The sequence below is a fragment of the Cupriavidus sp. U2 genome (genome assembly GCF_009663685.2).
GTDB classification, from domain to species: Bacteria; Pseudomonadota; Gammaproteobacteria; order Burkholderiales; family Burkholderiaceae; genus Cupriavidus; species Cupriavidus necator_C.
Window position 1 is genome coordinate 57672 of record NZ_RCOG02000028.1, and the last position, 112749, is coordinate 170420.

At 61.0% G+C, this 112749-nt stretch carries 112 protein-coding genes and 3 pseudogenes (2 of these 115 running past the window's edge); 44 read left to right on the forward strand and 71 right to left on the reverse strand.

What is annotated here, in order from left to right; translation table 11 throughout:
- From D9X30_RS22800 to D9X30_RS22815, 4 genes and pseudogenes are all read left to right on the forward strand, one after another.
- Positions 1-2363, forward strand: the 3' portion of a protein-coding gene (locus D9X30_RS22800) for a Tn3 family transposase (RefSeq protein WP_124682088.1). 619 nt of this gene lie to the left of the window's left edge; 2363 of the gene's 2982 nt are visible here — the last part of the coding sequence; the start codon falls outside the window, past its left edge; its stop codon occupies positions 2361-2363.
- A gap of 261 nt (positions 2364-2624) precedes the next feature.
- Positions 2625-3398, forward strand: a complete 774-nt coding sequence (locus D9X30_RS22805) for a hypothetical protein (RefSeq protein WP_153949579.1) — start codon at positions 2625-2627, stop codon at positions 3396-3398.
- A 290-nt stretch (positions 3399-3688) separates the two neighbouring features.
- Entirely contained in the window at positions 3689-3844 is a 156-nt protein-coding gene (locus D9X30_RS22810) for a hypothetical protein (protein WP_153949578.1), read from the forward strand.
- Positions 3845-3924: 80 nt separating this feature from the next.
- Positions 3925-4290, forward strand: a pseudogene (locus D9X30_RS22815) (tyrosine-type recombinase/integrase); the annotation flags it as partial.
- 1763 nt (positions 4291-6053) lie between these two features.
- Here D9X30_RS22815 and D9X30_RS22825 read toward each other — a convergent pair.
- The 3 genes from D9X30_RS22825 to D9X30_RS22835 all read right to left on the reverse strand — a co-directional run bounded on the left by D9X30_RS22825 (position 6054) and on the right by D9X30_RS22835 (position 9331).
- Complete coding sequence (locus D9X30_RS22825) at positions 6054-7298, reverse strand: aminotransferase class V-fold PLP-dependent enzyme (RefSeq protein WP_153949577.1); 1245 nt, start codon at positions 7296-7298, stop codon at positions 6054-6056.
- Positions 7295-8281, reverse strand: a complete 987-nt coding sequence (locus tag D9X30_RS22830; protein WP_194946584.1) for a Bug family tripartite tricarboxylate transporter substrate binding protein — start codon at positions 8279-8281, stop codon at positions 7295-7297. The genes D9X30_RS22825 and D9X30_RS22830 overlap by 4 nt, the downstream gene beginning before the upstream one ends.
- A gap of 126 nt (positions 8282-8407) precedes the next feature.
- Positions 8408-9331, reverse strand: a complete 924-nt coding sequence (locus D9X30_RS22835) for a LysR family transcriptional regulator (RefSeq protein WP_153949575.1) — start codon at positions 9329-9331, stop codon at positions 8408-8410.
- 658 nt (positions 9332-9989) lie between these two features.
- On the opposite strand from D9X30_RS22835, the gene D9X30_RS22840 reads away from it, so the two are divergent.
- A complete protein-coding gene (locus tag D9X30_RS22840; protein WP_228771059.1) occupies positions 9990-10829 on the forward strand; it encodes a metallophosphoesterase family protein in 840 nt (279 codons plus the stop codon).
- A 283-nt stretch (positions 10830-11112) separates the two neighbouring features.
- Here D9X30_RS22840 and D9X30_RS22845 read toward each other — a convergent pair whose 3' ends face one another.
- Positions 11113-11478 (reverse strand): ArsR/SmtB family transcription factor, encoded by a 366-nt coding sequence (locus D9X30_RS22845; protein ID WP_153949574.1) that lies wholly within the window; start codon positions 11476-11478, stop codon positions 11113-11115.
- Positions 11479-11658: 180 nt separating this feature from the next.
- Between D9X30_RS22845 and D9X30_RS22850 the strand changes: the two genes are divergently transcribed.
- The 6 genes from D9X30_RS22850 to phoB are packed head-to-tail and all read left to right on the forward strand — an operon-like array spanning position 11659 to position 16968.
- Positions 11659-12651: a PstS family phosphate ABC transporter substrate-binding protein gene (locus tag D9X30_RS22850; protein WP_153949573.1), complete on the forward strand. Its 993-nt coding sequence runs from the start codon at positions 11659-11661 to the stop codon at positions 12649-12651.
- A gap of 59 nt (positions 12652-12710) precedes the next feature.
- Positions 12711-13676 (forward strand): phosphate ABC transporter permease subunit PstC, encoded by a 966-nt coding sequence (gene pstC, locus D9X30_RS22855; protein ID WP_153949572.1) that lies wholly within the window; start codon positions 12711-12713, stop codon positions 13674-13676.
- A 9-nt stretch (positions 13677-13685) separates the two neighbouring features.
- A complete protein-coding gene (gene pstA / locus D9X30_RS22860; RefSeq protein WP_153949571.1) occupies positions 13686-14609 on the forward strand; it encodes a phosphate ABC transporter permease PstA in 924 nt (307 codons plus the stop codon).
- Positions 14603-15463, forward strand: coding sequence for a phosphate ABC transporter ATP-binding protein PstB (pstB, locus tag D9X30_RS22865; RefSeq protein ID WP_228771058.1), 861 nt, complete (start codon positions 14603-14605; stop codon positions 15461-15463). Before pstA ends, pstB begins: the two co-directional genes overlap by 7 nt.
- Positions 15464-15478: 15 nt before the next feature.
- Entirely contained in the window at positions 15479-16186 is a 708-nt protein-coding gene (gene phoU / locus D9X30_RS22870) for a phosphate signaling complex protein PhoU (RefSeq protein WP_153949570.1), read from the forward strand.
- A gap of 17 nt (positions 16187-16203) precedes the next feature.
- The gene (phoB, locus tag D9X30_RS22875) at positions 16204-16968 is read left to right on the forward strand and encodes a phosphate regulon transcriptional regulator PhoB (RefSeq protein ID WP_153949569.1); all 765 of its coding nucleotides are present in this window, start codon (positions 16204-16206) and stop codon (positions 16966-16968) included.
- Between the two features lie 25 nt (positions 16969-16993).
- Here phoB and D9X30_RS22880 read toward each other — a convergent pair whose 3' ends face one another.
- The 10 genes from D9X30_RS22880 to D9X30_RS22925 all read right to left on the reverse strand — a co-directional run bounded on the left by D9X30_RS22880 (position 16994) and on the right by D9X30_RS22925 (position 24109).
- Positions 16994-18052 carry an ArsO family NAD(P)H-dependent flavin-containing monooxygenase gene (locus tag D9X30_RS22880; RefSeq protein WP_153949568.1) on the reverse strand — a complete coding sequence of 353 codons (1059 nt, stop codon included), beginning with the start codon at positions 18050-18052 and terminating at the stop codon, positions 16994-16996.
- Positions 18053-18071: 19 nt separating this feature from the next.
- The gene (locus D9X30_RS22885; protein ID WP_153949567.1) at positions 18072-19280 is read right to left on the reverse strand and encodes an MFS transporter; all 1209 of its coding nucleotides are present in this window, start codon (positions 19278-19280) and stop codon (positions 18072-18074) included.
- Between the two features lie 8 nt (positions 19281-19288).
- Positions 19289-20053, reverse strand: a complete 765-nt coding sequence (gene arsH, locus D9X30_RS22890) for an arsenical resistance protein ArsH (protein WP_153949566.1) — start codon at positions 20051-20053, stop codon at positions 19289-19291.
- The gene (gene arsC / locus D9X30_RS22895) at positions 20050-20475 is read right to left on the reverse strand and encodes an arsenate reductase (glutaredoxin) (RefSeq protein WP_153949565.1); all 426 of its coding nucleotides are present in this window, start codon (positions 20473-20475) and stop codon (positions 20050-20052) included. The genes arsH and arsC overlap by 4 nt, the downstream gene beginning before the upstream one ends.
- Before the next feature lie 9 nt (positions 20476-20484).
- Positions 20485-21561, reverse strand: coding sequence for an ACR3 family arsenite efflux transporter (arsB, locus tag D9X30_RS22900; protein WP_153949564.1), 1077 nt, complete (start codon positions 21559-21561; stop codon positions 20485-20487).
- A gap of 3 nt (positions 21562-21564) precedes the next feature.
- Positions 21565-22059 (reverse strand): arsenate reductase ArsC, encoded by a 495-nt coding sequence (locus tag D9X30_RS22905; RefSeq protein ID WP_153949563.1) that lies wholly within the window; start codon positions 22057-22059, stop codon positions 21565-21567.
- Positions 22060-22102: 43 nt separating this feature from the next.
- Entirely contained in the window at positions 22103-22597 is a 495-nt protein-coding gene (locus tag D9X30_RS22910; protein WP_153949562.1) for an arsenate reductase ArsC, read from the reverse strand.
- Positions 22598-22604: 7 nt separating this feature from the next.
- Positions 22605-23087 carry an ArsI/CadI family heavy metal resistance metalloenzyme gene (locus D9X30_RS22915; RefSeq protein ID WP_153949561.1) on the reverse strand — a complete coding sequence of 161 codons (483 nt, stop codon included), beginning with the start codon at positions 23085-23087 and terminating at the stop codon, positions 22605-22607.
- Positions 23088-23089: 2 nt separating this feature from the next.
- On the reverse strand, positions 23090-23419 hold the full coding sequence (locus D9X30_RS22920; RefSeq protein ID WP_153949560.1) for an ArsR/SmtB family transcription factor: 330 nt from the start codon (positions 23417-23419) through the stop codon (positions 23090-23092).
- Between the two features lie 300 nt (positions 23420-23719).
- Positions 23720-24109 carry a winged helix-turn-helix domain-containing protein gene (locus tag D9X30_RS22925; RefSeq protein WP_153949559.1) on the reverse strand — a complete coding sequence of 130 codons (390 nt, stop codon included), beginning with the start codon at positions 24107-24109 and terminating at the stop codon, positions 23720-23722.
- Between the two features lie 163 nt (positions 24110-24272).
- Between D9X30_RS22925 and modA the strand changes: the two genes are divergently transcribed.
- Genes modA through D9X30_RS22945 form a run of 4 tightly spaced genes read left to right on the forward strand, consistent with a single transcriptional unit; the run spans position 24273 to position 27621 of the window.
- Positions 24273-25013, forward strand: coding sequence for a molybdate ABC transporter substrate-binding protein (gene modA, locus D9X30_RS22930; protein WP_153949615.1), 741 nt, complete (start codon positions 24273-24275; stop codon positions 25011-25013).
- 12 nt (positions 25014-25025) lie between these two features.
- Positions 25026-25688 (forward strand): molybdate ABC transporter permease subunit, encoded by a 663-nt coding sequence (gene modB, locus D9X30_RS22935; protein ID WP_249641060.1) that lies wholly within the window; start codon positions 25026-25028, stop codon positions 25686-25688.
- The gene (locus D9X30_RS22940; RefSeq protein ID WP_153949558.1) at positions 25688-26818 is read left to right on the forward strand and encodes an ABC transporter ATP-binding protein; all 1131 of its coding nucleotides are present in this window, start codon (positions 25688-25690) and stop codon (positions 26816-26818) included. Before modB ends, D9X30_RS22940 begins: the two co-directional genes overlap by 1 nt.
- A complete protein-coding gene (locus D9X30_RS22945) occupies positions 26815-27621 on the forward strand; it encodes a sulfite exporter TauE/SafE family protein (RefSeq protein WP_153949557.1) in 807 nt (268 codons plus the stop codon). Before D9X30_RS22940 ends, D9X30_RS22945 begins: the two co-directional genes overlap by 4 nt.
- 321 nt (positions 27622-27942) lie before the next feature.
- Here D9X30_RS22945 and D9X30_RS22950 read toward each other — a convergent pair whose 3' ends face one another.
- Positions 27943-30420, reverse strand: a complete 2478-nt coding sequence (locus D9X30_RS22950; RefSeq protein ID WP_153949556.1) for an arsenate reductase (azurin) large subunit — start codon at positions 30418-30420, stop codon at positions 27943-27945.
- Positions 30421-30441: 21 nt separating this feature from the next.
- Positions 30442-30963, reverse strand: coding sequence for an arsenate reductase (azurin) small subunit (locus D9X30_RS22955; RefSeq protein ID WP_153949555.1), 522 nt, complete (start codon positions 30961-30963; stop codon positions 30442-30444).
- A 181-nt stretch (positions 30964-31144) separates the two neighbouring features.
- Between D9X30_RS22955 and D9X30_RS22960 the strand changes: the two genes are divergently transcribed.
- Genes D9X30_RS22960 through D9X30_RS22970 form a run of 3 tightly spaced genes read left to right on the forward strand, consistent with a single transcriptional unit; the run spans position 31145 to position 34835 of the window.
- Positions 31145-32020 carry a substrate-binding domain-containing protein gene (locus D9X30_RS22960; protein ID WP_153949554.1) on the forward strand — a complete coding sequence of 292 codons (876 nt, stop codon included), beginning with the start codon at positions 31145-31147 and terminating at the stop codon, positions 32018-32020.
- Complete coding sequence (locus tag D9X30_RS22965; RefSeq protein WP_153949553.1) at positions 32020-33480, forward strand: sensor histidine kinase; 1461 nt, start codon at positions 32020-32022, stop codon at positions 33478-33480. Before D9X30_RS22960 ends, D9X30_RS22965 begins: the two co-directional genes overlap by 1 nt.
- Positions 33477-34835: a sigma-54-dependent transcriptional regulator gene (locus D9X30_RS22970; protein ID WP_228771057.1), complete on the forward strand. Its 1359-nt coding sequence runs from the start codon at positions 33477-33479 to the stop codon at positions 34833-34835. The genes D9X30_RS22965 and D9X30_RS22970 overlap by 4 nt, the downstream gene beginning before the upstream one ends.
- A 131-nt stretch (positions 34836-34966) precedes the next feature.
- Here the strand turns inward: D9X30_RS22970 and D9X30_RS22975 are convergent, their stop codons facing one another.
- A complete protein-coding gene (locus D9X30_RS22975; protein WP_039016833.1) occupies positions 34967-35629 on the reverse strand; it encodes a hypothetical protein in 663 nt (220 codons plus the stop codon).
- Positions 35630-35742: 113 nt separating this feature from the next.
- Between D9X30_RS22975 and D9X30_RS22980 the strand changes: the two genes are divergently transcribed.
- Positions 35743-36165: a hypothetical protein gene (locus D9X30_RS22980; protein WP_153949552.1), complete on the forward strand. Its 423-nt coding sequence runs from the start codon at positions 35743-35745 to the stop codon at positions 36163-36165.
- Positions 36166-36176: 11 nt separating this feature from the next.
- Complete coding sequence (locus D9X30_RS22985; RefSeq protein ID WP_153949551.1) at positions 36177-36524, forward strand: FxLYD domain-containing protein; 348 nt, start codon at positions 36177-36179, stop codon at positions 36522-36524.
- A gap of 37 nt (positions 36525-36561) precedes the next feature.
- Here D9X30_RS22985 and D9X30_RS22990 read toward each other — a convergent pair whose 3' ends face one another.
- Together D9X30_RS22990 and D9X30_RS22995 are read right to left on the reverse strand one after the other, a co-directional pair.
- Entirely contained in the window at positions 36562-37221 is a 660-nt protein-coding gene (locus D9X30_RS22990; RefSeq protein WP_153949550.1) for an SOS response-associated peptidase, read from the reverse strand.
- A gap of 10 nt (positions 37222-37231) precedes the next feature.
- Positions 37232-37600 (reverse strand): hypothetical protein, encoded by a 369-nt coding sequence (locus D9X30_RS22995; RefSeq protein ID WP_153949549.1) that lies wholly within the window; start codon positions 37598-37600, stop codon positions 37232-37234.
- 111 nt (positions 37601-37711) lie between these two features.
- On the opposite strand from D9X30_RS22995, the gene D9X30_RS23000 reads away from it, so the two are divergent.
- Positions 37712-38029, forward strand: coding sequence for a hypothetical protein (locus D9X30_RS23000; RefSeq protein WP_153949548.1), 318 nt, complete (start codon positions 37712-37714; stop codon positions 38027-38029).
- Between the two features lie 47 nt (positions 38030-38076).
- Here D9X30_RS23000 and D9X30_RS23005 read toward each other — a convergent pair whose 3' ends face one another.
- Together D9X30_RS23005 and D9X30_RS23010 are read right to left on the reverse strand one after the other, a co-directional pair.
- A complete protein-coding gene (locus D9X30_RS23005) occupies positions 38077-38706 on the reverse strand; it encodes an ATP-dependent DNA ligase (RefSeq protein ID WP_228771056.1) in 630 nt (209 codons plus the stop codon).
- Positions 38707-38780: 74 nt separating this feature from the next.
- Positions 38781-39173: a hypothetical protein gene (locus D9X30_RS23010; protein ID WP_153949547.1), complete on the reverse strand. Its 393-nt coding sequence runs from the start codon at positions 39171-39173 to the stop codon at positions 38781-38783.
- A gap of 285 nt (positions 39174-39458) precedes the next feature.
- On the opposite strand from D9X30_RS23010, the gene D9X30_RS23015 reads away from it, so the two are divergent.
- Together D9X30_RS23015 and D9X30_RS23020 are read left to right on the forward strand one after the other, a co-directional pair.
- Positions 39459-39794 (forward strand): hypothetical protein, encoded by a 336-nt coding sequence (locus tag D9X30_RS23015; protein WP_153949546.1) that lies wholly within the window; start codon positions 39459-39461, stop codon positions 39792-39794.
- A gap of 1467 nt (positions 39795-41261) precedes the next feature.
- Positions 41262-44201, forward strand: a complete 2940-nt coding sequence (locus D9X30_RS23020) for a Tn3 family transposase (protein ID WP_029050952.1) — start codon at positions 41262-41264, stop codon at positions 44199-44201.
- A gap of 383 nt (positions 44202-44584) precedes the next feature.
- Here the strand turns inward: D9X30_RS23020 and D9X30_RS23025 are convergent, their stop codons facing one another.
- From D9X30_RS23025 to D9X30_RS29895, 6 genes and pseudogenes are all read right to left on the reverse strand, one after another.
- The gene (locus D9X30_RS23025; RefSeq protein ID WP_349632240.1) at positions 44585-47317 is read right to left on the reverse strand and encodes a heavy metal translocating P-type ATPase; all 2733 of its coding nucleotides are present in this window, start codon (positions 47315-47317) and stop codon (positions 44585-44587) included.
- 114 nt (positions 47318-47431) lie between these two features.
- Positions 47432-48355: a copper homeostasis membrane protein CopD gene (copD, locus tag D9X30_RS23030; RefSeq protein ID WP_153950433.1), complete on the reverse strand. Its 924-nt coding sequence runs from the start codon at positions 48353-48355 to the stop codon at positions 47432-47434.
- 4 nt (positions 48356-48359) lie between these two features.
- Positions 48360-48734: a copper homeostasis periplasmic binding protein CopC gene (gene copC, locus D9X30_RS23035; RefSeq protein ID WP_029050949.1), complete on the reverse strand. Its 375-nt coding sequence runs from the start codon at positions 48732-48734 to the stop codon at positions 48360-48362.
- A 43-nt stretch (positions 48735-48777) separates the two neighbouring features.
- Positions 48778-49842: a copper resistance protein B gene (locus D9X30_RS23040; RefSeq protein ID WP_049815845.1), complete on the reverse strand. Its 1065-nt coding sequence runs from the start codon at positions 49840-49842 to the stop codon at positions 48778-48780.
- Positions 49842-51281: pseudogene (locus D9X30_RS23045) on the reverse strand (copper resistance system multicopper oxidase); the annotation flags it as partial. The pseudogene D9X30_RS23045 and the gene D9X30_RS23040, both read right to left, overlap by 1 nt.
- A 138-nt stretch (positions 51282-51419) precedes the next feature.
- Positions 51420-51983, reverse strand: a pseudogene (locus D9X30_RS29895) (multicopper oxidase domain-containing protein); the annotation flags it as partial.
- 181 nt (positions 51984-52164) lie between these two features.
- Between D9X30_RS29895 and D9X30_RS23050 the strand changes: the two are divergent.
- Positions 52165-52851 (forward strand): heavy metal response regulator transcription factor, encoded by a 687-nt coding sequence (locus D9X30_RS23050; protein WP_029050946.1) that lies wholly within the window; start codon positions 52165-52167, stop codon positions 52849-52851.
- A complete protein-coding gene (locus D9X30_RS23055; protein WP_029050945.1) occupies positions 52848-54227 on the forward strand; it encodes a heavy metal sensor histidine kinase in 1380 nt (459 codons plus the stop codon). The genes D9X30_RS23050 and D9X30_RS23055 overlap by 4 nt, the downstream gene beginning before the upstream one ends.
- 91 nt (positions 54228-54318) lie before the next feature.
- Here D9X30_RS23055 and merA read toward each other — a convergent pair whose 3' ends face one another.
- From merA to merT, 3 genes are all read right to left on the reverse strand, one after another.
- Entirely contained in the window at positions 54319-55998 is a 1680-nt protein-coding gene (gene merA / locus D9X30_RS23060; protein WP_153950369.1) for a mercury(II) reductase, read from the reverse strand.
- A 166-nt stretch (positions 55999-56164) separates the two neighbouring features.
- Positions 56165-56440, reverse strand: a complete 276-nt coding sequence (gene merP, locus D9X30_RS23065; protein WP_249641063.1) for a mercury resistance system periplasmic binding protein MerP — start codon at positions 56438-56440, stop codon at positions 56165-56167.
- Positions 56437-56805: a mercuric ion transporter MerT gene (gene merT / locus D9X30_RS23070; RefSeq protein ID WP_029050942.1), complete on the reverse strand. Its 369-nt coding sequence runs from the start codon at positions 56803-56805 to the stop codon at positions 56437-56439. Before merT ends, merP begins: the two co-directional genes overlap by 4 nt.
- A 71-nt stretch (positions 56806-56876) precedes the next feature.
- Between merT and merR the strand changes: the two genes are divergently transcribed.
- The 8 genes from merR to D9X30_RS23110 all read left to right on the forward strand — a co-directional run bounded on the left by merR (position 56877) and on the right by D9X30_RS23110 (position 65569).
- Positions 56877-57287 carry a mercury resistance transcriptional regulator MerR gene (gene merR, locus D9X30_RS23075; protein WP_092601797.1) on the forward strand — a complete coding sequence of 137 codons (411 nt, stop codon included), beginning with the start codon at positions 56877-56879 and terminating at the stop codon, positions 57285-57287.
- A 377-nt stretch (positions 57288-57664) separates the two neighbouring features.
- Complete coding sequence (locus D9X30_RS23080) at positions 57665-58033, forward strand: hypothetical protein (protein WP_153950368.1); 369 nt, start codon at positions 57665-57667, stop codon at positions 58031-58033.
- Between the two features lie 125 nt (positions 58034-58158).
- Positions 58159-58626, forward strand: a complete 468-nt coding sequence (locus D9X30_RS23085) for a hypothetical protein (protein WP_029050940.1) — start codon at positions 58159-58161, stop codon at positions 58624-58626.
- Positions 58627-58753: 127 nt separating this feature from the next.
- On the forward strand, positions 58754-59155 hold the full coding sequence (locus D9X30_RS23090; RefSeq protein WP_029050939.1) for a hypothetical protein: 402 nt from the start codon (positions 58754-58756) through the stop codon (positions 59153-59155).
- 72 nt (positions 59156-59227) lie between these two features.
- Complete coding sequence (locus tag D9X30_RS23095) at positions 59228-60529, forward strand: TolC family protein (RefSeq protein WP_029050938.1); 1302 nt, start codon at positions 59228-59230, stop codon at positions 60527-60529.
- Positions 60526-62052, forward strand: a complete 1527-nt coding sequence (locus tag D9X30_RS23100; RefSeq protein ID WP_029050937.1) for an efflux RND transporter periplasmic adaptor subunit — start codon at positions 60526-60528, stop codon at positions 62050-62052. Before D9X30_RS23095 ends, D9X30_RS23100 begins: the two co-directional genes overlap by 4 nt.
- Positions 62049-65219 carry an efflux RND transporter permease subunit gene (locus D9X30_RS23105; protein ID WP_029050936.1) on the forward strand — a complete coding sequence of 1057 codons (3171 nt, stop codon included), beginning with the start codon at positions 62049-62051 and terminating at the stop codon, positions 65217-65219. The genes D9X30_RS23100 and D9X30_RS23105 overlap by 4 nt, the downstream gene beginning before the upstream one ends.
- Positions 65216-65569 carry a copper-binding protein gene (locus D9X30_RS23110; protein WP_029050935.1) on the forward strand — a complete coding sequence of 118 codons (354 nt, stop codon included), beginning with the start codon at positions 65216-65218 and terminating at the stop codon, positions 65567-65569. Before D9X30_RS23105 ends, D9X30_RS23110 begins: the two co-directional genes overlap by 4 nt.
- 524 nt (positions 65570-66093) lie before the next feature.
- On the opposite strand, the gene D9X30_RS23115 is transcribed toward D9X30_RS23110, so the two are convergent.
- A complete protein-coding gene (locus tag D9X30_RS23115; RefSeq protein ID WP_029050934.1) occupies positions 66094-67581 on the reverse strand; it encodes a tyrosine-type recombinase/integrase in 1488 nt (495 codons plus the stop codon).
- Positions 67578-68555: a DNA-binding protein gene (locus D9X30_RS23120; protein WP_049815844.1), complete on the reverse strand. Its 978-nt coding sequence runs from the start codon at positions 68553-68555 to the stop codon at positions 67578-67580. Before D9X30_RS23120 ends, D9X30_RS23115 begins: the two co-directional genes overlap by 4 nt.
- A gap of 340 nt (positions 68556-68895) precedes the next feature.
- Here D9X30_RS23120 and imuA point away from each other — a divergent pair, with 340 nt between their 5' ends.
- Positions 68896-69654 carry a translesion DNA synthesis-associated protein ImuA gene (gene imuA / locus D9X30_RS29900; protein ID WP_502799674.1) on the forward strand — a complete coding sequence of 253 codons (759 nt, stop codon included), beginning with the start codon at positions 68896-68898 and terminating at the stop codon, positions 69652-69654.
- A gap of 106 nt (positions 69655-69760) precedes the next feature.
- Here the strand turns inward: imuA and D9X30_RS23125 are convergent, their stop codons facing one another.
- A complete protein-coding gene (locus D9X30_RS23125) occupies positions 69761-70003 on the reverse strand; it encodes a hypothetical protein (RefSeq protein WP_153950366.1) in 243 nt (80 codons plus the stop codon).
- Positions 70004-70344: 341 nt separating this feature from the next.
- Here D9X30_RS23125 and D9X30_RS23130 point away from each other — a divergent pair, with 341 nt between their 5' ends.
- The gene (locus D9X30_RS23130; protein ID WP_153950365.1) at positions 70345-71094 is read left to right on the forward strand and encodes a DUF6884 domain-containing protein; all 750 of its coding nucleotides are present in this window, start codon (positions 70345-70347) and stop codon (positions 71092-71094) included.
- A gap of 390 nt (positions 71095-71484) precedes the next feature.
- On the forward strand, positions 71485-72390 hold the full coding sequence (locus tag D9X30_RS23135) for a tyrosine-type recombinase/integrase (protein WP_228771148.1): 906 nt from the start codon (positions 71485-71487) through the stop codon (positions 72388-72390).
- A gap of 512 nt (positions 72391-72902) precedes the next feature.
- Here D9X30_RS23135 and D9X30_RS23145 read toward each other — a convergent pair.
- Positions 72903-73055: a hypothetical protein gene (locus D9X30_RS23145; RefSeq protein ID WP_153950443.1), complete on the reverse strand. Its 153-nt coding sequence runs from the start codon at positions 73053-73055 to the stop codon at positions 72903-72905.
- A 414-nt stretch (positions 73056-73469) separates the two neighbouring features.
- Here D9X30_RS23145 and D9X30_RS23150 point away from each other — a divergent pair, with 414 nt between their 5' ends.
- Complete coding sequence (locus D9X30_RS23150; RefSeq protein WP_194946617.1) at positions 73470-74093, forward strand: hypothetical protein; 624 nt, start codon at positions 73470-73472, stop codon at positions 74091-74093.
- An 85-nt stretch (positions 74094-74178) separates the two neighbouring features.
- Positions 74179-74601, forward strand: a complete 423-nt coding sequence (locus tag D9X30_RS23155) for an HU family DNA-binding protein (RefSeq protein WP_066732809.1) — start codon at positions 74179-74181, stop codon at positions 74599-74601.
- A gap of 100 nt (positions 74602-74701) precedes the next feature.
- On the opposite strand, the gene D9X30_RS23160 is transcribed toward D9X30_RS23155, so the two are convergent.
- The 9 genes from D9X30_RS23160 to D9X30_RS23200 all read right to left on the reverse strand — a co-directional run bounded on the left by D9X30_RS23160 (position 74702) and on the right by D9X30_RS23200 (position 84196).
- On the reverse strand, positions 74702-75226 hold the full coding sequence (locus tag D9X30_RS23160; protein ID WP_194946616.1) for an HNH endonuclease: 525 nt from the start codon (positions 75224-75226) through the stop codon (positions 74702-74704).
- Positions 75227-75682: 456 nt separating this feature from the next.
- Positions 75683-76414, reverse strand: coding sequence for a hypothetical protein (locus D9X30_RS23165; RefSeq protein WP_228771134.1), 732 nt, complete (start codon positions 76412-76414; stop codon positions 75683-75685).
- A 57-nt stretch (positions 76415-76471) separates the two neighbouring features.
- Complete coding sequence (locus D9X30_RS23170; RefSeq protein ID WP_228771133.1) at positions 76472-77455, reverse strand: adenine nucleotide alpha hydrolase family protein; 984 nt, start codon at positions 77453-77455, stop codon at positions 76472-76474.
- A gap of 129 nt (positions 77456-77584) precedes the next feature.
- A complete protein-coding gene (locus D9X30_RS23175) occupies positions 77585-77869 on the reverse strand; it encodes a hypothetical protein (RefSeq protein ID WP_153950212.1) in 285 nt (94 codons plus the stop codon).
- A gap of 205 nt (positions 77870-78074) precedes the next feature.
- Positions 78075-80399 (reverse strand): sbcc family protein, encoded by a 2325-nt coding sequence (locus tag D9X30_RS23180; protein WP_153950211.1) that lies wholly within the window; start codon positions 80397-80399, stop codon positions 78075-78077.
- On the reverse strand, positions 80387-80902 hold the full coding sequence (locus D9X30_RS23185) for a hypothetical protein (RefSeq protein WP_153950210.1): 516 nt from the start codon (positions 80900-80902) through the stop codon (positions 80387-80389). Before D9X30_RS23185 ends, D9X30_RS23180 begins: the two co-directional genes overlap by 13 nt.
- A gap of 177 nt (positions 80903-81079) precedes the next feature.
- Positions 81080-82531 (reverse strand): metallophosphoesterase family protein, encoded by a 1452-nt coding sequence (locus D9X30_RS23190; RefSeq protein ID WP_194946618.1) that lies wholly within the window; start codon positions 82529-82531, stop codon positions 81080-81082.
- A gap of 94 nt (positions 82532-82625) precedes the next feature.
- Entirely contained in the window at positions 82626-83939 is a 1314-nt protein-coding gene (locus D9X30_RS23195; protein WP_502799672.1) for a recombination directionality factor, read from the reverse strand.
- Positions 83888-84196: a DUF7696 family protein gene (locus D9X30_RS23200; protein ID WP_082926272.1), complete on the reverse strand. Its 309-nt coding sequence runs from the start codon at positions 84194-84196 to the stop codon at positions 83888-83890. Before D9X30_RS23200 ends, D9X30_RS23195 begins: the two co-directional genes overlap by 52 nt.
- A gap of 652 nt (positions 84197-84848) precedes the next feature.
- Here D9X30_RS23200 and D9X30_RS23205 point away from each other — a divergent pair.
- A complete protein-coding gene (locus tag D9X30_RS23205) occupies positions 84849-85397 on the forward strand; it encodes a hypothetical protein (protein WP_228771132.1) in 549 nt (182 codons plus the stop codon).
- Positions 85398-86041: 644 nt separating this feature from the next.
- A complete protein-coding gene (locus D9X30_RS23210; RefSeq protein ID WP_153950208.1) occupies positions 86042-86452 on the forward strand; it encodes a bactofilin family protein in 411 nt (136 codons plus the stop codon).
- Between the two features lie 100 nt (positions 86453-86552).
- On the opposite strand, the gene D9X30_RS23215 is transcribed toward D9X30_RS23210, so the two are convergent.
- The 18 genes from D9X30_RS23215 to D9X30_RS23295 form a co-directional block, all read right to left on the reverse strand.
- Positions 86553-86927 (reverse strand): hypothetical protein, encoded by a 375-nt coding sequence (locus D9X30_RS23215; protein WP_228771131.1) that lies wholly within the window; start codon positions 86925-86927, stop codon positions 86553-86555.
- A gap of 278 nt (positions 86928-87205) precedes the next feature.
- A complete protein-coding gene (locus D9X30_RS23220) occupies positions 87206-88177 on the reverse strand; it encodes a DUF932 domain-containing protein (RefSeq protein WP_153950216.1) in 972 nt (323 codons plus the stop codon).
- Positions 88178-88636: 459 nt separating this feature from the next.
- Complete coding sequence (locus D9X30_RS23225; protein ID WP_228771130.1) at positions 88637-89494, reverse strand: hypothetical protein; 858 nt, start codon at positions 89492-89494, stop codon at positions 88637-88639.
- A gap of 15 nt (positions 89495-89509) precedes the next feature.
- The gene (locus D9X30_RS23230; RefSeq protein ID WP_228771129.1) at positions 89510-90187 is read right to left on the reverse strand and encodes a hypothetical protein; all 678 of its coding nucleotides are present in this window, start codon (positions 90185-90187) and stop codon (positions 89510-89512) included.
- 72 nt (positions 90188-90259) lie between these two features.
- Positions 90260-90613 (reverse strand): hypothetical protein, encoded by a 354-nt coding sequence (locus D9X30_RS23235; protein ID WP_153950206.1) that lies wholly within the window; start codon positions 90611-90613, stop codon positions 90260-90262.
- Between the two features lie 66 nt (positions 90614-90679).
- Positions 90680-91072, reverse strand: coding sequence for a hypothetical protein (locus D9X30_RS23240; protein ID WP_153950205.1), 393 nt, complete (start codon positions 91070-91072; stop codon positions 90680-90682).
- A 220-nt stretch (positions 91073-91292) separates the two neighbouring features.
- Complete coding sequence (locus tag D9X30_RS23245) at positions 91293-91766, reverse strand: hypothetical protein (RefSeq protein WP_153950204.1); 474 nt, start codon at positions 91764-91766, stop codon at positions 91293-91295.
- Positions 91767-91776: 10 nt separating this feature from the next.
- Positions 91777-92160: a hypothetical protein gene (locus D9X30_RS23250; RefSeq protein ID WP_153950203.1), complete on the reverse strand. Its 384-nt coding sequence runs from the start codon at positions 92158-92160 to the stop codon at positions 91777-91779.
- A gap of 170 nt (positions 92161-92330) precedes the next feature.
- Positions 92331-92732 carry a hypothetical protein gene (locus D9X30_RS23255; protein WP_153950202.1) on the reverse strand — a complete coding sequence of 134 codons (402 nt, stop codon included), beginning with the start codon at positions 92730-92732 and terminating at the stop codon, positions 92331-92333.
- Between the two features lie 85 nt (positions 92733-92817).
- Positions 92818-93291 (reverse strand): glycine zipper 2TM domain-containing protein, encoded by a 474-nt coding sequence (locus D9X30_RS23260; RefSeq protein WP_066732851.1) that lies wholly within the window; start codon positions 93289-93291, stop codon positions 92818-92820.
- A 151-nt stretch (positions 93292-93442) separates the two neighbouring features.
- Entirely contained in the window at positions 93443-93742 is a 300-nt protein-coding gene (locus D9X30_RS29905; protein ID WP_502799673.1) for a DUF5983 family protein, read from the reverse strand.
- A gap of 49 nt (positions 93743-93791) precedes the next feature.
- Positions 93792-94592 (reverse strand): PRTRC system ThiF family protein, encoded by an 801-nt coding sequence (locus tag D9X30_RS23265; RefSeq protein WP_153950201.1) that lies wholly within the window; start codon positions 94590-94592, stop codon positions 93792-93794.
- A complete protein-coding gene (locus D9X30_RS23270) occupies positions 94589-95230 on the reverse strand; it encodes a PRTRC system protein A (RefSeq protein WP_153950200.1) in 642 nt (213 codons plus the stop codon). The genes D9X30_RS23265 and D9X30_RS23270 overlap by 4 nt, the downstream gene beginning before the upstream one ends.
- A gap of 2 nt (positions 95231-95232) precedes the next feature.
- Complete coding sequence (locus D9X30_RS23275) at positions 95233-95952, reverse strand: PRTRC system protein B (RefSeq protein ID WP_153950199.1); 720 nt, start codon at positions 95950-95952, stop codon at positions 95233-95235.
- A gap of 11 nt (positions 95953-95963) precedes the next feature.
- On the reverse strand, positions 95964-97097 hold the full coding sequence (locus D9X30_RS23280; RefSeq protein WP_153950198.1) for a PRTRC system protein F: 1134 nt from the start codon (positions 97095-97097) through the stop codon (positions 95964-95966).
- 90 nt (positions 97098-97187) lie between these two features.
- Positions 97188-97412 carry a PRTRC system protein C gene (locus D9X30_RS23285; RefSeq protein ID WP_153950197.1) on the reverse strand — a complete coding sequence of 75 codons (225 nt, stop codon included), beginning with the start codon at positions 97410-97412 and terminating at the stop codon, positions 97188-97190.
- 12 nt (positions 97413-97424) lie between these two features.
- Positions 97425-97871 carry a PRTRC system protein E gene (locus D9X30_RS23290; RefSeq protein ID WP_153950196.1) on the reverse strand — a complete coding sequence of 149 codons (447 nt, stop codon included), beginning with the start codon at positions 97869-97871 and terminating at the stop codon, positions 97425-97427.
- Positions 97872-97944: 73 nt separating this feature from the next.
- A complete protein-coding gene (locus D9X30_RS23295) occupies positions 97945-99618 on the reverse strand; it encodes a PRTRC system ParB family protein (RefSeq protein ID WP_153950195.1) in 1674 nt (557 codons plus the stop codon).
- Positions 99619-99998: 380 nt separating this feature from the next.
- Here D9X30_RS23295 and D9X30_RS23300 point away from each other — a divergent pair, with 380 nt between their 5' ends.
- Positions 99999-101174: a hypothetical protein gene (locus tag D9X30_RS23300; RefSeq protein ID WP_153950194.1), complete on the forward strand. Its 1176-nt coding sequence runs from the start codon at positions 99999-100001 to the stop codon at positions 101172-101174.
- 233 nt (positions 101175-101407) lie between these two features.
- Here the strand turns inward: D9X30_RS23300 and D9X30_RS23305 are convergent, their stop codons facing one another.
- From D9X30_RS23305 to D9X30_RS23350, 10 genes are all read right to left on the reverse strand, one after another.
- Complete coding sequence (locus tag D9X30_RS23305) at positions 101408-101710, reverse strand: putative periplasmic lipoprotein (RefSeq protein ID WP_228771128.1); 303 nt, start codon at positions 101708-101710, stop codon at positions 101408-101410.
- A gap of 47 nt (positions 101711-101757) precedes the next feature.
- Positions 101758-103425 carry a M30 family zinc metallopeptidase gene (locus D9X30_RS23310; protein WP_228771127.1) on the reverse strand — a complete coding sequence of 556 codons (1668 nt, stop codon included), beginning with the start codon at positions 103423-103425 and terminating at the stop codon, positions 101758-101760.
- A 322-nt stretch (positions 103426-103747) separates the two neighbouring features.
- Positions 103748-104002 carry a hypothetical protein gene (locus D9X30_RS23315; RefSeq protein WP_153950192.1) on the reverse strand — a complete coding sequence of 85 codons (255 nt, stop codon included), beginning with the start codon at positions 104000-104002 and terminating at the stop codon, positions 103748-103750.
- Positions 103999-107100 carry a DEAD/DEAH box helicase gene (locus D9X30_RS23320; RefSeq protein ID WP_153950191.1) on the reverse strand — a complete coding sequence of 1034 codons (3102 nt, stop codon included), beginning with the start codon at positions 107098-107100 and terminating at the stop codon, positions 103999-104001. The genes D9X30_RS23315 and D9X30_RS23320 overlap by 4 nt, the downstream gene beginning before the upstream one ends.
- Positions 107101-107163: 63 nt before the next feature.
- Complete coding sequence (locus D9X30_RS23325; protein WP_153950190.1) at positions 107164-107919, reverse strand: hypothetical protein; 756 nt, start codon at positions 107917-107919, stop codon at positions 107164-107166.
- Positions 107919-108710, reverse strand: a complete 792-nt coding sequence (locus tag D9X30_RS23330) for a hypothetical protein (protein WP_153950189.1) — start codon at positions 108708-108710, stop codon at positions 107919-107921. Before D9X30_RS23330 ends, D9X30_RS23325 begins: the two co-directional genes overlap by 1 nt.
- A gap of 86 nt (positions 108711-108796) precedes the next feature.
- On the reverse strand, positions 108797-109027 hold the full coding sequence (locus D9X30_RS23335) for a hypothetical protein (RefSeq protein WP_153950188.1): 231 nt from the start codon (positions 109025-109027) through the stop codon (positions 108797-108799).
- Positions 109028-109038: 11 nt separating this feature from the next.
- Positions 109039-109524 carry a hypothetical protein gene (locus D9X30_RS23340; RefSeq protein ID WP_153950187.1) on the reverse strand — a complete coding sequence of 162 codons (486 nt, stop codon included), beginning with the start codon at positions 109522-109524 and terminating at the stop codon, positions 109039-109041.
- Positions 109525-109622: 98 nt separating this feature from the next.
- Positions 109623-109826: a hypothetical protein gene (locus tag D9X30_RS23345; protein WP_228771126.1), complete on the reverse strand. Its 204-nt coding sequence runs from the start codon at positions 109824-109826 to the stop codon at positions 109623-109625.
- A 162-nt stretch (positions 109827-109988) separates the two neighbouring features.
- Positions 109989-110510, reverse strand: a complete 522-nt coding sequence (locus D9X30_RS23350; RefSeq protein ID WP_153950185.1) for a hypothetical protein — start codon at positions 110508-110510, stop codon at positions 109989-109991.
- A gap of 159 nt (positions 110511-110669) precedes the next feature.
- On the opposite strand from D9X30_RS23350, the gene D9X30_RS23355 reads away from it, so the two are divergent.
- The 3 genes in view from D9X30_RS23355 to D9X30_RS23365 are tightly spaced (at most 12 nt apart) and all read left to right on the forward strand, a layout consistent with a single transcriptional unit that may run on beyond the window.
- Entirely contained in the window at positions 110670-111125 is a 456-nt protein-coding gene (locus D9X30_RS23355; protein WP_153950184.1) for a hypothetical protein, read from the forward strand.
- On the forward strand, positions 111122-112582 hold the full coding sequence (locus tag D9X30_RS23360) for a 3'-5' exonuclease (RefSeq protein WP_153950183.1): 1461 nt from the start codon (positions 111122-111124) through the stop codon (positions 112580-112582). Before D9X30_RS23355 ends, D9X30_RS23360 begins: the two co-directional genes overlap by 4 nt.
- A gap of 12 nt (positions 112583-112594) precedes the next feature.
- Positions 112595-112749, forward strand: partial view of a DUF1173 family protein gene (locus D9X30_RS23365; RefSeq protein WP_153950182.1) — the beginning only. Its footprint extends 1072 nt past the window's final position; only the first 155 of its 1227 coding nucleotides appear in the window; it begins with the start codon at positions 112595-112597; the stop codon falls past the right edge of the window.

The window sequence follows — 112749 nt, forward strand, 5'->3', positions numbered from 1 at the left end:
TGAAGCGGGAACCAAAACGGCCGAGGCCGCGCGAGGTCGCAAGCTTCCTCAAACACATTCAGGCCTTGAACGAGCTGGCCGACGGCCTACCGCCGCCGCCGGAAATGCTCTCGGTCCCCAAGCGCATGCAACTCGTCCTTGAAGCACGGGCCCTCGACGTCCATGAGATGCGCATGCTCAAGCCGGCGAAGCGCTACACGCTTGCTGTGCTATTCATCCTCGCGCAGCTGCAGAAGGCACTTGATGACGTCGCGGAAATCTTCATCAAGACGGTCCGCAACCTGGAAGGCACGGCGGAACTGCGCATGAAACAGTATCGGCTGGCGCACGCTGACGAGCTCGAATCGCTCGTCAGTCAGTTTCGCGATGTGCTCCACATCCTGCAAGACGACGAGGCGCCGCCCGCCGAGCGCATTGCGCGCATGAGGGCATCCCTCAATGACGATCCCGGCAACGCCCTGAGCCGATGCAACGAGCACATCGCATATACCGGCAATCACGCCATCCCGTTTCTGCTGGCCCCATACAGGAATCTGCGGTCACTGCTGTTCCAGTGCCTCGATCTCCTGTCACTGCGCTCGAGCTCCCAGGACGATGCCCTGCTCGGCGCGCTCGCTTGGGTCCAGCAATACCGGGCCTCACGTCGCGAATACCTGCTGCTGGGCGACGCCGACCTCGCAGAGCTGCCGCTCGACTGGATGCCAGAGAAGTGGGAGAAATTTGTCTTCCCGGACGGGCGGACCGCCCGACTGCTGCACCGGAAATATTTCGAGTTATGCGTGTTCAGCCAGCTCAGGCGTGAACTCAACTCCGGGGACGTTTACGTCGAGCACAGCGACCAGTACGATGATCCCCGCGAACACCAGGTATCGTGGGACGAATTCCGCGAAGAACTGCCGCGCTATGGCGAACTCGTCGACTTCCCGGTCGATAGCCGGGCCTTCGTCCAGCAACTGAAGGACCAACTCAGCGCACTGGCCGACGAGGTCGACGCTGCCTTTCCGGAGAACGACTACGTCGAGATTGGCGACCAAGGTCTGATTCTCCACAAGCTCGAGAAGAAGCCCGACCCGCCAAACAAGATGTTAATCGACCAGGCCATCACGGCGTCGATGCGGCCGGTCAGCATCCTTGACATCCTGACCGAAACCGAACAGTGGCTCGACCTGCACCGGCTGTTTGGCCCGTTATCCGGCTTCGAGGCGAAGATCGACGAGCCGCGCAAGCGCTTCATCACGACGCTGTTCTGCTATGGGTGCAATCTCGGACCGGCGCAGACGGCGCGCTCGGTAAAGAACCTCAGCCGCAAGCAGGTCGCCTGGCTGAATCTGCGCCACGTGACCGAAGAGCGCCTGGACAAGGCCATCGTCCGGGTCATCAACGCCTACAACCAGTTTGCGTTGCCGAAGTTCTGGGGTTCCGGAAGCCGAGTTTCGGCCGACGGCACGAAATGGAATCTCTACGAGCAAAATCTGCTGTCCGAATATCACATCCGGTACGGCGGCTATGGCGGTATTGGTTACTACCACGTGTCGGACAAGTACATCGCGCTCTTCAGCCACTTCATTCCGTGTGGCGTGCATGAAGCCGTCTACATCCTCGACGGGCTGATCAAGAATACCTCCGACGTGCAGCCGGACACGGTCCATGGCGATACCCAGGCGCAGAGCGCGCCGGTCTTCGCACTCGCACACCTGCTCGGCATCAAACTAATGCCCCGCATCCGCGACATCAAGGAACTGCGCTTCTACAAAGCGGACCGGCGCCGTCGCTACACCAACATCGAATCACTGTTCCGCGGCAACGTCGACTGGGCCCTCATCGAAAGGCACTTGTCGGACATGCTGCGCGTCGCCATCTCAATCAAAGCCGGCCGGATGACGCCATCGACGATCCTGCGGCGCCTCGGCTCCGAGAGTGTCAAGAACAAGCTGTATTTCGCGTTCCGCGAGCTCGGGCGGGTAATCCGCACGCTGTTCCTGCTGCGCTACATCAAGGACCCCGAAATGCGCCGGACGATCCATGCCGCGACGAACAAGAGCGAACAGTTCAACGATTTTGCGAAATGGCTGATGTTCGGCGGTGACGTCATCGCGGAAAACGTCCGGCACGAACAGCGCAAAGTCATCAAGTACAACCAGCTCGTCGCGAACATGGTCATCCTCTACAACGTGCAGTGGATGTCGCGCAAACTGAAGGAGTTGCAAATGAAGGGCCATCCTGTCGACGCCGAGGTGCTCCAGGCGCTGTCGCCTTACCGGAAGGACCACATCAACCGGCTCGGGTCTTATTTGGTGGATCTCCAGCGGAAGGTGCCGCCGCTCGATACGTCGATCGATTTCGTTTTCGGATCGGCGGCATAGAGGAATTCTGGATACCGGGCCGCTCCTGCACGGGGCAGTTCAGCTGCTGACACATCCGTACGCGATAGCTGCGTCACGGCTCGGCATCGCCCACACAACCGTGCCTTGGCCCGAGGAAGAGAACCACTTTTACGTTTCGGATCACATACTTAAGGCAACTTTGGCGAAAATTTCACGAATTCCGGCCGACCCTCTTAGTCACTGTTCCCATGCTCCACCTCGTACCGACGGTCTGGCTTTCGCATCACTTCATTGCCTAGAATGGCCTCTCGCTTCGGGAAATATTCGCCGCGTCCGAAATGTCGGGACACTGCCAACAAAGAGCGCTTTGTACAAGCTGCGCATCAACTCCGCAAACGCGCGGCATGGGCGAGACTGACGCGCGCCGGCTTTGGAATCTTCATTGGCCTGCTGGTGTGCTCAGCCGCAGCCTTCGTTTTTCTGCGTCTGACTGGACCAGCCACTGCTCCCAAGAGTTTTAGCGAGATCGCGTATAGGATGGCTTGGTCGGGCGACCACTCACCCGAATTCCTATTTCTGCGGCGTACCGACGGATTGTTGAATCAGTTGTATCCAAACGCTTTACAGAGCGTTGCCGGTGCGCTTGATGCCGGGAAGCAGCCGGAAGAGCCGCGCAAGCTTTCTGCAAACGAACTGCGAGACATGAAGCAGGAGATCGCAGAATTACTTGAAATGTATGAGCGAGCAAGTAAAGTGAAGGCGCTGGAGCGTCCATCCAAGGCCGACGGCAATTACACTTCGATCATCACGACATTGGCTTTTTCAGCCGGCGCCATCACCCTCGTCTTGCTCGCAATCTCCATAAGCGTGATGTTCATGCGGTATTATGCGCAGTTGGCCGAGCTCTATGAGGCGCAGGCGATGGCGCTCGAGGCGTCAGACGGCGATCCCTCACTCGCGGTCCATCTGATCAAACATTTTTCTCCCGCCGGGGTCGCACTAGGCAAAGCCCCCACAAGCCTTTATGAAAAGTCGGTGGAAGCAATCGCGAGCCTGACGGCCGTCAAACGTTAGCCACGTCGACGATGAACGGCCTCCCAAGGTTCTGTATAAATACCGGCATCTCGATGCGCGCACGATCGACATGGTTTGCAGCGATCGAGTGTATTTCGCCGATCCGACGACCTTTAACGCATCCTCTTGATGTGAAGCCATGCGTCCTGGCGGATTGCCTTCGTCGTCGGCGCTGGTCTCGCCGTCCACAATCAACACCGTACAAATCGTCTCGCTGAAAAGAAGCGAGTCGTGGCGCTGGAGTTGGAGTCAGGTGGTCGAGCGTCGGCACGCACGGCCTCGGACCATTCTTGGACCTGACGCGCCAGCAACTGCTCGCCTACCGGCACGGGTTGCAGCACGGCGAGCCCGGCATAGGAGTCGCCGTGCCGCCGTTGTCCGAAGCGACCCGCACGCAAGCGACCAGCGGGAGCAGCCTGGATGCAAATAACCATCGCGTCGAATGACAGTTTGCGAAACGCCAGCTAACCACCAGCGTGCGCGCATAGGCATGTCGCAGCCAGTGCGGCGATGCGGCGCGTAGCAGCGGCGTGCCCGCGGCCTGCCATCCGAGCCACCGGCGCACGAGACGTTGCCCGTGATCCACGGCAACAAGGGCTAAGCGCTGCAGCAGGCGGGCCTCTATCGGGAGGTCAAGGCGATTTTTGCCGCCGCGGCGGATGACCTGGAGGCGCGCGAGCCGGCACAGGCGTTGCTGCTGCGCGCCGCATCGCCGCACTGGCTCCGCCATGCCTATGCGCGCACGCTAGTGGTCGACCATCAGGTGCCGCTGCTCTCCGCCCAAGCGCTGCTCGGTCACGCTTCCGTGCAGACCACGGCGGTCTATGCCAGGACGGACCTGACGCAGTTGCGTGCCTTTGTCGATGCCACATTTGCCGACGATCTTCGTTAGCAATCTCTCAGGCCGGCTGGCGCCGCAGGCGAACCTACGTTTTGTCGAGCCCAAGCCAGACGGCTCAGATCGACCCTTCTCTGTCAGTCTGCAATATTGCCACCAGTGGCCGGAAGCTAAATTGAACCAGTCTTTCGAAGCCGGCTGAAGGGTTACGGCAGAAATGGCAGATTGTCCTTTATCCACATGAGGTTGGTGCAGACCAACTGAAGGTCGAAGCCCCGAAGACTTAGCCCGCTCTGGAAAGTCTGACCCGGCTTGGAATAGTGGTGTCGATAGGACGTGGGGGTATCGTATCGAGGCCAACTCCGTAGTTGTGGTGCAACTGGCCGCTTGGGATGATCGGTTGCCAGCGCGTTCGGCCGGAGCCGACCCTGAGCAATGAGCTTCTCGACTCTCCACAGGGGAATGGATTCCACCACTGTGTTACGGTCAGGCTCCCAAAGATTAGCCCCCACGATGCGTCCGCCAATGGGAGACCGCAGGATGAGTAATTTGTGCCCCTGCGACATTAGGGCGATGAGCCTACGTTGACCGACTGACAGGGTCATCTCGTCTCCCATGTTAGCGCTTGCCGATCCAATGCAGCTATACCAACAGAAACGGCAGGGCAGTGGTCAAGGGCGATCGGCGCGAGTTCGCCGGTTCGCATGCAGCGCAAAAAAAATAGGCGCCCAAGTTCAGATGGGCGCCGGGGGGAAGTCGAGACGGGGTCAATTCAGCTCGATGTGCCATTCTTAACGATTCAATGTGAGACAACAATACCGCTTCGGTTGGGCTTAAGTTATCGAAGAGACACTTAGCAGGAGTCTAAATCTGGGCGCCCACCGGCCTCGCGGCATCGCCATGCAAAAGGGGCCACCTGTGCTCCAGCGTGGCCCGCCGGCAGCAGTATTGCTCTTGTCGGCGAGTTTAGTGTGGCCGAGTTTTTCATCGCCAGACATAGCCCCAATGAGGTATTTGGGAGTCTTGGCGGAGTAAGCCCCTGATGCCGGTATGGCTTGAGTGAGAATCAGCCATGAAAGCCCATCACTCCAGCCTTGAGTTGAACCGATATGGCGCACTAAGGGGGCAGCCTCCGAGCGACTCCAAGCCAGCGGCATACGCCGAAACACACCGCACCAGGCTACCGACCAATACCTCCGCGTAGGCTGTCTTCGAAGGGCGCGCTGACTCGCGTCGTCGGCCGTGATTCACCGGCCAGGCCCGGCTCAATCGGCGCCTCGCGACCCTTCGCAGTCATTGGACGACGTCAATCTTTACGGCCGCTACGAATCATCAGCAGCCAGTCGCGTCCAGCGATCTGGTGCCTCGCGGTCGGCCGCAGTTAGCAATAGCGTCTCCCCGCATTGCCGGCAGCGATATGCGAAGGCGTTTTCTCCGGCTGTCGTGCGTAGCGTCTCCGATTTCACCAACTTAGGATGCGGCGCGAAATAGCCCGGCCGGTCCAGTTGCGACAGGCAAAGGCCACACAGAGACATCTTTCCGCCTGCTTGATTCGATTTGGAAAGCGCCCCGCCTCAGAGGCGGGGAGCACCGCCAAATTGTTGATCTCTGTTGTTGGTGAACATCGTTTATGCCTGCGCGGCGATTTCCGTCAGTCGCCCAGCAAACCTTCCGTGTTGGAGCGCCCTTCACGGTAACGCGCCGGAGGTTGACGCGCACTGCGGTGTGAGACGGTGTGCGTGTGCGCCTTCGGGCGCGCTCCAACATGCAGGACTCCGTGCCCCGCGAGCATCGTGGGGCGGGAAGTTCCAGTGCAGTTACGGAGTGATGTCCTCGAATCCGAACGCTGGCCGATGCTGTGTCAGCCAGCTGCCGCAGCCAGCGAGCGCAGCTGCCACATCCTCTTCGTTGTTATAGAAGTGGAATGAGAAGCGAACGGCGTTGCGTCGCACAGCGGCTTGAACGTTCTGGGTCTTCAAATGCGCCTGCAGGGCAAGCGCGGGGCTTTGTCCGCGTTGCGATTCAATGCAGACCATGTTGGCTTGCATTCCAACCTTCGGAAGCTTCAGCGGAACTCCGAGTTCGATGAGGCCATCACTGAATCTCTTGGCCAAGTGGCAGACATGTTTGTCGATGTCCTGACTGCCCAGGCCGTTCAGCAAGTCCAGCGTACGCGTCACTAACGTCGCAGCCAGGAAGTTGTAGTTGCCAAGGTCGAACCGCAATGCGGCGGGTTGCAGCTGAATCGGCGCCGCGTCATAGTCGGCCTCGTGCGTCGCCGGAATGTCAACGCCAAAGCGTGCGAGGTAGCGGGGGGACAGCTGCGAGGCGAACTCGCTCCTGACGTAGAGGAAGCCCATACCATACACCGAGCACAGGCCCTTCTGGGTGCTCATCGCCAATGCATCGATGGGTGTTTTTTCAACATCGATGTGGCTAATGCCGATGGACTGAGCGCCATCGACCACCAAGCGCACTCCACTGGCCCGACACGCATGGCCCAGACGGTCGAGATCAACCCGAAAACCCGGCAGGAATGACGTCGCGGACACCGTGACAACGCGGGCGCGATGCGCGCCTTGCAGTGCTTCGACCACGGCATCGACCGGAAACTCGCTTCCCGCGGCCGGAAAATCCCGCACGCTGACGCCTAAGGCCTCGAGGTTGCGCCAGGGATACAGGTTATTGGGATGCTCCACTGCAGAGCAGATCCACACTTCCTCGCCGGCTTGCCAGTCTATGGCGGCGGCCACCATATTCAGACCGTCCGAGACGTTCTTGGTCATGGCGATTTCGTCAGTGTGAGCGTTCATCAGCCGGGCAATACCGCTGCGCGCTTGCTCCACCACGGCAAAGTATGCCGCTTTGTCAGCCCGCCCCAGGACCCGATCCTGCAGATGGTCGTAAGCAACCTGGGGCGCATCTCCCGGCATCAGGCCACGACTTGCGACGTCGATATAGGTCTGCGCCAGCGCACCTGGAAATTTTGCCCGCGCCAAGGTGAACTTGTCAGCCATCGTGTTTTCCTTCTCTACGCTCTTGAGTAAATCGATTGTGTTCATTGCAGCTTCATCCCGGAGGCGTTGACGATGTTTACCCAGTTTTGTCGATCCTCGGCGATGAAGCGCTGCAGCTTGTCCGGGGTCATGTCGATCTTTGAAATCCCCAGTTCGGCCAGTTTGCGCGTGATCTCTGGCATGGCCAGCGCCGTGGCCAGTGCGTTACCCCATTTCTGGGACACCTCGTTTGACAATCCAGCTGGCGCCAGGAGCGCAAACCAGTAGTTGGCCTTCTCCATACCTTGGACGCCTTGCTCTTGGAACGTCGGTACGTCGGGGAACTCTGGCAGACGCTTGGTCCCCGTAATGCCAATTGCAAACATTCGCCCGGACTTGATGTACGGCTCAGCCGATGCGGGATTGGTGAAGAGCAGATCGATCTGTCCACCCAGCACGTCGGTTGCGGCCTGAGACGCCCCCTTGTACGGGATCATCTGGAGCTTGAGTTTTGACTGCTGTTGGAACAAGGCGGTGATTAGGTGGCTGGGGCTGCCGGATCCAACCCCCACCGTAAATCCCTCGCTGCCTTTCGCGCTGGCATTGACCATATCCCGAACGCTGCGCAGCTTCGATTTCGGACTGGAGAGCAGCATTGCGGGTGCGGTCCCGACGAAGCCGATTGGCTTGAAACTTGCCACCGGGTCATACGGCAAGCGGGGGTACATTGCGGGCGCGGTCGTTTGCGCATTGTCGGCGAGGAGCACCGTGTAGCCGTCGGCCGAGGCTTTCGCAACTAGCGTGGTGCCGATCGTTGCACCGGCGCCGGGCCTGTTGTCGACGATCACAGGTTGCCCGAGCTGCTGGGACAACGGCTTCTCGAGCAAGCGGGCGACGGCGTCCGAGCTTCCGCCGGCAGTATAGGGAACCACAATAGTGATCGGCTTCTTGGGGAAATCGGTAGCTGCTTGCGCATAGGCTGCGACCGCGCCGAGAGAAGCGAGAGTGAGAATTCGGCTGCAGAGGCGGCCGACAGATCGGAAGGGCATGGGGGGACTCCATCGCAAGATAGTCATCCCAGTATCCGTGCCAGAGCCGGCGCCAACAATTGATGGTTCCTACGATCCGGTATGAGCTTTTGGAATACCGGCTGCTAGTGCAACATCCGCCCAGCCTCAGGGGAGGATCGGCGCATCTTGTGACGCAAATGCCTCATGCAACCAGCTCATAAAGAGGTCCACGGCCCGCTTTTTCGCTGCGCGTGCCGTGCAGATCGCATAGTAGTTCAGGCCGTCGTGCAGCTCGTCATCAGTCAGGCGAACTAGCGTGCCACGATTGACTGCATCCACCGCGAGGCTGGCACGCGTAAGGCAGAGGCCGGCGCCTGCTTGGGCAGCTTCCAGCATGGTCGCGGAATCGTTGAAATGAAGCACCAGAGCGTTGTCAGCGGTCAGGGACGGGCGCCCGCTTTCAAGCCACGCTTCCCAGTAGTCACGTTCGACGTTGCGCAACATGAACGAGTTCGTTTCTTCACTCACACGTCCAGAAAACTGGGCCTTCACATCCGCATTGCAAACGGCCCAAATAGCGTCGCCCGTGAGGCATTGCATCCGGTCTGCTTCCCAATCGCCCCTGCCGAGGCGAATGGAGATATCCGCTCCCGAAGACTCTAGGTCAACAAAGTAACGGTGGACATCGATATGTAGATCTATCCACGGGTTTAAGGCGAGGAAAGAGGCGATACGACTCCCCAAGATGCGGACTGCAAAGCTTCTCGCGACCGACACCATGAGAGTCTGTCGTTCAGTAACCACGGAGAGATGCCGCAAGCCGACGCCGAGCGTTTCAAAGGCCCGCTTGGAGTAGTCATAGAGCAGTTCGCCCTCCTGTGTGAAGGCCAGCCCCCGGGGACCCCGGCGAAATAATTCCACCCCTAAATGCTCTTCGAGGGATTTTAATTGGCGGCTCAACGCACCTTGCGTTAGATGAAGTTCTTCACCGGCCCGGACCAGGTTGAGATGCTTGCCAACGGTATTGAAGAACAGCAGCGCCTTCAGGGAAGGGAAGTTTCTCAGAAGACTTGTATTGGACGAGCTCATAGCGACGCGAGTTACGATATGGTACCCCTCGATCCGTCGAGGGGTGCCATAGCATCGCACATCTTCCGCGAGACGTTGCAGGCCCTGGCCTCGCCCCCCTGATTGGACGGCGAATGGGAAGTGCAATCTGCTTGTTGGACCAAGGAGCCAGCCGCGTGTCAACTGGGCTGGACTGACCGACCTTCTGACGGCTTCTTGCACAAATGAGGTCGTTACCAGTCCCCATCGAATTGACCGCTACTGTTAAGGCCGAGACCGGAAGCCCAACCGCAACCTGGCCGCGCCGCGGCGCCGACGGTCGCTGACCGACCCTTCTCTGCCGTTGGGGGCTCGCTGGCCCAACGGCGGGTGTTGGATGAGCAGCGGTCATCGAGTTCCTCGCGATGTCCACTTCGCCCGGCCTGACAGGCTGGGGGGTTTTCGCCTCGCAGCATCAGCGGTCCCGGCATCGCTTGGAAGCATGGCACGTCCTGGTTTCAAAACCGTGCCGGAGGTAGCCACCATGCTCGGCAAGACGGGGGCCGTGCCGACAACCGCCGCGCGATGCGATGGCGCGGGGCTGTAGCCGGTTCTCGCGCGAAGCTAGGGAGTGGTTAAATCGCCAATAGGTCGCAACAGCTTTCGGCTAAATGCGTTGTCACAATGCTGGGCTAAATTGATGATCGTCGAACGATTGGCGCACTTTGGGGGCTGCATTGCGGAGCCTCTCGATGACGAGCATGTGCGCATAGGTCCAGTACTCGTCCGCCGATCGCGACAATCATTGAGGCAACCGCGCCCATCAAGAGAGATCATTTATTTCAGTCAAACAATGCATGACAGCAAAGTGTTCTTCTGCGGTGATCCGCATGGAGAGTTTGGACCACTAATTGAGGTCGTGCAGCAGCATCGGCCTGAAGCGGTAGTAATTGCGGGAGATATTCAGGCCAAGCGGCCACTTGATCAGGAGCTGGCCAGCATCCTGCCGCTCACCGACGTCTGGTGGATTCACGGAAATCATGACACCGACAGCGATGAAGACTACGACAATTTGTTCGGATCGCAGCTCGCAGATAGAAACCTGCACGGGCGAGTCGTAACCGTCGCGGGGATTCGTATTGCCGGCTTGGGCGGAACCTTTCGCGATCATGTTTGGATGCCGCCGGACGCTCCGCTCTTCACCGGCGAAGCAGAATATCTTGCGCAGTGCGGTAAAGGAAACTACTGGCGGGACGGCCTGCCGAGGCGCCATCGAAGTTCGATTTTTCCGGCAACGTTCTACTCGCTAATGCTTCAGCAAGCCGATGTGTTAGTTAGCCATGAAGCTCCAGCTTGTCACCCACACGGATTTGATGAAATCGATGCACTCATCGAAGCCATGGGCGTGCAACGAGCATTCCATGGTCATCACCACCAATCCATTGCGTATCCAAGTGGCGGTGCGTATCGCGCTTTTGGACTCGGTGTGCGTGCTGTGGCCACGATTGCCGGCGATTTCCTGACTAGCGGACCAGCGTGACTGCGCGCACGTTCTCGCGGCAGTGGAGCCGCGCCAAGCCTTATCCGATTACGATGAAAAATGGATAGGACTATGCTGCCAACTCGATTGGAATAGAGCAACGGATCCTTGGCATCTCGTCGAAGGCGCGGATTTTCCCGACTCCCCGCCAACGATGCCCCAGCGCCGTTCAGCATGGCGCGTCAGGCCCGCTTCCGTGCCGAGGACGGCACCATAACAGCCTTCCGGGCGGGCAATCGACCGCTGGTGAGATCCGCCTGAACCTGGCGGGACCAGCAAGCACTCATGCCCTGTCGGTCACAGTCCGGCGACTCTTGGCCTGCTCCGGCTTGCACTCCAACCCGTCCATGCCACAGCCCTCGGGATGACCCTCGCAGCAGTGCTCCAGCAAATACGCAATCAACGCATTCATTTGGTCAAATTGCGCCCTATAAAACACAAATTTACCTTCCTGCGTACTTTTCACGAGGCCGGCGTGGACAAGTTCTTTCAGATGGAAGGATAGGGTCGCGGGGGCCATGCCCAAGGATTCCCGTATTCCCCCTGCACTGACTCCTTCCAGGCCCGCTTGCACCAGCATGCGGAATATCGCCAGGCGCGAGTCCTGCGCGAGTGCAGCCAAAGCTGCTACGGCGTGTTCATTCTTCATTTCTCGAACTGTAGAGGCAGAGTCGCAATCCGCGCAAGTTTGAGTGCGCTACGTGTCATTGAAGTGTCATGAACGGTCATCGTAGTGTCATATTTCATCCCCATGATTCGATCAAACTAGATTTCTAGAAACGTAGTTTGTAATCTGGCTTTGTCCACCCATCGACCCAGGGAGTTCGAAATGCGCTTCACCTCACAAGCTGCACTGACTGCGGCATTGTTTGCAATCGGCACACAGGCTGCTCACGCACAGGCCATCGTCAAGGTTGACGGTTCCAGCACGGTCTATCCCATCACGGAGGCCGTGGCGGAAGACTTCCAGAAGGCGAAGAAGGGCGCTACGAAGGTCACGGTGGGCATCTCTGGAACAGGCGGCGGCTTCAAGAAGTTCTGCCGCGGCGAGACCGACATCTCCAATGCGTCGCGGCCGATTCTGAAGCAGGAAATGGAAGCATGCGCGCAAACGGGGGTGAAGTATTACGAGCTCCCGATCGCGTTCGATGCGCTGACCGTGGTGGTCAATCCGAAGAACACGTTCGTGAAGCAATTGACGGTCGAGCAACTCAAGAAGATGTGGGAGCCGGGTGCGCAAGGAAAGATCACGAGCTGGAAGCAGGTGGACGCAGCGTTCCCGGACGCGCCATTGAAGCTCTTCGGCGCAGGCTCCGACTCGGGTACGTTCGACTACTTCACGGAAGCCATCGTCGGCAAGGCCAAGTCGTCTCGTGGGGACTACACCGCGTCTGAGGATGACAATGTCCTGGTCCAGGGCGTATCGCGCGACGTCAACAGTCTCGGATACTTCGGCTATGCGTATTACGAAGAGAACAAGGGCAAGCTGAGGGCCGTGCCGATCGTGAACAAGAATGGTAAGCCTGTGAGCCCCGCCGCCGGTGCCGTGCTCGATGGCTCCTACAATCCGCTGTCCCGCCCGATCTTCATCTACGTCAACGAGAAGTCAATGGACAAGCCAGAGGTGAAGGAATTCGTTGCGTACTACCTGCAGCATGGCGCCCGACTGGCGTCCGAGGTGAAGTACGTTCCGCTGCCGGCCAAGGCGTACACGACCGCGGCGGAGCACCTTGCGAAGAAGAAGCTGGGCACCGTGTTTGGCGGTGAGCCGGATGTGGCGGCCACGATCGATTCGTTGCTGGCTCGCGAAGCCAAGCTGTAAGACCTGCCATGGCGCGGGGATACCCGCGCCATGCCATCACGCCCGCTCAAGCGCCGCAAATGCCAGATTCCTATACTGCATCCGCCACGTCCTCCGCATCGCCGCTGGAGACATCGCACGTCGTCAGCGAGCGGCTGGCCAAGAAGACATTCCGTAATACCAAGGAACGCGTGATCGAGGCGATCCTGTTCCTGGCTGCTTCGGTATCTGTTGTCGCGACCGTGGGTATCGTCTGGGTGTTAGTTAGTGAATCTGTCCAGTTCTTCACGAACATCCCGGTTCTTCAGTTCTTTACTGACACGCTGTGGACACCACTGTTCGCCGACCCGCGATATGGCATCCTGCCACTATTGCTTGGCACCCTGACCACATCGGTCGTTGCGCTGGCGGTGGCTATCCCGCTAGGCACCACGATCGCGATCTATCTTTCGGAGTTCGCCAATCCGTCTGTCCGGGAAGTCATAAAGCCCTTTCTGGAGTTGTTGGGCGGCATTCCTACGATCGTCTACGGATACTTTGCGCTGACCGTCGTCACGCCGCTGCTCCAAATACTGATTCCCTCATTGCCCGGCTTCAATATGCTGTCGGCCGGGATCGTCATGGGGATTGCGATCATTCCGTACGTCAGTTCCCTCGCTGAGGATGCGATGCGTGCGGTGCCGATGAGCATGCGCGAAGGCTCGTATGCCATGGGGGGCACCCGCTTTCAGACCGCCGTACGTGTCGTGGTGCCTGCAGCGCTTTCCGGCATCCTTTCCGCCTACATCCTTGGTATCTCCCGCGCCGTAGGTGAAACCATGATCGTCGCAGTGGCCGCTGGCATGCAGCCAAACTTCACGATGAACCCCATGGAGCCGGCGCAAACCATCTCCGCGTACATCGTGCAGGTTGCACTTGGCGATCTGCCACATGGCTCCATTGGCTATCAGTCCATATTCGCCGCCGGGCTGACCCTAATGCTGATGACGTTGGTCTTCAACATTCTGGGACATATGGTTCGCCGCCGCTATCGCGAAGCCTATTGAAAGGTCGCTATGCATCAGCCAGCCCTCGGCACGATCCGTGCCATTATCAAATCGAACAAGCGATGGGACCTGTTCTTCGCTATAGCGGGATTCGTTGCCTTGCTTATCGGTGTCCTAACCTTCATCGCCTTGTTTCTCCAGATGGCGTACACGGGATGGGAGCGAATGACCCCAGAGTTCTTCACGAACTTCCCTTCGCGGCGGGCCGCGCAAGCTGGCATTCTTTCCGCCTGGGTGGGCTCATTGCTGGTTATGCTGGTGACGGCCCTCACCGCAGTGCCGCTCGGCATTGCGGCGGGCACGTATCTGGAAGAGTACGCGCCCAAGAATCTCATTACTGACATCATCGAGATCAATGTCACGAACTTGGCCGGCGTGCCGTCCATCGTCTACGGATTATTGGCGCTCGGCATTTTCGTCTATGCGTTTGGCTTCGGTCAGAGCGTGCTCTCCGCCGGTCTGACGCTTGCGCTGCTCATTTTGCCAATCGTCATCGTGGCGACCCGCGAAGCAATTCGGGGCATACCTCAGCATATCCGCGAGGGCGCATACGGCCTCGGCGCAACGCGCTGGCAGGTCACCCGGGACCACATCGTTCCGTATTCCATGCCCGGCATTATGACCGGCGTCATTATCGGCATGTCGCGGGCGATCGGCGAGACCGCACCGATCATCACTATTGGCGCGCTGACATTCATCGCGTTCCTGCCGCCGTCGCCTGTCGGACCGACGTTTCCCTGGATCAACTTCGACTGGCTATGGTCTGGCTTCACCGTTATGCCGATCCAGATGTTCAACTGGACGTCGCGGCCGGAGGAAGCCTTCCAGCAAAATGCGGCCGCTGCCGGCTTCATTCTGGTTCTGATGACGCTATCCATGAACGGACTCGCCATCTGGATTCGCTATCGCCTGAGGAAGAACATCAAATGGTAGTCAACACTATGACGCTACAGGACCAAACAGGCGATGCCGCACTAGCGCGCGGCGCATTCACCAACGTGTTCGCCGCAGAGGCACAGGATTCTTCGCCGGTCAAAGCCGCGGCCATCGACTTCAATTTCTACTATGGGACCTTTCACGCGCTCAAAAACGTGAACTTGCCCATTCAGGAGAAGCGCGTCACCGCGTTGATTGGGCCGTCCGGCTGTGGCAAGTCCACGCTGTTGCGTTCCTTCAACCGCATGCACGACCTCTATCCCGGCAATCGGTATCAAGGCGATATTCGACTCTATCCAGATAACACGAATATCCTGGATCCGAGAGTGGATCCCATCGAGGTCCGCATGCGGATCGGCATGGTTTTCCAGAAGCCGAACCCATTCCCGAAGTCGATCTTCGAAAACGTTGCATACGGACTGCGTCTTCGTGGAGAAAAGAATCGTTCCATGCTAGAGGAACGCGTCGAGGAGGCTTTGCGCGGCGCCGCACTATGGGACGAGGTAAAGGATCGGCTGCATGCGCAGGCTACTGCGCTGTCTGGCGGTCAGCAGCAGCGCCTCTGTATTGCGCGCTGCCTCGCCACCGATCCGGAAATTCTGCTTTTCGATGAGCCCACCTCGGCGCTGGACCCGATCGCGACCGCGAGCATCGAGGACCTCATCGCCCAGTTACGTTCGCGCGTCACGATCCTGATCGTCACGCACAACATGCAACAGGCTGCCCGCGTCTCCGATTTCACGGCGTATATGTACCTCGGCGAGCTGATCGAGTATGGAAAGACGAACCAGATTTTTCTGAAGCCGACGAAACAGGCCACGGAAGACTACATCACCGGTCGTTTCGGGTAACCCCGAGGGAACCATATGTCCGAAAAGCACTTGTCCAGTCAGTTCGACACCGATCTCACCGACATCTGCACCGCGGTGTTACAAATGGGTGGCCTTGTGGAAGCTCAGGTTCAGTCCGCAGTCCGCGCATTGGAAACGTTCGACGTCGCGTTTGCCGATCAGGTCATTGCTGCAGAGACACGAGTTAATCAACAGGAGATCGAGATCGACGCGCACTGCAGCCACATTATTGCGCGGCGTCAGCCCACTGCCCGAGACTTGCGTCTGCTGATGGCGATCTCCAAATCCATCACGAATCTCGAACGCGCCGGAGACGAGGCGTACAAGATCGCGAAGCGGTCAAAGCGCATCATCGACGAAGTAGGCCGCTCTACCATCGAGTTCTCCGAAATCCGCGTATCGGCGGCGCTGGCTGTTGATATGTTGCGCAACGCACTCGATGCCTTCGCACGCCTGGACGCAGTCGCCGCGGCGGCGATCGTGCGGGACGACCGCGCTCTCGATCAAGAGTTTCGCGGCTTCGTTCGCAAGCTCATGAGTTACATGATGGAGAATCCGCGGTTGATATCGGTGTGCCTCGACTACCTGTTCGTGGCCAAGGCAATCGAGCGCATCGGGGATCATGCCAAGAACATTGCTGAATTTACGATCTACATCGTGAAGGGAACGGACGTCCGCCACATCGACCAAGACTCGCTTGAGCATGAGGCAAACAAGCAATGAGCGCAAATCGTATCGCAATGACCAAGATCGCGCACAAGACAGTTCTTGTTGTGGAAGATGAGCCGGCGATCTGCGAGCTCATCGCCATCAACCTGCAGCACGCGGGATTCATCCCAATTCGAGCGTATGACGCGAGCATGGCGATTCGAATGATTGCCGACGTTGTGCCGGACATCATCCTGCTGGATTGGATGATGCCCACCAAGTCTGGCCTGCAATTGGCGCGCGAGTTGCGCGCCGACGAGCGTACGGCCGAGGTGCCCATCATCATGATCACGGCCCGATCCGAGGAGTCGGACAAGATTTCCGGCCTGGATGCGGGTGCCGACGACTATGTCACCAAGCCGTTTTCTCCTCGGGAGCTGATTGCGCGGGTCCGTGCGGTATTGCGCCGACGCGCTCCGCAACTGACAGACGATGCCGTGGCAGTGGGCCCCCTTCGGCTAGATCCGGTCCGGCACCGTGTCTATCTCGTTGGCGACGAGGGCGATCAGACGCTCGAGTTAGGCCCGACCGAGTTCCGATTGCTGCATTTCATGATGACGCACCCGGAGCGCGTTCACAGCCGCGCACAGATCCTTGACAAGGTCTGGGGTGACCACGTCTTTGTGGAGGAGCGCACCGTTGACGTCCAGATTAAACGGCTGCGCGCATGTTTGTCGAAGGGCGATGTCGCGGAGTTGATCGAGACCGTGCGCGGCGCCGGCTATCGCCTCTCGGCTGATGGACTGCGGGAGCGCAGAAGGCGGTCGGCCACGACTACCGCCGAAGCCAGGATGTAGCAGAGCGGTAGCCCCCCCGGAGACGTCATCCGGTCGCGAGCGCGTCGGCGATCTCTTTTGCAGTTGATCTCGCCGAGCGCAGCACGCCAATCAGCGTGGCCGATGCGAAGCCGGTCCATTCCCCATAGCCGACCAGCCACAGCCGCGGCTCGGCTACGGACCGGGTCCCATTTACCGCGACACGCCCATCCGCGCTGGTGATACCCAGGCTTTCAAGGTGCTGGGTCGCAGGGAGGAAGCCGGTACACCATACGATGGCATCGAAGGGCGCCAAATACCCATCCTCCCACGCCGCGCCGGTTGCGGTGAGGCGCTGTGGCATGCGCACGGATGTCAGCGCGCCGCGCTCACGAGCATCCTTGACGGACTGCACCATGACCACGTCTCCCAGGCCACCGGGCAGTTCGTCGACCGGTCGACCCTCGACCGTTGCCATCCAGCGCGCAGTGGCGCGCGCGAACAGCACGCGACCATCCACACTGTCCGGCAGGAACATCGGGGGCGCGAGGGTTGCCCACGTTGTCTCGGCCACGGCGGAAATCTCCGCAAGGATCTGCGCGCCCGAATTGCCGCCACCGACGACGAGCACACGCTTGCCGGCGAACTCGTCTGCGCCACGGTACTGCGCCGAATGTATCTGCGTGCCGAGAAACTGATCCCCGCCGAGGAAAACGGGTCGGAACGGATGCCGCCAGGTGCCCGTCGCGCTGACGAGCGCCTTGGTAGAGTAGGCTCCGGTATCGGTCTGAACGACTAGCCCGGTGCCGTTACGCGCGATTGCATGGACCACGACGGGACGTCTGATGGGAATGGCGTACCGTTGTTCGTAGGCGGCGAGGTAGTCGACGACTTGCGCTTTAGACGGGTAGGATCCATCGCGCGTGGCGGGCATCGGCCAGCCGGGCAACGAACTCCATTGCGCGGGGGAGAACAGCCGCAATGAGTCCCATGTATGTTGCCAGGCGCCGCCAGGGCCGCCCTCGCTGTCCAGCACAACGAACGACAGCCCGGTGCGCCGCAGGAAGTAGCTGACGGCCAATCCGGACTGCCCACCACCGACTACCACGACATCGACGTTTTCCATGCTCTCTGGTCGGCAGTGACTATTCGGCGGCGGCCACCCGGCCCGTTGGCTCGGCTGTTGCCGAACGAATGGCGAACAGCGCGCAGGTAGCCGCGAGTCCCAATCCGCCTGACACCCACAACGCCTTCGCTCCCCAGAGGTCGATGCAGATGCCGAACAGCCACGGCGCTAGCGCCTGCGCGATCCGTGCTGGCACCATCAGTACGCCTTGACGATGCCCATAGCCGTGCGGCCCGAAGATGACGAGTGGCAGCGTGCCCTTGGCGATGGTCAGGATGCCGTTGCCTGCGCCGTGCAACACGCCGAACAGCGTGGCCGCCGGTGCGCCGATGATCACGAAGGCCGCCGCGCCCACAGGGTGCAGGGAGGCGGCAAGCCGTGCCGACAGCAATGGATGGACCTTGCGTAGCAGGCCGAATTCGAGCAGACGGGCGCCCACCTGGGAGGGGCCGATCAGCGCGCCGACCAACACGGCGGTGGCCAGTGTCGCGCCGCCGGCCTGCAGCAGCCGAGGCAGGTGCGCCGCCATGGCCGTGCTGATAAACCACGTCGCCGCGAACACGAAGGCCAGCGCATAGGTCGCCATCGGCCCAGGATTGGAGGCGGCCAGATCGGCGCCACCGGAACTCGCGGTTTGCCCGGCGCCTTTGGGTGCCAGCGCCTCCCCGGCACGTGGCAGGCTAGCATTGAGCGCTAGGCCCAGTGTCAAGTGCAACGCCGCCCACACGAAGCAGGCCACGCGCCAGCCGTAGTGGCTCTCCAGAAACGAGGAGAGGGGCCAGCCAACCGTGCTCGCGAAGCCGGCGATCAGCGTGATGCCGGTGATGGCATTGCGCGAATGCGTGCCGTACAGGCGCACCAGTGTCGCAAAAGCGGCTTCGTAGAGGCCGCTGCCCATGCCAATGCCGAGGACCAGCCACGCTGCGAATAATCCGATGGCCTCCCGCGCGAACCCGAGGCCGGCGAGCCCCGTCGCGAACACGAGGCTGGTGCCGATCAGCACCGGTCGGCCTCCCAATCGGTCGATCAGTCGCCCGGCGTATGGTCCGAGTAGAGCGGAGACGACCAGCGCCGCGCTGAATGCTGCGAAGACCGTGGGCACGGATACCCCCGTGTCGCGCGCCATGGGCACGGCCAGCATTGCCACCAGATAGTAGGACGACGCCCATGCGAGCGTCTGTGCAGCCCCGAGTCGGGCCACGAGACTGCCAGTCGGCGAGTTCGCCATAGTCTTTCCTACTCGACTTCGCCGTCGTCGGTGTCTGCGGTAGCCGCCTGCCGTTCGTGGTCCATCGCTGCGGCGGCCAGCGCCGCGGCACGCGCCGGTGCCGCATCCTTGCGCTCGCTGTAGCGGTCGGTCAGATAGTCGGACCGGTCCCGGACGAGCAGCGTGAACTTGTACAGTTCCTCCATTACATCGACCACGCGGTCGTAGTAAGAAGAAGGCTTCATGCGGCCGGACGCGTCGAATTCCTGGTACGCCTTGGCCACCGACGACTGGTTCGGGATCGTCACCATCCGCATCCAGCGGCCCAGCACGCGCAGCGCATTGACGGCATTGAATGATTGAGATCCGCCGCAGACCTGCATTACCGCCAGCGTGCGACCTTGCGTCGGCCGGATGCCGGCGCTTTCCAGCGGCAGCCAGTCGATCTGGTTCTTGAAAACGGCCGTCAGCGTGCCGTGGCGCTCCGGGCTGCACCAGACCTGACCCTCTGACCATTCGGATAGCTTGCGCAGTTCCACGACTTTCGGATGGTCGGCGGGCACGCTGTCAGTAACGGGCAGGCCATGTGGGTCGAACACACGTGTCTCGGCGCCGAAGTGTTGGAGGATGCGTTCCGCTTCCAGCGTCAGCAGCCGGCTGTAGGACGTGGGGCGCAACGAGCCGTAGAGCAGCAGGATGCGCGGCGGGTGCGTGCTGACGCGCGCGGGCTCCAGCTTGTCCAGGTCAGGTGTGTCGAGCACCGACGGCACGACGTTGGGCAAGGCAACTGTCATTGCGTGACCCTCCGGCCCTGCGCATCGATGACGAGCTCGCCATCCTCCTTGGTGAACGGACCCTGCTGCGATGACGGCAGGATGTCGAGTACGAGCTCAGACGGCCGGCATAGCCGGACGCCGCGCTCTGTCAAGACGAACGGCCGGTTGATCAGGATCGGATGCGCGAGCATCGCGTCGAGCAACTGATCGTCGGTCAATGCCGGATCGGCGAGGCCCAGTTCCGCGTACGGTGTGCCTTTCTCGCGAATCGCTTCGCGCACGGTCAGGCCCGCTTGCGCGATCATTTGCTGCAGTTGCGCCCGCGAGGGCGGTGCAATCAGATACTCGATGACTTCTGGCTCTATGCCTGCATTGCGGATCATCGCGAGTGTATTGCGCGACGTTCCGCATTCAGGGTTGTGGTAGATCGTGACAGACATCAGATTTCCTTAGTTGGCCTTGGCCTCGTACCACGTCTGCGAGCGGTTGACGATGTTGACAACCAGCAGCATGACCGGTACCTCGATGAGCACCCCGACGACTGTGGCGAGCGCCGCGCCCGACTGGAAGCCAAAGAGGCTGATGGCGGTGGCAACGGCCAATTCGAAGAAGTTACTCGCGCCGATCAGGCTGGACGGACCCGCCACGCAGTGCGCGACGCCGAGCTTGCGGTTCAGCAGGTAGGCCAGGCCCGAATTGAAGAAGACCTGAATCAGGATCGGCACCGCCAGCAGAGCGATCACAAGCGGCTGGTCGATGATGGCCTTGCCCTGGAACGCAAACAGAAGGACCAGCGTGAGCAGCAGCGCGCCAATCGAATACGGCCCCAGCGCGTGGGCGACCCGCTGGAAATAGGCAACGCCGCGTGCGAGCAGCAGCTTGCGAACCCATTGAGAAATGATGACCGGCACGATGATGTACAGGCCGACCGAGGTGAGCAGCGTGTCCCACGGCACTGTGATCGACGACAACCCGAGCAGCAGCGCCACGACCGGCGCAAACGCCACGACCATGATCGCGTCGTTCAACGCCACTTGCGACAGCGTGAAGTAGGGATCGCCCTTGCAGAGCTGACTCCAGACAAAAACCATTGCCGTGCACGGCGCGGCGGCCAGAAGGATCAGCCCGGCCACATAGCTGTCGAGCTGGTCGGCCGGCAGCAGCGGCGCGAACAGGTGCCGCACGAACAGCCAGCCCAGCAGCGCCATCGAGAACGGCTTGACGGCCCAGTTGATGAACAGTGTCACGCCGATGCCTCGCCAGTGCGATTTGACCTGGCCCAGCGCCGTGAAGTCGATCTTCAGGAGCATCGGGATGATCATCACCCAGATCAGGAAGCCCACGGGCAGGTTGACCTGCGCGTACTCCATGCGGCCGATGGCCTGGAAGACGTTGGGCATCATCTGGCCAAGCGCGATACCGACGACGATGCACAACGCGACCCAGACGGTGAGATAGCGTTCGAAGAAACCAATGGCCGGCTTGCTAGCGGCACGGCCCGGGGAAGCGAGGTCCTGGCTGCTCATCGTTCAGCTCCCAGCCAGACGCTGGAGCGTCTCTTGAAGTTCGGCATTGCTCATGTCTTCGATTGGAAGCAGCAGCAATTGCAGCATGCGATAGGCGATGGCCTGGCGCGTCAGTTCGAATGCCTGGCGCTTCTTCTCGTCGCCGCCTTCCGTATTCGATGGATCGGGGTAGCCCCAATGCACTTTCACAGGGCTACCCGGCCAATAGGGACATTCCTCTTCGGCGGCGCTGTCGCATACCGTGATGACGACACGCATCTCTGGGGCATTCTCGCCGACAAACACATCCCAACTCTTGCTGCTGAAGTTGCTGACATCAACCCCGGCATTGCCAAGCACTTCGATCGCAAACGGGTTGATACGCCCACTGGGCGAGCTTCCAGCGCTATAGGCGCGCACATCACGGCCAAGTTGCTCGGCCAGTTGGTTCAACATCCCTTCGCTCAGCACACTGCGGGCCGAGTTATGGGTACACAAGATCAGTACGTTGGTGGTCATGGGGCGCTACGTAATAGTATTGGAGTGCGGCTCGGAATGCGTGTCACTGCTTTCCGATATCCCGAACGGCCTTCTGGAGCGCGACGGCGTCCAGCTTCGGAATTGGCAAAGACAGGAACAGTTCGATGCGGCGCTTGAGCGAAATCGCGGCGTCGTTGATGGCCTGTTTTTTCTGGGCATCGGTGCCTTCGCACGCCGCCGGATCGGGGACGCCCCAGTGCGCGGTCATCGGCTGGCCCGGCCAGATCGGGCAGACTTCACCCGCCGCCTTGTCACATACCGTGAAGACAAAATCGAGTTCCGGTGCGCCGTCTTTTGAGAACTCGTCCCAGCTCTTGCTGCGAAACCCTTTTGTCTCCATGCCGTGGCGTGCCAGTGCGGCCAGTGCCAAGGGATTCACGACGCCGGTGGGATGGCTCCCGGCTGAAAAGGCACGGAAGCGGCCTTTCCCCAGATGATTCATCAGGCCCTCCGACAAGATCGAGCGTGCGGAATTGCCGGTGCAGATGAACAGCACGTTGTAGATTTTTTCGCTCATGGTTGCCTTAGCAGCAAGAAGGATTGGTCGTGACCGCAACGCCGATGGGCTTTCCCTTTGGGGCTCGCGGGGCACAGCATGCGGATTCTGCCGACGCGGCCCCGACCTGCTTGGACTCGCCGTACATCGGCACACTGCCAAGCGTGTGGAAGTGTTCCCACGCAATACCTTGCGGATCGGTGAGCCAGTATTTGTCGCTGCGGGCGTAGCAGCAGGTCGTCTCACCTTCGTCGAACCGCGCCATGTCGGCAGCCTCGGCGCGTGACTTCAGTTCCGTTAGTTCGGCGGCGTCATCGGTCTGGAATCCCAGGTGGTCCACACCGGGCTCCGCACCGCGCGCAGAAATGGCGAAGTTCACGCGCGGGTCTTCGAGCATCCATTTCGCATAGTCGTCCTTGACGACGCTCGGCTCGGCGGCGAACAGCGCAGAGTAATAACGGATGCTGGCCGAAAGGTCGGCCACGCTGACGTGAACGTGGAAGCGCTTCATGATCAGGACTCCGAGGTAGCGGAACAGCCGGCGAGCGGCGAGCACAGATTCCCGCCGCAGCAGTTCTCCGTGAGATAGTCAATCAGAACACTCATGGTCTCGAAGCGAGCCATATAGATGATGGACCGGCCGTCCTGGCGGCTGGCGAGCAGTCCGGCCCGGTGCAGTTCCTTGAGATGGAAGGACAGGGACGACGCTGGCATCTCCATTAGTTCGGCGATGCGACCGGCAGGCAGGCCCTCTGGTCCAGCCTGCACGAGCAGTCGGAACACAGCCAGGCGGACGGCGTGAGCGAGCGCGGCAAGCGCTTCAAGTGCGTTTTCGGTTTCCATTATTTGAATATATTCGAATAATGGAAACCATGCAACCTTTGATACTGCCTGAGAAATCCGATTGGGCCTGCGTTAGGTCAGCGCGGCACCTGCGTCGGTGAAACTGCTGACGGCTGCACTTCGCCTCGCACGTCGACTACCAACTGACTTTCGGTCATCCGCGGCTGCCCATCGTGACGAGTGCAGTTCCAGCGGTGCGCCAGATTGAGCCACCTGGCGGGTTCGCGACTCCGGCCGACTAAATCGGGACACATTCCAGAGTTCTGATCGCCCCCCTGGAATCAAGTCGGATGGAGCGGACTAACGCTCCGAATCACCAGCGTTCGGCCGTATGAGCCCAAGCAACTGGGGCAGACGCCTGGCTATCGCCCGCTGAGCGTCACTCTCGATCGCCCGGTAGATCTTGAGCACGCGTTGCCCCGTCGGAGTGAGCTGCGCCCCACCGCCGGACGCCCCCCCACGTTGCTTCAACACCAGAGGTTCCACGAAGTCGGCATTCATGGCCGCCACAAGCGACCAAACCTTCTGATAGCTCATATTCAAGCGTCTTCCCGTTTCGGCAATCGAACCAGTCTCGGCGATCCCCTCCAGCACATCGGCCTTGCCTGGCCCGATGGCTACTGCGTGCTTGATCTCGACCCGGAAGCGGGCCTTTTCGTGGGCGGGCGAAGCTGCGAGCGTCGGTTTCATGCCATGGATTATCCGCGATTCTGGAGTGCGCGCCATGCGATATACTTTCAATGCGATATCGAATCAGTTATATATCGCATACCCAATACGCCCATTACCTTCGGAAGAGTGGCCCCTCATGCCCGTATCTCGTCGTCGCGTCATTGCCTCATTTACCGCTGTGATGGTGCTTTCTGGTTCTGTGGCCCATGCGCAGACGGTTCCCACGGTGGCCGCGGCGGCCGACCTCAAGTTCGCCATCGAGGAAGTGGCGGCGCGCTTCGAGAAGGACACCGGCCAGAAGCTGCGGCTGGTATTCGGCTCCTCGGGCAACTTCTACTCGCAGATCCAGCAGGGCGCGCCGTTCCATCTGTATATGTCTGCCGACGAGGCCTTCGTCTTCAAGCTCGCCGATGCGGGCAAGACGGTGGATCGCGGTCGTCTGTACGCCCTGGGCCGGATCGGCATCATCGTGCCGCATGGCTCGTCGCTGAAGGCAGACGGGGAATTCAAGGACCTGGCCGCCGCGCTCAAGGACGGCCGGGTGCAGAAGTTCGCCATCGCCAATCCGGAGCACGCGCCCTACGGCGCCCGCGCGAAGGAGGCGCTACAGCATGCCGGCCTCTGGGAGGCCATTCAGCCCAAACTGGTGCTCGGCGAGAACATCTCCCAAACGGCCCAATTCGCCACCTCCGGCTCGACGCAGGGCGGCGTGATCGCCCTGTCGCTCGCGAAGGCGCCGGAAGTGGCCAAGCTCGGCCAGTTCGCGCTGATTCCCGAGTCCTGGCATGACCCCCTGCGGCAACGCATGGTGCTGGTCAAGGGCGCGCCGCCCGAGGCCAAGGCCTTCTACGACTACATCAGTACGCCCGCCGCGCAGGAGATCATGACGCGGTACGGCTTCACCATGCCCAAGGACCAATAGGAGCGGGGCACCGTGGATTGGCGCGCGTTGGGGTTATCCGTCCAGTTGGCGGCAGTGACGCTGCTCCTGCTGCTGCCGCCTGGGCTGCTGCTGGGGCGTTGGCTGGCTTATTCGCCATGGCGCGGCAAAGCGTGGATCGAGGCGCTGGTGGTCCTGCCCCTGGTGCTGCCGCCCACGGTGCTTGGCTACTATCTGCTCGTGTCGCTTGGCGGCGCCTCGCCACTGGGTCAGATCGCGGCCAAGGCCGACATCCGCCTGACCTTCAACTTCCTGGGTCTCGTGATCGCGTCGCTGGTCTTCAACGTGCCCTTCCTTGTTCAACCGGTCCAGCGCGCCTTTGCGGCAGTCCCGAAGCAGCTGGGCGAAGCCGCAGCGGTGAGCGGGCTCAATGCCTGGCAGACCTTCTGGCGCATCGAGTTGCCGCTGGCGTGGCCCGGTGTGCTGTCCGCCATGGTGCTGACGTTCGTCCACACGCTTGGCGAGTTCGGCGTCGTGCTGATGATCGGGGGGAGCATTCCCGGCGAGACCAAGACGATTGCCATTGCCATCTACGATCGCGTGCAGGCGTTCGACCTGGGCAGCGCCCACCGCATGGCGCTGCTGCTCCTGGTCTTCTCGCTGGGCGCGGTCGCAACCTCGCTCTTTGCCTCGTCGCGGCTGACGGCGCGACGCTGATGGATGCCATGATCTCCGCGGCCCTGGAGGTACTCGTCGAGCAGACGCGGCCCATGCCGCTGTCGGCCGCATTTCGCTGTCAGCCCAACGAGCTGCTGGCGCTGGTCGGTCCCTCCGGCGCGGGCAAGACTTCCGTGTTGCGGGTGCTCAGTGGACTGATGAAGCCGGAGCGCGGCCGCGTGATCGTCGCCGGCCAGATCTGGTGCGATACCGATCGGGGCATATTCGTTCCACCCCAACGCCGGCATGTGGGGTTGGTGTTCCAGAACTATGCACTGATGCCGCATCTCAGTGCCCAAGAGAACGTTGAACTGTCGCTGTTGCACCTGAGCCCCAGGGCGCGTCGTGCACAGGCGATTGCGTGGCTGGAACATATGCATCTGGCAGCCGACGTGCAGGCAAGACGTCCCTCGGCGTTGTCCGGCGGGCAGCAGCAGCGTGTGGCACTGGCCCGAGCGCTCGCGCGGGAGCCCAAGCTGTTGCTGTTGGATGAGCCATTCTCCGCCGTCGACCAGATGAGCCGGCAGGCGTTGTACCGCCTGCTTGCCGATCTGCGCAGCGAACTCGCGATTCCGATGCTGCTGGTGACGCATGACCTGAACGAGGCGCGGCTCTTGGCAGATCATCTGGTGGTCATGGATGGCGGCGAGGTGTTGCAAGAGGGGCCTCCCCAATCGATCCAGCGCAAGCCCCGCAATGCGCGCGTAGCGGATCTTCTGGGCATCCAGAATCATTTCCACGGCACATGGGAAGGACCGGCAGACGCCGGCACGGCGCGGTTGCGCTGGACCGTGCCCGGCGTCGAAACGCGCGGACCAGTGCTGACGGTCAGGGACAAGGGACGCATTCCGGTCGGGCAGGCGGTTCGCTGGGTCGTTCCGGGCGACGCCATCACGCTGCATGAGCCATCCAGTGCGGCCCCCAGTGACCTTCCCGCGCAGGTGGTCGACGCGAGGCATCTTGGAGAGCTGCTCTTGGTCAGCTTGAGCCTGACCAGCTTGCCGGCGGCAACGCTGCGGCTGACGCTCTCCGGCGTTGCACCTGACCGATTCCCCACTGGCGCGACGCTCGCCGTGCGCCTCGACTCCGATCTCATTCACGTCATGCCCTTGCGGCAGCATCCATCATGAACCACAGTGCATCGAACCCCTCGCAGTCCAAGGCCTCAGCCTTCGTTGGCGGGGGCCTGGTCGGCACCCTTGGCGGACTGATCGGGCTGGGCGGCGCCGAGTTTCGTCTGCCGCTGCTGATTGGCTTCTACCGCTTTGCTGCGCTGGAAGCGGTCATCCTGAACAAGGCCATGAGTTTGGTGGTCGTAGCATTCGCCTTGCCTTTCCGGACCCAGGCGGTGCCGGTCGCGCAGGTGCTCTCCCACTGGCCCGTCATTCTCAACCTGCTCGCGGGGAGCCTGATCGGCGCGTGGTGCGGGGCGAGCTGGGCCACGCGCATGCGCTCGGACCTGCTGTATCGGATCATCGCCATCCTGCTTGTCGGCATGGCCGTGGTGCTCTGGACGAGTCACGGTGCCGGTAGCCACCAGGCCTTGCTCCAACCGGGTCCCGTGCAGATCGCCGGTGGTGTAGTGGCTGGCTTCGCGATCGGCGTCGTGGCCGCCGTCATGGGTGTGGCCGGCGGCGAACTGCTGATTCCAACGCTGACGCTTCTCTTTGGCGTCGATCTCAAGCTGGCGGGCAGCCTGAGCCTGGCCATCAGCCTGCCTACCATGCTGGCCGCTTTCGCGCGCTACAGCCGTGACCAGAGCTTCTCGGTGCTGGTCCGCCATCGCGGCTTCGCGGGACTGATGGCAGCCGGTTCCATCGTCGGCGCCTATCTCGGCGGCCTGCTGCTCGGCATCGTGCCCACGGGCCTGCTGCTGCCTCTACTAGCCGCCATCCTGCTGATCTCGGCCGTCAAGGTCTGGCGCCACAAGTAGGCCAGTCATGCAAACCGATGCTGTTCTCGTCCGTAGCGCCAATGATATCGGGTCGACGGTCGCCCACTGGCGGCACATTGGCACTCGCAGGCGAACCTCGCGCATTGGGTATTGCCGGGCGTGAGCGGTTCGTCTATCCAAGAAGACGCGCGGCTGCTGCAGGTAAGCGGCAAGAAGGACACTGGTAGTCCTAGTTTGAGCGATGTGGGCAGCGCGGACCACCCACAGTCTCGCCAAATCCGGCTTCTGGTCGTCGCGCCTGTACGTCGGGTCGCGAGGGGAGCGCAAGGGGCCGCGGGATGGCAGCCCTCTGGCATTCACTCAGACGAACCGCCGATCCTTGAAACTAACTTTGCGCTTGTAGTCCTCCATAGAGCCGACCTTGCGAATGTCCGCCCAGGTGCCCTTGTAGTACGGCACGATGTTGCGGTCGGTCCAGTCCGTCGTCACATCCCCCTGAATACCGTTGACGTATCCGAAGACCATGAAGGTCTGTCCGGACTTGGCCGATGGCACGGGGTAAGCCATGGCATAGGTCGAACCGAAGTCGTTGAAGACTTCCACGACATCGCCCGCTTCAATGCCCAGGGATTTGGCATCACCAGGATTCAGCTCGATATACGCCATGGGGTATCGCCCCTTGACGAAATCGTTGTACTGGTCGTGATACGCGGTCTGCCAGATCTCGTTGTTCCGGCCGTTATTGATCCAGAACTTGTACTTGCTCTTCAGGTCCGCAACGGTCTTCGGCAACCCTGGCCACGGTGACGGCTTGAATTCCGCTTTGCCGTCCTTCGTGTCGAACTTGCCATCGGTGTAGAGCATCTCGGTGCCGACCAGTTTCCCGTTGGCGTATTCCTTGATCGGAAGTTGCACGCCATTGTTCGCCATGGCGCGCAGACGCTCATAGGTCGCGAGGTTGCCGGTTGGGCCACCCTGGCTGTCGATGGGGCCAACGCCTGGTTGGCCGGCCTGCCGAAAGCCGTCGTTGAAAGCATCTTCTTCCGTCTTCCACGCGAAGCCCTCATAGCGCTTGGCGGCGTTCGCGTTGCCTGCTTTCTCGTACATGGCCTTCAGGGTGTTCGCAATCCGCGCGGCGATCAGGCAGTCGGGAAGCGCCGATCCCGGCGGGTCCATGAAGCGTTCGGATAGCCGCATTCGGCGTTCGCCGTTCATTGACGTCAGGTTCATTTCGCCGGGGTGCGTGGCAGGTAGCATGACGTGCGCAGCCTCAGCCAGCTTGGTCGGATAGAGGTTGATGCTGGTCACAAAAAGCCCCCCTTTGCGGGTCGCCTCATAAATGACGTCAGCCATCTGGTCAGGCGTGGCGCCACGCGTCTTCGACATGGCTTCCTTCACCATCTGTGAGCGGCGTAGCACTGCTTCGCGCAATGCCTGGGCATTGTTGCTGGTCTGGAAGTTGTTGCATGCCCACCAGGTCATCATCCGACCCTTTCCCTTGATGAGTTCCTGGTCGATATAGATCTTGCCTTTGCCGGGATAGGGCGGCCTTGTGTAGCCCTCCTGGTGGCCGCCCATGCGCACTACGCCCGTTCCGCGTCGTCCGACGTTGTGCGTAGCCAGGACAAGATCCACGAGAGACGACTGGATCAGGTAGTTGTCATTGCCCCAGATGATGCCCTTCTCATAGGCGTGCATCGTTCGCGGCATTTGGCCGCTCGCCTTGGGCTTGTATGCCCATTCGGCCGCCTTCACGAGGTTCTCTTGTGGAATGCCGGTGATGCGCGAGGTCTCGTCGATGGAGAGCCGGTTTGCCTTGATGGCGGCCTCGAACCCACGCGTGTACGTCTCAATGAACGGCCGATCGATCCATCCCTTATCGACTACGTAGGTGAAGAGACCATTGAAGAGTGCCACGTCCGTTCCAGGTTGCAGATCCAGATGCAGCACGTTGTCCTTGCCCGCAACCTGTTCCGCGATCGCGACCGTGGGGGTGCGACGCGGATCGACCAGGATAATCTTCGCCTTCTCCATGGCCTCGCCAGGAAAGCGAGTCTTGCGCTTCTCGACGGTTCCCCCTTGGAGGTTCGGCACCCAATGATTCAGGAAGTAGTTGGTTTGGGTCTCGTAAGCGTTCGTGCCAATTGCCATGATCACGTCGGCCAACTCGGCATCCTCGTACGAGTTGTTGAGTTCGCCGATGCCCATCTCGCGTGTGGCGTGGCACTCGGAGTTGTAGGCCGGGCGATTGTGGATGCGGACCATTTGCGTCTGGATCGCGGAGAACATCAGCTTCCCGGTTCCCCAGGTGTTTTCGAAGCCGCCGCCCGCGCCGCCATGATCGAAGCACGAGAAGACAACGCCATCCGGCCCATCGCGATCGAGCACGCGCTTCATCACGCCGGCGTACACGGCCATGGCGTTGTCCCAGTCCGTCTCCAACCATTGATCAGCAAGATAGATCATTGGGCTGTGAAGCCGGTCTCGCCCGATACCGTCTGGGGTGTACATGTATGCCGCCATCTTCCCGCCGCGCGTCGAGCTCAAGCCGCTATTCACCACGCAGGCCTTGTCGGGAACAATCATGATGTTGTGGCGCGATCCGTCGGCGTTCGTGACCACATTCGTCATGACAGGCGTCAGCGTCAATGCAAGCGGAGGCACCTGCTTGCGAAAGTCGGTGCCCAATGCGTTCTGGCTAGGGGCGCGCCCGCCTTCCGAGCCCTCAGGCCATTTGTAGACGTGATAGCCACACCCGACGATGCAGAAGTGGCACGTCATGTTGGTCTTCTGTGCGTTGACTGGTGGCAGGGTCAACCGGTCTTTTGTGGTGGGCATGATCGTCTCCGGTATCGCTGGTCACAGAATGTTGGCTTGACGCCCGTAGATGAGTCCTTCGACTCCAACCGCGGAGATACTGCCGGTTTGTGCGTCGTACGCGAGTTGCACACGAGGAAGGTTCTCCGTCGCCTGGCCGCAGATCATCTGGCCGGACTTCTCGGCATCGAACATGCTGAAATGGCACGGGCATTTGAATGTTCGCGTCGCTTGGTCATACGTGACGGGACATCCCATGTGCGTGCACTGGGTGCTATAGGCGACGATGTCCTTATCCGGGCCCACACCGCCTGGTACCGGTGTTCCCATCTTTATCGCGGCGCATGGGGAAGCAGCATCCGGATAGCTGAACGGCACCGCCTGATTGACGGCCATCTTGCCGACGCTGCCGACGGTCCGCCGGGGGTATGGCAAGAGCGTTCGACTGGTGTCGGGGGCTGCCGGTGTGGCGGCCTCGGCGTGCGTCAGTGGGCCGACTGCTCCTGCGGCAGCACCGATGCCACTGATTTTCAGGAAGGTGCGCCGGGAAACGTTCTCCGTCATGGTCTCCTCCATTTCGCCTGGAAACTGCTACCGTTTGAGTTGTGCAGCAGCGTTTGCACGGCAAAAGACGTGCCCGATACACAAGTCGCTGATTTCTATGAAAATTCAGTAAGTGTGCAGAAGCAGGCATGAAGCCGACGTCACGATTCGGAAACTTGCTGCAGTGCGAGGAGACACGGGAATGTTACGAAACCGAAACGTCACTCGGCGCACGATACTGCGCGGCTTGGTGGCTTGGGGAGTGGCACCGTTTTCGCTTGCGGTTGGGCGCGACCCAGATCTGCTGCGGTTTGGGACAACGCCAGTTTTTCTGAATGACCGTGTGGAGACGACGCGGCGCTGGCAGCAGTACCTCGAGACGGTGACTGGCAAGCGCATACAGTTCGTTCAGCGAGGGTCCTACGGCGAGATCCTGGAGTTGCTCGTGCGCGACGAACTCGACGTCGCGTGGGTCTGCGGATATCCGTACGTCATGGCCAAGGATCGATTGACTCTGCTTGCGACGCCGCTCTATCACGGCAAGCCGCTTTACCAGTCCTATGTCATCGTTCCGGAGACCGACCGTGTGACCCAAACGATTGGCGACTTGGCGGGGAGGATTTACGCCTTTAGCGATCCGCTCTCCAATAGCGGGTATCTGGTCCCGCGCATTGAACTGTTGTCACGCGGGACCAGTCCGGACCGCTTCTTCAGAAAGTCGTTCTTCACCTTCAGTCATCGCAAGGTGGTCGATGCAGTCCGCTTGGGTCTAGCCAACGCCGGGTCGGTTGATGGCTATGTCTGGGACACTCTGGCCACCCAGCAACCGGAAGCTGTGCAGGGGGTGAGAGTGGCATGGCGGTCGAGGGAGTTTGGCTTCCCACCACTAGTCGTCAGAAGATCCCTTGCAGCCGGGGAAGTCGTGATGCTCAAGGAAGCGTTCCTAACAATGGGTCGATCTGAAGGTGGGCGCGACGTGCTGGGTAGATTGAACCTGGATGGCTTCGCAAACGAGCCTGACAGTATCTTCGACACCATCGCGCAAATGGCACACACCGTAAGCACGTCGAGGACGTGATGGGCGTACGTGACCTCAGCTACCGTTATCGCATTCCGCTTGCACTTACGGCTGTCATCCTCGCAACGGAATTCGTGGTCACGCTGACGCTGCTGTCACAAGGACTGGCGGATGCCCGCCATGACCTGCGTGCTGGTGCGACAAATCTGGTTGCCGTGTTATCGAGGTCATTGCGGGATCCTCTATTGCGCGATGACGTGTGGCAAGCATTCGAGGTGATTCGCACCCCAATCGAAGCGCGCGAAGCGGACAACGCACTCGATAGCATTACTGTGACCGACAATGCAGCCCGCGTCTTCGTATCGACAGACACAAAGACATTCCCGATGATGGCAAGCGTGGAAGCGTTGTCGCCCCCAGCGAAAGCACTCCTTGCTGAGCCGAGTGGGAAGGCCGGCGTGCATTACACGGGAGCAGGCTGGCTGTTTGTCGACGATGTCGTGGCCTCTGGCAATGTGCTTGCCGATGATGGATCCAACTTAGGGAGAGTTGTTGTCGTCTATGACGCCGAGAAGATTTCGTCGCGTCTGCGCAAGACCCTGCTGCAATTATTCGCAGTGACCTTGCCCGGGCTCGTCGTCCTCATCGCGATTGGCTGGATATGGGGGAAGCGCATCGTTGCGCCACTGTCCCGTCTGTCGTATGCGTTGCAGCGGGTCGGCAAGGATTCGCCAGAACACATTGCGTCTATGGTGGACAAGGCGGGACATGCTGAGATCGCGCTGTTGAACGCGCGCTTCAAGGACATGCTGACGGGTCTTGCGGAGAAAGAGCGACTTGAGAAGGAAATTCTGACCTCCGAGCGGCTCGCCGCGGTGGGCCGCGTTGCCGCGGGCATCGCACATGAAATCAACAATCCGCTTGGTGGCATGCTCAATGCCGTGGACACGTTGGCAACACACGGCAGCCCGGACGCCTTCACAAACAAAACCCTTGGCCTCCTCGAGCGCGGACTGAATCAGATCCGCACCACGGTGGGCGCGTTGCTAGTCGAAGCGCGACTGGATTCACCGGCCATGTCACCGTCCGACTGGGAAGACTTGAGGACGCTCGCTGCTCCACAAATTGACGCCCGCCGCGGAGAGCTGTTTTGGCAGGTAAGGATCACTGAGCCAGTGCCGCTCCCATCGCACTATGTACGACAGCTTTCGCTGAATCTGTTGCTCAATGCCGTCAAGGCCATCGGTGAGCACGGGAGAATCTGGTTCCGTGCCGACGTTCAAGAGGGAAGCTTGCGCATCAGGGTAGCGAACGATGGAGAGCCGATTCCACCGGAGCGCATGGAGCATCTGTTTGAGCCCTATTCGATGGTTCAACATGAAGGTGGTCGTCGTTCCTATCCCATTGGCCTATGGGTCTGCTACCAGGTTACAACCACACTTAATGGGTCGATCCGGGCGGTGAACGATGGTGGTGTAACGTGCTTTGATGTGACGATTCCGATTGATGGAGCAGCATGATGAGCGTCAGTTCCCCGAGGTTGTGTCTCATCGAAGATGATCCCATCATGGGGGAATCCGTGGCGGATCGCTTCAGTCTTGAGGGGTTCGTCCTTGATTGGTATCGCACAGGCGAGGCCGCCCTCGATGCGATCAAATCACGGCGCTACAGTGCTGTGATCAGCGATATTCGTCTGCCCGATATCTCGGGAGATCAGGTTTTCAAGAGAGTCGCGGAGCAGGCTACCTTCGTACCGCCGTTCATCTTCATTACGGCTTTCGCGAGCGTTGAGCAGGCGGTCGAGATCCTGAAGCACGGCGCAACCGATTATGTAACCAAACCGTTCGACATCAGCGAGCTGGTGAAGAAGGTTTGCCTGACCATCGGGCACCGAACCAGCATTCCCAGGACATCATTCGAGTCGCCCTTGGGCGTGTCCGAGCCGATGTTGGCGTTGGCTGACATGCTGCCCCGAATCGCGAAGCGGGCACGCATCACGCTCATAACTGGCGAATCGGGCGTGGGCAAGGAGGTCCTTGCACATTGGCTCCATGAACTCGGCGGCAAAGTCGAGGCTCCGTTTGTGGCGGTCAACTGCGGTGCCATCCCCGAGACCCTGCTGGAAGCTGAATTTTTTGGCGCGGAGCGAGGTGCCTATACCGGGCTGGATCGGGCAAGAAAAGGGCTGTTCGAGCAGGCCATTGGCGGAACCCTCTTCCTTGACGAGATCGGGGACCTTCCACACGCCATGCAGGTCAAGCTGCTGCGCGCTATTCAGGAGCAACAGATCCGACGACTCGGGTCGGACAAGGTTGTGCCGGTAGACCTACGTATCGTGTGTGCGACCAATCGAGATCTRCACGCCCTCGTAAAGGAAGGGCGATTCCGGGAGGATCTGTACTATCGCGTCAACGTTGTGAATTTGAGCATCCCGCCGTTGCGGGAGCGTCCGGCGGACGTCCTGTGGCTCGCCCGAAAAATTCTTTCGTCCCAGGCTGAGAGACTCTGCGAGCCCACGAAGACGCTTTCCCCGGCCGCGCAAGCAGCGCTCCTTGGTCACGACTGGCCTGGCAACGTTCGCGAGCTGAGCAACCGACTTGAACGCGCCTGCGTCCTTGGCACGGATGCCGTGATCAGCGAGCGAGAGCTTTTTGAGGATGGAGCCGAGCGATTTTCGGCGTCGAGCGGCATGCAGTCGCTTGACCAATTTCTCTCAGACGCTGAGCGTTGCTATATCGAGGCTGCACTGAAGCGCGAGGGGGGGAGAATTTCGCATACAGCGGCCGTTCTAGGGGTGTCCCGCAAAACGCTATGGGAGAAGATGAAGCGGCTCGGCATACGAACTGGGGACACCGATGTACCGGGTCAACCGTAAGGCTATGGATGACCGCAAAGCTCGGCATTTCAGCCGCTGGGCTGCTGCTGCGTCTATGACTCTAACTGGCCGGACTCGGCCAGCCGGCTGGCCGCCGTCATGCCCGGCAGTCACTGATCGACCCTGGGCGGTCATTGGGGCAGTATGAGTTCCAACGCGTCGGGGATATATAGCGACGGCGAAAGCGAGCTTCGAGACAGGGAGATCCCGGCTGCCGCGCCTAGGTCCACAAGCGCTTCGATTCGCATCCCCGGTGCGGATAGTTTTGCACCGTTTAAGGATCGCTTGTGCAGACTTTTGCTGAGCTCCTCAGGGATGCCATTCAGCAGTGTCGGATATGCGATGACCTCAGGCACAACGAAGACCGACGGTCGCCAAATCTCGCATTGGACCGCGCCGAGCATTTGAATGGGCCTGCCACCACGCAGCCAGGTTGGCGAGTAGGGCCGCCATAGGCTGTCCGGAAGCTCGATCTGCCCATTTTTGGCTCGAAGCCCTATCCCGAACGGCACGGCATTGGTCGATCGCCAATGAGCTCTCGCTGTCAGATTGGCACGATGCTGTTGCTCCGCCGAGCGAAGCAAGTCGGAGTCGGTTACCCATACCAACTCAATATACCCATCTGCGTAGCCGACTGCGATGGAGGCTGTGCCTTGCCCCTGATGGACCATAGCGGGCCAGAGGGCCTGTAGATGGTGCCTCGCAAGCAACTGCCGCGCAGATGCTTCCGATTCGACAAACGCATATATGTGATCAAGTTCAAGGTGCCCGAATGCGTTGTCGGAAAGCGGCATGGTGTCGGCTTGTCGTGGCGTGATGCAACAGTGTACCGAAAGGCCGCTCCTGGCCGCTATCTGCCTTCGGTCGGGGGCGCGGCAGGAACCTGGCCCGCTGCATCAGCTTGCTGGTGACAAATTTACTTTGCAGCCTGCAAACGCTTGCCCAGAAAAAGGCTGGCGGGATCTGGGCCGGAATCGCCCGGCGTGTTGACACATTTACTGTCGCAAAGGTGACAGATTTACTTCGGTCTACGCCGGCGGCGGCAATTGCTCGTGCGTTGCAGACCCAATTGTTTGATCGCGTCTCCACTGAGTTTGGAGGCCGACTCTGCAAGCCCCCTGTGATCCGGCCTGATCTCCATCCAGGAAAATGCGCCGCGGCTACGCTCATTCAACTCGCGCGGGAGGGGTGGGATGTCTGGTATCCGGAGGTCCGTTTTTCCACTTATCTGGGGGACGTCGTTGAAGACGTCCTCGTTCACGCGACCGGCATCGAACTGATACCGGTAAAGGATTTGATATTTTTTCCCGTTATAAATGTCTCATATTGAAGGAGATCTTTATGAAGAGAATCATTACTGCAATGACCCTGATCGCCGCAGCCGGATCGGCGATCGCCGCAGAGGCGGTGAAGGATTTGCCGGTCGCAGTATTGGCCATGACGTCGACTGGCCCGAGGACGGTGGAGGTTCAGGGGGTTCTGACCAACACGTCTGGAAAGAAGCTGTCCAATGTTGTGGTCACAGTTCCGCTATATGACGCGGGAGACGTCCGCGTTGGTCAAGCAATGGCCGTGTCCATGAATCTCAGGGCCGGAGAAAAATGGGCCTTCGCGGCTCCTGGAGCTGGGCCGGCAGCCGGTAGTATCGCGAAGACAGGGGTGCCAGAAGTGCTTGCGATTAGCGAATGAGAGGTACCGGCCATCGTGCCGAAACGCTGGCTCGTGCTCAGGCAGTCTGCCCGTCTGGCCGCGCTTTCTGGCGTGGGGGCAGGGGGGCCGGTTCCGCAGTCATCGCATCTGCAGGATAAAGTTGCAGGAACGTTCGCGCCTCCTCAGGATCTTTGCAGCGCAGCCAATCATCCCAGGTATCGCGAGGAAGAATTACGACGCCGCGCTTTTCATCACCGGGCTTATGGAAGCGCTGCATGAGCGGATGGTCGCCTGCGGCCATCGTTGGCATGGTAAAGCTCACGGCCCCATCGGGCCAGCTGCGCCACAGGCCGGCAATTGCGAACGGTTCGCCGCCAAGAAGCCCGATCTTCCAGCGCACGGCCTTGCCCGTCTCCCAATTCGGTTCGTAGAAAGCGGTCGCGCCTATGAGGCAAAGTTGGCCAGCCTTCCAGTGCTTTGCAAACGAGCTGAGTTTCCCGATTGTCTCGGTACGCGCATTTGCTGTCGGGAAGTAGCGGACGCCGGGCGGGATCCTCCCCTTCGGGACCATACTGAACGAGCCCATGACGGCCTCGCGCGAGCCGTCCGCCGCCGCGCGCACGATGGGGGCCGGGTAGTCCGGCCAGGCGTCTGCCCGCCACTCTGCATCTGGCGGCTCAACGCCGAACACGTCACGCAGCAGCTGGCGCTGCACCGGGGCATAGTTCACGCACATCGCTCTCTCCCTAGTCCACTTTCTTACCGCGCCCGCGCACCACGTCCGCAGGGATCGGCGTTTCCATTTCCTCGCGCGTGATCGGCCGCATGCGCCACGCCTGGCGGTACTCGCGCATGTCGAAGTCGGCCCGCTCAAACCCGGAGAGGATCATGTCGTCGGCCGTCAGCTTCACTATTCGGGCGTCGTACAGCACGCCGAGCTCCGCCACGTCTTGGTGCTTGCTGTGGACCATGATGGCGTGCGGTATCACCCGATGTGCGTGCGCATCCATGCGGTCCTCGATTACCACCTGGCCGCGATACAGGCGCTGCCCGCCCCACCATCCCCGGTGCAGCCGGCGCCCCTCCTGACAGAGTTTCATGACTTCGAACAGCATACTGTATAAATATACAGTATCCGAGACACACGACAAGATAGAGATAGTAGATGCTTTACGGCTCGGTAAAGCTCACGTAAGATGTTGGCAACACATGGATAGTGGGGCGTTATGGCTACCGATAAAAAATATTTGCAGAGTGCGTACTCGTCGTTCGTCAACAGCGCCATTCAGCGCGTGGCGCGCTCGGGCGACCAGGTTTATCACTTCAACATTCCCTCGGAGGAACTGCGAGAAGCGTTTGGAGTGCAACGGCTTCGCCCGGAATCGCTCGCGGAAGTGCGCGGCTTTTTCGAACGGAAAGGCGCATCCGTTGACTATACGAAGGGCGAAGGCTTTGAGATCCATTTGGACCTCAATCGTGCTTCCTTGACGCCGAGCGAAGCCGAGCACCTGGCTATTGCGCTGGAAGTCGAGGCAGCGGGGTAATCGCTGGATCTTCGCACTGTTTGGGGGGGCGCTTTGGCGCCCCTTTCTTATAGGTCGCGTTTGAAGCCGGGCAGAGTGGCGCCTGGCCGTTTGATCTTGAGCCACTGGAGGGACGGGCCCGCCACATAGAGGCTGCCCGCGCGCTTGGCCACGATTCCCTCGAGCTGAAGCGCCAGCACGGCCGCCCAGGCCGCGCGCCCGTCATCGATGCCGCTCACGTAGAGCACGCTGGGCAGGCCTGCCACCAGGTCGGCCAGCCGCGCCTTGCGCTCCTCTATGGGCAGGCCGCGCACGTCCTGGCCAGCGTGCACCAACAGGTCGAAAGCACACAGCACGACCGGCGCCGCGCCGGCGTACCAGCGCCGCCGCATCGCGCGCTCGTGCAGCTGCAGAAAGTTGGATACGCCGCGCTCGAGGACGCAAACCTCGCCATCGATGATGTGGTGGCCAGGGGGCAAGGCGGTCAGGGCGGCGGGAATCTCCGGAAACCAGGCGGTGGCGTCAGCGCCGCCGCGCGTTCGCACCTGTTCGCGCGTGCTTAGGACGCGGTACCCGTCATATTTGAATTCGTAAAGCCACGAGCCGCCGCGCGGCAATTCCTTGGCCGGCCTGGCCAGCATGGGCGTGATGTGCTCGAGCTGCAAAGCGACGAGCCCGAGGGGCGGCCGGCGCGGCATGGCGGACTCCAGGTGGCGCGGTGCCGTCAGTATCGCGCGGTGCGCGTTTGCCCGCTGTCGCCGACCCGCCTACGTCATTGCGGAAGTTCGTTGGCAGAGCGCCCGCGCAGTATCCAGCGACCAATGCCAACCAACAGGCGAATACCCACGTATCCGAGCCCGCACATGAACAGCGTGAACAGCACCGCTTGCAGGAACTTAGACGGGCTGTTTATCCCGCTCGAGCCGTAGGTACGCATGAACTCGCTGGCTTCCTTCGAGCAGATATCACTAGCCTCGGGGTAGACGTTTGCGCCAGGGCGTGCCGCCTCCATCCGGTGGATGCATCCCATCAGCACCTCCGCGTGCAGCCTAGACCGATTGCTATCCTGCGAGTCCTTGAAATAGATCGGGAATCCGATGGAGATTGCCAGCGTCACCACAATGGCGAACCGGTTCCACATGCCCACCTTGAATCTACGTGCCATTGCTCCCCCGGCCTTTAAAAGTTGAGGCGCATTGTAGCGGCGAAAATCATGCGGTAGGAAACGCCATTGCGATAAGTTTTCTTAGCAACGATCTATTGTCAGCCTTAAAGCGAACCTCCACGCACCCACTGGCGTCCTTAGCGATGGCTGCTTGCACCAGCAGGTGCCAACGAAATATCGGAACTGTTACATATTAAGCAACGCTTATTACCGTCATGAAATCGATTTAGTTGACATCCTTTAATTTGGTTCTAAAGTCGCAGAAAATAACAATAGGAGCGACAAATGAGGGGGGAGCTGATCGTTGCGGGTGTTATCGTCGCCGCCATACCTGTGTCCACATTTGCGAGTTACCCGGAGGGGACGGTTAAGCGTTACCTCTGCAAACTTGAAATACGTATTGGCCCATACGGCAACGGGGATGGTAACAAGTTGCCTGTCACATATTCAGGCCAGGCCCAAGCGGGGCAGGTATTTACTGGCCAGGAAGGCCAGTATATGTGTTATCGCCGCGAAAACATGCCGGGCGATTGCAGTAGTGCGGTTGGGCCTAATTTCAACTGCATTCAAGGATGGAACGGCATTGAAGTGGGCCAACCTGCGTCGTTGGAAATCCAGTGAGGAACATATGCTCAAAAAATTAATTTTGATAACCGCAATGTTGCTTCCGACATTCTCATTCGGTGAATCGACGCCAGCGAAAGATAATGCACCGATATGGGCCAACAAACCCAGCCAATTGCTCGCGCAGAACTGCCGACCCGAAGGCGCGGTGCCAAATGGCTCCTACAGGAACTCCTGCAGAAACTGCAAGGTACAAGGCTGCAAATGGCTGGTGTGCGTTTGCGACGGCAAGGAAACCTCGCTAGACCTGGACAATTGCCCCCAAAACGTCGCCTGCAACAACAAGGGTTCGCTGCAGTGCGGAGAATGCTAACTTCACGTTGACACCCAGCCGATGCCTACTTAGCATGCAATCAGCGACGTTGTTGAAGCCGGCCGAGCGAGAGCTCGGCCGGGGTCATCGGATCAACCGTAGTAGCGCATCACTACGATTAAAACGATGAGGAGAGCGATGAAGTTATCGGGCTTCATTTCCGTTCCCATCATCTACTACGTTGCAAACCAGTGCTGGCCCGGTGTGCTACCACCGGGCCATGCCTGGGCCTATCTCAAGGCTAGTCAAATATCTGCGAACGTGAATCCCGAGTTGACTTCGTATCGCACCGTCACCCCGTAAATAGACATTACACCTTTCGGATGCGTCCGGCACAGCGTGTTGTGTAACGTGTGACGAATCCGTAAACAGCTGACACACCGGAAGCGGGACCAAAGCCAACGGATCGGGAGACGGGACAGGCGCGGGTGCAGAGCCAGTGGGCGGTCTGCGCGTGATGGAAGGCGATGGCGCCGCTATGCAGGGAGTCGATGAAGGCGACTCACCCTCACAGGAAGCAACCAGGGCGAGGACTACGCCATCCCATGGCCGAGCTACTACCGCCGCGTGTGAATATGGTTCAGGGAGCGGGCCATCAGGCGAGCGCGCTGCCATCGGTGCCCATGCGCTGCAGGACCAGGGAAGCGCCACCGCGAGCAACACGCTCGCCTGATGGAACCGCCTGCATTGATGGCGCTTTTCGGAGGTGGATCACGCCGTGATCCATTTAACATAAGCTTTATTATGGCTATCCGATAGCTACCAGATACCAATCACCTTTGGCCTTGATGATGACGGCGGCTGTACTGTATATATATACAGATATGAAGCCATCAACCCTCACCGGTCACCGAGAAAACGGACAACAAATGTCGCTGCTGGCCGAGCCTCTGCCCGTGGGGCAAGCGGCAACTCGGGCAGTTATTGGGGGTGCCCTTGATATTGCTGCAGTTTGCCGGGATAGCGACCCCGCGTATTCATGCGGGTTTCCGGGCAACCGCCAACACGATAGTCATGTAAATCAATGGGTTACTGACTCAAGATTTTGAATGTCGGAAGTGCCATATGAGGCATGTACTAGGCGGCTCATTGCGTCTCAGTCTTCTTGCCGTTAATCTCGGCGGTCCGTCTACCGCTTGGGAGAAAGCGCGATGGATCACTGGCAACTGGCGTATCTCGGCATGCGACAGATGCCGCGCGAGCTCAGCGAGTTCGAGCTCGCCACTTTCTTCACTTTCTCTCCCAAGGAGCGCGCCCTGATCGACGCACGGCGCAGCTATCCGTACCGGCTGGCCTGCGCCGTCCATATCGGCTTTGTCCGTATGACCGGCCGCACTCTTGACGCCTCCAAGCAGGTTCCGAAATTTCTCTGGGCATATGTTGGCGCCCAACTCGGCATCACGCCACCGGATATGGGCACGCTGAGCGCCCTGTATGACGGGCGGACCGACACGCTGGTGGACCATCAGATGCTCGCCTATCAGGCGCTTGGTTTCCGCCCGATGGCTGAGCATCAGCGACGCTACGTGACGCGTTGGCTCAAAGAGCGCTTAGCGGGACAACCTAGTCGCAGTGACATGCTGCACGAACTGAAGCGGTGGCTGTACGAGCATCGTGTTCTGATCCCGCATGACCGTGCGCTGAAACGCCTCATTAGTCAGGCCGTGGAGGTTTCCGAGGCGGCATTGACCGACGCGTTGGTGCTCGCCTATGGCGAGGCATCGCTTGATTCTTGGGGGGCCTTGCTACCTCGCCCGGAAGGCAGTCAAGCAAGTCTGCAGCAATGGCTGTGGGCGGTTCCATTGCGCAGCTCCACGCATCAAATGGGGGAGCTGTTTGACAAGATCGAGCGGCTGTACAAGTTGGGCATCCAACGTCGCTGGCCGGCGGTCTGCAACGAGGCGGTCGTACGGCACTACGCGAGACGTTGCGCCAATCGACCGGCCTCGGTCAGCAAACGCGTGGTGCAACAATCCCGCCGCCTGGAAACCGCTTGCTTTTTGCGCTATGCCTTGTGTGCCGCCACGGACCAGATGTCGTCCATGCTGCGCCACTGGATTCGCAAATCCGTCAACGACGCAGGACGGCTCATCGACGCTGGCCGACCGGATCCAGACATCCAGCTGCGAGAATTTGCGGCAGCCGTCAAAGGGCTCATCGCCGATGACACGCTCACGCGAGAAACGCTCTGCCAACAATTGGATGCGTTGGCCGACGCCGCAACGAGCCAGCATCACCTGCGAAGCCGTGCCAGCATGATCCGTGAGCAGCTGCTGTCTCGGCATAGGCTTGCGAGAGCCATGCTGGGCAGGCTGGTCCAGCTGCCATTCGCCACGCAGTCCGCCCATCCAGTGATAGAGGCAATGGAGATCTTGCGCAGTCTCTATGCGCGGAAGGCCAATTGGCTACCAAATCGGGTTGCCGTGCGCTTCGGGCGAGTCTGGCAGCCAGTATTGGAGGGGCAGGACCGTAAGCGAGCACTGGCCGCCTTCGAATGGGGAACGCTGTTTGCCCTGCGGGTGGCGCTACGCAATGGCTCGGTATTCCTGGATCACAGCTTCGCCTTCCGCAGCCAAGCAACCATGCTGATATCCGGCCAGGATTGGCAGGCGCGGCGCAACCACTTCTATGGCCATCTCAAACTGCCGCAGGACGCAAGAGCATTTTTGGATCCGGTGGTCGCGCACCTCAATGCGGGGCTCGCCCGGCTGCGAGATGCCGCCGTGCGGGGCGAGTTAAGGATCGATAGCGCCATCCATGTTGATCCACTCAAGGCGAAGCGGCCCGAAGCTTCGGTCGAGGCCCTGCGGCGCGCGCTGTTTGACAGGCACCCAGACGGACAACTGCCCGAAATTCTTCTGGAGATCGACAGCCACACGCATTTCAGTTGGCTTCTGCTGGGGCGAGAACCGTATTCTCGCAGCGAGTTGCTCATGATCTATGCCGCGGTGCTCGCGCACGGGACCTCAATGTCTGCGGCGGACCTCGCTCGCATGGTGCCGGAACTGTCACCAAGCGCGATTCGTCAGATGATGCATCGTATTGCGGACGAGCGGAAACTGCGTAAAGCCGCTGATTCAGTGCTTGCCTTCATGCATCAGCATCCCATCGCCCGACATTGGGGGCGCGCCGAGTTGGCGTCTTCCGACATGATGTCCCTGGAGACGACGCGCTCGGTCTGGCAAGCGCGGGCTGACCCGCGTCGGCGTACCGCGTCGATTGGGATGTACACCCATGTCCGCGACCGGTGGGGCATCTTCTACGACCAGCCAATCCTCCTGAATGAGAGACAAGCCGGCGCCGCCATCGAGGGCGTGATTCGTCAGAATGGCGGGGAAGACGTGACGCAGCTCGCCGTTGATACCCACGGCTACACCGACTTCGCCATGAGTCTGTCACGGCTGCTCGGCTTCGATCTCTGCCCGCGACTCTCTCATCTGCGTGATCGCCGGCTGCATGTACCCAAAGGCCATGCAGTTCCGCCAGAACTGGCCGCAGTAGCGGACGCCGATGTCCGTCTGGTATTGATCGAACTTGCCTGGGATGAACTGGTCAGGATTGCGGCATCGGTCCAGACCGGCCAATGCACGGCGGTGCAGGCGTTGACACGTTTTGGCGCGGCGGCAAGGGGGCAACACGTGTATGAGGCGGGGGTGCACCTGGGACGGCTATTCCGTACGATTTTCCTCGTCGACTATTTCACGAACACCGCGTTCCGCCAGGAGATGCAGCATGCCTTGAATCGCGGCGAGGCTGTGCACACCGTCCAGCGGGCCATCCACTACGGAAAAATCCCCTTGGAACTGGCTCGGCATGATGCGTCGCTGGCAGCGGTCTCGTCTTCGTTGACGCTGTTGACCAATGCCGTGATGGCCTGGAACACGCTGCACATGCAGCAGGCTCTGGAGGCGATAGAGGCCATCGGCGGCGAATCCATGCGCGCCGAAGACCTGCGCCAGATTGCGCCGACTCGTCTGGAAGGCATCAACTTGCGTGGTACTTTCGATTTCCCGATTGATCGCTACGCGCACCGGCTACTGCCGAACGCAACAAGCGTGCGGACCATACCGCCGACGTGGCGTACGGCATGAGCCGCAGAGCTTTGAGCCGTCCACCCAGCGAGGTTTTTCCGAATGCCGATTGCTAGCCTCAGATGCGAAAGGCATCGCTGCGAAAGAGCGATACGAGGCGAGTCCCTATGAGCAACGATGATGAGTACCGGCCTGTCAGGCTGCTTCTTCTGCCGTGTCTTGGTCGGAGCGGCACCTGTACCGAACCGAGGAAACCGATCCCCTCCTCACGGCAGGATCGTTGCGCACCATCCACAACGAGACGCCTCCACAGGATTGTCTGCGTCCCAAGCACTCCGTTCGTCCCACGGTACGCGGCTGGCGCGATAAAGGCTTCGATCTCCCGCTCATGCTACACATGGCACACCGACAGACCCCCAAACTAAAAAGACCGTCGCTATGCATCAAAGCTTCGTATTGCGTAATCGCAGAGCATTCGCGACCACTGAAGCAGAGCTCAGGCTCATCGCCAGCGCGGCAATCATGGGGGACAGCAACATTCCGGTGGAAGCATACAACGCGCCGGCAGCTAGAGGAACACCGAAGGCGTTGTAGATAAACGCAAAACCGAGGTTCTGCTTCATATTTCGAATCGTGCTTTCGGACAACTGTCGAGCCCGAGCGATGCCCCGCAAATCCCCTTTTACAAGGGTAATCTGAGCGCTGTTCATGGCGACATCTGTGCCGGTTCCCATTGCAATGCCGACATCGGCCTTCGCGAGTGCCGGCGCATCGTTGATGCCGTCTCCTGCCATCGCCACAACCTTCCCTTCCGATTGCAGTTCCGTGACGAGCGCCAACTTGTCCGCTGGTTTAACTTCTCCAAAAATTTCGCCAATGCCGAGCTTCGCGGCGACCGCTCGGGCAGTTGCCACACCGTCGCCGGTCGCCATGACAACATGAATGCCATCGTCCCTGAGACTCGCGAGGGCCTCAGATGTCGTAGGCTTCACTGGATCTGACACGGCGACAATTCCCGCAAGGGTCCCGTCCACAGCCAAGTGCATAACACTGGCGCCCTGGGCGCGCAGCGCGTCAGCGTCTCCCGTCAGCGCGGCGATGGACACGCTCTCTTCTTGCATTAAAGTCGTGTTGCCCAGGGCAAGCTTGCGGCCGGCAACCATTCCACGCACGCCGATGCCAGTCCCCGACTCAAAGCCTTCAGCCTTTTCGATCGCAAGGCCGCGCTCTCTCGCGGCAGCGACAATGGCAGTCGCAAGAGGGTGCTCGCTACCCTGGTCGAGGCTTGCCGCTAGCCTGAGCACCTCGTTTTCGCTAAATCCATCTAGTCCGATCGCGCGGTCGAATGCTGGCCGACCTTCAGTTAGCGTGCCGGTTTTGTCGACAATCAGCGTGTCAACTTTCCGAAGGTTTTCGATAGCAGCGGCGTCCCGGAACAAGACGCCATTCGATGCGCCTTTTCCGCTCGCAACCATGATCGACATCGGCGTGGCCAGACCCAATGCGCAAGGACACGCGATAATGAGGACGGATACTGCGTTGATGAGGCCAAACACCCAGCCAGGCTCGGGCCCGAAGAGCCCCCAGACGAATAGTGTCAGCAACGCAATACCAATGACGGCCAGTACAAACACGCCGGATACCTGATCGGCCATGCGCTGCATGGGTGCGCGGGACCGCTGCGCCTGAGCCACCATCTGGACAATTTGCGACAGGACAGTCTGCGAACCCACCTTCTCGGATTTGATGACGAGACTGCCCGTGGTGTTCATCGTGGCACCGATGACGTGGTCACCAACCCGTTTGGTCACCGGAATTGGCTCCCCGGTAATCATCGACTCGTCCAGGGAACTCGAACCTTCGGTGACCACGCCGTCGACAGGCACTTTTTCTCCCGGACGAACTCGCAGCATATCTCCCACGTGTACGTGCGTCAGGGGAACATCCTCCTCCATGCCATCCGGTCTGATGCGGCGCGCGGTCTTGGGTGCCAGGCCCAGCAAGGACTTGATAGCCGCCGATGTCTGGCTACGCGCCTTGAGCTCGAGAAGCTGTCCCATTAGCGTGAGGGAAATGATGACCGCTGCGGCCTCGAAATAGACACCAACTCGCCCGTGCTCGCTGAAGGCATCCCCGGTAATCATCGACTCGTCCAGGGAACTCGAACCTTCGGTGACCACGCCGTCGACAGGCACTTTTTCTCCCGGACGAACTCGCAGCATATCTCCCACGTGTACGTGCGTCAGGGGAACATCCTCCTCCATGCCATCCGGTCTGATGCGGCGCGCGGTCTTGGGTGCCAGGCCCAGCAAGGACTTGATAGCCGCCGATGTCTGGCTACGCGCCTTGAGCTCGAGAAGCTGTCCCATTAGCGTGAGGGAAATGATGACCGCTGCGGCCTCGAAATAGACACCAACTCGCCCGTGCTCGCTGAAGGCATCCGGAAACGCGCCGGGCATGACGGTAGCGATAACGCTGTAGATGTATGCGGCACCGGTGCCCAGTCCGATGAGCGTCCACATGTTCGGACTGCGATTGATGAATGAGCGGGCGCAGCGTTCAAAAAACGGCAGGCCGGCCCACAGCACCACAGGGGTCGCCAACGCCAACTCGACCCAACTCTGTGTAGTGGCATCCATCCAACCCAGCCTGTGGCCGAACATCGCCAAAATGAACGCAACGACCGTAAGAGGCAACGTCCCCCAGAAGCGGCGACGAAAGTCGGTGAGCTCGGGGTTTTCCTCGTCGTCCAGCCCGGGCATCAGCGGCTCGAGGGTCATGCCGCACTTGGGGCAGTTGCCCGGATGATCCCACCGGATTTCGGGATGCATCGGGCAGGTATATATGGTGCCCGCTGGCGCTGGCACACCCTCTGCTCGCGCAGCGGTTTGGACAAACTTCCCCGGTTCGGCTTGAAACTTGGACTCGCACGAAGCACTGCAGAAATAGTATGTCGCGCCTGCAAGCTCCAGATGAAATTCTGAGTCGGCTGTCACGGCCATACCGCATACTGGGTCTTTTAGCGCGGCCGGCCCGGCAGTTTCGGAGGGATGATGGGCGGTCCGGTGACCATCCCTGCTAGGAGAATGGTCGTGCAAATGACCGCCCGCATCGTGAGAACAGCCGTTGTGGTTGTCTTCTCCGGCATGTGAAGCGGCTGCCTTATTACGGTCCATTCAGCGTGCTCCTCAAGATCCATGGATGGGCGACCAACCTAAACCGAAGGTCTTGGAAAGGAGACTATCGTCGCCGGCATAGGCTCCTACGTGAAAGACTGTCGCTGCGGTGAATCATCCCTCGGGAGACAGTACGCCTAAAAACGCTACCACCGTAACAACCAACAAGCCAATCGCAAGTTCGGCAAGCAGGCTTCTACGTAGTGCATCTGCCGCGACCGACGCGGTTGGGGAGTCCACTTCCGCAGCGAGCCTTGGCACTAACCGATATCGGTTCATGGTAGCCATGCCCACCATGACCACGAAGAACGCGAGCTTCGTCGACAGGAAAATGCCATAGGGCGTGACAGCTACTGCCATCGACGGCACCCCGGCAATGAGCCAATAATTTGCCACACCGGTGACGACGAGGGTCACAACTATTATGCTTCCCAATTTGGCGAAGTCGTTCCCTGTCCGCGCTAATAGCCTTAACGGCACGGTACCAGCCCGAGCTGACCGTGCGAGCATCACAAACGCTACCAACGCGCCCACCCACCCTCCAGCAGCCAGAAGGTGTGCCACATCGACCAGCAGGTGTATGACGCGGAGATTGCCGTCATCCATTGCGCCGTGGCCCGCCCACGCCAAGGTGGACAATGCCACTGCGCCAGTAAGTGCCAAGGCGGAAACCTGCATGACCGGCCACCTCCGCAGAGCGATCGCACCGGCGATATAGAGGCTCAATGCGACCAGGCGAGCAACCCAGGCGATACCAAAGTCCGTGCCCGCGATCATCATCTCGAAGACGTGAGCGCTCAGCTCCGAATACGCGGTGGCACCTGTCATGGATTTCGCCATGACCGCCATGCCGACCAGTGATAAACAAATGCCCGCAACACAGGCCACAACAGACCATCTGATATACCGGCAGGCGACTTCCGAACGCAACTCATTTCGGCGCAATGAGTAGCCCGCGAAGAGCGGCAGGCCGAACACCAACATCAAGTCCAGATACAGGAGGAGCCGCACCAGGATACTTTGCCATTCGACCTGCATGGGCTCATTTCACTTTAAAGTTCACAACGCCGTTGACCGGGTGCGTATCCGACGAAACCGCGCGCCACTCCACACGGTAGCTACCCGCGACGAGCGGGATTTTGGGCATAATGACCATTGTCTTCGGGTCGTCCGCACCCGAAACCGAAGCGGCAACCTTCATGGGCGCGTGATCACTCATGCCCGGCATGCCTGTCATGACAAGGCTCGCGCCGGAGAATTGCTTGGTTAGATTCTCGGAGAATTGAAGTTCGATTTTCTGCGGCGCCGGTCCTTCCGTGCCATCGGCCGGCGTCGAACTGACCAGCTTGGGATGGGCAAATGCGGCGGCGCTGGCAAGAAGCGTCGCAACCGCGAGGAGGGGCTTTGCTGCTGACATGATGGACTTCACTGGACTTCCTTTGAAGTTGGGGGCTGAATTATTAGAACCAGACACGTACACCAGCGACGAAACGGGTCTCACCGCTACGTCCGCCTGATGAACGGACCATGTCGGCAGTGTTGCCGAATGTTTGATAACGCTCCACGCCGATATAGGGCGCGAACTGACGGCTGAACTCGTACCGTAACCGGAGGCCGACGGCGCCATTCGAGAGCCCGCTGCCGACGCCGGTAGCAGGATCGTTCTTTCCATACACGTTGGCTTCAATACGCGGCTGCAGGATAAGGCGTTGGGTAATGAGCAACTCATACTCGGCGGACAGTCTCAGGGCGGTGCGACCTTCCGTTCCGACGTAACCGGTAGCATCGACTTCGAACCAGTAGGGAGCGAGACCTTGTACGCCAAAGGCGAGCCAATTGCGCGCGGGACGTCCGTAACCTGCATCGTTGCGAAAGCCGAGTTGGGTGTCCCAGTAAGTGGCAATGGCATGGCCCCACAGTAGTTCGGTGCGAGCGTCATGAACCTTGCCTTTCTCGGCCTCCCCCTCGGCCTTGATCACGAACTTGTTGTACGTGCTACCGAACCAGGCCTGAGCTTCATACGAGGCGGCATTGCTGTCGCTACCATGCGACCATTCGAGTCGATCCACCAGGATCGACGCGAAGGTGTGCTCGTCTGCCATATGAAGCTGACGATGCGGGCCTAGCGCGTATTGCCCGACGCCTAGTTGATACCCACCCGAATAGGCATCTGGGTCCCGGGCGTCAGGCGGCGCCTTGCCCCCTTGCATATTCATGTCGCCATGATCCATCGACATGGGTGCGGTTGAACCTTCCTCCATTGTCTGGATTTGGTCTCCATCCATGGTCTGCATGTCATCGCCCCCCATGCTTTGCATGCCGCCATGATCCATGCCTTCCATGGCGGCCGACGGCGAGCTCTCCGCCTTCGGCGTGGCCGGCGCTCCGGCAGCGTCGTGCGAGGAACCGTGGTCCTCATGGGAGTGTTGCGCCCAGGCGGGCGCCATGCCAGTAGCGATCAGGAGCGCAACGAGAAGAGATGACCTGTATGTGTGCACGCGGGAATTCCCTTTGATATGAGACATCACGCCACCACCACTTCTCGGAACATTCCCGCATCCATATGCAGCATGAGGTGGCAATGCCACGCCCAGCGGCCGAGCGCATCGGCGGTCACGAGAAAACTGATGCGCTGCGCCGGCTGAACGGGAATCGTATGCCGTCTTGCCTGGAACGAGCCGTCCGGCGCCTCCAGTTCACTCCACATCCCGTGCAGATGCATGGGGTGCGTCATCATCGTGTCGTTGTGTAGGATGACCCGCAGGCGCTCGCCATACTTGAAGGACACCGGCGTCGATCTTCCAAACTCCACACCGTCGAACGACCAGCTATACCGTTCCATATTGCCCGTCAGATGCAGTTCCACTTCGCGTCCCGGCCCGCGCGCATCCATGGGACCTCCGATGGTATGCTGGTCCGAGAGTGTCAAGACACGGCGACCGTTATCGCGCAGGCCGATTCCCGGATCATCTAGATTCGTGCGTGCCATGTCGACGCGCATGTCAGTGCTGGCTCCATATTCCGTGCGGGCATGCCGTGCCTTGGTGCTCGGAACCCTAAGGGGATCCATTCCAGCCATGTTGTGCATGCCAGACGAAGCGCTTTGCCTATGGTCCATTGCCATGCCGCCGTGTTGGCTATGGTCCATCTGCATGGCGCTATGGTCCATGCCGGCCATTCCAGCGTGTCCCTTGGCGCTGTGGTCCATGCCGGCCATTGCACCGTGTCCCATGGAGCCGTGGTCCATGCTCCCCATCATGTCGGCCATGGTGAGCCATTTCACTGGGTCAAGAGCAGGAACAGGCGCCACGAGTCCGTCGCGGGATGCCAGTGTGCCGCGGGCAAAGCCTGTCCGATCCATCGACTGCGCGAAAATCGTGTGCGCCTCCTCTGTAGGCTCCACCAGGACGTCGCAGGTTTCTCCCGGCCCGAATCGGAATTCATCGACCGTAACGGGATCAATGTTCTGCCCATCGACTTGAACGACTTTAAGCTTGAGCCCCGGGATGCGAACGTCATAGAACGTGTTGCCCGCACCGTTGACAAAGCGCAAGCGAATCTTCTCGCCCGGCCGGAACAGCCCCGTCCAGTTGCCGGACGGCGTGACGCCGTTCATCAGATAGGTGAGCGTCGCTGCAGACAGATCGGCCAGATCCGTGGGATTCATCCGCATCTGATTCCACATCTTCCGCTTGTCCAGCGCCGCCTTAATACCTTCGTTCGAGACGTCGCGGAAGAAGTCGAGCGCCGTGGGTTGGTTGTAGTTGTAGTAGTCGCTTTGAACCTTAAGCTTGGAGAGAACCCGCATTGGATCCTCGTCCGTCCAGTCCGAGAGCAGGACAGAGTAATCCCGGTCGGCGCGTACGGGGTCCGTATCACCTTCGATGATCAGGGCGCCATAGACGCCCGTCATCTCCTGGAATCCGGAATGCGAGTGATACCAATAGCTACCGGTCTGTTCCACNCCTTCGTTCGAGACGTCGCGGAAGAAGTCGAGCGCCGTGGGTTGGTTGTAGTTGTAGTAGTCGCTTTGAACCTTAAGCTTGGAGAGAACCCGCATTGGATCCTCGTCCGTCCAGTCCGAGAGCAGGACAGAGTAATCCCGGTCGGCGCGTACGGGGTCCGTATCACCTTCGATGATCAGGGCGCCATAGACGCCCGTCATCTCCTGGAATCCGGAATGCGAGTGATACCAATAGCTACCGGTCTGTTCCACCTTGAAGCGGTAGGTGAAGGTTTCGCCTGGCGCGATACCGTTAAAACTGATGCCCGGAACTCCGTCCATCTGGAAAGGCAGGACGATACCGTGCCAGTGGATCGAGGTCGGTTCCCGCAGCCGGTTGGTGACACGAATCGTGACGGTGTCACCTTTGCGCCAGCGCAGTGTGGGCCCTGGCAGTGTCCCATTGATCGTTTGCGCGACCCCTGCTTTGCCGGTGAAGTTCACCGCCGCATCTTCAATGACAAGGTCGAATTCGGTTCCGCGTAGCACAGGAGCCGTACCAATCCCCGCACGAGTGGGGGAGTTGGATTGCGCCCATCCGCCCGTCGACAGGCCGCCAAGAGCTCCGAGCACCCCGCCTGCTGCAAGCCCTTGGACAAAACGGCGCCGGGAAAGGCCCATGTGCTTGGGCAGGACAATGTCCGAAGACAGTTTCGATCGCATTAGTGCTTCCTTAGACACTTCATTCGCTACAGAGGATTGGAGCAATGGGCACAGGTTAGGGAAAGCGGACTAACCTTGGAATTACCCAAAAATTGCATTCCCGTAAGGTCGCTGTAATGTACGAGCCTCGGCATACACTGGCGGTCTTACTGCGGCTATGCCGGCATCCACTGGGGTTTTAATGAAGTTGTTAGTCGTTGAGGACGAACTTAAGACGGGGGAATACCTGCGTCAGGGCCTGACCGAGGCCGGCTTCGTGGTGGATCTCGTGCGAAACGGCCAGGATGGGTTGCACATGGCCATGTCGGAGGTGTACGACCTTCTCATTTTGGACGTCATGCTGCCCGATCTGGATGGTTGGAAGATACTCCAGCGCGTGCGGGCAACCGAGAATGCAGTACCTGTGTTGTTCCTCACGGCGCGAGACAGTGTTGCTGATCGGGTCAAGGGGCTTGAATTAGGTGCAGACGACTACTTGGTGAAGCCCTTTGCGTTTTCCGAGTTGCTAGCGCGTGTGAGGACGCTACTTCGGCGCGGCGCAGGCGGCCTGCCCGCCGATCGCATACAGATTGGTGACCTCATCCTTGATCTGCCACGCAGGAGAGCCACCCGGAGCGGGCGCAAGATCGTTCTGACGAGCAAGGAATTCTCCCTGTTAGAGTTGTTTGCGCGTCGGCGTGGAGAGGTGCTTCCTCGCTCCCTGATTGCCTCCCAGATCTGGGACATGAACTTTGATAGTGATAGCAACGTGATTGACGTTGCAATTCGTCGCCTTCGCGCCAAGATCGACGACGGTTTCGAACCGAAGCTAATCCAGACGGTACGCGGGATGGGGTATGTCCTCGAAGTGCCGGAGGGCGACGAATGAAGCGACGCCTATCTTTGACTGTGCGGCTGACTCTGTTGTTTTCGTTTTCGTCAGCGGTCGTATTGTCCGGTCTGGGCGTCCTCATTTGGCTGGCGATGGACAGGCACTTCGCAAATGAAGACTATGTGGTTCTTGGCGACAGTGTTCGGCTCATCCAGAAGATCACCAAGGAATCGCCCTCGGCCAACGTTCGTGCGCAGTTGGAACAGATGCTGGAGCACCACCCTGGTTTTGTGGCACGGGTCCAGATCGAAAGCGGTGGGACTCTGTACCAAACCAAGGGCTTCGACTTCGCTCTTGCTCTTGATGCAGTCCGCACACTCGGAAAGAGTGACGACAACCTGCTTTGGCGGCAGGATGGGCGTGTCTATCGCGGCATGCAAGCGCTAGCGACCATGCCGGGTGATGACGGAAAGCTCCGCATACTGGTGGGAATGGATACTGACATCCATGCCCATTTCATGGACGCATTTCGCCGGTCCTTGGCGTTCTATATCACCCTCGCCGTCATGGCCAGCGGCCTGTTCGGATGGTGGGCCGCGCGGCGCGGCTTGGCCCCGTTGCACACCATGGCAGCCCGAGCCAGTGGAGTGACTTCGCACAAGCTGGATGCGCGCATGCCCGTCGAGACCGTGCCGGTGGAGATGGCTGATCTGGCCGTCACCCTCAATGCAATGCTGGGGCGCCTGCAAGAGGATTTTCGGCGGCTTACAGAATTTTCCTCTGATATCGCACACGAATTACGCACGCCGCTCACCAATCTGATGACGCAGACCCAGGTCGCGCTCTCCCAGCCAAGGAATACTGAAAAGTATCGGGAAGTGCTGGCCTCCAACGCCGAAGAACTTCAGCGTCTTTGCCGCATGGTGTCGGACATGCTTTATCTCGCGAAGATGGAACACGGTCTGACGCTCCCCAACGAGGAAGCCATCACTATCAGCGAAGAGGTCAAAGCGTTGTTCGAGTTCTACGATGCCTTGGCCGATGACAAGGGAATCTGCCTTTCCGTGCAGGGCGAAGCTCACATTCGCGGCGACCGACTGATGCTGCGCAGAGCATTGAGCAACTTATTGTCCAATGCGTTGCGGTATACGCCCCACGGGAAGGCGATCGTAGTTACCGCCTCGGAAGACGATGGCAATGCGACTCTCGTCGTGGAGAACCAAGGTCCGGGAATCGATCCCGAACTTTTGCCGTCTCTCTTCGATCGGTTCTTTCGCGCTGACAAGTCGCGGAATCGTGTTGACGCCGAGGGGGTTGGGCTCGGCTTGTCGATCACCAAGGCCATCTTGACCGCCCACGGCGGCACAATTCTCGTTCAGTCCCACGGTGGCCACACACGATTTGTCATGACCTTCCCCCACGTTGCGAAATGAGAAATGTGGTTCTTGAAAAAAATGGGAAACAAACAGGCTCCGCTTTGGGCAGAGGCAGGTCGACTACAGCGCGCGAATCACTCGTTACGGATTATCCTGCGCAGCACGAGAGCTGCTTCACGTCTTTCGAGAAGGTCTGAGCGGCAAGCCTGAGCCCTTCGACCATGGTCAGGTACGGGAACAACTGGTCGGCGAGGTCCTGCACGGTCATCCTTGCGCGGATGGCGATCGCTGCCGTCTGAATGAGTTCACCCGCTTCTGGCGCCACCGCCTGCGCGCCAATCAGCCGGCCGCTGCCAGTCTCGGCCACCAACTTGATGAGGCCGCGTGTGTCGAAATTCACCAGCGCGCGCGGGACGTTATCGAGCGTCAGCGTGCGGCTGTCGGTCTCAATGCCCTCCCGATGCGCCTGCGCCTCGCTATAGCCGACAGTGGCAACTTGTGGCTCGGTGAAGACGACCGCCGGCATCGCATCTAGATTGAGCTGCGCTTCGCCGCCGAGCATGTTGATCGCCGCGCGCGTACCGGCGGCCGCCGCAACGTAGACGAATTGCGGCAGATTGGTACAGTCGCCGGCCGCATAGATATTCGGTGCACTCGTGCGCATCCCCGTGTCGACCACGATGGCGCCACGCTCGTCGAGCTGCACCCCGGCACTTGCCAGGCTAAGACCCTCTGTGTTGGGCGAGCGGCCAGTTGCTACCAGCAGGCGGTCGACGAGCACGTCGCCGTGGTTCGTGGTGAGGACGAACTCGCCATCGGTGTGTACTACCTGGCTCGCCTGGGTCTGCGTCAACACCTCGATGCCTTCGGCGCGAAAGGCCGCGGTTATGGCTTCGCCAATTGCCGGGTCCTCGTGGTAAAGGAGTGTGTGCCGAGCCAGAACGGTGACATGGCTACCCAGCCGCGCAAAGGCCTGCGCCAGTTCCAACGCGACCACCGACGACCCGATCACGGCGAGCCGCTTGGGGACGACCTCACTCTCCAGCGCTTCGGTTGAGGTCCAGTAAGGCGTTTCATTCAGGCCATGAATTGGCGGTGCTGCGGCAGTGGAACCCGTGGCAATCAGGCCGCGATCGAACGACACCGCACGTTCGCCGCCAGCGTTCAGCGTCACGGTGAGTGCATGGCTCCCGGTGAAGCGTGCCTCGCCGCGTAGGACATGGATGTTCGGGATCGTGTCGAGAATGTTCTCGTATTTGGCGTGGCGCAGCTCGTTCACGCGCGCCTGCTGCTGGGCGAGCAGGCGCGGCCGGTCGATGGCTGGCGTCATGGCAGTGATCCCTGCGTCGAAGGGACTTGTTTGCCGCAGATGCGCGATGTGGGCTGCACGGATGAGGATCTTGGAGGGCACGCAGCCGACGTTGACGCACGTGCCACCTATGGTTCCGCGCTCGATCAGAGTCACTTGGGCGCCGTTTTCGGCGGCCTTCAGCGCCGCCGCCATGGCAGCGCTACCACTGCCGACTACGGCGACCCGCAACGCGCTATCGCCGCCGCTGCGCTTGCCACTAGCCCTTTCCCAACCGGGCGTCTTGTCAGGCAGGTCGGCAGATCGGGGTGGCACGTCAGCAACCTTGGTATGGTAGCCGGCCTTCGTCACCGCCGCAGCCAGCGCGTCGTGGCTAACTCCTTCCTCGACCGTCACATTGGCCAGGGCTTTGGAATAGGAAACCTCTGCCGAGCGCACGCCAGGTACCTTTTCCAACGTCTTCCTGAGATGCTCGGCGCAGCTAACGCAGGTCATCCCATCGATCTTCAAGGTCATCATAGCCTTGCTCCATTCTTTCATAGATTTGGTTGGATGCACCATCCTTCATCCTTTGCGCATGATGGCCGGGCGCAAATCACGCGTGTCGCGATAGTACAGACGCGCCGCGCGCCGGGGAAAATAGATCCCGGATTGTGAGAAGCGACATCGCAGTATTTCCGCGACGTTAGTGCTTGACCGATGAAGGATAGCCTGCGGCCGCCGTGGCCTTGGTCAGTGCCTGGAAGGTCGTCTTGCTATCGTCGAATGTCACGACAGCCTCTCGCTGCTCAAAACGAATATTCGCGTTTTCTACACCTGCAACCTTCGAAAGCGCATGCTTGACGGTGATCGGACAAGCAGCGCACGTCATGCCGAATACAGATAACGTGACCGTCCGGGTTGTGGCCCAGGCCGGAGCCGTGACGACAACGAGCCCCAGAGCAGCAAGCAGCTTTTTCACAATGAACTCCACGCCCGGTAGAATAGGGGCAGCACGTAGGGGAACCCGAGCGCGATCAGGATCAGCAGCCAGACGATCCAGAACATAAGCTTGTACGCGGCGCGTACCTCTGGAATTGCGCAGACCTCGCCCGACTTACACACGGCTGCGGGCCGGAAGATACTCCGTCCAGCGAAGAACAACGCCACCAGTGCAGCGCCGATGAAAACCGGACGCCAAGGTTCGAGCAATGTCAGATTGCCAATCCAAGCTCCGCTGACACCCAGCGCGACGAGCATCAACGGCCCGAGGCAGCACGTTGATGCGAGGATTGCAGCCAGTCCGCCGACGAGCAGCGCGCCGCGACCTTTCCGAGATTCCGCCATACGCTTGCCCTTCCGGATTGCCGATGAGTAGCGTAACGTTACTTCCGTACCTAAGTACGGAGTCAAGCGGTATGGAAAACAAAATCGAAAATCTCACCATCGGCGCCTTCGCAAAGGCGGCCGGCGTCAATGTCGAGACTATCCGGTTCTATCAGCGCAAGGGCCTGCTGCTCGAGCCCGGGAAACCGTATGGCAGCATCCGCCGCTACAGCGAAGCGGACGTCAAGCGGGTACGGTTTGTCAAATCTGCCCAGCGGCTGGGCTTCAGCCTCGACGAAATCTCGGACCTGCTGAAACTGGAGGATGGGACACACTGCAAGGAGGCGAGCAGCCTTGCTGAACACAAGCTGCAGGACATTCAGGAGAAACTCGTCGACCTCCGGCGCATGGAAGAGATACTCGTCCAGCTCGTACGCGCGTGTCATTTGCGCAGGGGAAACGTGTCATGCCCATTGATTGCCTCGTTGCAACGAGGCGAATGACCACCGGCACTTTCATTTCTGGATTGAGCCGTTGCGGTCTAGCGATGGCCGGCCACCGGCTTTTCTGCCAGCGAAAATTAGTCACGCCTGACAGGCAGAGACTTTTCTGCCTGCTGCTTCCTTCGTGATCGTGAGGCCTCCACCTTTACAAGATCTTTGTATTCGTCTGTATCACGATGTGGCACCGATACGTGCCGAGACAGTGCCGGCCTGAAAGTAGTACATGCGTGAAACACCTGTTTCCGTTAATACGCTCCACTGGCCCACGTACCGGCACGATTCCGAAAAAGAGGCATGAATCCAAATAAAGTTCTTGACGTTCCCATGGTGGGAATTTCTAGGCTTCAGGTGCGCTCAGGTCGCCACCACCCTAAGAAATGAAAAATTCGATCACCGTTCGCCGCCTTATTGCCTGGACTTGGCTCGCAGCATTGCTGCTGACCGGTTCAGCATCGGCCGCCTATGTCTGTCCGACTGACATGGCGAGCGGCAAAGTGACCACCATGCAGCAAATTGGCTGCGTCGACGACGATCAACCGGCGTTTTGTGCAAGCTATCTTCGCGGTAGCCCAGTAAACGCACCACAGCCGCATCCTCCTGGTGCCGGTGGCCCGCCAACACGAACCTGCGAGCTGGTCTGGCGTCCTGCTTCCGTGACTGCGCAAAAACTGTCGTTGTCGCTGCGAGGCGAACCAGCCCCCTCGTCTGTACCAATCTATTTGGCGACGGCCCGACTGAGGCCTTGATGTTCCGATGCCTGACCGGCTGATGGCAGGCATCCACCGTTGATCACCGGGTATGACAAAGCTCTGCTTGTGCTTCCCGCTAACCCAGCAGGTATGAACATCAAATCACTCAATTGGGGACCATCATGAACCTCGCCAGAATCGCCACTGCTTTTGTATTCGCTGGACTCGCCACGTCTGCGTTTGCCGGTCCGGATTGGGATGTCATCCAGCGAGCTCGCCTGGCTGCACATCAAGCCAATGTGACGGCCGCCGAAAATCAGGCCATGAAGGATCAATGCATGCAGATGATGCATCGGGTGTCTTCGTCCGATGCGCATCTGCAATGGATGAGCAATGCCCTCGACACGCACGGCACCACCACCGATGCAGACACGGTCTCCAACCGCATATGGGGTAACTCGCTTGCATCGGTCTTGGGCGAACGGAGTCCGTACCTGGATGGCGGCCGCATTGAGCAGCGCAATGTCTTCACCGATGGCGCGCTGAGCGTGGCCGGCATGGACCGGACGGGGGTATCGGCCCCACCGGAACGCGCCCGCGATCCGTACACCGATGGCGCGCGCGTCAGCGATATGTCGTCGCTGGCATAACGCAACCCTCGTCTTGTCGCTTGGAAGCGCCGGCAGCCGATCGTGCTGCCGGCGTGCCTGAAGGTACGCTCTTGCAATCCATCGAAAAGCGGTTATGCTTGGCGCTAGTTTGAGATACCCGTAGATCGTGCGTCACATCGCCCGCCGGCATTCGTGGATTGCCGGACTCCTTCTGGTTGTGTTCCTGTCAGTTCAACTGGCAACGGCCGCTTACGCCTGTACGATTGGCGTGAACGTGCCGGCGGAACAGCCGTCGATGGACGCCATGGTGTCCTGCGCCGACATGGCCGAACAGGATGCCGCGCAGGACAATGGCGAGAAGGCGTTTTGTATGGGCCATTGCCAGGCCGATACTAAGTACGCCGATCACGCTGTGCCGCAGATTCCCGCATTTATCCCGGTCCTCGCCGGCATCATCATCGAGCCTCCGGTGCTGGATGCCACGCCGGTCATCGCTCGGCATGCACACACCCAGCCGCGCGCGCCACCACCACCGCACGCCATTCTTCACTGCTGTTTCCGCACCTAGCCTCCGAAGCCACGCCACTTCCTTGTCGCTCCCTATCTCTCGGGAGCGGTGGTCGTTGTTTCCGGAGGCTTTATGTCATTTCCACGTTGCCTAAGGCTGGCGCTTCTGTATGCGTCCGCCCTCGGCATGACGGTGTCGCTTGCCGCGTCGCCGTCTGCCGCACCCGCCCTATCCATTGAAGAAGCCGCAGCGCTGGCAACGGCGCATGCGAACGACGCCGAGAATTCGCACGGTGCCATCGAAGCGGCTGTGCAACAGGCAGTCGCTGCCGGCCAGTTGCCCGACCCCGTACTCAAGGTTGGTCTGAATGATGTGCCCGTCAATGGGTCCGACAAGGGTTCGCTGAGTCGAGATTCCATGACCACTCGCTCGATCAGCGTATTGCAGGAATTCACGCGCGCAGACAAGCGACGCGCGCGCACCGCGCGCTTCGAAGCCGAATCCGCTTCCGCCGATGCACGGCGCCTGGTCGGTGTGACCAATGTCCAACGCAACGCCGTGGCCGCGTGGATCGATCGCTGGTACGCAGAGCAGGCGGCCGCGCTGCTTGGCCACCATTCCCATCCTTTGAGCCTGGCGCTGGAGGCTGCCAATGCGGCCTACCGCAGTGGCCGCGGCACGCGTGCCGACGTGCTGTCTGCGCAATTGGAAGTGCAGAAACTGCGCGACCGTGAAGGGGAGAATCAGGCGGCGCTCGACACTGCCACCGTCAATCTGTCGCGTTGGATCGGCACCGACGCCGCACGTCCGCTGGGCGAGCGTCCTGCGCTGATCGTACCGGAGCGCGTCGAGCAACTCATCCGTACGCGCTACGACGGGGTGCCGGAGATCGTCGCAGCCCAGCGTGACGTTACCCTTGCGGAGAGCGAAGTGCGCGTGGCGGACGAATCACGCAAGCCCGATATCTCTGTCGAGTTGATGTATAGCCAGCGTGGTTCGGCTTACTCCAATCTGGCATCGGTCAACGTGAGCTTTCCGCTGCCGTGGGATCGCACCAACCGGCAAGATCGTGAAGTGTCCGCGCGACTCGCACAGGCCACGGAGGCGCGCGCCAAGGCCGAGATCATCCAGCGCAATACGGACGCAGCAGTCGGTGCGCGCCTTGCCGAATTGCGCCGCAACCTGGAGCGCCTCAAGCGTTATGACGACGCCACGTTGCCGCTTGCCAATGCACAGGCAGAAGCCACGCTGACGGCCTATCGGGCCAATACCGGTTCGCTGCTGGCCGTGGCGGAAGCCAATCACCGTGCCATCGATACCGCATTGGAGCGGCTGGCGCTGGAGCAACGCACGACAAAACTCTGGGCTGAGCTCACTTTCCTGACGCCCCTGCCGACCGCACAGACCGAATCTGCCACCAAGGATTTCAAATGACTCGACTGAAAATCGCCGCGGCGTGCCTGGTGCTGATCGGCGCGGCCGGATTTGCCGGCTATCGCTTCGGTGTTTCGCAAGGAGCGTCGGACATGCCAGCCAAACCGGAGACGGGTGCGACATCGAAAACCGGCGATGTCGATCCGCAGACGGGTAAGAAGGTTCTCTACTGGCACGACCCGATGGTGCCGGGCCAGCGCTTCGACAAGCCGGGCAAATCGCCTTTCATGGACATGCAACTGGTACCGGTCTATGCCGATGGCGACGGTTCAGGCGGCAACGGGGTCTCCATCGACAGCCGTGTGACCCAGAACCTCGGGATCCGCACAGCGGAGGTGAAGGCCGCACGCATGGGCACAGTGCTTGAGGCACCCGGCAATGTGGCGATTGACGAGCGCAGCATCCAGGTCATTCAGGCGCGCACCGGCGGCTTCATCCAGCAATTGGGCGTGCGGGCCACGCTCGACCCGGTACGAAAGGGTCAGACATTGGTCACCCTCTACGCCCCCGACTGGGTGGCGGCACAGGAGGAGTACCTGGCCGTGGCGCGAATGCCCCAAGGAGTACAGGGCGACCTGACGGAGGCCGCAAAAGCGCGCATGCGGCAAGCCGGCATGACGCCGGGCCAAGCCGATGCAGTCGCCCGTTCCGGCAAGCTGCAGACCGGCCAGGGCATCTCCAGTCCGCTGGACGGCGTGGTTACCGAGATTGCGGTACGCGAGGGCATGACGGTCAGCGCTGGTATGACACTTTTCAAGTTGGCGGATCTTGCGCGGGTATGGGTGATTGCCGAAGTACCCGAGGCCCAGGCGCGCGGCATCGCACCCGGACAGTCCGTTACGGTATTGGCCACCGCCGCGCCGGAACCCGTAAGCGGCAAGGTCGATGCGATCCTGCCCGACGTCAATCCAGCCACGCGCACCCTCAAGGTCCGCATCGTACTGCCCAACAAGCAGCGCCGGTTGGTGCCCGGTATGTTTGCCAACGTGCGGTTCGACAGCGGTGATCGCCAGGACGTCCTGCAGATTCCATCCGAGGCCGTGATTCGCACCGGCCAGCGTAGCGTCGTCATGGTCGATGCGGGCTCCCAGGGCTACGTGAGCACCGAAATCCGCACAGGCCATGAATCCGGCGGCATGACTGAAGTCCTTTCCGGACTGCAAGCCGGGCAAAAGGTCGTGACCTCGGGCCAGTTCCTGATTGATTCCGAAGCCAGCCTGCGCGGCACATCGGACCGACTGGCATCGCCGGCCGGTGCGTCCGCGCCCGCCGCAGCTGCGTCGGAGCATGAGGGTGCCGGTCGCATCGAAGCCGTAAATGCTGCGGGTCTAACGATCTCGCACGGACCGATTCCCTCGGCACAGTGGGGCGCCATGACGATGGATTTTGCGGCAAGTAATGCGGCAATGCTCAAGGGGTTGAAACCGGGCGATCGCATCCGGTTCCGCTTCCGCCTGAACCGGGACGGTGCAGCTACACTATCGTCGGTACAGCCGGCTGGCGCCGAAGGAGCCAAGCCATGATCGCGCGCATCATCCTGGCGTCGATACGCAACCGCTTCCTGGTGCTGCTGGCCACGGTCATGCTCACCGCGTGGGGGTTGTGGGCGGTGCGCAGTACACCGCTCGACGCGTTGCCGGATCTGTCCGACACGCAGGTCATCATCCGCACGCCGTTCCCAGGCCAGGCGCCGCAGATTGTCGAGAATCAGGTCACCTACCCGCTCACCACCACGATGCTGTCCGTGCCGGGGGCCAAGACCGTGCGGGGCTACTCGTTCTTCGGCGACTCGTTCGTCTACGTCCTGTTCGAGGACGGCACCGATCCGTACTGGGCGCGCTCCCGCGTGCTGGAGTACCTGAATCAGGTGCAGTCACGCCTGCCGGCCGCGGCCAAACCGGCACTGGGACCGGATGCCACCGGCGTGGGCTGGATCTACGAGTACGCGCTAGTGGACAAGACCGGACGGCACGACCTCTCACAGTTGCGTGCGCTACAGGACTGGTTCCTGCGCTTTGAGCTGAAGTCACTGCCTAACGTCGCCGAGGTAGCGCCCATCGGCGGCATGGTGAAGCAGTATCAGGTCGTATTGCAGCCGGATAAGCTGCGCGCCTACAACATCCCTCAGGCCAAGGTCCTAGAGGCGTTGAAGGGCGCGAACCAAGAGGCCGGAGGCTCTGTTCTCGAGCTTGGCGAGGCCGAGTACGCGGTGAGGGCATCGGGGTACCTGAAGACGCTCGATGATTTCCGGCAGATTCCGTTAATGACTAGCGAAGCGGGCATCCCCGTTCGGCTCGGCGATGTGGCCACGATCCAGTTTGGTCCCGAGTTGCGGCGCGGTATTGCCGAACTCAATGGTCAGGGCGAGGTCGCTGGCGGTGTCATCGTGATGCGCTCGGGTAAGAACGCACTGGAAACCATCGAGGCGGTCAAGGCCAAGCTCGCCACGCTACAGAAGAGTCTGCCGGCCGGCGTCGAGATTGTCACCACCTACGATCGCTCCTCCCTGATCAATCGCGCCGTGGAAAATCTGACGCACAAGCTGATCGAAGAGTTTATCGTCGTCGCGTTGGTCTGCCTGGTCTTTCTCTTCCACCTGCGTTCCGCTTTGGTGGCCATCGTATCGCTGCCGCTCGGCGTGCTGGCAGCATTCCTCGTCATGCGATATCAGGGCGTCAATGCCAACATCATGTCGCTGGGGGGCATCGCCATTGCCATCGGCGCCATGGTCGATGCCGCGGTTGTCATGATCGAGAACGCGCACAAGCATCTGGAACACTGGCATGCGGACAACCCCGGGCGGGACCTGACAGGCCATGAGCGCTGGCGCGTGATCGGCGAGTCGGCGGCCGAGGTGGGACCCGCGCTGTTCTTCTCGCTATTGATCATTACGCTGTCGTTCATCCCGGTGTTCACGCTGGAGGCGCAGGAAGGCCGGCTATTTTCGCCGCTGGCCTTTACGAAGACGTACTCGATGGCCGCTGCCGCTGGCTTGTCGGTGACCTTGGTGCCAGTCCTGATGGGCTATATGATCCGGGGCAAGATTCCCAGCGAGCAGTCCAATCCGCTCAACCGATGGCTGATTCGCGCCTATCAGCCGATGCTGGCCAAGGTACTCACCTACCCGAAAACCACGATCGCAGTTGCGGCAGTTCTGCTGGTCGCGACCGCCTGGCCGATTATGCGAATTGGCGCAGAGTTCATGCCGCCCCTCGATGAGGGTGACCTGCTCTACATGCCTTCGGCACTGCCGGGGCTGTCCACCGGCAAGGCGGCGCAGTTGTTGCAACAAACTGACCGCCTGATCAAGACTGTGCCAGAGGTAGCCACCGTGTTCGGCAAGGCGGGCCGCGCAGATTCGGCGACCGACCCGGCGCCCATCGAGATGTTCGAGACCACGATCCAATTCAAGCCCCGCGACCAGTGGCGCGCCGGCATGACGCCGGACAAGCTGGTGGAGGAGCTCGACCGCGTGGTGAAGGTGCCCGGCCTGTCCAATATCTGGGTGCCGCCAATCCGCAACCGCATCGACATGTTGGCCACCGGCATCAAGAGTCCGGTTGGCATCAAGGTGGCGGGTACTGACCTGAAGGAGATCGACCGGTTGTCCACTCGGATCGAGGAAGCCGTCAAGGCGGTGCCGGGTGTCACATCGGCGCTCGCCGAACGTCTGTCCGGCGGGCGCTACATCGACGTCGATATCGACAGGATGGCGGCCGGGCGGTACGGGCTCAACATCGATGACGTGCAGAGCATTGTGTCGTCTGCCATCGGCGGCGACAACGTGGGGGAGGTGGTCGACGAATTAGCGCGCTATCCGATCAATGTCCGCTATCCACGCGACTACCGCGACTCGGTGGAGCAATTGCGCGCCCTGCCCATCGTCACCGGCAGGGGCCAGCAGATTACCCTTTCTGACGTGGCGCGCCTTGCGGTGGTGCAGGGCCCACCGATGCTGCGCAGCGAAAACGCCCGCCTGTCCGGCTGGATATACGTGGACATTCGCGGACGCGATCTGCGCTCCGCCGTCCAGGACATGCAAGCGGTGGTGGCGAAGGCGGTGCCGATGCCGGCGGGCTATTCCCTCAGTTGGTCGGGGCAGTTCGAATACCTGGAGCGGGCCACCGGGAAGCTGAAGGTAGTGGTGCCGTTCACGCTGTTGATCATCTTCGTGTTGCTCTACCTGGTGTTCGGTCGCCTGGACGAAGCGCTGCTCATCATGGGCACGCTGCCGCTGGCGCTCATCGGCGGCTTCTGGCTGCTCTATGCGCTGGGCTACAACCTCTCTGTGGCCGGCGTCGTCGGCTTCATCGCCCTGGCCGGCGTCGCAGCCGAGTTCGGTGTCATCATGCTGCTCTACCTGAAGCAAGCCTGGAGCGAACGCGAGGCCCGAAGCGAAACTAGCGTGTCCGCACTGCTAGATGCCATCCAGGAAGGTGCGGTGCAGCGGGTGCGTCCCAAGGCCATGACCGTCGCGGTCATTCTCGCCGGCCTAATTCCCATCATGTGGTCGCATGGCACCGGCTCGGAGGTCATGCAGCGCATTGCCGCCCCGATGGTCGGCGGCATGGTCACCGCGCCATTGCTTTCCCTGTTTGTTGTGCCGGCGGTGTACCTGCTGATGCGCAGACGCCAGACCAAACCTGTCCCACTTTCCACCCACCCTTCACTTCAGGAGGAATCACAATGAAACACGTCAAGAGTCTCGTAATCACGCTTGCACTCGCTGCCGCCCCCACCGCGTTCGCGGCCGGATCCATGGACGGCATGGACATGAAAGGCATGGACATGAAACCGTCAGCCGCATCGCAAAAGGCGCCGCAGCCTGTTGCGGCGGAGGTCAAGAATATCGATGCGAAGGCCGGTAAGGTAACGCTTAAGCACGGCCCGATCGAAAATCTCGGCATGCCCGCCATGGTGATGGCGTTTCCGGTCAAGGACCGCGCTTCGCTGAAGAACTTCAAGGACGGTGACGCGGTATCAGTGACGTTCGACAACGTCAATGGCGCGCCGACCGTCGTAGATATGCAGCACAAATAAGCGCGCGATCGCATGCCGCCGAAAACGGCGGCATGCATATGACGTGCAATTCGATGCACGTCCCTCGAAAAAAGGCAGAGCCCCCCGACTGAATGCGGCCACTTTACCTTCCATCTGACGTTGTTTCGGCGATTCTGGTCGCCCTGGCGCTTACATTCTGTACGATCTGCTGGTTCGCGTGGTATCTCAGGCGCCACCATGGCACTCGCCGCCAGCACGCATCCACACACGTTGCTCGCTTGCGCAAGAGACGTCGCAGGTCCGGGAAGAATCGCAAGTAAGCCTGACCAGATAACGCGTCGGTCTGCCTTGCAACGCAGGCATAGTTCACACAAGTCGGCGCAAAATACTGGACGCCATGACATGGCGAAAACGTAGCGTCACGTGCGAGATCATCACCGTCGGATGCCCGCTCACTATCGCAGCAGCCAGTGGGGCCGCTCTAACTGGATGACCGGAAGGGAGGCTGAGCCATCTGGCCTGGGTCGACAAGGTGTCTCGCGGCCGCCCGTCGTCGCGAATCGCTATGACACATTGTCTTTAAACGTGGCATCGACGAAGGCCCGCAACTGTGTCAGATCGGTCCTGGCATAGGCCGCTGTGGTCTGTACGGAGGCGTGGCCAAGCAGCGCCTGGGCGACTGGCAACGGTACCTGGTGATCGACCACCAGCGTGCGGGCATACGCATGGCGTAGCCAGTGCGGCGACGCGGCGCGCAGCAGCAACGCCTGTGCCGGCTCGCGCGCCTCCAGGCCCTCGGCCACCGCCGCAAAGATCGCCTTGATCTCCCGATAGAGGCCGGCCTGCTGCAACGCTTCCCCCTTGCTGCCGTGGATCACGGGCAGCGTCTCATGCGCCGGCGGCTCGGGCGGCAGACCGCGGGCGTGCCGGTAGGCCCGCAGCACCACCACGCACGACGTCGGCAACGGAATGGCCCGCACCTTGCGTCCCTTGCCGCAGACATAGAGGGTCCACCGCCCGGGCGCCTCGGCCTCCAGCCGCGGCAGCGCAGTCTCATCCGACCACGCCAGTTCCGCCAGACGCACGCCGGCATAGCGATACAGCGCCCAGATCGCCCGCCGCCGCAGCATCGGCAACGCATCGTCGGCACGGTTCGCCTCAAGCCAGGCATCGCAAGCGTCCAGCAGCGCGGGCGGGATCAGCCGCGTCGGTGCGAAACCGGTCCGCGCGCGGCTGCCGGAGGACAGGCCCGCGGCCGGGTTGGCATGCAGGTAGCCGGTCGCGTACCAGTAGCCGTAGAGACTGGCCACCACGGCGAGTGCGCGCGTGCAGGTCGCTTCTGACAACGGTGGCGAGGCGGCCTCTGTGCCGGGTTCGCCGTGCTGCAACGTGTGCCGGTAGGCGAGCAGTTGCCGGCGCGTCAGGTCCGACAACGGCCCAAGCCCGTGCGTGCCACACCAGCGCATCAGGCGACGTAGCTCGGCGCCATAAGCGCGCAGCGTATGGCGCGATCGGCCGGTCCGGTCGCGCAGAAAGAGCGCCAGTGCCTGCGCGTCGTCGACGGCACCCAGCGTGTTGGCGGCGGTCTGCGGCTGTGCGAAGCGCCCGGCGCGCGCGAGCCAAGGGTAGTCAGCCTGACCGTGCGGGCCCATCCACGGGAGAACTTCCACCCCAGCTTCCGCCAGGCCGGCGGGCGCCGTTTCTGTGTTCCCGGGCGCGCCAGCGAGCCGGAAGCGGCGGCGGTGCACGTGCAGCAGCCGGGCGAGGACCGTATCCGGGCTGGGCGCCTGGTCCGCCGGGGCGGTGCGCAGGCGTCCGCGCTCCCAGTACTCGACGGCCCCGTCGTGAGCCAGCAGCAGGGTAAGCACCGCCGGCTGCGCGGCCTTGGCCTCGGCCAGCGATCCGTAGCGGCGCTTGAGGCGTGTCAGGGTCCAGTGCGCGTAGACCGGATGGCCAAGCGCCTCGGCGAGGTAAGCGAGCGCCGCGTCGACCGTTGCCGGCAGGGGGCGCGGCGGCACCGCACCGGTATCGATCCAGTCGGCCGGATTCATGACTTGTCGCGGCGCTTGGTGCCGGGATTGGTGCCGGGCTTGTGGTCGGGCTTACCGGCCGGCTTGCCGGTCGACCGCGGCGCGCGCGCGACCTTGGCGGCGGACGGTGCGGCGGCCAGGGTCGCGCGTAGCAGGTCGTCGAGCTGGGCGCGCTGGCTGGCGGTGACGGCCTTGAGAGCGCTGGCCTCGCCGACGGCGGTCTGGCGCGCGGCGCGCTCGCTGGCCAGCTCGGTGTCGAGTCGGGCGCGTTCCTCCTCGAGCGCGGCGATGCGTCGCTCGGCGAATTTGAGTTGCGAGGCCAGTTGCGCGCGCTCGGCGCGCACCGCGTCGCGCTGATGGGCGGTTTCCTGCAGGAGCTGCTTCGACAACGCCTCGTAGCGCGTCTGGACGGTCGCGACCGCCTCGGCGTGGGCACGCTCGTCCGTCATGACGCGTTCCTGCAGGGTCGCCAGCGTCTTCTCGAATTCGCTACGGCGTGCGGCCTGCTCGTCGGCCCGCGCATTGGCCGCAGCTTGGTCGGCACAGGCTTCGGCCAATGCGGTGTCGCGCGCGGCAAGCTGCCCGCGGACCTCACTGAGTTCCTGGCGTAGCAGTTCGACCCGCATGTCGGCCTCCGCGCGCGCCGTTTGCGCGGCCTCGGCGGTCTGCTGCGCCTCACGCCGAAGGCGCACCACGTCGTCCAACTGCACCGCGACGGCGGCCTGCCACAGCGCGCGCATGGCTTCAGCAATCTCGAGAGGGATCTCGGGCAGCGCCAGGTCGGCCAGGCCCGCGCGCACGACTTCGGCCTCGATCGCGTTGAGCGTGCGCGACAGCGTCGCCGGGTCACCGCCGCCAAGGCGGTCGCGCAGCTTACGCACCGACACCACCCGGCGAAAGCGTGCGGCCGTGGGCGGCGCCGCGTCGCCGGCCTCGGTCAGCATGGCCAGCACGGTGGCGCGGATCTGGTCGGGCGTGGCGGCAAGGCGGGGCATGGTGGCGGCTGGACGTAAATGTGACCTTATCTTACGCACGATCCTAACGTTAGGATAGGCATTTTTACGCGATACAAAAAAGGAAAGACAGATAAATCCAATTATCTTGCCAAAATAGGGCATCCCAAGGGCTCGCCGGCGCACTGCCCGGCCCAGGGCCAATCAATGGTTCAAAACGGGGAGCAAAGGACCAGTCAGCAAGTGACTGATTTGACTGGGGTATCAGGCGAGCGCGGCCCGGAAACCCGCACGGATGCTAGGGGTGGCTACCCCGGTAAATTGCACGGGAATCAAGGGGACCCCTATTGGCGACGCACAGAGCCACGTGCCTGCTGCGCCGATGGGCGGTGGCTCCCAATTGGATCCAGCGTCGATTCATCCGTCTCTTTGGCGGGGTAGTCAGCTTGCCCGACCGGTAGGACGAGTTGTTACCAGTGGCGTTCAGGTGTTGGACGCGGAGCTTCCTGGAGGAGGCTGGGCGGAAGGCGCTGTTGCCGAACTGATTGTTAAACACCCAGGCATTGGCGAACTATCAATACTCCGCGGGGCGCTAGCCGAAGCGGCACAGCGCAAACGCTCGATATGGCTGGTGGGATGTCCGTTTTCTCCGAATGGACCGGAGCTTGCGCGGCTAGGCTTGGCCAAACATGTTCATTGGGTGAAAACGGAGTCGCCGGCCGACGCACAATGGGCCTGCGAAACTATCTTGCGCTCGAATGCGCTTGGCGCCCTTGTTGCATGGTTGCCCCGCGCTCGGCCAGAAGGCATCCGGCGCTTGCAGGGCTTAGCTGCTGCAACGGACGCATTGGTCTTCGCCGTTCGGTCTGCATCGGCTGCCAACGACGCATCAGCAGCGCCGCTGCGCATTGCGCTCGAGCCAGCGCCAGGAGGTTACGTTCGCGCGCAGATATTGAAGCGCCGCGGCCCGGCGGCGTCTAACGTTTTGCTGTTGCCACTTCAGACGCTACCGCATCTGTCTGGCGTCAGTGCCGGCAATCGCAGGCAAGTCCAGTCCATCCCCGGAGCAAGTCAAGAGAAGTATCGCAGTCGTATGAACGTCGGGATTGGTATCCCTGAAGCGGCTAATTTGGACATCTGACGGCGTAAACGCCATGCCGATAAGGCGCAGTTATCGGCATGGGTCGCGGTGACAGAAAAGCCGCCTTCGTGGCGGCTTTCCCGTTACAACGTCGGCGGACGTTTTGCTACCCGAACACCTTGCGGGCAAACTCGCCGGCCGCCGCTTCGGCGCTCGCGCGCTCGTCGATTCGCAGCAATCGCACGTCCTTGCCTTCTGTCAGGAGGGCCTTCACCGTCCAATGCTGGTCCCCGCGCTCCTGGGCAACGTACACACCTACAATGCGCGATACCGGATACCACTCCGTCGCCCACTGCGACGTCACGCGCAACATCCCGTCGGCTACCACGTAAGTCCGTTCCTCGTTCATTCGCTCTCTCCGAGTTCGTTTGTGCCGGCTACCGGCCGGTGCGGGGCGCGCTCTGCGCCTGGTCGAGCCCCAAGGGGCGTTTTCGTCCGGCTGCCGGCCGGTACGGGGCGCATGCGCCAGTTTGTACTTTGAAGCTATCGGCAGCGCTCGGGCGGCGCTGTACCCCTCTATTTCGGGGGCGACTTCTATCAGGCGTCTTGGTACGTGTCGTAGCCGCAAGCATCGCATTCATAGTCGGCCACAGTGTCCGGTGGCCGTTAGGGACACCAGGAGATTCGGGCGCCCTTGACTTGCAGCGATCGGCCGTATGCTGGAAAAGCAATTTTCGCTACACCGCAACGATGCCCGCAATCCAGTTCGATCTCTTTCCGCGCAACATCGCCGTGCAGTACGACCCGTCAGCGCCGCCGTTGCTGGTCCTTGCCTGTTCTGGAAGAAAAGCCGCGGTCCGCGCCCCTGCCCTGCAGCTCTACCAAGGCGTGATGTACCAGACCTATCGCGCTCACGTTCAATGCGGCGCTGCGCCGGCCGTCGTGATCTTGTCCGCCAAGCATGGGTTCGTCGCCCCCGACGAGGCGCTGGACCCTTATGACCAGCTGATGACATCTGCACGGGCTGACGAGATTCTGGGGCGGCTGCATCAGTGCGTGGACCATGTGGCTTGGCCTAGCCGAGCCAGTATGGTGTTTCTGGCGGGCGGACAGCACTACCGGCGTGTGATGCGCGCCGCGATTGGCGTGGTTGGCACGCCCGGGCTTCCCATCGGCGAAGTCAGTGGAGGGATCGGCTATCAACGCTCCCAGCTTGCCGATTTTCTTGACAGCCAGGCCCCTACCCTTGCCGAACCAATTGGTGCCCTCCCAAATGGCACACCGATCTTCCGTCGACATGGTTGGATCGAGGTGGGCGCCACGACGCGCCTGGTCTACCGTGCCGCACCGCAGTTACCTGCGTGCAAGGCGCGGGTGATGTCTCTCTTCGCGGGGCCAACCGGACCCACAGCCGAAGTGGAGGTCGAGTGCGAGACGCGCGGCCGCCCGAAGCTGAGCACGCGATGGGTAAGCGTCGCGGATCTGCGGGAGGCGTTATGAGCGATGCTGACAATCAGCGTGCCCTGCTTCTAGAAGCCCGGCGTCTTGCTGAGGATGTGGACGGTACCGCCGACCAGCTGCTTGCCCTCGCACATGCGGGCTACCGGACTTGGACGCGAAACCGACGACTGCACTTTCCCGATCCCCGCCGTCACACACTGCTGCTCGAAATCCTTCGTTACTGCGCTGAATCGCACCTACTGGAGTGCCCACCGTTCCAGCAAAGCCGGCTAGAGGTGGTGGAGGATGCAATGGATGCCAGCTATCCGCGCTATGCTCGCCTGCGCCGTGCACGCTCAGGCGGGAGGGTACCCCCGCATCTACAAGCAGCAGGCGGCGCAAAGCGCCGATAGTTGTATGATGGAAGCGATATTCAGTATATAAATTTCTATGGATAAACTCTGGCTCTCCGACCCCGCCAGGGCCTACGCCGACTGGCAGATCCGCGAAGCGGCCGGCGCAGACCGGCGGCCTTTCTCACAGCAATCGATCGTCCAGCACCGCGCCATGTTCGATCGGTTCCACCGACACCTGGTCGGGCACGGTGCAACGCTGGCCAGCTTCGGTGCAGACCAGATCGACGCGTTCTGGCTCAGCCCAGAGGCGGCCACGTACACGCCGGCCACTCGCATGCGCTACCTGAAGCTGCTCGACCGGCTGTGCAGGCATCTGGTCGAGGCCGGCGTACGAAAAACAAATCCAGCTTCCGCGCTAGTCCTAGCGGGCCGCTGGCCGGTAGACGATCCCGAAATTCATTTCCTTCCCGAGGACGTCGACCAGCGCCTGCAGAACTTCGTAAGGCCGCATAGTGGGGACTTGCCCGAAATGTTGCAGAGGCGCGCGATCGTGGCGTTCTTTCTCGGCACCGGCGTCACGGCCAGCGAAGGGCGTGCCGCGCGCATTCCGGACCTGCACCCGAACGCAAGCCCGCCATATTTTCACGTACGAGCACGCCCGCCCAAAATCTCCCGCACCGTGCACCTAGAGCCCTTTGCCATCGCCCCTTTGACCGCTTGGCATGCTGTACGACAGGACTTGCCCGTAGACGGCGACCTGCTGTTCACGCTCAAGCGCACTGGCACACCCATCACGGACATGAGCCTTGGCAAGATTGTGCGCGAGGCCCTCGACGCCATCGGCCAGGACGTCGAAAACATGAGCCCGAGGACCTTGCGGAATACGTTCTGCCGGCGCCTGCTGATCCGTGGCGTTGCGCCTGACGCAGTCACAGAGCGGCTTGGCCTGGCCAGCAATCGGACAGTTGTGCGCCTTGCGGCCACTATCGACGAGAATTAACCCCTCTTTCGCTTAGCCCAGGCCGCACAGTGAATCAAGACAGTCCTCAGTCGCCCCGCGCGCTCGCAGCCCTTGCCCGTCTACATGACGCCGCCAGGCTACAAGGCCTTGTCTGCCACGCGACGGCATGGCACGGCGTTAGNCGCCATCGGCCAGGACGTCGAAAACATGAGCCCGAGGACCTTGCGGAATACGTTCTGCCGGCGCCTGCTGATCCGTGGCGTTGCGCCTGACGCAGTCACAGAGCGGCTTGGCCTGGCCAGCAATCGGACAGTTGTGCGCCTTGCGGCCACTATCGACGAGAATTAACCCCTCTTTCGCTTAGCCCAGGCCGCACAGTGAATCAAGACAGTCCTCAGTCGCCCCGCGCGCTCGCAGCCCTTGCCCGTCTACATGACGCCGCCAGGCTACAAGGCCTTGTCTGCCACGCGACGGCATGGCACGGCGTTAGCGCCACGATTCTGCTTGAATGCGCTAAAGGGCATCACTTTGAGCGCAGGGCCTACGGTGTCCTATACAAGGCGCCCGGTTGTCCCGAATGCAGCCGAGCCAGCATCGCAGCGAAGTTCGACAAGATCGTGGCGGATCGCGGCGGCCAGTGTTTGAACGACGGTGGATTTCTCGGTGGCGCGGCGATCCATAGAATCCGCTGCCAGCGTGGGCATGAATGGCATCCAGAAGGGCGAAGCGTGCTGGCGGGCTACTGGTGTCCCCGTTGCGCCGGCAAGCCAACGAAGCCTACGCCACACCGGCAAGCCTCAAAGTACGGCTTGGACGACTTGCACGCCAAGGCGGCCGAGCGCGGGGGAAAGTGTCTCGCGGCCGCCTGGAAGACCGGCCGCGACCATTACCCATTCGAATGCGCGGCTGGCCACCGTTGGGAAGCGATGGGCTACAAAGTTCTCAAGCAAGGGAACTGGTGCCGGGTGTGCACCGANGCGGCGATCCATAGAATCCGCTGCCAGCGTGGGCATGAATGGCATCCAGAAGGGCGAAGCGTGCTGGCGGGCTACTGGTGTCCCCGTTGCGCCGGCAAGCCAACGAAGCCTACGCCACACCGGCAAGCCTCAAAGTACGGCTTGGACGACTTGCACGCCAAGGCGGCCGAGCGCGGGGGAAAGTGTCTCGCGGCCGCCTGGAAGACCGGCCGCGACCATTACCCATTCGAATGCGCGGCTGGCCACCGTTGGGAAGCGATGGGCTACAAAGTTCTCAAGCAAGGGAACTGGTGCCGGGTGTGCACCGACGCCCGACTAGGCGCACAACGGACCGATGCAGACGGCCTGGCGCGCATTCACGAAGCAGCCAAAGCACACGCAGGCCAATGTCTGAGTACCGCTTACCATGGAACCAACGCCTCATACCGTTTCCGATGCGCGGTTGGGCACGAATGGGATGCGCTCGGTAACAACATCCTCCAGGGTGGCTGGTGCCGCCTTTGCCGCAACGAGGGACAAAAGCTGGGCATCGAGGCGATGCGTGCATTGGCACGGGAACGCGGCGGCATTTGCCTATCGGACGTCTATCTTCATGGGAAATCCAAACTCAGGTGGGAATGCCATCGTGGCCACGTTTGGGCCGCGACGCCCTCCGGCGTGAAGGCGGGCCACTGGTGCCCGTCCTGCGCGATCCTGAACACGATCGCGGCAAAGGGCCAACGCAAGCGAAAGCGCTATGAGGCTGTGGGAAAAGCGCCAGACTAGCGATTTCCCCGTTGCAAAATGCGTGTCTTCTTCGCTAAGCTCTGCCGATCCGGCACTGTGCCGGCATTCTCGAAACAGGAGCTCCATGGCAACGAAGAAGACGGCCGCCCCGAAGACTGCGGCGAAGAAACCGGCAGCGCCGGCGAAGAAGGCTGCGCCCGCAGCGAAGAAGGCGGCTGCCGCACCCGTGGCAAAGCCGCTGAAGGACACCTTCAACAAGTCGAGCCTGCTCGCGCACCTGGTGGCGCAGACCGAACTGGACAAGAAGACGGTGCAGACCGTACTCGCCCACCTCGAAAGCACGATTGCCAGTGCCATCCACAAGAAAGGGGCAGGCGAATTCACGTTCCCGGGCCTGTTCAAGGTGTCGGCCATCCAGGTGCCGGCAACCAAGAAGCGCTTTGGACGCAACCCCTTCACTGGCCAGGACCAATGGTTCGCCGCAAAGCCGGCGTCGGTCAAGGTGAAGGTGCGCCCACTGAAGAAGCTGAAGGACGCTGCCCTGTAGAACTCCACGCTGCCATTCAGCAGTGAGGCCTGGCAATGCCAGGCCTTTTCGTATCACAAAGCCGCCGCTTGGTGCGCTAAGAGAATCAAGCCCCATGCTGCTATTTTCGATGGCTATCGGTGCGCAACTTCTCACGTAGCAATACCTTCCCAACCACGGGCAGGTCAGCTGCAAGCTCGTTACATTTCCGATGCGCCAGGGCCAGATTGGAGAGCCGATCAGTCCCCCCATCTGCTTTCGACAGAAGGTGCTCGACCGATGTGTCGCTATCCTCCATCGGCAAGCCGCAATAGAAACAATCTGAGCCATCCCGCTCTTGCAAGCGGGTAACCTTCAGATCCTTCTTCCGTCTCTTCTTTCTTGCGTTTCGACTAACCCCTGAGCGAATTGTTGGGGCCACGCCATTCCCCGTCACCCGGGTCAACTGGATGGTGAATCGGTCCTCGCGGACCATGACAGCGTCGCCTTTCTTGACCAATGCCTCCGCACGCTCTCGTGTGCAGCTATCGAGCGATCGTCCATGCTCGTCAAGTACCAACACTTCCGTGCCCGCCACCGCGCTGTTCCGATTCAATCTTTGGGCGGGCAGTTCAGCCCCCTGCGCTTCAGATACGGTGCGTAGCATTGCAGTATATCTACGCCGAGAGGCGTCACTGCCCATTGCTCCCCAGTCATGGGGTCTGCATGTATCCTGGTTATGAGTTTGCGGCTGCTCAACTGGCGCCACGGTTTTTTGTTGTCAAATGGCTCAGTGCGCCTGTTGTACACCATTGCCCAGAGCAACCGCTGGGAATCTGGGTGTAGCCCGCCAATCTTGTAATTAGTCACGAAAGCTATTCCGTTGGTTATTTGAGTAGCCGTGCCGGCTGTCAGAACCGATCGCTTCTAGGGCTGCCCTGCGCCGACTCTGGCATGTCAGCGGTGCTATCGATACTGCTCCAATTATCGCCACGGTAGAGAGAATCTTTCGCCGGAAACACGCATGATTTTCCCGAGCTTTCAGGGTGTCTGCTCCGTATCGACAGCTTGCCGAAACAAAAAAACCCCGAGCGTCGACGACGCCGGGGCTTCTTGAAGGGGCTTAGCACAGCAAAAGCTGCGCCGGTTCACTACTGAGGCCTCCCCAAACGGCTCGCGCCGCGGCGGGAAGATCCTCCAAAGGAACAGACCGTGCCAACACGTCCTTGAGGTCGTAGCTCAGCGTCAGCCCCAGGCGGTCCTTGAACGCGGTTCGCCGGGCGATATCATCGTGCTCCAGCTTCTGCGCGTGAGAAAGCGTCAAGCAGCCGTAATGCGCGTACCAGCGATACCCTGCCGTTACCGAGCCCGGCCCGCCGTCTGCGTCGTGCATATCGAGAAGCCGATCGACCTCGAACTCCGCAATGAGCTGAGCGGCTTCAGCGTCCACGTCAAACTGCTGCGCCGTCTGCAAGTCCAACACTGCCCGCCCGTCTGCTGCGAAAGCAATGCTGGGTTGGCATGCACTCCCCTCCGTCAGTGCTTCGCGCATGGGATCGCGTAAGCCGGTCCAATCGGCGTCGGGTGCGGAGTCGTCCCACTCGTTGCCAACGTGGAGAAATCGAGCGATCGGCATAGCGGACTGTTGAACGTCGGGAACGTCCGGGACGTCGTAACGGATTCCGCGGACCTGAATATCGCGGAGGTCTGCCCAGGCCGCGAAAGGCTTCGCAACACCGTTGAGCGACTGCATTGCGTCGACCGCGATCATCATGTCTAGCGGAAGCAGCTGGAACTTCGGTCGCTCCCCGACACTAGCCGCCCGCCGCTGCCCGTCGTAATCCAACTGCAGCATGCAACGAGTTAGCGCGCGCAGCATTGAGGGATGGTAAGTGTCGGGCATCACCCTGATTTACCCACCTCGAATGGTGCGCCCGATCCAATGACGCCGCGACCAGTCGTAGCGAGTCGCCCGAATGAAGCGATTGAGCTTCTGCAGGCCTCCGGCATAGGCGTATCGGTCGTCGTAGGCCACCATATTCGCGAGGCTCTTGTCCTCCGCCATCTGGCAAACGTGACAGCCGAGGCGCGCACCGCATTTCCCTTGCCGCCGGCCACCACCATCGTCCAGTATCGCGTCAGCCACGACAGCACACGAAGTCCCGACAGAATGGGCGTAGATGCGCCGCATCTCTTCGAAATCAGAGTACCCGGGGCGAGCACCACCAGCATAAAGGGAGACGGCCTCCCAGATATCGTCATCGCTCCAATGCGCCACCGGACTGATGACCAGGTCACCATCCTTGTTGCGCGAGGCTGCATTGTCAGAATCCCCGCGCAGGCGCATGCCAGCAGCACGCCGCGTGCTTTCATCGTATCGACTGCCAAGGCATGTCACAGGCTCCGCGAGGCCCTGTTGGCGAAACTGACGAAACAGCTTTCGCCGAAAGCTCCGCTGCGGCCCGATTTTGAGGTCGGTCGAGCAGTCGCCTTGCGCGCCAGGAAAACTCGGCAACGCACGGCCGGATAGCACCTTAACTTGAAATGTCGAAGCCAGCGACGGCGTAACGATGTGTGCCGAAACCGCGATACCATGCGCCTTTCCAAATGCACGCATACGTATCAGTTCCGAACGATAGTGCCGGGCGACTTCAGGAGACTCCACGAGAGTGTCCCCCGTCGTCACGACAACTGTCGGTTTGCCGCCGGCGCTGTGATGCAGCAACGCAGCATGCAGCACCAGGGCTGCGACGACACTGCTGTCCTTTCCGCCGCTGTACGCAACAACGACCGGGTGGCCAGCGGTGAAAAGCGCGAGGATGACTGCAATGGCCTTGTCGGCCTTGCGTTCAATAGGTTCGAACGCGCCTTGCGGGAAGAGAGAAATGGTTTCCATGATGGTCCTTACGTGGACCAACGCCCCAACGGGCGCTGGACCCGTTGGGTTGGAAAAAGGAAATGCCCACCGTGCTTTTGGATCGGCGGGCAGTGGGATGCAGACGACGGACGATGGTCCGCCGGAACTTCAAGCCACCTTGCGGTGCGGCGGCAACAGGCCAAACTTGGCCAAGGCCTTGAGATTGGTTTCGATGTAGGTCACCATGCCGTCGATCTTTACCGCGAGGTAATGATCGAAGCACGCAGCTTCCTGGGAAACCTCCACTTTCTTCGCAGCCTTGAACACCTCCAGCAGCGCATCACGTTCCACGTTGTCACCCTGCCATCCGAAGATGCGGATAAACGTGTGGATCTTCCGGCGCCGCGGCAGCAATTTCTCGGCCTCGTCGGCCGTGACAAATATCTTCGACATAATTCAGAGCCTAAGAACAGGGCTACGCCTGTGTGGATAACGGTTGCAGGTTGCCCAAAGGCACCCCTTCGGAAGGGGGGATATGAACCTCATGACGCCGGATTGGACGGCAACGGTGAGAAGACATTCCCAGACATTTGAAACAAAAAGAAATGCCCGCTCCCTTTCGGGAAACGGGCATATGGTTAGTGGATGGCGCGAAGCGCTACTGCACCGCCAGCGCAACGACATCGATGACGCCGTCGGCATCGTCTACCAGGTCGGGCGTCTGGGAGATAAAAAACTCCCGCTGATACCCACCAACTCGCAGCACTTCGCGCTTCATCTTCATGAAGGCGCGCTTGCGCTCAGGGTCCAGCGGCCCATCCGCCTCGTCGGTGAACAGCGTCTGGAAAGGCTGCTGCGCGTCCTGCGCCCGATACAGGGCGATTCCGCGCGTCAGGCACTCATTGATCCATACTTTCTGTCCACCTGACATCACGCCGAATTCCTTCGTGGTGTCGTTGTCGGCGTCGATCACGTTGATGGAGAACCCCTCGCGCAGCTCGCCACTGGCCAGTGCCGTCTGCGTTTGAATCGCGATGGTGAATCGCGGTCCATAGCAGGCCAGCAGCAAGTCATTGACGATCTGCGTGATGGCCGGGCCCGCGTCATCGATGGACAACGCAATGACGCCATCGTTGCCTAGGCCTTTCGCTAGCAGCTTCCACTGTGCAATCTGATCGGACAGCGCCTGCGCCTTGGCCTCGAGCGCCGGCATGCCGGCAAGCTCACCATCCAGACGCTCACGCTCCGCCACCAACATGCTCTCCTGCCGGATCAATGCTTCGATCCGGCCGGCAAATGCCGCGACAGCCTCCCGGCTGGCAGCAATCTGGCGGTCCAACTGGGCCAGCATGCCGGTCACGTCCTCTGTGGCCAGCGATGCTAACTCCCGACGCACCGCTTCGAGCTGAGATTGCACGTCCGCGATATCGCGCTTGTGACGCTCAACGCGGGACGCATCCTCGTGGCTCAATGCTGTCAGATCGCGTTCGGCCTGCGCCAGCCCTCCCCGCGCAGCCTCCAGCAACGGCTTCCTTGCAGCCGTCGCCGTGAGGCGCTGCAACAGCTGCTGGTCACGCACGAGGTGCGCCTCCAAGGCGGAAAGTGCAGCACGCGCCGTGACTCGCTCCGAGAGCGTGCCTTGCATCGCTTGCATCTGCTCCTGCTTCTTCCGATAGCTCTCGCGCAGTGCTTTGACTGACACAACCTGATCACTGAGCTTGGCCTTGGCACTGCGAGCTTGCGCCAGCAGTGGGCAGGCAGCGTGCATGGGATCGTCCCGGCATGGCACCGTATCAATGACATCGGCTTGAAGCTTCAACGAATCGGCTAGCTTCGCGCCGGCGATGCCTTGCTGTTCCAGGCCCTTGAGCTCTGTACTGAGCGCAGCATGCTCGACATGAACGGCATCGAGCTTCTCCACGATCGCGCGCTGGCGGGCAACTTCATCCTGCCTCCGCCCAATGGCCAGTTGCACGATATCCCTCTCGCCCGCCGCCGCCTCAATGTCGGCCGCGTCTGCAAGTACCGCACGATGGATTGCCGCTTGCCGATCCAGATCGCGCCGGCGCGCCAAAGCACGTCCGGCAGCAGCCTGTTCATCGTTGGTCAGCGATGGGGCACGCTTGTCCAACTCTCCCTTGCGCTGGTTCAGTTCCCGCAACCGCGCTTCGGTACCGGCATTGGCGGCCTGTTTCGCCGCCAGCGTCGCGCGCTCTTGTAACAGCTTCGCGCCATTGGTCGTTTCCGCATCACGCGCATTGCGTTCGGCATCGAGGGCCTCGCCCACCTGCCAGATCTCGCGGGCCACCACAACCGCACGATCGTGCTTCCCCGTAAGGGTCAGCACGTCGCGCTGCAGGGTGTCCAGCGAGCGGGTAAGCAGCTTGGCGACCTCGCCGGCCTTCACCGACAAGTCACGCAAGTGATCGATCCCGAGCAACTCGGCGAGTAGCTTCTTGATTTCCCCTGGCTGATAGCTGGCCAGCGGTCGCCGGTTCTGGGCAGAGAACACACTGGTGAAGAAGGCCTCGGGAGACCCCAAGACGGCTTCCAGACACCGGTTGTAGGTATCCGCTTTGCCGTCCGACAGCGTGCCGTCGGCCATTTGGAACGGCTTCCAGACGCCATCGGCTTCCTTTTCAAACAGGTAGTACTCAGCCTTGCGGCTCTTCCCAGGGTTGCGAAATGCGAATGCGGAGCGGTATGTCCTGCCGCCGTGCTCCCATTCCAGATCCTTCTCCGCGCGCGGAGCGCAGAGATGATCCCAGTACGAGAATGCGTCGGCCGACATCTTGCTCGCGTGACTCGGCATGATGGGAAACGGATGCAGGTTGTCCATGATCGTCGTCTTCCCCGCCCCATTGGGGCCGACAAGGGCGATCAGGCCTCGGGGCAGCGTCGACAGGTCGACCGTGACGCTATCCCTATGCATGCCGTCGCGGATCCCGTGGAAGCCCGAAAGCGTCAGCTTCAGTGGGCGCATTCGGACACCTCCGAGCCGTTGAAGGAATGGAGATAGTCCGAAGGCACCTCCATTGCATCCTCATCCCAGGTCGGAATCTCAGAGAGAGATGGCATGTCCTGCTCCGGCTTACCGGCGATAGCCCGCTCGACAGAGCGTCGCGCATCCGAAAACTGTTTGGCTGCAAGCTTCATGACAGCGTCCCAGTCCTGCTCGCCCGTAAGAGCACGCAGCTCCAGCTCGCTCCACTGCGATGCCAAGCCATTGGAGAACGACCAGATCAAGTCCTGCAGTTCCTTGGAAGGCGCAACGGCAAAGAAGGTGTTACCACCCGCCTCGCCCAAGGCCATCACCAGCATGTGGTCGCGCTTGGCGATCACAGCGCCTCGGCCGGGGCCGAACGGCTCATACATCATGCACTGCGTAAAGCCATGTTGCTCGCAAAGGCGCTTGGCCATATCCGAACGGTTGATAAAGGTCTCTTCAACAAAGAGCCAGTCGGGACCGGCGTGGTAGAGAATCATGTGGCACTCCAGGGGTAAGACAGAGTGCGCCCCGGACGGGAAGCACCCGTCTGGGTAGATAGAAAAGAAATGGATACTGCTGGGTCGATGCGTCAGGGACGCGGGTAAAACCAGTTTTCGACAACCTCGAAGGCTGTCGGAACATGGCTTTCGCATGTTCTAGGGATTGGCGTATTGCTACGCGAAAAGATCGTCGGTCAGCCAATTCATCGGCGTAGCCGCGGTCGCGATGGGTGGTGCAGGTTCCGTTACCGAGACAGCAGGTGTTGCGTCGGGCGCGGAAACAGCTTCATCCAGTTCCAACTCCCCCAGTTTCGCAACGAAGGGCAGCGCAGCGGATTCCACAGCGAGCACCTCCTGCCCGGCCGCGACATGCATCTCAGCAAGGCCAGCGAGCACTTGATCGGCAATCGCCTGTGCATCGAGGTTTTCGAGCATCGACAGACTGTCCAGCAACGGATTCGCATCGGTTCCGGTCAGCTCGCACCATCGCCCCAGCTTCTCGGACAATGTTGCGGCCCGGCTGATGCCTTCGGCGCGGCTGCGAACCGCCGGCAGCACGCGCGCCTCGAGCTTGACCTCCGCACTGGCGCCAAAGAGCGCCTCGATGGCGTCGCGATCAACTAGCTGGCGATGCTCCTCGTTGACCGTCCAGCGCACCCGCACGAACTTGTGGGCAGCGTCGGCGGCCATCTCCGCGAGCTTTGCCATGTCAGGCGGCCCGTCGAAGTCGATGCATACGGTCTCGCTTGCCGGCGTCTTCACTTGGGTAGCTACGGCCAGCCCCGGTGAAACCTGCCACTGCAGATAACCTTTCGCGCCGATCTCGCCATAGTGGAACCGTCCGATTGAGCCCGGATAGGCAACCACCCTGCCCTCACGTTCCCACTGCTGGGCACGATGAATGTGGCCGAGCATGAACGCATCGCAGTCGGCGTCGAACAGTGCACCAATGGTGAACTCGTGGTCGAGTCCAGCCATCGGCACGCCGTGCTCCGTCTGGCAACCGTTGACGGTACCGTGCGAAACACCGATCGTACGAATGCCCTGTGACCGCCATTGACGATTCACAGCGCCCGCAGCTGCCAGATAGTTAGCCAGGTGGTCGCCAACCGCCGTCGCAGCGTTCGCCACGCCGGCAGCGGCCGCCAAGACGGCCTTGTTGACCGTCGGCACGCAGGTGAAGACGACTTCCGGCAAACCGTGCAGCGTCAGCAGGCGGTCCATTTCCGCATGGCTGAAAATCGCGCCATCGCTCGGAAAGAACGCCTCGCCAATGAGTGCGACCTGGTGAATCCGATCCGCGACGTACACGGGGCGACTTGCACCGATCAGTCGAAACAGATCCAGCGTGCCGGGCGGTTCGTGGCTAAAAGTGCCCTGCAACATTAGGACAGGCATGTGGGCAGACAACTGGTGGACCCGCCGTGCCAGCGCAGAGAGCGCCGGCGTGTGCGCATCAAGCCTGTGATCCGTCGAGTCACCCGATACGACGGCTACATGGCAGCGACTTGCGATCGCGTCCTCTACCGCAAAGCCAAAACAACGATCCGCCTCCGCCAAGTGGCCGGGTGAATAGTGCAAATCAGAGAAATGCGCTGCAAGCAGGCTTTCGCCTTCGTTGAGCATCATGGAACCTCCAAGGGAATGTGCCGGCATGCGGCAAGAAGGAAAAAGGGAAGCCCATAGGCTTCCCTCAACTGCCGGCACAAGGCTGGCGATGTTACGTAGCGACGTCAGCAGCAATGGCCGCCACCTGCTCGCGGAAAGCCATCGGATTACCCAGGGCGGTGCGCAGTTCATCCAAGAACCGTTGCACATCCTGATCGCGCTTGGACCAACCGCGCCCAAAGGTCGCCGTTGCGAAGGCCTTCAGTTGTCGGGTGCCATCCTCGCTGTTGAGCCCAAGACGCTGCACAAGATCGAGATATTCGCTCTCCAGGTCCTGGTTGCCCGCTTCCGTACTGGATGCGACCCCCGGCCCTGCGGGTTGACCGACACCAACCTCCGACGATCCGACGTGCGGGTCATCAGTGGCACCGGCATCGACGTGCAGAGGAACTTCACCGTCTCCTTCGAGCATAGCGACCGCCTGTTCCGCCAACTCCAGAGCCGGCGGGCGCCGGTCCGAGCCATCGAGCAACGCCGCAATATCGATCTCGGCATCCAGGGTGATGAGCCATTGCAGCTGGCGCACCGGCATGCCGGTGTCGTCAATACGACTGATCTCGATCTCCTGCTTGGACATCCAGAACTTGACGCCGACGAGCCTGCCCCCGCGAGCCATCGCTACGGTTTGCATGGCGGCATGCGCCTTCTGCAAAACGTAAATCGACGTGGTTGGCATTTCGATGAGGCCGAGGCCAGAGATATGGGGGATCGCGAAGAAGAAGCTGGCCGAGAGGCTGCAATGACCAGTCTGGTACTGCGGACATTCTTGAGGGTCGCAGATGCCGTCCGGAATCGCTTCGTCTTGGCGCAGGATGATTTTGCGCCCGCCCCAAGCGCGCTTCGCCCGGTTGGCCCGCTCATCACGAACTGCCGGCGCGTACATCTTGCAGTAGCGCATGCCGTCGGGACCGTACTCGGAGAAGAACTGCCGACCGCTTTTAGTCCACGACACGAGTTGGTTGGGCATGTTGCTCAGCCAATCGTCAAACGCGAAGACAACGGGGAATCGCCAGAGGCGGTGTCCATTGCCATCGTTACGATCCTCACCGTAGCGCTGGACAATATTGTCGGCCACAGCAGGGTTGGCAAAGTCGGAGCCGCGGCAGGTGAACCACGGGACGTTCTTGGGAACCAATGGTGTTTTGATGCCGGTCGCACGGGTGATCTCGGCACCAATGCGCTCGAAACTCTCGCCGCGGGCAAGAAGCGCATCGTGGATCTTTACGGCCTGTTCTCGGTCCCGGGCAGCCTTCGTCAGGACTTTGATGCCGGGCCGGATCTTGCCAATGATGGGCGGCCGCATGGGCCGCTCTTCTAGCAGGCTTCGGCGTCCGCCGGGCTCGCTGTAGCTGATGGGTGCATGCATGCGTTTCTCCTGTCCAGGAATTGAACGACTTTTGCCCGGATGGACGCAGCATGCTCCCGAAGGCGCAGGGCTGTGTCGGCCCCGCGCTGGGTCGTTACGCGATTAAGGAAGTCCGCGCGTGCGGCTTCCGGAAGACTGGCGACATATGCCGCCTCACAAAGGGAGCGCCAGGCCTGCGGCATGTCCCGGTATTCGGGACGGCGCAGATCCAACGTGGCCGCGATGGCGGCGGAAATCTCGGCGTTCTGGTGGTGCATGAATTGCTCCTGGAATCGAGGTCTCTCATCCAGAAACAAAAAAAGCCCGCCCCGGTTTGCGCCGGCAGCGAGCTTTGATGGCAGGAACCCGAACTGCCACGCCCCTTCCGGGGGCGTGGCACTCAGGGAGCGGCGCACTAATGCGCGCGGCTCTATGTTGAGGACGTAAAGTCGCCCTCGTGCAGCATGGTCACGCTGCACAACAACCCTTTTCGCGAACCCACAGGTTCGGCCGCAGGTTCACGGATCGGCTCGACGTCTGCCGTTCTGCCTAGGAGGGGCCTTTGAGAGAGCTCCACATGGTCCCAGGCTCGAACGGTGTCCCAGCGCGCACTCATGAAGAGGCACAGCGAGGAACGCGTATTACGAGCTGATGAGGGGAAGTGTTCGGCGAAAACACTTAGCACAAGAGATATCCACACTGGTAGCCAACCAGTCGGCGCGTGCACAGGAGCACGACTTGATTCAACAGATGGACTCGCTAGGGAGTCAGGATCGATGCGTCAGTGACGCTAGGTGTGAAAGCATTGTGGCACAGGACTTTCTTTCAAAACCGACGAATGCTCGGCAATTTTGCATATCTTTCGACGTCAATGCGTGTCCGTTCTTGTCCGACAATTTCGAGTGAGAGAGCATTCCCAAACATGGACAAATGGCCGAACAGGATCCACCCAAGAAGCCCGGCACCGGGCTCAGGCCCATCGAGCGCCTGAATAGCGAGGAACGCCTAAGTCGATTAACACCGGCAACGGCATCTGCAACCCACCACGCGTACTGCTCGAAGTTCGCACGCGACTTTCTGGACGCGCACTTCTACTACTGCTCCTCCAAGTTCGTCGTCGCACGAGGCGGCAAGGTCAAGGCGCTCGACGAGGCATTCCGCGAAGCCGAAACATGGTTCTCCGGTGCATTGGACTGGATAGCCGGTACCGAACAGATTGAGATTCCCCTCTTCTACGAGGAAAAGGAAGTCCAGGTAAGCCATTCGTTCGCCGGACGCCTGCTGCGTCTGCTGATGCAGTACGACAAGATCTTCGCCGACACGCTCTATAGCCTTAACTGCGGATCCATCACCAGTAGCCAGCGCGAGACTACAACGCAGATTGCCGGCAAGCGGATCAACGCCATTCACCAGATCTGCATCCCGGACACCGACCGGTTCAACCAAGACGGCACACTTCTCAATTCCTCGCGGAGCTAAACCTCATGGACATGCGTGAAATCGAGCAACTGCATGCTCACTACGCCCAACCTGCCCTGACCATCGACATTTCTCCGGCCAACGTGCTGACGGGAGGCGCACCGCTTAGCCTCGGTGGCCCTGCCGTCGCCCCAACGGAGCCTATCTCCCGCACTTTTGCAGAGAAGTGGAACCGGAACCCTCGCGTACTCTGGTCCGTAGTCTTTGTCGTGGGTGCCGCTGCAATGTTTATCTTCGGCAGCTCACTCGGCAAGCGCGAAGCGCGCGCCCAAACCAACGGAGCAGGCCCGGCCGTTGCAGTCGGTGCGCCTGCCGCCGTGCCGGCCGCATCCGAACCGGCTGCTCTCACCGCGGCGGGCCACGAATGGCCAACCCGATCCGAGATGCCTGAGTCGGCACCTGCCGCCCGCGCTGAGGTTCCGCCCGCCTCTGCGGTGCCTGCAGACAGCGCAAGGATTTCGCTGCCGAAGCAGGAACCGGCCAAGGTGCCCGCGTCGGCCGTGCCCTCGACGAGACCGATCTCGTCGGCACCCATGGCACCTGCCCCAGCGAGGCCCGCCGCAGCCGCACCTCCGCAGGCTACACGTTCCACAGCTCAGCAAGCTGCGCCGACCCACGACATCAAGATGTTCTGAAGCGAGACGATGACTACTTCTCCAATCTTTAGTGTCCTGCGCGCCGGAATGAGCATTCACGGCGACATTACCGCCGATCACGGCTTCACCTGCTTGGCCCTTGTCACAGGTAACGTGAGTGCCAGTCACGGTCTGCTACATATCGGTCGCGGTGGCGTCGTGCACGGCAACGTCGACGGCGACCATGTTGTGATTGATGGCATCGTTGAGGGCGACGTTGTCGGCCGTACTTCGCTTGTGATCAACGGACGGGTCAAAGGAAAGATCTTCTATGCCGGGACGATCCGGCTCGGAGAGAACGTCTCGCTCGAAGGTAGCTCCATCTCGCGTGTGCAAGCCGTCGGTTACATCCCCCCCCAAACGGAGGGGTCCGACACGATCCACGTTGAGCAAGATGAAAAAGCGGGCGAAGTGGCTTGAAGAGGAGACAGGAACATGTTCCTCTTAAAAACTACGAAAGCTACGGTGTAAGGCCACTCTTTCAAAGACAAAAGGCCCGGCGAAATGCCGGGCCTTTTTGCTAGTAGACGCGCCGCAGGCTCATCAGCTCTGCTTGCGTGAAGACCCCGGGAAACGTGACCCAGGGAAAGTCTATGGCATTCGCAGGATCCCTGAATGATGCGTAGGGAAAGCCTGCGGCCAACTGGACACGGAATATCCGCTGTTGGCGCTCCTTGCCTCGAACCTCATACACAACTCCATGTATCAGATCGAAGACAAGTGTCCCTTGCCTGAGGGCCGCGGTAGCAGAGGGACCCTGCAAGAAACGAATGTCCATCCAGCTGTCGTAGCTAAGGGTCGTACGCAAGTCGCGGGTTTCGCTCTGCCACTCCATATACAGGGCGGTGAACTGCTCCTTGCCAAAGCGCGCCACATCGATCGGCGGTTGTTGCATGAGTCGCTCCAGGACTCGCTGCGCACTAGTCCGGGGCGTACTCCGGCATGCAGACTGCCCGCGGAGCTTCGCGGAAGCTGCGTCGACTCCGCGAAATAGCCATCGCGGGTACCGGGAATAGAAATCGATAGAGACCATTGGCAACGAGCAAAAGAAAAAAGCCCCGGGGGTTAGCCGGGGCTTCAGACCTGAAACGACCACTCCAGTACCAGACAACGGCACTGGAGCGGATCGCTTTAGGTAGGGTTTAGTAGAAGGGCTCCATTCCAACCGCGGCCTTAGGCCACGTCGGCTGCAAGTTCCAATGCAGCATCCCAAGCGCGCTGCTTGAGAATTGCGCCGGCTCCGAACCACGCCGAATCCAGGCGATTGCCCGCATTGCGGGCACGCTGCTGGTGATCGACATACTCGGTCACGCTGTTCACGAGTCCCCAGGCGGTGCCTGCGGCCGATTCGAGCGTTGCACCGCGGCCATTGCCTTCGAAGAGATTGAGCACTGCCTTCAGGCCGCGCTCGTTCATCTTGGGATTGTCCGAAGGCTTGGCAGTCGAGTAAGTGAAGAGACGCTGGAAGAAGCGCTCGGTCTCGGCCTGGCTGACCTTGCGGGCCGCCAACTCATGCATGTTGGCCATGAAGCCATCCCACGACGAAATGGCAATACCAAGCTCTTCCTTCACAGCACGCGGATCGAACTGGCTACGGTGCGGCACCTTGACGGCGCCACGGTTGCGCCCCAGCGCGATTTGCAGCGTGTTGTTGCACACCACACGGACCGACGTGAACTGCGCCGTGGTGGCCAGCGTGCCGTCGCAGGCCGTGGCCAGCAGCAGGTAACCGCGGACCTCGTCACCGCCCTTGAGCGTGGCCGACTGTCCCGTGCGCGCGAGCGCCCAGAGCTTGCGTCCCTCCTTCAGGACGCCAGCCGTTTCCAGCTGATAGCCGCCTACCTGAACCAGGTCGCGATAGAACTCCAGGATTTCGGCCGGTTGGACGACCTGGTACCGCTGCGATACCGTCGACAACGGCTTGCCATTGTCGGAACGGTACAGCACCTTCTGCTCAGGGAACGACTTGATCGGATCGAGGTCATGCGTGCCAACGCGGAACATCACGTCGGTCTCCTCGATGCGCCAGTTCATGCCTGCGGCTTCGGCCCAGACTTCGAGCGGCTGATGCTCTGCCAACCTGTTACCAAGGCCGTGCCAGGGAGTTGCGCCAGCGTACGCCATGGTTTGAACGAGATGAGACATGGAATTGCTCCTAGAAATGGAATGACGCGAGCGATAGCCAGGGCTTTCGTTCGCGAATGGAATAAAGGGAATGGAAAAGAAGAGATCGACGGCCGAGCAGGGAGCACGGTCGCCTGAGAGACGCTCGCCATCGCCGCCGGCGGCGATGAATGACAAGGCGCCGCGTGGCTACAGCAAGGTGAGGTACATCGGAATCGTGGAGATGCCCACGGAGCCGTCCCATCCGGGAGCGGTCCCGGTGGGCGGTTTCAAGAGATGGCCGGCATGCCGGCGTTTGGGTCGATGCGTCGATAGACGCGGGTAAAACTCGGTTTGGACTGAACGTCTTTCAGTGCAAACAGAGCTCTGTCAGTACCGCCAAGACTATCGCGAAAGCGCTACGATGTAGCCATCAAAAGCTCGGCATTTGGATAGCTGTTTTGAGAAAAGCCCCCCAGCCATGACGGCGGGGGGTGACGCTTAAACAATCTCCTCAGGGGTGTCTTGCGCCAGGCGTGCACGCGCATAGTCGAGCGTACCGTCCTTTGCGCGCAACGGCCGTGACATGCGCTTCACCGGATCGTAGATACGGTATCGCGTGACGTTTCCCCGCCGCTCGTCAATGAGCTGGGAAAAGCCGGCATCGATGCACAGGTCCACATACTCGCGCCCGTTCATTGTCTGCCCGGTCTCGAGTCGGTAGGTCGTGCCTTCGGCCAGCAACTTCGCATCGGCCATCTGACGTTCCGCACGCTTACGTGCTTTGTCGATGGCTTCGTTCGCTTCCCACTGTGCCTGCTCTGCTTCTGAGAACCCGCAGAGCTCAAAAAGGCGCCGCCGCCTCTCTGCAGCCGTACATTGCAAGACGTCGACACCGTATTCCTCGCGCAGTGCGCGCTTGGACTCGGTGTTCCAGTCTTTTGGGCCGTCGAAGATCTGCAGCACTGCCGCGACATTGCGCTCCATGACCGCAAGCGCAACCCGGTTAGCCCATTCGTAGCCATGCGTGTCACGTTCGATCGCCGCCGCACGTGTCTGCCGGTCAAACTCGCGTTGGCTGATGTTGAACGCTTCGCGATCTGCGGTCGCCCTTTCAATGGACGCCTGATATTGCCGCTGGCAAACCAGGGTGCGGATTCGCTCAGCCAGCTTCGTTGCCGGCTGAGCGTTCTCTCCCTCCATAGGCTTGGGCGTCGGCATGGTGCGCGGCATCAGGATGCCGGCTGCAAACAGCGCATCATCGACATGCACAGCATGGCCGTCGCTTGGCACATCCCGTAGCGCAGCGATCAGTTTGCCGGCGTTGTGCGTCGTGATCTCCAGCTTCTCGCCACGCATTGTCTGGCAGAGCGCTTACAGCACGCTGGGCGACAAGGCCCCGCGCAGCGCTGGCACTTCGATCAACGGGCGCATCCAGAACTCAGAACGCGCATGGTGAGGATTGTCGCGATAGGTGTTGATGATGCAGTCGCGTACCTTCTCGCCACGCATCAGCGCGTAGGCCACATGGACTTCGTGACGGCAGTTGGGACTCGCAGCGGGGTGGTACAGGGGGCCATTCGTGCCATAGCCAAACCGGCGGATGAACTCGCCGCAAACGAAGTCGGCAATGTCGAAAGGCCCCTGCTCCTCGAAGAGATCCACCGTCTGGAATAGCGGTCCCGCATCGTCCTGGGACATGTCGATGGCTTCAGCAGGAAAGTACGCCAGGCGGCCGGCGGCCACCACGGCGCCCCACGCGGCCCGGCTCATCTCATGCGGACGCAGGATCTTGCCGCCCACACGAACGATGAACTGATCGACCTCATCGAGGATCATCGAAAGGATCGCCCGACGGGTGCCGGCCGGCCGCACGGCAAAATTGCCGCTGGCAAGTCGCTCGATAGGAATCACGCCACGTTCCACATGGCGCACTGCGATATCTTCGACGCGCGGCACGGCCTTGCCGTCGCGATCGTCGTTCAGGTACTGCAGCACGCCGGCGAGCGTCGTGCGATGCTCGGCACGCTGGCCGATGTGAATAACATACATGGAAGGCTCCAGTACGGAGCATGCCCCTTCGGGGACATGCCCCGAGAGGGTTGGAAGGAATGGTGGTGCCGGTTATGCCGGCTCTGCCGCTCTGGCGTCGTGAATCGCCTGCAACAGTTCCTTGGAAGTGATGCGCCAGACGGCACCGCGGGCGCTGCCTACGGCAAGCGTGCGAACCGGTTCGAAGCAATCCGAATCGAGCAATGCCACCACGGTGGACATAGGCAGGCGCCACAGGCCGACAACCACCTCATTGTCCGCAAGCGTTTCGCTGGGGACGTTGCTAGTAAAGGTCTCGTAGAGGTCGCCGGTCTTCGATTCGATCAGCGACAGCGCAGCGCGGTCGTTCACCGCGTACAGCTCTACCGCGATGCGCAGAAGGCCAGGCGAGCCGGCGAGGCCGGTTCCGTCGATGGTGATGGGCATGGATAGCTCCTAAAGACCCATCGCCTAGCGGGATGGGCCCGCAAGGGTTGAAGGTGAAGGGAAAGGTCAGACCAAGGACGCAGTACGCCGTGCAGCTTTGGCGCGACTGGCAACGACTCGTGCCGCCGCAACCTCCGCAAGGATTTCGGCGTCGGCAATGCGCCACACATCGCCGCGGTCAAAGCCGACCTGATTCCACCGGCCGGTCTGCACAAACTTGCCTGTCTCAAGCAAGGCAGCCTTGAGATCGGTCGGCAAGTTCCAATCGCCCGTAACGAGAATCTCGTCATCGGCGAGATTGGCGTCCGGCAAGTTCACCGACAGCACGCCATAGGGCATTTCGTCGTCGGCGCAGACCAGCGAGATCGCGGGTCGAAGATTGGTGGAATAGACACTGACGCACAGATGCACGCCAGCGGGATGACTGGCCAGGCCTGCGCCATAGACGGTACGGTTCATCGGGATACTCCTTTGGTGGGGAGACGTCCCGACGGGACGGCGCCCGTGTGGGGTGAAAAACAAAAAACGCATCCCGAGGGATGCGTTCAAGCGGTGAGCCGACGAATCGGCTCCTGAGAAGGGATTGGCTAGTCCTTGTGGATGCGGCGGCCGTTGCGGTCAGCCCACAGCATGTATGCCGCGATCAGCAAGCCCAGCAACAGTACAAATGGTCCAAACATCACTTTTCTCCTTTAGAGAGGACAGCGCCTACGGCGAATAGTACAACACCGAACGCCAGAAGGCTCGCGCAGTTCACCACCGCTGTGGCGGTCCAGCCAGGCAGACCAGCACCGTAGCCGACCGCACCAACCACCGCCGAAATCGACAGCGTGTGGCAATAGCGGCCAAGCTGCAGCCGTTGATCCTTCGTCGGTGCGAAGAGCGATGACTTCAGTTCCTCAAAAAAGCCAGAACGTGTGCCTTGCGAACGGTCGACGCGGTACGTACCCGTACCGTCGCGAACGAGCGGGTATTCAAAGCCACGCTCCACAAGCAGAAGCACATGTTCGTCCCCGCTAGCGCCAACCTGTTCAACAAGTGTTGCGATACGCGCCGGCACGGCAACCAAATTCTGTGCGCCTTCGTACCGGACAGAGCTGGAGACTTCGACACCGTTCGTGGCCCGAAAAACTACCTTTGCAATACGCGACATCGGGGGCCCCTTAGCCGCGCCGCCCGGCCACTACGCGAAGCGTAGCGACCAGGTTGGCGTAGCCTTGCTCGCTGGCCAGCGAATCAACGCTGACCGCGTTGTCACGACCACCGGTGAGGTCATTGCGGCCGCGGCATGTCCGGTAGGACATGAGCACACCACCTTCTGCGCCAGCAGGATGCTGGATCTCGATCAGCAACGAGTCGGTATGCAATGCGAACACTTCGACTTCGCGACGACGCTGGCGATGCTCGCGGATCGTGAAATCACGTGGGCGCAACGCCATGTCGCCGGCGACACGGCGCAAAACGCGGCAAGCGTCTCGACGAATCGCCTGGCATGCCGCAGTGTTGGTCGACGGATGTCGACGGGTAAAGGATTTGGGGATCTTCATGGATATCCTGGATAAGGACGGGACATCCTTCCCCAACGGGACGGTTGTCCCAGCTGGGTTGGTAGTCCGGCGATGCCGGACGGGGGTCGATGCGTCAGTGACGCGGGTGAAAACGGCTTGCCGAAGCCCGGAGGCTTGGGCAAGCCCTCTCGGGCCAGCACGCGGCGATGTCAGGTGACATCGAGCATTTTGCTGATCGCGCGAACGAGATCCCAGCCATGCTGTTGGGACAACGTTTTGCCGACCAGGAGCTTCTGCAGGGCTGTCGTCCGGCTTGGCGCCTCACCGGCATAGCCGATGTGATCGACATAGACGATCCAGCCTTCAGAGAACCCTCGCTGCAGATAGACAGCGAGACGATCGCGTGGGCCGAGTTCGGGCCACGGTCGATCCGGTTTCGGGCCATACAGGGCTTCGTTGCCGTCCCCCGGAAAGTTGGCGGCATCGATCCATTCCGGCTCCAGCTCCGTGCTACGGAGGCTGGCATAGATCTGTTGAACAACCTCGTCAACCGTTTTGCCTTCGGTGAGGACAGGAGAGAATTTGGAAGGTGCGTCTGCCACGGGCGGCATAAATACTCCGATGGACGCAGGGAGCCCCGCACGGGGTCTCCGTGCGGGGAAGGTGAAGGAATCTGGGGCTCCGACTGGGGCCCGCTTAACGCGTCAGGCGGTAACCGCCACCAGACGCCACGAGATAGAGCTGCTGCCCCGTGACGAACTGCTGGTCGGCATCCTGCGTGACGGCGATCTGGCTGCCATTTTCCTTACGGACAATGACCTCCAGGCCGTTGCGGCGGTTCATGTGGCTAGCGACGGCTTGCGCAGCAACCGCCGACACCGTGCCGGACATCGCGCCGGCAACGTAACGACCGTTACCACCGCCGATGACTCGTGCGCCGAGCAAACCGCCTACGACAGCCCCAACAACACCCGGAATGCCGCTGTTGGCCGACGTGTAGCCATCACTGTCGACGATCGTGACCTGGCGGACACGGACGACGGTGACGACTTCCACGGCGCCGGTACGCAGGGCTTCCGAGCTGCGATAGGCATTCGGAGACGTCTGCTGGACAGCGCAGCCGGTGAAGATGACCGAGCAAAGGAAAAGCGAAACGATGCGCTTGAACATGATGGCCTCAAATAAAAAAGGGCCAACATGCCCACGGGCAGGAAGGCCCGTAGGTGGGAGAAGAAAAAGCTGTCCGGCTATACAACCGGAAGTGTCGATGCGTCTGAGACGCGGTAGGTGGAGAAATATTAACAGCGACTTCGCCTATTGGCTACCAATTAAAGACCGGCAAGCCGACAAGGCAATCTGCATCCGCGTCGAAATGGAGGAGCGTAATGCCCAACGCCATGACATGACGAAGCACAGTCGCGAGATCATCAGGGATCCGCCGTGGCCCGCCGTGTGGTGCGTCAGGATCGACCACACGCACAAAGCAGCCGGCATCCGTCGCTGCGAGTACGGGATAACTAGTGAATCCGCAAGCGGTCGCCTGCGTCAGGTGAGCCGTGGAAAGAGGCCTGCAGTTGCAGGCAGGTCGATGCGTCAATGAACGCGAGAGATGCACCATCATAGCAGCGCGCAAAAGAAAAAAGCCACTCCCTTTGTGGGGGAGTGGCCGTTCAAGACTGGCGCGGTTTGCGTTTGGCACTAGCCTTGGTCGCGCTCAGCTTATAGCCGAAGCGCTCCCAGGCAACCGGATCCAGCGGCAGCGGGCTGGTGCGCCCTGTCGCCAGACTTACGAATGCGCCGCAGTACTGCAGCGTCCCGGTGCGGAACAACGTCCACAGCAGGTTATACGCCTGTACCGCGATCACTGGATTGATCACCAGCGACTGCTTCTGCAGCGCCTCGGCCATCGAGCACGACGGCGCGGTGTCCGCCTTGTCCCCTTTCGGGTCCAGAAGCTCCGGATACAGGTCTCCCACATGGGGAAGCCGTTCCGCGGCTGGGCCGCCGACCTGGCCGAGGATCACCTGCCCACTGTCCGACTCGTTACCGCAGTCGAGATAGTAGCCACCCTCGCCACGTTGCATCGCGTCGAGGATCGCCTTGCGGGCGCTCCGCGTGTCGACACAGCCGATCACCAGGTCGCAGTCAAAGCGGTCGTCATTCCCAATCCGACGTGTCTCGGCGTCCCACCGCGTACCCATCAGGTTGTTCAGGCGATTCACAATGAGCGTCGCTTTGGGCTGGCCCACATCAACCGGGTAGAACCCCTGGCGGCCGACATTGGTCTCGCTGACGGTGTCGTCATCGTAGACCGTACAGTCGATACCGCCCGGGTGTCCTAGCTCCAGCATGGCGTGATGAAGCCGCGCGAGGTTAGGTAGCAAGGCGCTGCCGGTGCCACCAGCGCCCACAACGGCTACTTGCCATGCACGAGTGGTCATCTCAGCGGGGATGCGATGGACGAAGGTCATGCCAGCACCTCCTCTCGCACCGCTTCATGCCATTCGCTTGGAACCCTCTCTACGTTCTCGAAGATTCCCTTGGCGCAGAGACGCAGCGCAAGCGACGGCACCGCAGCATCGCAATTGCCCATCACGAACGCGAACTTCACGTCGTGCTGGTCATCGGCATTGTCCGTTGGCGAAAACCCCGCGGCATGGCGACCATGCGAATGGCAGTCCACCACCAGGACCTCGCCAGTTGCGAGCGACGGACGGTCGTAATTCAGGTGACCGCCGCTGTGGTCCAGGATTCGCACGGGGACCAGTCGGAATGCCCCTGTTGCGGCATTCCAGACAATCCACGCGCCCGTTTCCTTGGGATGCTCAGCACGTGCCATCGCGGCGAATTCGCCGATCAGGTCAGCTGGAACTCGTCCGCAGCGTAGTTCGGTGGCTTCCACCACCTCGCCATAGGGGATTGCCGTACGGAACTGGAAGGCACCGAGACGACGAACGACGCGCAGCCAGGGCCGAACGATTTCCAGAAAGACACCGTTGGCCGCGATGAGCAGACGCTCACCGGGGTGTTCCATGGCGGCCAGCGCACCGAAGCGCGGGACCATCACGGACGGAAATGACTGCTGCAGAGCAGCGTCAGCAGGATGCATGGTTACAACTCCTTTCTGCCGGCGATCAGATCGGCCAGCGTGGATCTCATGGGAACGAGGACTTGCTTGGGAAAGTCGGGAAACTGACCGTCCAGCATGTCCTTCCAGAAGGCATAGGCGCCTCGCTTGTACTTGACGCGCTTGCCGCCGTGATTGGGATGGGTGAACGCTGAGTTGAAGAACCCGTCTTCCCATCCGGTAATCGAGGCCACGTCGATCTGCTTTGGCACATGTGCAGAGCCAATGCAGATCTTCCCGTGGTCCCACGTGTTGAAGTAAGGCGGCTCGAACAGCGCGCTTTCCGGTACCGGGCGCTCCTCCCCTTTCAGGGCGAAAACCTTGAAGCCGGATTGCGACGCCTGGAAGACCAACGCCGGGTGCGAAACAATGGCGCTACGCTCGCCCAACTCCCTGCATTTGAAGAACACGCGACGTCGGCTGGCTGGACACCACCACGTCACGGCACTCGGACTGATTGACAGCACGTTGGGTGTCAGGAACTCGCCCTTGGGAAGGGCATGCTCTGCTACCTCGCGAACTGCGTGGATCAGAGCCATGCGGTTCAGTGGCACGCCAGCGCCAATCACCGGCCGCCCGGAGGCTTGCGCTTCGATGCGATGGGCCGTTGCATACGAAAACTGTCCCGGTCCCGTCCCATAAAGCAAAATGGCCCCCTGCAGGGCCACCTCATGCGACCGCGAAGCGGTCAGGATTGCGGCCATACGGCCTCCTTTCAAATGAAATGTTCAAGAACCCGATCCAGTAGCGCGATCAGCTTGAGGGTCTCGTGCAGAGCGCTGTACTGGGCCCGGATGGACTTGGGCTTGTCAGCGAACGGAATGAAGCATTGAAAATACGTGGCATATCCGCCGTTGTTGGCGCACTCGAAGTGGTCGTCGAGCACTTCGCCAACGTAGTCGCTGTGCTGGTAGGCGATCGTCGCAGCGGAGTACGCCGGTTCTGCCCACTGTGCATTACGCATGAGGGATGCATCTCCCATCCGTTCCAACGCCAGATCCAGGTCCGCCAGTGCGCTACAGAATCCGCCGCGCCAGTCATTCTGGCCCTGGCGCGCGAGCTTTCGTAGCTTCCTGCGGCTCAGTAGCGTGAATGGCCAGTCAGGTCGCGCCCACTGCCACTTTGGAAGTACTTCATCAGGCGCGATCGCGGCCCGCACCACAGAAGGCAGATACCGATCAATGTCCGGATCGTCGGCGCCAAACCGTTCCTTGAGGTGCTCCCGCGCCTCTTCGTCATCGGTTAGCGTCTCGTAGTCCCAATGCCATCGACCAAACATATCCAGCAAATCATCGGGTGTGCGAACGTGCAGCGACTTACAAGCAGCCGCGCGGACCAGATGGAACGTCATGTGCACCAGCGACGGATCTAGCTGACGCAACGCGTCGGCACGCTCTGCAGTGAGCGTGTAGACCGTTTCCTCTTCCAGCCGGATCCCGAGATACAGCGACGAGCGGTCTTGCATGTCGAAGCCGAACTCGGATATCTCAACGTCAACCGCAGCCTGATCCACCAGGGCGAAGTCGAAACTGAGCACCTTCGTCGTGGGAACGCGCGTGGCAAGCCACGCATGGAATGCCTGAGCGAAGGCATCGCCAGCGCCAGACGCGTTCGAGACGTGGCTGGCGTTGAGCACGCCTGCTTTGAACTGCTCGATGACGAGGTCCTTTACGTCCACTTCATCCCCGAAGGTCAGAAGCGCACGGCTGGGGGTTCCCTCCGGGATGGCCGGGAGCGTCAGAAAATCAAGGGCAGGTCGACGTTTGGCAACGGGATGCTGTCGCGCAGGCGTCCATGCGGGTTGTCCTGCATCGACCGCTGAAACAAACGACCGAGGGTCGAACAACATTGTTGAGTCTCCTCAGAATGCGAAAGAACCGCCCTCTCGGGCGGCTTCGTAGTGGAAGAGAACTGGCCGGAGGCCAGTGCTTTCATCAGGTCAGACTTGCGCATATGCGCCCTTGGCGCCAGCGGCGCGCACGAACGTGTAGCAAGCGATGCCGCCCTTCACTTCCGGGCCGTCCACCGCGGCGGTGGTCAGCTCGGGGTATTGGGCCGAGTAGACATCGCGCACCTGGTCGGGCGAGAACTGCGGGCCCACATCAGGTAACGTCATGCCGTTGTAGGAAAACTCACGGGTGAGCTGCGTAACTTCGAGTGCCATGGCAGTTCTCCTTTACAGCAGGGAAGCAAGGTCGGTACCGGTGGAAGCCGGTGTGCTCGAGTCGGCTTTCGCCTCCAGTTGCGCTCCGCCACCGCTTTCTGCTTCGTCATCGTCACCGGCATCGCTGGTGGCTTCGGACGTCGAGGGTGACGCTGCCTTGGCCAGCGCCTTCGTCGCCTTGGACGATTGCGTGGACTTGGCAGCATCGAGAATCGACTTCGTTGCCTCGGCCTGCTCGGCAAGCGAGCGATGAGCTTCGGTTACGCTGGTGACGGCCGCCGCAAACTCGGCATCCAGTTCCGCCGGCGTAGCCGACAGGATCAGAGGCCGGGTCAGTGCGGGGTCAGCAGCGTCCTTGATGACGGGCATCACAACGACGGACATCGTGTCGCCTTGCATCGTCAGCGTGAGCACGACCTTGTCGCTCGCGCGAACGAGCGGGATCAATTGGGTGAACATGGTGAATCCTTTTGGGGAATGAAATGACAGAGGGCGCCGACTGGCGCCCTCTGCAGATGGATAGGTGAACGGATCAGTAGCCCAGAACCTTGGGCACCTTGCCGGTGTAGTCGAAGCCGTCAACCGCCAGCAGGCCGGCGATGACTTCGGGCTTCGATTTGTTGAACAGCTTGGCGAACCCATCGCCCAGCACCTTGCGGATACCCAACTCGTCGGCGAGAACCTTCATCTCCGACTTTGTGAGCATTTCCAGAAAATCCTGCGCTTGCTGGAGATTCCAGTGGTTGCGCAGGTCCAGCTTGTGATACCGGCACAGTTCGCGGAGATTGCCCACCTCCACGCCATCGATGGCTGCTACGGTCAGGCCGATCGTCAGCTGCTGTCGCTTCTGCTCATCCAACGCGTGGATGGCAGTCAGGCAACCCTGCAGCGAGGACGACGACTTCTGCTCGGTCAGCTTCTCGAAGAACTTACCCATCACGTCGCCGGCGATGTTGCGCGCCAGCCCATTCAGTGCAATTGCCAGAAGGTACGAGTTCGCCTGGTCGGCGTTCTGCGCGACTTCCTTGCGCAGTGCCTTGCGCCAGAGGGCGGTACGGTAAGCCTTCACCTTTTCACCCTCGCTGATCGACGTCACCGGCTTCTCGGCCGCGGTAGAGGACTGGTCGCCCTTCTTCGCAGGGACCGCCTTGCCACCTGCGGCTGGATTGGCTGCAGGCGCCTTGGTGGCCTCCTTCTCGGCCTTGATACGCGCGGCAACCTTTTGCTGGTTGCAGACGGTATCGAAGCACTGGCCGCTGTAGACCTTGCCCATGGAATCGGGCAGGCCACTGACAGCCGCGCCGAAGTTCTGGCAGGCGTGGCAGGCCTTCGCCTGTTCATCGCCAACACCAGTCGGGCCTTCGACCTTCAACTGGATCCGGGTGTGGTTGTCACCGGGGCGGATGATGCGCACGATGGGATACTCGTCCTTCAGCCCATAGGCAATGCCTTCGAGCTTTTTGCCGAGTTTCCCGTCGTAGCATGCACGGTTCGTGCAATTGCCGGTGGCAATGGCTTCGCCGAACATCTCGGTTTGCAACGAAGAATTGTGCGGACATGCCGCGCATTCCGTCTTGTCGAAGATGGCCGATTCGAGGCTGCACGCGGCGGCCTCGATAGTCTTCTTCAGTTCCGCAACGGGCTTCTTCTCGCTCACGATGACCGGCAGAAGCTTGTCCTGCTTGTCTTTGGCGAGCGTGGCCAGCAGTTCGGCGTGACCGAGCTGGATGGTACGTGTGTTGAGCGCCTCCAGAACGGATTCGCTGCAGTTCATCAGCGCCAGGCGCTTGTCGAGCGTGGAGCGGGACCAGCCAAGCTGGCGGGCTGCTTCGTCGCGGTCGCCTTTCAGTTGACCAACGATTTCAGCTGCCGACGCCGCCTCCTCCGACGGCGCCATGTCCGCGCGCTGCACGTTCTCGATGAGTGCGTAGCGACGCGCTTCGGCGTCCGTCAGGACCTTGATATTGACAGGCATGTCGTACCCGTCGCCGTGGGCGGCAAGAGCAGCGCGGTAGCGGCGTTCGCCGGCTACCACCTCGTACTCATGGCCGTGCTCTTCGTCCTCGATGGGACGAATGAGGATTGGCTGAATGACACCATCCACGCGAATGGATTCGGTCAGTTCAGCCATTTCCGCAGCGTCGAAGTACTTGCGCGGGTTGCAGCCAGGACGGATCTTGCCGATAACGACAGTGGGGTTTTGCATTTTGGGTTCTCGCGAGAATAGGGGAACCCGTAGCCGCACCGGGAACGTGGTTCCCGATGGGATGGAAGGATGGACTACCAGGCGATGCTGGCCGGCCACCGTACTGCAGAAGCTGGCACCAGAAGGTGCGGGGTCGATGCGTCTAGGACGCGGTAGGTCCAGGAAGAATACCCAAAATTCAGCGCGCCGGCAATCACCCTGCCTTCCCCGGCTGACGGCTGGAGTTCTATGGACCGCGTACGCGGTACACTGCTTCTTATGGAATTAACGAATCAAGAACGTGATCTCCCACTTCGACGTGGATGGTTTTCCACAATGGAGCTCCGGCACCGGCCGCAACTCTATAATTTGACAAAGAACGAGCTCGCAGGCTCTAGATTATGCGAACACCTGAAGTAATAGCAAAAGATGGATTTCAATATGGCGCCCCCCGAGACGCTGAAACGGACCTTGCCATTGCATCTCTGAGGATTGCACTAAAGGCGTATTTTGGGACGTATCAATCCTTCAAGCACCGTTTATATATCTTCGACCCAAGCTACTCGCCACCAGACGCTAAAACAGATGCGGAAAAGCAAAACGATATTGACCGCAATCACAATCAGGAATATAGCGAGAATGCGACAGAAGCTATCATTCATTTCCAACATTTCGCCGAGCTAATTTGCAAGAGAATCCTGCGCCGTGATCACGTCATACTCGCCACCGATCTTTCAAAAAAGGTCGACGTCCTTCACGCCGTACTTCATCGTAAGAAAATAGATGATTCAGCCGCATCAAGTCTTAAATCTATTGAGTTTTCTGAGGCGCTCGATCGACTGAGCAAGTTAATAAAATCCAACAAACTGAAAAATGCATCGAGCTTCCAGTTTATAGAAAAACACTATGCCGCACTTCATGAATTAAACACGCTACGCAATAGAGTGTGGCACCGGGGTCGATACGTACTAAGATACCCAGCGCTGGACCAATTCATCGGCGGACATATCCTTCCTTTTGTCCGTGATGTGATTTCTAACCGTCATTTCATGACGACCCCGGATTGGCTCCATACGCCGCTCTCCTGTGGGATCTCGCCAGCTGAAGAAATTATCAAAGAGGCCGCTAAGAAACAGCCATCAATCGGCAAGATCGCGTTATTGAAGGAGCTTGGCCGAGCCGCGTTTGAAAATCCGATCAAGCATCCACATTGGTTGCGGAGAAAACGTCGAAAGACCAAAGCGGGTTTTAAGCCGAACATCACGCTGGATCAACTTTTCGGAAGTCGCCACAAGCGTCGGGCGGAAAGGATAGCCAATGTCGAAGCAGAGAATGATTTCGCCGACATTGAGGAATGCTGCGTTTGTGGAGTGAAGTCGCTCGTAATATATGAAGAAAGCGATATTCAGCAAGATGTGTCGGATGATGGTGATTTGATTTCGGTCAGCGGGTTTCGTTACACAACTACGATTCTTTGTGAAAATTGCTCTTTTAATCTAGAAGCTGGAGGAATAGAAAACGCCAGCAGTTATGGGCTTAAAAGCATTCCCGATTACTTCAAAAGCAGCAGCTTTTAGCATGCCCTCTCCCTTCCGCCCGTAGCCAACAGTGCGGGCCCATACGGGGTGATTGCGCGCGTCGTCGATGCCGGGCCGGGCCATTCAGATAGTTGTGCTCGCCACCATCCGTCTCCAGACTGAATGTTGGCGACAGTCGGTCCGACCCGCAGGTTCCCGTCCTCTGGCACTCTGCCGGGCCAATCGATCAGAGATATAACTTACCGCGCGGGTGGCAGGCAAGAAGGCCTAAGCTATCGCTGGCCGATCGACATTTGATCCACGCGCACGGAAGGCAACCACACTCCCGGGCCCGGCGCACGGATGACAGTGCCCTGCACCTTCACCTGGTGCCCGGTCAGCGAGCGCGCCTGGTCCAACGGCACGCCGACCAGTTCCCAGCTCGAGTGAGCCTCAGTCTCCAGCATCACAATAGGGAACGGCTCGTTGCCCTTAATGTGAATCTCGCCGAGGAGCTCTTGCTTGCGCTCGGTTGCCGCTGTCGCGCAAGCCGCCAGACCAAGGGCCGTCATTGCCGAAATCAGGATCTTTCGCATCAGATTCGAAGAGAAATGGGAGCGGTTCGGGTGCCGCCCCTTGGCCATTATTGAATCACGACCGACAGCGTCGAGTTGGCCGGGACCTTGACCGTTTCGCTATATGTGCCATTCACCGCCTTGCGGACCACCGGGAGGCTGGCGTAGGGCTGGAGCGTCGCCGGCACCGATTGCGTCAGCGTGCGGCTGGCCACCAGCGCCTGCGGATCGATTACTGGCAGCGTGAAGCCACCTTCCGCGCGGGCAGGGAATCCAAAGCCGGTCGGGCTTGGCGCCTTCATCAGCGCACCCGACGTGGCAGCAAAGCGGCGCAGCTGTTCGCCCAGGCCGGATGTCGGCACGGTCGCCTTGATTGACGAGTCCAGCACCGCGACCGAGTCCGTGCTGCTCACATTGTTCAGCAGATGCTTGTAGAAGCCCAGGCCCAGCTGTCGGTCCATGAAGCCACCGAGCGAGCCGGACACCGAATAACTGTCGCAGGCTGCGCCGAACGGGTCCCACGTCAGCAGGCTGCAGTTGTACGAGCCGGCCTTGTAGTTGATGTAGTTCGGGAAGCGAACGTCCCGAACCGCGTTGTACGTCGGGTCGATGGACTGGCTCGCGAAGTCCTCCATCATCATTGCCGAGGCCTCTTCCAGCCACGTGCTGAAGGCATAGGCCGGGCCCTTCACCACGCCACGGCGGTAGAAGTTCTGCATGTGCATGCCTTCGTGCGCCATGGTCAGCAGCATCGCCTTCATGCCCTCCGGCCCGCCCAGGTACAGCGTCTCGGAGTCCAGATACAACGATACCGACTGGTTACTGAGCGGTTCTGCGGCCGCCGTCAGCGCATTGCGGCCGTAGAAGTAGCCGACCATGCCGAACGGCTGGGTATTGTGATCGAAGTTCAGGATCACGATGTCGATCGGCTGTGCCACCGCACCGCTGATGAGATCGCTGTACACGTGCGGCCCCCAGACCGGGCCGCCGGTCTGCTTCAACATGTCATAGATCTTGCCGCTCGGCACAAAGCCGGCGTACAGGGCGTTCACGATCGCCGTGCTCACCTTGCTCGGGCTTGTCTCGGTGCTCTCGACCCAGAAGTTCACGGTCGTGCCATCCGACGCAGCATCGGTGCGGATCAGCGTCACGGTGCGCTGCGTGTTGTCCTCGTGATAGAAGGTGCGGGTGTCGCCTGGCGTGTAGGCGGCAGCGCGCAGCGGCGTGGCGCCAAACGAGGAATTGCTTGGGGCCGTGCCACGGGCGCCAGCTTTCACCGCCCATCCATCGCGGTTGAAGTCGGAGATACGGCGCTTGACCTCGTTCGTACCGTCATCCCACTGAATGGCGCTCGCGGCCACCGTGGGGAAGTACGAGGACGTCAGCGGGATCGTCGGCATGGTCTGGGCGGTGCCCGACTGGTTCGTGAACACGAGCGTCACGTCCTGGCCCTTGAGCCCGTCGATGCTGATCGGCATGTCGACGGCGCCAGCCGTGGCATTGATGTTCTGCCACACGCCGACGCCGGTGCCCGCATAGGTGTTCGCATCCACGGCGGCACAGTTCGAGCAGGCCGGCGCTACGACGCTCGTCGGCTTGGCCACGGGCTCGGCGGGCGTCTGGGTCGCCGGGCCGGTGGGGGCCGTGCTAGCCGTCGTGGTGGATTGCGTGGCGGGCTCAGCGCCATCACCACCGCCGCCGCAAGCCGCCAATACGGCCGACGTCAGCAGTGCCATTGCGAGAGACCCTGGGAACGACAAAGTGCGCTGGTTGCGCATGAGTATTTCTCCTTGTTTCGTTGGCCGCCACCTTCAGTTCGCGGCATCTCAATATCGGCAAAATTGCCGAGCTCACCACCCCGCTTATGGGGGATAACCCTTAGTCACAGGAGCCACTGGCACGGGTGCATCCAAAGGGGACACACACAACGGCTTCACAAAAAAAAACGCCCTCACGAGGAGGGCGGGGAGGAACGGGTCCATCTTGAGAGAGCTTCCGTAGCGGGGCGCTACGGAAACCATCTTATGGTGGTTTATGGGTGGTGAATCCCCCGAAAGCTCAGCAATTTTGGGTGTCTTTCTCCGGCAACGGGCCGATAGGTCTGGCCAGCATGGTGGTTATAGCCCCGCTGACCTGCCAGCCGCCCATCTCCGTCTCGAAGACACCGTGGACGAGGCGATCAAGACAGATCATCTCGACGCCATCGGCTTCCAAGGTGCCAAGGATCTTGGCGACGGTCGTTCTGCGCGTGCCGCGCCGTTTGACCGTTGCCACACCCTCGCCCAGAGCGATGCTGCATTCATTCGCCTTCATGCTGCCTCCTTGAGCAGTTGACGTTGGTCGCGGTTCTTGCGGCCGTGAAGCGCCGCCAGATCCTCAACAAAGGCATCGAGAAGCGTGTCCATGTGCAGGAACGCCTCGTCTTCCAATTCCGGTGTCGCCCAGTCCAAACCGGCTTCCATGGCGTCGCGCTTGTGCGCCACCATCTGATCCTGGTAGACATCGATGCTTCCCGGCAGGTGGAAATAAATCACCTTCAACTGCCCTTTCCGGTTCCATCGCAGAGCACGTCGCATCGCCTGATACTCGATGCGCCACGTCCACGAGCGGTCGTAGAACAGCACGTAGTCGGCGTTGGGAAGGTTGTACCCTGCCCTGCCGGAGCCCTTCGTGCACAGCAGCCCCGTGGCCGTACCCTTCACGAACCGCTTGTCCTTGTCGGCCACGCGCTTCGTAATTGGAATGCCCCCATGGAACGGCACCGTATCGACGCCACGGGCCTTCAATTGCCCGGCGATCAAATCGATCACTCCGGGATTCTCGGCAAACAGGATGGCCTGCTTCCCTTCCGCGGCGATCGCTTCCAACCGGTCAATCGCGGCGCGCTGCTTACTGGTCAACTGCCCCAGCGCCCCGACGCCGTCGACCCCATGCTGCGGGTAGTTGGCGGCGAAGTGCACCGCGCGGATGCGCGCCAAAATCGCGATCAGGTTGTTCGAGCGTCCGTCTGTACGACGGATATCCCGATACCAGTCCGCGAATTCGTCGGCTGTGCGCAAATACAGGGATAGGTGCGCCGGGTCCCAGTCCGTCTCAACCACCTCGACTGCCGGCGGATCAATCTGGATGTACCTGGCCACGTCGGGCTCGCAAACCAGCCGACGCTTGACGTGGGGTGCCAGCATCTGGCGGTACAGCGGCAGGTTCCCGATCTTGGGTACCTCCCGTTTCGCGCCGTCTTGCAAGCTTTCCGCAAACTCCCAGGTCACCCATTCCAGAACGACGAAGTCATCCCGGAAGCGGTCCACGCCACGTTGAGCATGTTGCGCGGTGGCCAGCCACTGGCGGTCCAGGTACCCACGGCGGTACCCGTAGGGCTGGGCCGCCGTGCCATCGCCGCCGGTGAATGCAATCAAGCCGAACACGTCCCGAGGGTAGTTGGCTATCGGACTGCCGGTCAGGATGTAGCGACGCCGTGCCGAAAGCTGCCAGAGCGCTCGGCTCTGGTCGCTGTTCGGGTTGGACAACCGCTCCCCTTCGTCGGCAACCAAAAGCCCGATGCGGCGTCGCAACCGATGGGCGTAGGTCACGCGCTTGGAGGCATTGCGGCAAACCGGCATGCGAAGGCGCTCGTAGGCAATGAGATTGATCTGCCCCAATTCGCCCAGGCTTTCCGGCGAGTCGATGACCTTGACGGCATCGGCTGGCAGGATCTGCGCCAGCTCCGCGCGCATTTCCGGCACCAACCGCGCCTCGACAACGATCAGCCCATGCTTGACCCCGGACAACAGGATCAAGGCCGCGGCGAGCCGCGACTTGCCGCACCCCTGTTCCCAGGCGGCTACGGCGCCGCACGGCTTTTGCAGCAACTCCACCAGATCATCCTGCTGGAATTCCCAGTTCAGCCAACGGTCAATACCGAGCGCCTGCATGCGCCGTCGCAGTGCGAGTGCCTGGCCTGGCCACCGGACCGCGAGGCCTTCGTGCACGGTCTCCCATGTCTGCGCCGATCGGCTCACGGCAAACCTGCTCATGAGCTCGTCGAGCGTCAACGCGAACTCGGCGCCGCCGGCCTGAAACGCATAACGGCCGTCAGGCTGGCGGGCGAATGCTACCGTCTCGCCAGCCTTGATCACCGGGCTGCCCCATTTCAACGGATCCACGACATGGCTTTTGAGCGCCACGCCGGAGATCGCGTCCGCCGCATGGACGCCAGTCGTCCAGACCGTATGCCGTAGGGGCGTGGCCTGGCGCGCGCTGCGCCGGATCCGTTTCCCGAAATGCTCCAGGAAACCCGGCGCCAGTTGCGGCACGCCGCCGGCATCGCGAATCAGCCGAAGCAGCCCATCCAGCGCGGCCATCGGGTCATGCTGCACCAGATAGGCTTCGAGATCGAGGCGTCCACTGCCGGCGTAGCGCATGCCGTTGGGCAACCGCTGGCCGTCCATCGGCACGATTCGACTGTCGAGCAGCCTGTTGAGCACCATCGCCTCGACGAAACCACACTCGAACCCGAGGACAATTCGCCGCCCGTCATGGGCAATGCGTACCCGTTTCTGCGTGGTCACTGGCCGCGTGATCGCGGGTCCGGCGTCGTCCAAAACCTGATGGTTCAGGCGCGGCTCATGGAAATGCCGATCGTCTACGTTCAGATCCAGCGTCGGCAGGGGCACGGAGAAGTCGCCATGGGATTGCCGTACGACCCTTCCCATGCGGTAGCGACCGAATACGGCAATGGACGTGTGAACCGTGGCGCCCTCCTCCCGGAAAGCGGACACCGGTAGATCGAAGATGCCGACCACGCGGCGCGCCGCCGTGCTATGCGCATCCCGGTGGTCCAGGACGCCCACAAACCGGTCGACAAAGGACGTTGGCAGCAGCGCCACCACGACTTGTGCCGCCTCAAGCGCCTGGGCCAGCGCGTACTCATGGCTGAGAGCGCTGGTGTTCGGCCCGAACCGGCCCCAGGTGGTGCAACCGAAAGCCTGCAGGTGAGGCGATTCGAGGTGGATCGAGAACGGCGGATTGATGATGGCCACATCGAAATGACGCGGCTGGATCTCCTCCATCCCAGCCTGGCGGAAGCTGCCCTCAAAGCCAGCGGCCTCCACGGCTTGCTGAACGGCTGCGATCGCCGGTTCATGCACGTCGACGCCATAAATGGCGTGTAGCGCAGGATCGGCAAACTGCAGGAGCCTCGCCGACCCAACGGAATTGTCCAGCACCGCGACCTTACGGCCGGGGCGCCAGCCCTCCACGACGCCCCACATCAGGCGAGCAATCGCATCGGGCGTGAAGAACTGGGAAAGATGCCGCTGACGCGCGGCGTGCAGTTCACCCATGTGGGCGATCTTGTCCGCCTGCGAACCGAGGCTGACGATGGCCCGCAAGGGCTCGTACCAATTTGTCATAAGGGATTCCAGAAAAGAAAAAGCCCCGTCGATGACGGGGCAAGGAGAAGAGACCCGGGGTGCTTAAGCGGCGACTGGCTCGGATAGATGCTGGTCGACGAACGCCAGGAGGCGCTCACCAAGGGCTGCGGAGAACCGCAGCTCCCAGTACTCGTTGTATTGCAGGACATCCAGCCCGGGGAAGGTCCGCCGTTGCTGGGGGCCGAACGCTTCACCGTGATCGAATTGCCGCAGGCACCCGGCCAGCGCCGGCTCACCCGCGTCTTGCGCAAACGCCGCGAGCGCGAGCAATGCTGCGCGGACTTCGGCGTGCGCCTCCACCGCTATGCGCCGCATCGGACGCACCGCAGTCGCCACCGACGGCGCCTTGAGCCGCAAGCGCGTGACCTTGGTAAAGCGCCGGACCGCATTGGGCAAATCCAGTTGCAGCGAGGCGGCGAGAGTCTCGGCCATCTGACGGCATGCCAGGGCCCGCCCGCAGTGTTCGTACCGCTCAGCGAGCACCCGCCAGTACCGGTCCAGATCCGGCGTTTCTCCGGCACGAATGGCTTCCCAGATGTTCGGGTAGCCGTTGACCGGGATGCGGGTCTCGTCGATGCTGACCGGCGCCCCGTCGATGCCAAACTCGTTGCTCGCCCGGTCGATCAGGCTTGCCACCAGGCGGCGTAGGAAGCGACGAAATTCGCAGGGATGGTCAACATGCAACGGCACGACCACGGCCTCGGCGCCCGCCTGCGCTGCCAGCGCGCTAACCCGTGCAAACGCGTCAGCGGAGGCCACCTGCGCTGCACGGAACGCCTCTACAAGCGCGTTGTACATCAGTGCCGCTCCTGCATGGCTTCCTGGCCGTACTCACCAATGAACAGCATCAGCGCCTCCGCCAGCTCGTTGCAGAACTTGAACTCCCACTTGTCGTTGAACAAGGTGATGTCCAGACCCGGCATGGCGATCTTCTCGCGCGAGACGTACTCCAGCTCGTACAGGTTGATGCCCGTTAGCTGCTTCGAGAGCAGCGCATTACCCGCTTTGACCGCGAAAGTGGCGAGACCCATCAGGCAATCTGCCGTTGGCTGAGTGCTGTGATACCCCACCCTGCGCCGGCTCGACCTGTAGGACGTCTCGGTATAGACCGGCTTCTTGAGCACCACGCCGGCCGCCGTGCGCTTTACCTCGGCGTTACGATGCAGGCCAAAGTTGCGCACGATCCGCGACGCGGCCTGACGGTAGGCCGTTGCCGCCCCGCCATCACCTTTGTAGAAGGCAGTGAGCGACGCCCAGAGCCTGTCGAGGTCGGGGATTTCCCCCTTCTTCAGGGCTTCGTGGATATCCAGGCCGGCACGCTCGTACTCGGCGCTATTGTCGATATCGAGCCGGGCGCCCAAGGGAGCAAACTCCCTGCGGGCCCGACTGACGATGTTACCGGCCAAAGATTGGCAGAACTTCTCGAGTTCGTTCTCTTGCTGGTACGCCGAACGCACGCCTACGGCGAAAAACGGTTCGTCGGTGCCGGTGCCGGCGAGCATGTCGCGCTCGAAGTTAGCGGCGTCCTGATAGGCCTGACGGGCCGCTTGCTGTGCGGCAATGAACTTTTCGATGATTTGGTTGTACATGGCGGTCTCGATAATGGGGAGACCGCCCCGTCGGGAAGGTCTCCCGAGGGGAATGGAATGGAACTGCCGGAACTACGCCGCGCCGGCTACACGGCCAAGTCCAGCCAGTGTTGCGCAGACTGCCGGCTCACATCCGCCGCCGCTTCCTGGCGGACAGTTGCCTCGCCGCCATCCGGGAGCGTCTTGAGATCTGTCTCTTCGACACCTTCGATGTCGTGGTCGACGATCACGACGTTCACGTGGCCGTCACTCTCGACGTACGGAACCGTGCCACCGGAGACATGCACGATGACCGTGCACTTCTGAATCGTGTTCATGGCGCGCGCTCCTAGTGAATCGAGATCGCTCGGCCAGCCGGCATGGGCATGAAACCCATCGCCCACCACATCGCAGCCGGATGGTCCGGAAAGTCCGGAATCTCCTTGCGCTGGAAGATGTCCGGCACCAGCGAAATCGCGGACGGGCGAGCCTGAACGGTCTCCCACCAGTGTCGCTGCAGCCGCAGCCAGGTCAGTTCTGCACGAGCGATGTGATCCCATTCGCAGGGCAGCTTCGACTCGTCGAACAGGTCTGCGCCTTTCGCGGTCATGATGGCCACCACCTCGTGGTAGCGGCCAAGCTCATGCGCAAAGCCGCGGCGCTCGAACCGTAGGATTGCGGGATCGGGATAGCTGAAGATGCGCTGCAGCTGTCGAATGTAGACCGCGCACTCGCGGCGCGATCGCTCGCTGTAGTCGTCCTGGCCGACTTGCGCGCAGGGTTCCTCAGCGGGAACTGGCCCGACTTCGATGTCGATTGTCTTGGGATGGAACATAGCGTTTCCTTAATGGATACGGGAAACGCCCCACCGGGACGCTTCCCGGATGGGTATGGAGGGCCGCGGCAGCCCGTGAAGGCTGCGCGCGGCGATGGTCAGGCCGGCTGGCCCGACAGATGCGAGAACCTTGCCAGCACCCACAGGACCGCAACCACCAGGGCGGCGATCATCAGTGTGGACAACTGCAGGTACAGCAGCGCAATGCTTCCCGTCGTGACGATGAAGAACAGCGCCGTGAAGAGAATCACGACCAATGCAACGATGGCACCGGCAGTTTCAGGGGCGTCGATGTGAGACATGATGGCTCCAAAGAAATGGGAGCCATGACCCATGGGGGACATAGCCCCAATGGGTGAAAGAAGAAGATGGCCGGAACGCCGGCGAGGTCGATGCGCAGTAGCGCGGAGAATCGGGCGAATCTTACCGCGCCTTGACGGCCCGGACAAGCATCTCGCTGCGCTCTACCTAAGCTTTCGAGCCGCCTGCCGTGCAAGGCGATTCGCTTCGCGCAGACGGTTCACCACCGACCAGCGCCTTTGCGAAAGTTCTTCCGGGTTTTCCAGGTTCGAGTAGTCCTGCATTGGCCCGTCGCCTATGAATGGTCTGTAATCCTCAGGAAGTTTGCCCTGTGCCTTCAGCTTGTCGCGCTGCAGGCGTCCTAGGCCATCCGTCGCCTCGGTGATTGCCACATAGTCCCAGCGTACTGGCACAGCCGCTTCAGAGAACCACACCTCACCTTCACCCTGACCCACGAGCGCAACGACGTCGTACACGCTTCCGACAGGCGACGGAACCGCACGGACCTCAAAGCGCAGCACTTCGGGGCGCGGGTGCCAGAACACGCGCTCGAGATAGCGCTTGAAAATGAAGGCGTCCAGCCGGGCGATCTCGCCGTACTCCGGCTCTCCGGGCGCAATGAGCTGCGGCTCGCTCTGGGGACGGTTTCCGAGGGATACCTCTCGGCTAATGGGCGTGTGCGACATGGTTTTCCGATGAAAGGCGCACCAAATTCTATAGCTTTCGAGCCTAAGCCCGGCAGAAATCGCCCTGAAAATGGTTGGCGGCGAACTTCGCCCGCCGGCCGCCTTGACTTCGCTGTTGCGCCGGTATCTTGGTCTTAGACCATTCCATACCTAGCCGCCATGCGATTTACCCGACTCGGTCGCCACGAACCCATCGACTTCAATACCCGCCGCCAGGCCGCATTCGCGCGTAAGCAGCTGCGCGAGCGCGCTAGATACCCGCTCTTTGCGGAGCACGTGGCTGCCGAGCAGCACACAGCGGACGAGGAACTGGCGCGTCGCCAGCGACGCTCTGACAACCTTGCGCGTACAACGCGCGCTCTGCACGCCCGGATCTGGAGGGAGAAGCGCGCCGTCTATTTCTCCCTGACCCCGGAACAGCGAGCGGAAATCCGCGCCAAATGGCTGGCGTGGACCGGCCCCACCTCCGCCCTCTACTTTGCATACATCGTCGACGGCGTCAGCGGCGAGGCCGAACGGCGCGATACGGCGTCCCGCGAGCACGCACTTGCTATCCGCCGGCGCGTCCTGGCCATGCTGCCAGAGCAAGCGGCACTGGAGATCTGCGCACCATGACCCCTACCGAAGAACAGGCTGCCGTTGTCGACGCCGTCGAGGCAGGTGGCGCGCTCAAGGTCAAAGCCTATGCCGGCGCAGGCAAGACATCCACGCTAAAACTGGCCGCCCAGGCGCTGGGCCGCAGTCGCGGGCTGTACATGGCTTTCAATAAGGATATCGCCGCCGAAGCCGCACGGAAGTTCCCCACCAACACGAAATGCCGCACTGCCCATTCCGTCGCACGTGCTGCGACGCGTCCTGAGATCAGCCGCAAGATCGACAACCCGCTGGAGCCCTCGCATCACCTCGCCGTCCGCTATGGTCTCGGCCCCCTTAAGTTGCCCACGACCATCGGCAAGGATCTGGAGCTTAGCGGCAGCAAGGTGGCACGGATGGTCGCAGATGGCGTGGCCCGGTTCTGCCGGTCTGCCCAGCCCGAACCCCTGACTTGGCATATCCCGGTGGAATCGATCGTCCCCGACGAGGAAGCTGAGTTGCTGCGCGCCTCGCTGCTTCCCTACGTGAAGCGCCTCTGGGAGGAATATATCGACCCAGCCGCCGCCGGCGCGATCACTCACGACGTCTACCTCAAACTATGGCAACTAAGCCGTCCGCGCATTGGTGCCGATTTCATCCTGTTCGATGAAGCGCAGGATGCGGATGGCCTGATGCTCTCTGTCCTCCGCGCCCAGCAGTGCCAGGTCATCTACGTGGGCGATCCATACCAGCAGATCTACGAATGGCGCGGCGCCGTCAACGCTATGGACTTCATCAAGGCGCCGGAGCGAGCCCTCACGGAATCATTCCGGTTCGGGCCAGCCATAGCCCAGTTGGCCAGCCGCATGCTGTCCCTGATGGACGAGGACACACCGGTTCGTGGCCAGGAACACATCGCTTCGCGGATCGAGCACGACTCGGAGTTTGGCCAGCACCGCTACAACGCGATCCTCTGCCGGAAGAACGCCACGGTCCTGACACACCTCGCGCAAGGAATCGCCAGAGGCGACCGCGTTGCGGTCCGCGCCAAGCTGGATGAACTGCGCGCTTTCGCCGACGGCGCCGAGCGCCTCATGCGCGGGGAGCGGATCGGCTACCCGGCCTCCCTCGCACTTTTCGAGACCTGGGAAGAAGTCCAGGAATACGCCGAGTCCCTAGCCGGCCGGGACCTGCAGCCGCTCGTCAAGCTGATTGACAGTGAAGGGGTGGACTACCTCCGGCTGATCCTGACGCGCGTGAGTCCGGAAAGCGAGGCGGACTACGTCATCTCTACCGCCCACCGGGCCAAAGGTCTGGAGTTCGACTCCGTCTATCTCGCAGGCGACTTCAAGTTCAAGACCGGCGAGGAAGGCGAGACGACGATGACCGCCGAAGAGAAGCGCCTGCTCTACGTTGCCATGACCCGCGCCAAGCATGTGCTCAACGTCAGTGAGATCCGGCGCGACCTCTATTCCATGTTCCGGGACGCCGGAGTCTAGGAGAACATCACCATGATTACCGTGCGGATAGGCGGGAATGAGTTCCCCCTCGACGATGTGCTAGAAGATCCGGGCCGCTATGCCCGCCACCTGGAGCGCGCGAGGACCGTGCAAGGCTTCGCCGAGTGTGGCTGCACGGCCGGCCGGCCGCGGCCCAAGCTCGTGAT

Bases quoted from the DNA above. Each gene is read 5' to 3' on its own strand.
- D9X30_RS22805 (WP_153949579.1), top strand. From the start codon at position 2,625: ATGGCCTCTCGCTTCGGGAAATATTCGCCGCGTCCGAAATGTCGGGAC.
- D9X30_RS22825 (WP_153949577.1), bottom strand. From the start codon at position 7,298: ATGAACACAATCGATTTACTCAAGAGCGTAGAGAAGGAAAACACGATG.
- D9X30_RS22830 (WP_194946584.1), bottom strand. From the start codon at position 8,281: ATGCCCTTCCGATCTGTCGGCCGCCTCTGCAGCCGAATTCTCACTCTC.
- D9X30_RS22835 (WP_153949575.1), bottom strand. From the start codon at position 9,331: ATGAGCTCGTCCAATACAAGTCTTCTGAGAAACTTCCCTTCCCTGAAG.
- D9X30_RS22840 (WP_228771059.1), top strand. From the start codon at position 9,990: ATGATCGTCGAACGATTGGCGCACTTTGGGGGCTGCATTGCGGAGCCT.
- D9X30_RS22845 (WP_153949574.1), bottom strand. From the start codon at position 11,478: ATGAAGAATGAACACGCCGTAGCAGCTTTGGCTGCACTCGCGCAGGAC.
- D9X30_RS22850 (WP_153949573.1), top strand. From the start codon at position 11,659: ATGCGCTTCACCTCACAAGCTGCACTGACTGCGGCATTGTTTGCAATC.
- pstC (WP_153949572.1), top strand. From the start codon at position 12,711: ATGCCAGATTCCTATACTGCATCCGCCACGTCCTCCGCATCGCCGCTG.
- pstA (WP_153949571.1), top strand. From the start codon at position 13,686: ATGCATCAGCCAGCCCTCGGCACGATCCGTGCCATTATCAAATCGAAC.
- pstB (WP_228771058.1), top strand. From the start codon at position 14,603: ATGGTAGTCAACACTATGACGCTACAGGACCAAACAGGCGATGCCGCA.
- phoU (WP_153949570.1), top strand. From the start codon at position 15,479: ATGTCCGAAAAGCACTTGTCCAGTCAGTTCGACACCGATCTCACCGAC.
- phoB (WP_153949569.1), top strand. From the start codon at position 16,204: ATGACCAAGATCGCGCACAAGACAGTTCTTGTTGTGGAAGATGAGCCG.
- D9X30_RS22880 (WP_153949568.1), bottom strand. From the start codon at position 18,052: ATGGAAAACGTCGATGTCGTGGTAGTCGGTGGTGGGCAGTCCGGATTG.
- D9X30_RS22885 (WP_153949567.1), bottom strand. From the start codon at position 19,280: ATGGCGAACTCGCCGACTGGCAGTCTCGTGGCCCGACTCGGGGCTGCA.
- arsH (WP_153949566.1), bottom strand. From the start codon at position 20,053: ATGACAGTTGCCTTGCCCAACGTCGTGCCGTCGGTGCTCGACACACCT.
- arsC (WP_153949565.1), bottom strand. From the start codon at position 20,475: ATGTCTGTCACGATCTACCACAACCCTGAATGCGGAACGTCGCGCAAT.
- arsB (WP_153949564.1), bottom strand. From the start codon at position 21,561: ATGAGCAGCCAGGACCTCGCTTCCCCGGGCCGTGCCGCTAGCAAGCCG.
- D9X30_RS22905 (WP_153949563.1), bottom strand. From the start codon at position 22,059: ATGACCACCAACGTACTGATCTTGTGTACCCATAACTCGGCCCGCAGT.
- D9X30_RS22910 (WP_153949562.1), bottom strand. From the start codon at position 22,597: ATGAGCGAAAAAATCTACAACGTGCTGTTCATCTGCACCGGCAATTCC.
- D9X30_RS22915 (WP_153949561.1), bottom strand. From the start codon at position 23,087: ATGAAGCGCTTCCACGTTCACGTCAGCGTGGCCGACCTTTCGGCCAGC.
- D9X30_RS22920 (WP_153949560.1), bottom strand. From the start codon at position 23,419: ATGGAAACCGAAAACGCACTTGAAGCGCTTGCCGCGCTCGCTCACGCC.
- D9X30_RS22925 (WP_153949559.1), bottom strand. From the start codon at position 24,109: ATGAAACCGACGCTCGCAGCTTCGCCCGCCCACGAAAAGGCCCGCTTC.
- modA (WP_153949615.1), top strand. From the start codon at position 24,273: ATGGTGCTTTCTGGTTCTGTGGCCCATGCGCAGACGGTTCCCACGGTG.
- D9X30_RS22940 (WP_153949558.1), top strand. From the start codon at position 25,688: ATGGATGCCATGATCTCCGCGGCCCTGGAGGTACTCGTCGAGCAGACG.
- D9X30_RS22945 (WP_153949557.1), top strand. From the start codon at position 26,815: ATGAACCACAGTGCATCGAACCCCTCGCAGTCCAAGGCCTCAGCCTTC.
- D9X30_RS22950 (WP_153949556.1), bottom strand. From the start codon at position 30,420: ATGCCCACCACAAAAGACCGGTTGACCCTGCCACCAGTCAACGCACAG.
- D9X30_RS22955 (WP_153949555.1), bottom strand. From the start codon at position 30,963: ATGACGGAGAACGTTTCCCGGCGCACCTTCCTGAAAATCAGTGGCATC.
- D9X30_RS22960 (WP_153949554.1), top strand. From the start codon at position 31,145: ATGTTACGAAACCGAAACGTCACTCGGCGCACGATACTGCGCGGCTTG.
- D9X30_RS22965 (WP_153949553.1), top strand. From the start codon at position 32,020: ATGGGCGTACGTGACCTCAGCTACCGTTATCGCATTCCGCTTGCACTT.
- D9X30_RS22975 (WP_039016833.1), bottom strand. From the start codon at position 35,629: ATGCCGCTTTCCGACAACGCATTCGGGCACCTTGAACTTGATCACATA.
- D9X30_RS22985 (WP_153949551.1), top strand. From the start codon at position 36,177: ATGAAGAGAATCATTACTGCAATGACCCTGATCGCCGCAGCCGGATCG.
- D9X30_RS22990 (WP_153949550.1), bottom strand. From the start codon at position 37,221: ATGTGCGTGAACTATGCCCCGGTGCAGCGCCAGCTGCTGCGTGACGTG.
- D9X30_RS22995 (WP_153949549.1), bottom strand. From the start codon at position 37,600: ATGCTGTTCGAAGTCATGAAACTCTGTCAGGAGGGGCGCCGGCTGCAC.
- D9X30_RS23000 (WP_153949548.1), top strand. From the start codon at position 37,712: ATGGCTACCGATAAAAAATATTTGCAGAGTGCGTACTCGTCGTTCGTC.
- D9X30_RS23005 (WP_228771056.1), bottom strand. From the start codon at position 38,706: ATGCCGCGCCGGCCGCCCCTCGGGCTCGTCGCTTTGCAGCTCGAGCAC.
- D9X30_RS23010 (WP_153949547.1), bottom strand. From the start codon at position 39,173: ATGGCACGTAGATTCAAGGTGGGCATGTGGAACCGGTTCGCCATTGTG.
- D9X30_RS23015 (WP_153949546.1), top strand. From the start codon at position 39,459: ATGAGGGGGGAGCTGATCGTTGCGGGTGTTATCGTCGCCGCCATACCT.
- D9X30_RS23020 (WP_029050952.1), top strand. From the start codon at position 41,262: ATGGATCACTGGCAACTGGCGTATCTCGGCATGCGACAGATGCCGCGC.
- D9X30_RS23025 (WP_349632240.1), bottom strand. From the start codon at position 47,317: ATGGACCGTAATAAGGCAGCCGCTTCACATGCCGGAGAAGACAACCAC.
- copD (WP_153950433.1), bottom strand. From the start codon at position 48,355: ATGCAGGTCGAATGGCAAAGTATCCTGGTGCGGCTCCTCCTGTATCTG.
- copC (WP_029050949.1), bottom strand. From the start codon at position 48,734: ATGTCAGCAGCAAAGCCCCTCCTCGCGGTTGCGACGCTTCTTGCCAGC.
- D9X30_RS23040 (WP_049815845.1), bottom strand. From the start codon at position 49,842: ATGTCTCATATCAAAGGGAATTCCCGCGTGCACACATACAGGTCATCT.
- D9X30_RS23050 (WP_029050946.1), top strand. From the start codon at position 52,165: ATGAAGTTGTTAGTCGTTGAGGACGAACTTAAGACGGGGGAATACCTG.
- D9X30_RS23055 (WP_029050945.1), top strand. From the start codon at position 52,848: ATGAAGCGACGCCTATCTTTGACTGTGCGGCTGACTCTGTTGTTTTCG.
- merA (WP_153950369.1), bottom strand. From the start codon at position 55,998: ATGATGACCTTGAAGATCGATGGGATGACCTGCGTTAGCTGCGCCGAG.
- merT (WP_029050942.1), bottom strand. From the start codon at position 56,805: ATGGCGGAATCTCGGAAAGGTCGCGGCGCGCTGCTCGTCGGCGGACTG.
- merR (WP_092601797.1), top strand. From the start codon at position 56,877: ATGGAAAACAAAATCGAAAATCTCACCATCGGCGCCTTCGCAAAGGCG.
- D9X30_RS23080 (WP_153950368.1), top strand. From the start codon at position 57,665: ATGAAAAATTCGATCACCGTTCGCCGCCTTATTGCCTGGACTTGGCTC.
- D9X30_RS23085 (WP_029050940.1), top strand. From the start codon at position 58,159: ATGAACCTCGCCAGAATCGCCACTGCTTTTGTATTCGCTGGACTCGCC.
- D9X30_RS23095 (WP_029050938.1), top strand. From the start codon at position 59,228: ATGTCATTTCCACGTTGCCTAAGGCTGGCGCTTCTGTATGCGTCCGCC.
- D9X30_RS23100 (WP_029050937.1), top strand. From the start codon at position 60,526: ATGACTCGACTGAAAATCGCCGCGGCGTGCCTGGTGCTGATCGGCGCG.
- D9X30_RS23105 (WP_029050936.1), top strand. From the start codon at position 62,049: ATGATCGCGCGCATCATCCTGGCGTCGATACGCAACCGCTTCCTGGTG.
- D9X30_RS23110 (WP_029050935.1), top strand. From the start codon at position 65,216: ATGAAACACGTCAAGAGTCTCGTAATCACGCTTGCACTCGCTGCCGCC.
- D9X30_RS23115 (WP_029050934.1), bottom strand. From the start codon at position 67,581: ATGAATCCGGCCGACTGGATCGATACCGGTGCGGTGCCGCCGCGCCCC.
- D9X30_RS23120 (WP_049815844.1), bottom strand. From the start codon at position 68,555: ATGCCCCGCCTTGCCGCCACGCCCGACCAGATCCGCGCCACCGTGCTG.
- imuA (WP_502799674.1), top strand. From the start codon at position 68,896: ATGGGCGGTGGCTCCCAATTGGATCCAGCGTCGATTCATCCGTCTCTT.
- D9X30_RS23125 (WP_153950366.1), bottom strand. From the start codon at position 70,003: ATGAACGAGGAACGGACTTACGTGGTAGCCGACGGGATGTTGCGCGTG.
- D9X30_RS23130 (WP_153950365.1), top strand. From the start codon at position 70,345: ATGCCCGCAATCCAGTTCGATCTCTTTCCGCGCAACATCGCCGTGCAG.
- D9X30_RS23135 (WP_228771148.1), top strand. From the start codon at position 71,485: ATGGATAAACTCTGGCTCTCCGACCCCGCCAGGGCCTACGCCGACTGG.
- D9X30_RS23145 (WP_153950443.1), bottom strand. From the start codon at position 73,055: ATGCCCACGCTGGCAGCGGATTCTATGGATCGCCGCGCCACCGAGAAA.
- D9X30_RS23155 (WP_066732809.1), top strand. From the start codon at position 74,179: ATGGCAACGAAGAAGACGGCCGCCCCGAAGACTGCGGCGAAGAAACCG.
- D9X30_RS23160 (WP_194946616.1), bottom strand. From the start codon at position 75,226: ATGCTACGCACCGTATCTGAAGCGCAGGGGGCTGAACTGCCCGCCCAA.
- D9X30_RS23165 (WP_228771134.1), bottom strand. From the start codon at position 76,414: ATGCTGCAGTTGGATTACGACGGGCAGCGGCGGGCGGCTAGTGTCGGG.
- D9X30_RS23170 (WP_228771133.1), bottom strand. From the start codon at position 77,455: ATGGAAACCATTTCTCTCTTCCCGCAAGGCGCGTTCGAACCTATTGAA.
- D9X30_RS23175 (WP_153950212.1), bottom strand. From the start codon at position 77,869: ATGTCGAAGATATTTGTCACGGCCGACGAGGCCGAGAAATTGCTGCCG.
- D9X30_RS23180 (WP_153950211.1), bottom strand. From the start codon at position 80,399: ATGCGCCCACTGAAGCTGACGCTTTCGGGCTTCCACGGGATCCGCGAC.
- D9X30_RS23185 (WP_153950210.1), bottom strand. From the start codon at position 80,902: ATGATTCTCTACCACGCCGGTCCCGACTGGCTCTTTGTTGAAGAGACC.
- D9X30_RS23190 (WP_194946618.1), bottom strand. From the start codon at position 82,531: ATGCTCAACGAAGGCGAAAGCCTGCTTGCAGCGCATTTCTCTGATTTG.
- D9X30_RS23195 (WP_502799672.1), bottom strand. From the start codon at position 83,939: ATGCATGCACCCATCAGCTACAGCGAGCCCGGCGGACGCCGAAGCCTG.
- D9X30_RS23200 (WP_082926272.1), bottom strand. From the start codon at position 84,196: ATGCACCACCAGAACGCCGAGATTTCCGCCGCCATCGCGGCCACGTTG.
- D9X30_RS23205 (WP_228771132.1), top strand. From the start codon at position 84,849: ATGGCCGAACAGGATCCACCCAAGAAGCCCGGCACCGGGCTCAGGCCC.
- D9X30_RS23210 (WP_153950208.1), top strand. From the start codon at position 86,042: ATGACTACTTCTCCAATCTTTAGTGTCCTGCGCGCCGGAATGAGCATT.
- D9X30_RS23215 (WP_228771131.1), bottom strand. From the start codon at position 86,927: ATGCAACAACCGCCGATCGATGTGGCGCGCTTTGGCAAGGAGCAGTTC.
- D9X30_RS23220 (WP_153950216.1), bottom strand. From the start codon at position 88,177: ATGTCTCATCTCGTTCAAACCATGGCGTACGCTGGCGCAACTCCCTGG.
- D9X30_RS23225 (WP_228771130.1), bottom strand. From the start codon at position 89,494: ATGCGTGGCGAGAAGCTGGAGATCACGACGCACAACGCCGGCAAACTG.
- D9X30_RS23230 (WP_228771129.1), bottom strand. From the start codon at position 90,187: ATGTATGTTATTCACATCGGCCAGCGTGCCGAGCATCGCACGACGCTC.
- D9X30_RS23235 (WP_153950206.1), bottom strand. From the start codon at position 90,613: ATGCCCATCACCATCGACGGAACCGGCCTCGCCGGCTCGCCTGGCCTT.
- D9X30_RS23240 (WP_153950205.1), bottom strand. From the start codon at position 91,072: ATGAACCGTACCGTCTATGGCGCAGGCCTGGCCAGTCATCCCGCTGGC.
- D9X30_RS23245 (WP_153950204.1), bottom strand. From the start codon at position 91,766: ATGTCGCGTATTGCAAAGGTAGTTTTTCGGGCCACGAACGGTGTCGAA.
- D9X30_RS23250 (WP_153950203.1), bottom strand. From the start codon at position 92,160: ATGAAGATCCCCAAATCCTTTACCCGTCGACATCCGTCGACCAACACT.
- D9X30_RS23255 (WP_153950202.1), bottom strand. From the start codon at position 92,732: ATGCCGCCCGTGGCAGACGCACCTTCCAAATTCTCTCCTGTCCTCACC.
- D9X30_RS23260 (WP_066732851.1), bottom strand. From the start codon at position 93,291: ATGTTCAAGCGCATCGTTTCGCTTTTCCTTTGCTCGGTCATCTTCACC.
- D9X30_RS29905 (WP_502799673.1), bottom strand. From the start codon at position 93,742: ATGATGGTGCATCTCTCGCGTTCATTGACGCATCGACCTGCCTGCAAC.
- D9X30_RS23265 (WP_153950201.1), bottom strand. From the start codon at position 94,592: ATGACCTTCGTCCATCGCATCCCCGCTGAGATGACCACTCGTGCATGG.
- D9X30_RS23270 (WP_153950200.1), bottom strand. From the start codon at position 95,230: ATGCATCCTGCTGACGCTGCTCTGCAGCAGTCATTTCCGTCCGTGATG.
- D9X30_RS23275 (WP_153950199.1), bottom strand. From the start codon at position 95,952: ATGGCCGCAATCCTGACCGCTTCGCGGTCGCATGAGGTGGCCCTGCAG.
- D9X30_RS23280 (WP_153950198.1), bottom strand. From the start codon at position 97,097: ATGTTGTTCGACCCTCGGTCGTTTGTTTCAGCGGTCGATGCAGGACAA.
- D9X30_RS23285 (WP_153950197.1), bottom strand. From the start codon at position 97,412: ATGGCACTCGAAGTTACGCAGCTCACCCGTGAGTTTTCCTACAACGGC.
- D9X30_RS23290 (WP_153950196.1), bottom strand. From the start codon at position 97,871: ATGTTCACCCAATTGATCCCGCTCGTTCGCGCGAGCGACAAGGTCGTG.
- D9X30_RS23295 (WP_153950195.1), bottom strand. From the start codon at position 99,618: ATGCAAAACCCCACTGTCGTTATCGGCAAGATCCGTCCTGGCTGCAAC.
- D9X30_RS23300 (WP_153950194.1), top strand. From the start codon at position 99,999: ATGCGAACACCTGAAGTAATAGCAAAAGATGGATTTCAATATGGCGCC.
- D9X30_RS23305 (WP_228771128.1), bottom strand. From the start codon at position 101,710: ATGCGAAAGATCCTGATTTCGGCAATGACGGCCCTTGGTCTGGCGGCT.
- D9X30_RS23310 (WP_228771127.1), bottom strand. From the start codon at position 103,425: ATGGCACTGCTGACGTCGGCCGTATTGGCGGCTTGCGGCGGCGGTGGT.
- D9X30_RS23315 (WP_153950192.1), bottom strand. From the start codon at position 104,002: ATGAAGGCGAATGAATGCAGCATCGCTCTGGGCGAGGGTGTGGCAACG.
- D9X30_RS23320 (WP_153950191.1), bottom strand. From the start codon at position 107,100: ATGACAAATTGGTACGAGCCCTTGCGGGCCATCGTCAGCCTCGGTTCG.
- D9X30_RS23325 (WP_153950190.1), bottom strand. From the start codon at position 107,919: ATGTACAACGCGCTTGTAGAGGCGTTCCGTGCAGCGCAGGTGGCCTCC.
- D9X30_RS23330 (WP_153950189.1), bottom strand. From the start codon at position 108,710: ATGTACAACCAAATCATCGAAAAGTTCATTGCCGCACAGCAAGCGGCC.
- D9X30_RS23335 (WP_153950188.1), bottom strand. From the start codon at position 109,027: ATGAACACGATTCAGAAGTGCACGGTCATCGTGCATGTCTCCGGTGGC.
- D9X30_RS23340 (WP_153950187.1), bottom strand. From the start codon at position 109,524: ATGTTCCATCCCAAGACAATCGACATCGAAGTCGGGCCAGTTCCCGCT.
- D9X30_RS23345 (WP_228771126.1), bottom strand. From the start codon at position 109,826: ATGTCTCACATCGACGCCCCTGAAACTGCCGGTGCCATCGTTGCATTG.
- D9X30_RS23350 (WP_153950185.1), bottom strand. From the start codon at position 110,510: ATGTCGCACACGCCCATTAGCCGAGAGGTATCCCTCGGAAACCGTCCC.
- D9X30_RS23355 (WP_153950184.1), top strand. From the start codon at position 110,670: ATGCGATTTACCCGACTCGGTCGCCACGAACCCATCGACTTCAATACC.
- D9X30_RS23360 (WP_153950183.1), top strand. From the start codon at position 111,122: ATGACCCCTACCGAAGAACAGGCTGCCGTTGTCGACGCCGTCGAGGCA.